Source organism: Amycolatopsis sp. NPDC006131, from assembly GCF_040614175.1.
Taxonomy (GTDB): domain Bacteria; phylum Actinomycetota; class Actinomycetes; order Mycobacteriales; family Pseudonocardiaceae; genus Amycolatopsis_E; species Amycolatopsis_E tucumanensis.
On the sequence record NZ_JBEXTX010000002.1, the window covers coordinates 57276 to 169463 of the forward strand.

111 protein-coding genes, 1 tRNA gene and 1 pseudogene (2 of these 113 running past the window's edge) are annotated in these 112188 nt (G+C 71.5%); 64 read left to right on the forward strand and 49 right to left on the reverse strand.

What is annotated here, in order from left to right:
* Positions 1 to 81, reverse strand: partial view of a hypothetical protein gene (locus ABZ215_RS01385; protein ID WP_039791162.1) — the beginning only. 1113 nt of this gene lie to the left of the window's left edge; the window shows 81 of its 1194 coding nt (coding positions 1-81); its start codon is at positions 79 to 81; its stop codon lies beyond the left edge, outside the window.
* Positions 82 to 236: 155 nt separating this feature from the next.
* Here ABZ215_RS01385 and ABZ215_RS01390 point away from each other — a divergent pair, with 155 nt between their 5' ends.
* Positions 237 to 1871, forward strand: a complete 1635-nt coding sequence (locus ABZ215_RS01390; RefSeq protein WP_354946959.1) for a hypothetical protein — start codon at positions 237 to 239, stop codon at positions 1869 to 1871.
* Here ABZ215_RS01390 and ABZ215_RS01395 read toward each other — a convergent pair.
* On the reverse strand, positions 1868 to 2749 hold the full coding sequence (locus ABZ215_RS01395; protein WP_354946961.1) for a hypothetical protein: 882 nt from the start codon (positions 2747 to 2749) through the stop codon (positions 1868 to 1870). The genes ABZ215_RS01390 and ABZ215_RS01395 overlap by 4 nt on opposite strands.
* 36 nt (positions 2750 to 2785) lie before the next feature.
* Between ABZ215_RS01395 and ABZ215_RS01400 the strand changes: the two genes are divergently transcribed.
* The gene (locus tag ABZ215_RS01400; protein ID WP_354946963.1) at positions 2786 to 3907 is read left to right on the forward strand and encodes a hypothetical protein; all 1122 of its coding nucleotides are present in this window, start codon (positions 2786 to 2788) and stop codon (positions 3905 to 3907) included.
* A 46-nt stretch (positions 3908 to 3953) separates the two neighbouring features.
* Here the strand turns inward: ABZ215_RS01400 and ABZ215_RS01405 are convergent, their stop codons facing one another.
* The 13 genes from ABZ215_RS01405 to ABZ215_RS01465 form a co-directional block, all read right to left on the reverse strand.
* On the reverse strand, positions 3954 to 4475 hold the full coding sequence (locus tag ABZ215_RS01405) for a DUF3558 family protein (RefSeq protein WP_354946965.1): 522 nt from the start codon (positions 4473 to 4475) through the stop codon (positions 3954 to 3956).
* The gene (locus ABZ215_RS01410; protein WP_354946967.1) at positions 4472 to 4915 is read right to left on the reverse strand and encodes a hypothetical protein; all 444 of its coding nucleotides are present in this window, start codon (positions 4913 to 4915) and stop codon (positions 4472 to 4474) included. Before ABZ215_RS01410 ends, ABZ215_RS01405 begins: the two co-directional genes overlap by 4 nt.
* A gap of 56 nt (positions 4916 to 4971) precedes the next feature.
* Positions 4972 to 6927, reverse strand: coding sequence for an ABC transporter ATP-binding protein (locus ABZ215_RS01415; protein WP_020416342.1), 1956 nt, complete (start codon positions 6925 to 6927; stop codon positions 4972 to 4974).
* Positions 6927 to 7475, reverse strand: coding sequence for a TetR/AcrR family transcriptional regulator (locus ABZ215_RS01420; RefSeq protein WP_237337528.1), 549 nt, complete (start codon positions 7473 to 7475; stop codon positions 6927 to 6929). Before ABZ215_RS01420 ends, ABZ215_RS01415 begins: the two co-directional genes overlap by 1 nt.
* A 113-nt stretch (positions 7476 to 7588) precedes the next feature.
* Entirely contained in the window at positions 7589 to 8926 is a 1338-nt protein-coding gene (locus tag ABZ215_RS01425; RefSeq protein ID WP_354946969.1) for a dihydrolipoamide acetyltransferase family protein, read from the reverse strand.
* Between the two features lie 6 nt (positions 8927 to 8932).
* Entirely contained in the window at positions 8933 to 9961 is a 1029-nt protein-coding gene (locus tag ABZ215_RS01430) for an alpha-ketoacid dehydrogenase subunit beta (protein ID WP_354709525.1), read from the reverse strand.
* Positions 9961 to 11169: a pyruvate dehydrogenase (acetyl-transferring) E1 component subunit alpha gene (gene pdhA / locus ABZ215_RS01435; protein ID WP_237337467.1), complete on the reverse strand. Its 1209-nt coding sequence runs from the start codon at positions 11167 to 11169 to the stop codon at positions 9961 to 9963. Before pdhA ends, ABZ215_RS01430 begins: the two co-directional genes overlap by 1 nt.
* A 357-nt stretch (positions 11170 to 11526) precedes the next feature.
* Positions 11527 to 12801 (reverse strand): ABC transporter substrate-binding protein, encoded by a 1275-nt coding sequence (locus ABZ215_RS01440; RefSeq protein WP_354946971.1) that lies wholly within the window; start codon positions 12799 to 12801, stop codon positions 11527 to 11529.
* A gap of 14 nt (positions 12802 to 12815) precedes the next feature.
* Positions 12816 to 13913 (reverse strand): branched-chain amino acid ABC transporter permease, encoded by a 1098-nt coding sequence (locus ABZ215_RS01445; RefSeq protein ID WP_020416348.1) that lies wholly within the window; start codon positions 13911 to 13913, stop codon positions 12816 to 12818.
* Positions 13913 to 14809, reverse strand: coding sequence for a branched-chain amino acid ABC transporter permease (locus tag ABZ215_RS01450; protein ID WP_020416349.1), 897 nt, complete (start codon positions 14807 to 14809; stop codon positions 13913 to 13915). The genes ABZ215_RS01445 and ABZ215_RS01450 overlap by 1 nt, the downstream gene beginning before the upstream one ends.
* Positions 14806 to 16617, reverse strand: coding sequence for an AMP-binding protein (locus ABZ215_RS01455; protein ID WP_354946973.1), 1812 nt, complete (start codon positions 16615 to 16617; stop codon positions 14806 to 14808). Before ABZ215_RS01455 ends, ABZ215_RS01450 begins: the two co-directional genes overlap by 4 nt.
* Positions 16614 to 17438: an ABC transporter ATP-binding protein gene (locus ABZ215_RS01460; RefSeq protein ID WP_020416351.1), complete on the reverse strand. Its 825-nt coding sequence runs from the start codon at positions 17436 to 17438 to the stop codon at positions 16614 to 16616. Before ABZ215_RS01460 ends, ABZ215_RS01455 begins: the two co-directional genes overlap by 4 nt.
* Positions 17426 to 18229, reverse strand: coding sequence for an ABC transporter ATP-binding protein (locus ABZ215_RS01465; protein ID WP_235716046.1), 804 nt, complete (start codon positions 18227 to 18229; stop codon positions 17426 to 17428). The genes ABZ215_RS01460 and ABZ215_RS01465 overlap by 13 nt, the downstream gene beginning before the upstream one ends.
* A 142-nt stretch (positions 18230 to 18371) precedes the next feature.
* Between ABZ215_RS01465 and ABZ215_RS01470 the strand changes: the two genes are divergently transcribed.
* From ABZ215_RS01470 to ABZ215_RS01495, 6 genes are all read left to right on the forward strand, one after another.
* A complete protein-coding gene (locus ABZ215_RS01470; protein ID WP_354947178.1) occupies positions 18372 to 19799 on the forward strand; it encodes a M20/M25/M40 family metallo-hydrolase in 1428 nt (475 codons plus the stop codon).
* 247 nt (positions 19800 to 20046) lie between these two features.
* On the forward strand, positions 20047 to 20868 hold the full coding sequence (locus tag ABZ215_RS01475) for a transporter substrate-binding domain-containing protein (RefSeq protein WP_020416354.1): 822 nt from the start codon (positions 20047 to 20049) through the stop codon (positions 20866 to 20868).
* 30 nt (positions 20869 to 20898) lie between these two features.
* Positions 20899 to 21708 carry an amino acid ABC transporter permease gene (locus ABZ215_RS01480; protein WP_020416355.1) on the forward strand — a complete coding sequence of 270 codons (810 nt, stop codon included), beginning with the start codon at positions 20899 to 20901 and terminating at the stop codon, positions 21706 to 21708.
* Positions 21705 to 22463 (forward strand): amino acid ABC transporter ATP-binding protein, encoded by a 759-nt coding sequence (locus tag ABZ215_RS01485; protein WP_020416356.1) that lies wholly within the window; start codon positions 21705 to 21707, stop codon positions 22461 to 22463. The genes ABZ215_RS01480 and ABZ215_RS01485 overlap by 4 nt, the downstream gene beginning before the upstream one ends.
* A gap of 72 nt (positions 22464 to 22535) precedes the next feature.
* Positions 22536 to 23789, forward strand: coding sequence for a hypothetical protein (locus ABZ215_RS01490; RefSeq protein WP_354946975.1), 1254 nt, complete (start codon positions 22536 to 22538; stop codon positions 23787 to 23789).
* Positions 23790 to 23868: 79 nt separating this feature from the next.
* Positions 23869 to 26196: an oxidoreductase gene (locus ABZ215_RS01495; RefSeq protein WP_235716047.1), complete on the forward strand. Its 2328-nt coding sequence runs from the start codon at positions 23869 to 23871 to the stop codon at positions 26194 to 26196.
* A gap of 43 nt (positions 26197 to 26239) precedes the next feature.
* On the opposite strand, the gene ABZ215_RS01500 is transcribed toward ABZ215_RS01495, so the two are convergent.
* Complete coding sequence (locus tag ABZ215_RS01500; RefSeq protein WP_354946977.1) at positions 26240 to 27631, reverse strand: alkaline phosphatase family protein; 1392 nt, start codon at positions 27629 to 27631, stop codon at positions 26240 to 26242.
* A 397-nt stretch (positions 27632 to 28028) separates the two neighbouring features.
* A tRNA-Gly gene (locus tag ABZ215_RS01505) sits at positions 28029 to 28101 on the reverse strand.
* Between the two features lie 229 nt (positions 28102 to 28330).
* On the opposite strand from ABZ215_RS01505, the gene ABZ215_RS01510 reads away from it, so the two are divergent.
* The 12 genes from ABZ215_RS01510 to ABZ215_RS01565 all read left to right on the forward strand — a co-directional run bounded on the left by ABZ215_RS01510 (position 28331) and on the right by ABZ215_RS01565 (position 40124).
* On the forward strand, positions 28331 to 29767 hold the full coding sequence (locus ABZ215_RS01510; RefSeq protein ID WP_354946979.1) for a sigma-70 family RNA polymerase sigma factor: 1437 nt from the start codon (positions 28331 to 28333) through the stop codon (positions 29765 to 29767).
* A gap of 85 nt (positions 29768 to 29852) precedes the next feature.
* Positions 29853 to 30293 (forward strand): hypothetical protein, encoded by a 441-nt coding sequence (locus ABZ215_RS01515; protein ID WP_020416361.1) that lies wholly within the window; start codon positions 29853 to 29855, stop codon positions 30291 to 30293.
* 2 nt (positions 30294 to 30295) lie between these two features.
* Positions 30296 to 31147: a DNA-formamidopyrimidine glycosylase family protein gene (locus tag ABZ215_RS01520; protein WP_020416362.1), complete on the forward strand. Its 852-nt coding sequence runs from the start codon at positions 30296 to 30298 to the stop codon at positions 31145 to 31147.
* Positions 31148 to 31225: 78 nt separating this feature from the next.
* Positions 31226 to 32509 (forward strand): histidine kinase, encoded by a 1284-nt coding sequence (locus tag ABZ215_RS01525; RefSeq protein WP_354709567.1) that lies wholly within the window; start codon positions 31226 to 31228, stop codon positions 32507 to 32509.
* Positions 32506 to 33357 carry a S49 family peptidase gene (locus tag ABZ215_RS01530; protein ID WP_020416364.1) on the forward strand — a complete coding sequence of 284 codons (852 nt, stop codon included), beginning with the start codon at positions 32506 to 32508 and terminating at the stop codon, positions 33355 to 33357. Before ABZ215_RS01525 ends, ABZ215_RS01530 begins: the two co-directional genes overlap by 4 nt.
* A gap of 49 nt (positions 33358 to 33406) precedes the next feature.
* A complete protein-coding gene (locus ABZ215_RS01535) occupies positions 33407 to 34231 on the forward strand; it encodes a LytTR family DNA-binding domain-containing protein (RefSeq protein ID WP_051079479.1) in 825 nt (274 codons plus the stop codon).
* A complete protein-coding gene (locus tag ABZ215_RS01540) occupies positions 34228 to 34725 on the forward strand; it encodes a hypothetical protein (RefSeq protein ID WP_354946981.1) in 498 nt (165 codons plus the stop codon). The genes ABZ215_RS01535 and ABZ215_RS01540 overlap by 4 nt, the downstream gene beginning before the upstream one ends.
* A gap of 43 nt (positions 34726 to 34768) precedes the next feature.
* Positions 34769 to 36550, forward strand: coding sequence for a cation acetate symporter (locus tag ABZ215_RS01545; protein ID WP_354946983.1), 1782 nt, complete (start codon positions 34769 to 34771; stop codon positions 36548 to 36550).
* Positions 36551 to 36800: 250 nt separating this feature from the next.
* Complete coding sequence (locus ABZ215_RS01550; RefSeq protein WP_020416367.1) at positions 36801 to 37151, forward strand: DUF485 domain-containing protein; 351 nt, start codon at positions 36801 to 36803, stop codon at positions 37149 to 37151.
* Entirely contained in the window at positions 37148 to 38758 is a 1611-nt protein-coding gene (locus tag ABZ215_RS01555) for a cation acetate symporter (RefSeq protein WP_020416368.1), read from the forward strand. The genes ABZ215_RS01550 and ABZ215_RS01555 overlap by 4 nt, the downstream gene beginning before the upstream one ends.
* Before the next feature lie 89 nt (positions 38759 to 38847).
* Complete coding sequence (locus tag ABZ215_RS01560; RefSeq protein ID WP_020416369.1) at positions 38848 to 39198, forward strand: rhodanese-like domain-containing protein; 351 nt, start codon at positions 38848 to 38850, stop codon at positions 39196 to 39198.
* A 53-nt stretch (positions 39199 to 39251) separates the two neighbouring features.
* Positions 39252 to 40124: a DUF4328 domain-containing protein gene (locus ABZ215_RS01565; protein WP_237337476.1), complete on the forward strand. Its 873-nt coding sequence runs from the start codon at positions 39252 to 39254 to the stop codon at positions 40122 to 40124.
* Positions 40125 to 40198: 74 nt separating this feature from the next.
* Here ABZ215_RS01565 and ABZ215_RS01570 read toward each other — a convergent pair whose 3' ends face one another.
* Positions 40199 to 41353, reverse strand: a complete 1155-nt coding sequence (locus ABZ215_RS01570) for a cytochrome P450 (protein WP_354946985.1) — start codon at positions 41351 to 41353, stop codon at positions 40199 to 40201.
* A 78-nt stretch (positions 41354 to 41431) separates the two neighbouring features.
* On the opposite strand from ABZ215_RS01570, the gene ABZ215_RS01575 reads away from it, so the two are divergent.
* The 4 genes from ABZ215_RS01575 to ABZ215_RS01590 all read left to right on the forward strand — a co-directional run bounded on the left by ABZ215_RS01575 (position 41432) and on the right by ABZ215_RS01590 (position 44127).
* Positions 41432 to 42307 carry a DUF5926 family protein gene (locus ABZ215_RS01575; protein WP_237337478.1) on the forward strand — a complete coding sequence of 292 codons (876 nt, stop codon included), beginning with the start codon at positions 41432 to 41434 and terminating at the stop codon, positions 42305 to 42307.
* A complete protein-coding gene (locus ABZ215_RS01580; protein WP_354946987.1) occupies positions 42307 to 42657 on the forward strand; it encodes a DUF952 domain-containing protein in 351 nt (116 codons plus the stop codon). The genes ABZ215_RS01575 and ABZ215_RS01580 overlap by 1 nt, the downstream gene beginning before the upstream one ends.
* A 157-nt stretch (positions 42658 to 42814) precedes the next feature.
* The gene (locus tag ABZ215_RS01585) at positions 42815 to 43318 is read left to right on the forward strand and encodes a SigE family RNA polymerase sigma factor (protein ID WP_020416374.1); all 504 of its coding nucleotides are present in this window, start codon (positions 42815 to 42817) and stop codon (positions 43316 to 43318) included.
* On the forward strand, positions 43315 to 44127 hold the full coding sequence (locus tag ABZ215_RS01590; RefSeq protein ID WP_354946989.1) for a hypothetical protein: 813 nt from the start codon (positions 43315 to 43317) through the stop codon (positions 44125 to 44127). The genes ABZ215_RS01585 and ABZ215_RS01590 overlap by 4 nt, the downstream gene beginning before the upstream one ends.
* 56 nt (positions 44128 to 44183) lie before the next feature.
* On the opposite strand, the gene ABZ215_RS01595 is transcribed toward ABZ215_RS01590, so the two are convergent.
* The 3 genes from ABZ215_RS01595 to ABZ215_RS01605 all read right to left on the reverse strand — a co-directional run bounded on the left by ABZ215_RS01595 (position 44184) and on the right by ABZ215_RS01605 (position 46865).
* A complete protein-coding gene (locus ABZ215_RS01595) occupies positions 44184 to 44732 on the reverse strand; it encodes a ferritin (protein WP_020416376.1) in 549 nt (182 codons plus the stop codon).
* A gap of 130 nt (positions 44733 to 44862) precedes the next feature.
* Positions 44863 to 46050 carry an arginine deiminase gene (locus tag ABZ215_RS01600; RefSeq protein WP_354947180.1) on the reverse strand — a complete coding sequence of 396 codons (1188 nt, stop codon included), beginning with the start codon at positions 46048 to 46050 and terminating at the stop codon, positions 44863 to 44865.
* Positions 46051 to 46100: 50 nt separating this feature from the next.
* Positions 46101 to 46865 carry a CPBP family intramembrane glutamic endopeptidase gene (locus tag ABZ215_RS01605; RefSeq protein WP_354946991.1) on the reverse strand — a complete coding sequence of 255 codons (765 nt, stop codon included), beginning with the start codon at positions 46863 to 46865 and terminating at the stop codon, positions 46101 to 46103.
* Positions 46866 to 46925: 60 nt separating this feature from the next.
* Here ABZ215_RS01605 and ABZ215_RS01610 point away from each other — a divergent pair, with 60 nt between their 5' ends.
* The gene (locus tag ABZ215_RS01610) at positions 46926 to 47384 is read left to right on the forward strand and encodes a PPOX class F420-dependent oxidoreductase (RefSeq protein WP_354946993.1); all 459 of its coding nucleotides are present in this window, start codon (positions 46926 to 46928) and stop codon (positions 47382 to 47384) included.
* Here ABZ215_RS01610 and ABZ215_RS01615 read toward each other — a convergent pair.
* Positions 47381 to 48172 (reverse strand): DUF2470 domain-containing protein, encoded by a 792-nt coding sequence (locus ABZ215_RS01615; RefSeq protein WP_020416380.1) that lies wholly within the window; start codon positions 48170 to 48172, stop codon positions 47381 to 47383. The genes ABZ215_RS01610 and ABZ215_RS01615 overlap by 4 nt on opposite strands.
* A gap of 97 nt (positions 48173 to 48269) precedes the next feature.
* Here ABZ215_RS01615 and ABZ215_RS01620 point away from each other — a divergent pair, with 97 nt between their 5' ends.
* From ABZ215_RS01620 to ABZ215_RS01635, 4 genes are all read left to right on the forward strand, one after another.
* Entirely contained in the window at positions 48270 to 49295 is a 1026-nt protein-coding gene (locus tag ABZ215_RS01620) for a hypothetical protein (protein WP_237337483.1), read from the forward strand.
* A gap of 37 nt (positions 49296 to 49332) precedes the next feature.
* A complete protein-coding gene (locus tag ABZ215_RS01625) occupies positions 49333 to 50373 on the forward strand; it encodes a hypothetical protein (protein WP_354946995.1) in 1041 nt (346 codons plus the stop codon).
* A gap of 69 nt (positions 50374 to 50442) precedes the next feature.
* A complete protein-coding gene (locus tag ABZ215_RS01630; RefSeq protein ID WP_269462683.1) occupies positions 50443 to 51297 on the forward strand; it encodes a hypothetical protein in 855 nt (284 codons plus the stop codon).
* Positions 51297 to 51932 (forward strand): helix-turn-helix domain-containing protein, encoded by a 636-nt coding sequence (locus tag ABZ215_RS01635; RefSeq protein WP_020416384.1) that lies wholly within the window; start codon positions 51297 to 51299, stop codon positions 51930 to 51932. Before ABZ215_RS01630 ends, ABZ215_RS01635 begins: the two co-directional genes overlap by 1 nt.
* On the opposite strand, the gene ABZ215_RS01640 is transcribed toward ABZ215_RS01635, so the two are convergent.
* The gene (locus ABZ215_RS01640) at positions 51929 to 53080 is read right to left on the reverse strand and encodes an NAD(P)/FAD-dependent oxidoreductase (RefSeq protein ID WP_354946997.1); all 1152 of its coding nucleotides are present in this window, start codon (positions 53078 to 53080) and stop codon (positions 51929 to 51931) included. The two genes, ABZ215_RS01635 and ABZ215_RS01640, sit on opposite strands and share 4 nt — an antisense overlap.
* Positions 53081 to 53166: 86 nt before the next feature.
* Here ABZ215_RS01640 and ABZ215_RS01645 point away from each other — a divergent pair, with 86 nt between their 5' ends.
* The gene (locus ABZ215_RS01645) at positions 53167 to 53733 is read left to right on the forward strand and encodes a helix-turn-helix domain-containing protein (protein ID WP_354946999.1); all 567 of its coding nucleotides are present in this window, start codon (positions 53167 to 53169) and stop codon (positions 53731 to 53733) included.
* Here ABZ215_RS01645 and ABZ215_RS01650 read toward each other — a convergent pair.
* Positions 53730 to 54317: a TMEM165/GDT1 family protein gene (locus ABZ215_RS01650; RefSeq protein WP_354947182.1), complete on the reverse strand. Its 588-nt coding sequence runs from the start codon at positions 54315 to 54317 to the stop codon at positions 53730 to 53732. The two genes, ABZ215_RS01645 and ABZ215_RS01650, sit on opposite strands and share 4 nt — an antisense overlap.
* Positions 54318 to 54427: 110 nt before the next feature.
* The gene (locus ABZ215_RS01655; RefSeq protein ID WP_354947001.1) at positions 54428 to 55300 is read right to left on the reverse strand and encodes an NmrA family NAD(P)-binding protein; all 873 of its coding nucleotides are present in this window, start codon (positions 55298 to 55300) and stop codon (positions 54428 to 54430) included.
* Positions 55301 to 55460: 160 nt separating this feature from the next.
* On the opposite strand from ABZ215_RS01655, the gene ABZ215_RS01660 reads away from it, so the two are divergent.
* Genes ABZ215_RS01660 through ABZ215_RS01675 form a run of 4 tightly spaced genes read left to right on the forward strand, consistent with a single transcriptional unit; the run spans position 55461 to position 62364 of the window.
* Positions 55461 to 56942: a cytochrome ubiquinol oxidase subunit I gene (locus ABZ215_RS01660; protein WP_354947003.1), complete on the forward strand. Its 1482-nt coding sequence runs from the start codon at positions 55461 to 55463 to the stop codon at positions 56940 to 56942.
* A 9-nt stretch (positions 56943 to 56951) separates the two neighbouring features.
* Positions 56952 to 57959 carry a cytochrome d ubiquinol oxidase subunit II gene (gene cydB, locus ABZ215_RS01665; protein WP_354947005.1) on the forward strand — a complete coding sequence of 336 codons (1008 nt, stop codon included), beginning with the start codon at positions 56952 to 56954 and terminating at the stop codon, positions 57957 to 57959.
* The gene (gene cydD, locus ABZ215_RS01670) at positions 57956 to 61204 is read left to right on the forward strand and encodes a thiol reductant ABC exporter subunit CydD (protein WP_354947007.1); all 3249 of its coding nucleotides are present in this window, start codon (positions 57956 to 57958) and stop codon (positions 61202 to 61204) included. Before cydB ends, cydD begins: the two co-directional genes overlap by 4 nt.
* 8 nt (positions 61205 to 61212) lie before the next feature.
* The gene (locus ABZ215_RS01675) at positions 61213 to 62364 is read left to right on the forward strand and encodes a GAF domain-containing sensor histidine kinase (RefSeq protein ID WP_020416392.1); all 1152 of its coding nucleotides are present in this window, start codon (positions 61213 to 61215) and stop codon (positions 62362 to 62364) included.
* Here ABZ215_RS01675 and ABZ215_RS01680 read toward each other — a convergent pair.
* The gene (locus tag ABZ215_RS01680) at positions 62292 to 63092 is read right to left on the reverse strand and encodes a DUF1932 domain-containing protein (protein ID WP_354947009.1); all 801 of its coding nucleotides are present in this window, start codon (positions 63090 to 63092) and stop codon (positions 62292 to 62294) included. The genes ABZ215_RS01675 and ABZ215_RS01680 overlap by 73 nt on opposite strands.
* 84 nt (positions 63093 to 63176) lie before the next feature.
* Here ABZ215_RS01680 and ABZ215_RS01685 point away from each other — a divergent pair, with 84 nt between their 5' ends.
* Positions 63177 to 63821, forward strand: coding sequence for a GntR family transcriptional regulator (locus ABZ215_RS01685; RefSeq protein WP_354947011.1), 645 nt, complete (start codon positions 63177 to 63179; stop codon positions 63819 to 63821).
* Between the two features lie 42 nt (positions 63822 to 63863).
* Here the strand turns inward: ABZ215_RS01685 and ABZ215_RS01690 are convergent, their stop codons facing one another.
* Both ABZ215_RS01690 and ABZ215_RS01695 read right to left on the reverse strand, forming a co-directional pair.
* Entirely contained in the window at positions 63864 to 64142 is a 279-nt protein-coding gene (locus ABZ215_RS01690; protein ID WP_354947184.1) for a MarR family transcriptional regulator, read from the reverse strand.
* Positions 64143 to 64176: 34 nt separating this feature from the next.
* Positions 64177 to 64662, reverse strand: coding sequence for a MarR family transcriptional regulator (locus tag ABZ215_RS01695; RefSeq protein WP_354947013.1), 486 nt, complete (start codon positions 64660 to 64662; stop codon positions 64177 to 64179).
* 44 nt (positions 64663 to 64706) lie between these two features.
* On the opposite strand from ABZ215_RS01695, the gene ABZ215_RS01700 reads away from it, so the two are divergent.
* Positions 64707 to 65762 (forward strand): FUSC family protein, encoded by a 1056-nt coding sequence (locus ABZ215_RS01700; protein ID WP_354947015.1) that lies wholly within the window; start codon positions 64707 to 64709, stop codon positions 65760 to 65762.
* A 1-nt stretch (position 65763) separates the two neighbouring features.
* On the opposite strand, the gene ABZ215_RS01705 is transcribed toward ABZ215_RS01700, so the two are convergent.
* Genes ABZ215_RS01705 through ABZ215_RS01720 form a run of 4 tightly spaced genes read right to left on the reverse strand, consistent with a single transcriptional unit; the run spans position 65764 to position 69132 of the window.
* Positions 65764 to 66390 (reverse strand): response regulator transcription factor, encoded by a 627-nt coding sequence (locus ABZ215_RS01705; RefSeq protein ID WP_017986145.1) that lies wholly within the window; start codon positions 66388 to 66390, stop codon positions 65764 to 65766.
* 14 nt (positions 66391 to 66404) lie between these two features.
* On the reverse strand, positions 66405 to 66839 hold the full coding sequence (locus tag ABZ215_RS01710) for a YdeI/OmpD-associated family protein (RefSeq protein ID WP_354947017.1): 435 nt from the start codon (positions 66837 to 66839) through the stop codon (positions 66405 to 66407).
* Positions 66836 to 68236 carry a carboxylesterase family protein gene (locus ABZ215_RS01715; protein WP_354947019.1) on the reverse strand — a complete coding sequence of 467 codons (1401 nt, stop codon included), beginning with the start codon at positions 68234 to 68236 and terminating at the stop codon, positions 66836 to 66838. The genes ABZ215_RS01710 and ABZ215_RS01715 overlap by 4 nt, the downstream gene beginning before the upstream one ends.
* Before the next feature lie 32 nt (positions 68237 to 68268).
* Positions 68269 to 69132 (reverse strand): excalibur calcium-binding domain-containing protein, encoded by an 864-nt coding sequence (locus tag ABZ215_RS01720; RefSeq protein WP_354947021.1) that lies wholly within the window; start codon positions 69130 to 69132, stop codon positions 68269 to 68271.
* 83 nt (positions 69133 to 69215) lie between these two features.
* Between ABZ215_RS01720 and ABZ215_RS01725 the strand changes: the two are divergent.
* Positions 69216 to 69674: pseudogene (locus ABZ215_RS01725) on the forward strand (3'-5' exonuclease); the annotation flags it as partial.
* Positions 69675 to 69979: 305 nt separating this feature from the next.
* A complete protein-coding gene (locus ABZ215_RS01730; protein ID WP_354947196.1) occupies positions 69980 to 70723 on the forward strand; it encodes a hypothetical protein in 744 nt (247 codons plus the stop codon).
* Here the strand turns inward: ABZ215_RS01730 and ABZ215_RS01735 are convergent.
* A complete protein-coding gene (locus ABZ215_RS01735) occupies positions 70693 to 72564 on the reverse strand; it encodes a DNA/RNA helicase domain-containing protein (protein WP_237337498.1) in 1872 nt (623 codons plus the stop codon). The two genes, ABZ215_RS01730 and ABZ215_RS01735, sit on opposite strands and share 31 nt — an antisense overlap.
* A 93-nt stretch (positions 72565 to 72657) precedes the next feature.
* The gene (locus ABZ215_RS01740) at positions 72658 to 72981 is read right to left on the reverse strand and encodes a nucleotide pyrophosphohydrolase (RefSeq protein WP_237337499.1); all 324 of its coding nucleotides are present in this window, start codon (positions 72979 to 72981) and stop codon (positions 72658 to 72660) included.
* Positions 72982 to 73126: 145 nt separating this feature from the next.
* Between ABZ215_RS01740 and ABZ215_RS01745 the strand changes: the two genes are divergently transcribed.
* The 6 genes from ABZ215_RS01745 to ABZ215_RS01770 all read left to right on the forward strand — a co-directional run bounded on the left by ABZ215_RS01745 (position 73127) and on the right by ABZ215_RS01770 (position 79066).
* Positions 73127 to 73384 (forward strand): hypothetical protein, encoded by a 258-nt coding sequence (locus tag ABZ215_RS01745; protein ID WP_235716050.1) that lies wholly within the window; start codon positions 73127 to 73129, stop codon positions 73382 to 73384.
* A gap of 75 nt (positions 73385 to 73459) precedes the next feature.
* A complete protein-coding gene (locus ABZ215_RS01750; RefSeq protein ID WP_237337500.1) occupies positions 73460 to 74503 on the forward strand; it encodes a hypothetical protein in 1044 nt (347 codons plus the stop codon).
* Positions 74500 to 75663, forward strand: coding sequence for a hypothetical protein (locus ABZ215_RS01755; RefSeq protein WP_354947023.1), 1164 nt, complete (start codon positions 74500 to 74502; stop codon positions 75661 to 75663). The genes ABZ215_RS01750 and ABZ215_RS01755 overlap by 4 nt, the downstream gene beginning before the upstream one ends.
* Before the next feature lie 6 nt (positions 75664 to 75669).
* Positions 75670 to 76695: a hypothetical protein gene (locus ABZ215_RS01760; protein WP_354947025.1), complete on the forward strand. Its 1026-nt coding sequence runs from the start codon at positions 75670 to 75672 to the stop codon at positions 76693 to 76695.
* A gap of 51 nt (positions 76696 to 76746) precedes the next feature.
* Entirely contained in the window at positions 76747 to 78219 is a 1473-nt protein-coding gene (locus ABZ215_RS01765; protein ID WP_354947027.1) for a hypothetical protein, read from the forward strand.
* A gap of 10 nt (positions 78220 to 78229) precedes the next feature.
* Positions 78230 to 79066 (forward strand): SDR family NAD(P)-dependent oxidoreductase, encoded by an 837-nt coding sequence (locus ABZ215_RS01770; RefSeq protein ID WP_354947029.1) that lies wholly within the window; start codon positions 78230 to 78232, stop codon positions 79064 to 79066.
* Here ABZ215_RS01770 and ABZ215_RS01775 read toward each other — a convergent pair.
* From ABZ215_RS01775 to ABZ215_RS01785, 3 genes are all read right to left on the reverse strand, one after another.
* Positions 79063 to 79233: a hypothetical protein gene (locus ABZ215_RS01775; protein WP_354947031.1), complete on the reverse strand. Its 171-nt coding sequence runs from the start codon at positions 79231 to 79233 to the stop codon at positions 79063 to 79065. The two genes, ABZ215_RS01770 and ABZ215_RS01775, sit on opposite strands and share 4 nt — an antisense overlap.
* A 127-nt stretch (positions 79234 to 79360) precedes the next feature.
* On the reverse strand, positions 79361 to 80293 hold the full coding sequence (gene coaA, locus ABZ215_RS01780) for a type I pantothenate kinase (RefSeq protein WP_017986156.1): 933 nt from the start codon (positions 80291 to 80293) through the stop codon (positions 79361 to 79363).
* A 143-nt stretch (positions 80294 to 80436) separates the two neighbouring features.
* The gene (locus ABZ215_RS01785) at positions 80437 to 81051 is read right to left on the reverse strand and encodes a macro domain-containing protein (RefSeq protein ID WP_027935612.1); all 615 of its coding nucleotides are present in this window, start codon (positions 81049 to 81051) and stop codon (positions 80437 to 80439) included.
* A 97-nt stretch (positions 81052 to 81148) separates the two neighbouring features.
* On the opposite strand from ABZ215_RS01785, the gene pheA reads away from it, so the two are divergent.
* From pheA to ABZ215_RS01800, 3 genes are all read left to right on the forward strand, one after another.
* Positions 81149 to 82063 carry a prephenate dehydratase gene (gene pheA / locus ABZ215_RS01790; RefSeq protein WP_354947033.1) on the forward strand — a complete coding sequence of 305 codons (915 nt, stop codon included), beginning with the start codon at positions 81149 to 81151 and terminating at the stop codon, positions 82061 to 82063.
* Positions 82060 to 82677 (forward strand): histidine phosphatase family protein, encoded by a 618-nt coding sequence (locus tag ABZ215_RS01795; protein ID WP_354947035.1) that lies wholly within the window; start codon positions 82060 to 82062, stop codon positions 82675 to 82677. The genes pheA and ABZ215_RS01795 overlap by 4 nt, the downstream gene beginning before the upstream one ends.
* A 153-nt stretch (positions 82678 to 82830) precedes the next feature.
* Positions 82831 to 83469, forward strand: a complete 639-nt coding sequence (locus tag ABZ215_RS01800; protein WP_354947037.1) for a DUF4232 domain-containing protein — start codon at positions 82831 to 82833, stop codon at positions 83467 to 83469.
* Here ABZ215_RS01800 and ABZ215_RS01805 read toward each other — a convergent pair whose 3' ends face one another.
* Positions 83470 to 83874, reverse strand: a complete 405-nt coding sequence (locus tag ABZ215_RS01805; protein ID WP_354947039.1) for a hypothetical protein — start codon at positions 83872 to 83874, stop codon at positions 83470 to 83472. It abuts the gene before it with no gap.
* Positions 83875 to 83970: 96 nt separating this feature from the next.
* On the opposite strand from ABZ215_RS01805, the gene ABZ215_RS01810 reads away from it, so the two are divergent.
* The gene (locus tag ABZ215_RS01810) at positions 83971 to 85533 is read left to right on the forward strand and encodes an AMP-binding protein (protein WP_354947041.1); all 1563 of its coding nucleotides are present in this window, start codon (positions 83971 to 83973) and stop codon (positions 85531 to 85533) included.
* Here the strand turns inward: ABZ215_RS01810 and ABZ215_RS01815 are convergent.
* The 3 genes from ABZ215_RS01815 to ABZ215_RS01825 form a co-directional block, all read right to left on the reverse strand.
* The gene (locus ABZ215_RS01815; protein ID WP_354947043.1) at positions 85520 to 86731 is read right to left on the reverse strand and encodes an MFS transporter; all 1212 of its coding nucleotides are present in this window, start codon (positions 86729 to 86731) and stop codon (positions 85520 to 85522) included. The two genes, ABZ215_RS01810 and ABZ215_RS01815, sit on opposite strands and share 14 nt — an antisense overlap.
* 393 nt (positions 86732 to 87124) lie before the next feature.
* Positions 87125 to 87475: a metallopeptidase family protein gene (locus tag ABZ215_RS01820; protein ID WP_191245726.1), complete on the reverse strand. Its 351-nt coding sequence runs from the start codon at positions 87473 to 87475 to the stop codon at positions 87125 to 87127.
* A gap of 5 nt (positions 87476 to 87480) precedes the next feature.
* Positions 87481 to 88413, reverse strand: a complete 933-nt coding sequence (locus ABZ215_RS01825) for a septum formation family protein (RefSeq protein WP_354947046.1) — start codon at positions 88411 to 88413, stop codon at positions 87481 to 87483.
* A 125-nt stretch (positions 88414 to 88538) separates the two neighbouring features.
* Here ABZ215_RS01825 and ABZ215_RS01830 point away from each other — a divergent pair, with 125 nt between their 5' ends.
* Genes ABZ215_RS01830 through ABZ215_RS01845 form a run of 4 tightly spaced genes read left to right on the forward strand, consistent with a single transcriptional unit; the run spans position 88539 to position 91686 of the window.
* A complete protein-coding gene (locus tag ABZ215_RS01830; RefSeq protein WP_020416419.1) occupies positions 88539 to 89093 on the forward strand; it encodes a hypothetical protein in 555 nt (184 codons plus the stop codon).
* Between the two features lies 1 nt (position 89094).
* Entirely contained in the window at positions 89095 to 90261 is a 1167-nt protein-coding gene (locus ABZ215_RS01835) for a glutathionylspermidine synthase family protein (RefSeq protein ID WP_020416420.1), read from the forward strand.
* 43 nt (positions 90262 to 90304) lie between these two features.
* Positions 90305 to 90757, forward strand: a complete 453-nt coding sequence (locus tag ABZ215_RS01840; protein WP_020416421.1) for a DUF350 domain-containing protein — start codon at positions 90305 to 90307, stop codon at positions 90755 to 90757.
* A gap of 23 nt (positions 90758 to 90780) precedes the next feature.
* The gene (locus tag ABZ215_RS01845) at positions 90781 to 91686 is read left to right on the forward strand and encodes a haloalkane dehalogenase (protein WP_354947048.1); all 906 of its coding nucleotides are present in this window, start codon (positions 90781 to 90783) and stop codon (positions 91684 to 91686) included.
* Between the two features lie 45 nt (positions 91687 to 91731).
* On the opposite strand, the gene ABZ215_RS01850 is transcribed toward ABZ215_RS01845, so the two are convergent.
* Entirely contained in the window at positions 91732 to 92481 is a 750-nt protein-coding gene (locus tag ABZ215_RS01850) for a PRC and DUF2382 domain-containing protein (protein WP_020416423.1), read from the reverse strand.
* 313 nt (positions 92482 to 92794) lie between these two features.
* Between ABZ215_RS01850 and ABZ215_RS01855 the strand changes: the two genes are divergently transcribed.
* Positions 92795 to 93181 (forward strand): hypothetical protein, encoded by a 387-nt coding sequence (locus ABZ215_RS01855; RefSeq protein WP_354947050.1) that lies wholly within the window; start codon positions 92795 to 92797, stop codon positions 93179 to 93181.
* Here ABZ215_RS01855 and serS read toward each other — a convergent pair.
* A complete protein-coding gene (gene serS / locus ABZ215_RS01860; protein ID WP_020416425.1) occupies positions 93178 to 94467 on the reverse strand; it encodes a serine--tRNA ligase in 1290 nt (429 codons plus the stop codon). The genes ABZ215_RS01855 and serS overlap by 4 nt on opposite strands.
* Before the next feature lie 67 nt (positions 94468 to 94534).
* Positions 94535 to 95290, reverse strand: a complete 756-nt coding sequence (locus ABZ215_RS01865) for an Asp/Glu/hydantoin racemase (RefSeq protein ID WP_237337510.1) — start codon at positions 95288 to 95290, stop codon at positions 94535 to 94537.
* A gap of 108 nt (positions 95291 to 95398) precedes the next feature.
* Between ABZ215_RS01865 and ABZ215_RS01870 the strand changes: the two genes are divergently transcribed.
* A complete protein-coding gene (locus tag ABZ215_RS01870; protein WP_354947052.1) occupies positions 95399 to 95923 on the forward strand; it encodes a DUF3558 family protein in 525 nt (174 codons plus the stop codon).
* Here the strand turns inward: ABZ215_RS01870 and ABZ215_RS01875 are convergent.
* From ABZ215_RS01875 to ABZ215_RS01890, 4 genes are read right to left on the reverse strand one after another with little or no spacing between them, the layout of a single operon-like run.
* Positions 95920 to 96402: a permease-like cell division protein FtsX gene (locus ABZ215_RS01875; protein WP_354947054.1), complete on the reverse strand. Its 483-nt coding sequence runs from the start codon at positions 96400 to 96402 to the stop codon at positions 95920 to 95922. The genes ABZ215_RS01870 and ABZ215_RS01875 overlap by 4 nt on opposite strands.
* Before the next feature lie 23 nt (positions 96403 to 96425).
* Entirely contained in the window at positions 96426 to 97607 is a 1182-nt protein-coding gene (gene lhgO, locus ABZ215_RS01880; protein ID WP_354947186.1) for an L-2-hydroxyglutarate oxidase, read from the reverse strand.
* Between the two features lie 57 nt (positions 97608 to 97664).
* Positions 97665 to 98882, reverse strand: a complete 1218-nt coding sequence (locus ABZ215_RS01885; RefSeq protein WP_354947056.1) for an FAD-dependent oxidoreductase — start codon at positions 98880 to 98882, stop codon at positions 97665 to 97667.
* Positions 98879 to 99199, reverse strand: a complete 321-nt coding sequence (locus tag ABZ215_RS01890) for a 2Fe-2S iron-sulfur cluster-binding protein (protein ID WP_020416430.1) — start codon at positions 99197 to 99199, stop codon at positions 98879 to 98881. Before ABZ215_RS01890 ends, ABZ215_RS01885 begins: the two co-directional genes overlap by 4 nt.
* A 428-nt stretch (positions 99200 to 99627) precedes the next feature.
* Between ABZ215_RS01890 and ABZ215_RS01895 the strand changes: the two genes are divergently transcribed.
* The 9 genes from ABZ215_RS01895 (at position 99628) to ABZ215_RS01935 (ending at position 110418) form a co-directional block, all read left to right on the forward strand.
* The gene (locus ABZ215_RS01895; RefSeq protein ID WP_354947058.1) at positions 99628 to 100272 is read left to right on the forward strand and encodes a YcnI family protein; all 645 of its coding nucleotides are present in this window, start codon (positions 99628 to 99630) and stop codon (positions 100270 to 100272) included.
* 9 nt (positions 100273 to 100281) lie between these two features.
* Positions 100282 to 102054 carry a copper resistance protein CopC gene (locus ABZ215_RS01900; RefSeq protein ID WP_354947060.1) on the forward strand — a complete coding sequence of 591 codons (1773 nt, stop codon included), beginning with the start codon at positions 100282 to 100284 and terminating at the stop codon, positions 102052 to 102054.
* A complete protein-coding gene (locus ABZ215_RS01905; RefSeq protein WP_354947062.1) occupies positions 102054 to 102734 on the forward strand; it encodes a helix-turn-helix domain-containing protein in 681 nt (226 codons plus the stop codon). Before ABZ215_RS01900 ends, ABZ215_RS01905 begins: the two co-directional genes overlap by 1 nt.
* 204 nt (positions 102735 to 102938) lie before the next feature.
* Positions 102939 to 103769 carry a hypothetical protein gene (locus ABZ215_RS01910; protein ID WP_354947064.1) on the forward strand — a complete coding sequence of 277 codons (831 nt, stop codon included), beginning with the start codon at positions 102939 to 102941 and terminating at the stop codon, positions 103767 to 103769.
* A 120-nt stretch (positions 103770 to 103889) separates the two neighbouring features.
* The gene (locus ABZ215_RS01915; protein ID WP_354947066.1) at positions 103890 to 106187 is read left to right on the forward strand and encodes a copper oxidase; all 2298 of its coding nucleotides are present in this window, start codon (positions 103890 to 103892) and stop codon (positions 106185 to 106187) included.
* A 106-nt stretch (positions 106188 to 106293) separates the two neighbouring features.
* Positions 106294 to 107055, forward strand: a complete 762-nt coding sequence (locus ABZ215_RS01920) for a DUF1775 domain-containing protein (RefSeq protein ID WP_354947068.1) — start codon at positions 106294 to 106296, stop codon at positions 107053 to 107055.
* The gene (locus tag ABZ215_RS01925; protein ID WP_354947070.1) at positions 107052 to 108590 is read left to right on the forward strand and encodes a copper resistance protein CopC; all 1539 of its coding nucleotides are present in this window, start codon (positions 107052 to 107054) and stop codon (positions 108588 to 108590) included. The genes ABZ215_RS01920 and ABZ215_RS01925 overlap by 4 nt, the downstream gene beginning before the upstream one ends.
* Positions 108587 to 109963: a PepSY domain-containing protein gene (locus ABZ215_RS01930; protein WP_354947072.1), complete on the forward strand. Its 1377-nt coding sequence runs from the start codon at positions 108587 to 108589 to the stop codon at positions 109961 to 109963. The genes ABZ215_RS01925 and ABZ215_RS01930 overlap by 4 nt, the downstream gene beginning before the upstream one ends.
* Positions 109964 to 109983: 20 nt before the next feature.
* Complete coding sequence (locus ABZ215_RS01935; RefSeq protein WP_020416438.1) at positions 109984 to 110418, forward strand: VOC family protein; 435 nt, start codon at positions 109984 to 109986, stop codon at positions 110416 to 110418.
* Here the strand turns inward: ABZ215_RS01935 and ABZ215_RS01940 are convergent.
* Positions 110415 to 111161, reverse strand: coding sequence for a helix-turn-helix transcriptional regulator (locus ABZ215_RS01940; protein WP_354947188.1), 747 nt, complete (start codon positions 111159 to 111161; stop codon positions 110415 to 110417). The genes ABZ215_RS01935 and ABZ215_RS01940 overlap by 4 nt on opposite strands.
* 54 nt (positions 111162 to 111215) lie before the next feature.
* On the opposite strand from ABZ215_RS01940, the gene ABZ215_RS01945 reads away from it, so the two are divergent.
* On the forward strand, positions 111216 to 112188 hold the 5' portion of the coding sequence (locus ABZ215_RS01945; protein WP_020416440.1) for an MFS transporter. Its footprint extends 146 nt past the window's final position; the window shows 973 of its 1119 coding nt (coding positions 1-973); its start codon is at positions 111216 to 111218; its stop codon lies beyond the right edge, outside the window.

Below are 112188 nucleotides of genomic sequence, written 5' to 3' on the forward strand. Positions count from 1 at the left end.
GCGGACGCGGTAGTCGTCCGCGGAGAGACGTCCCGAGGCAAGCTCTTCGTCCAGCTTGCGCAACTCCTCCTGCCAGGACACCCGGTAGCCCCCTAATCTGCTCTGGACGAGGCGGAACGCGTCCGCCGGATAGCGCTACGGTGACGACGCACATTGTGCACGCCTACCCTGCTCATCGCCGGTGAGGGTCATTTCGTGACCTTGTTCTGGTTAGGGTGTGACGAGGAGGGGGCGAAATGGCGGCACGCTGGCCCGCCGTGGCCGCGGTCGCCGGGGGAACCGCGCTCATCGGCCTGCACGGCTGGTCCTACGGCAACTGGATCAACGACGACGCGGCGATCACCTTCGCCTACGCGCGCGACCTGGTCGACGGCGCGGGGCCGGTGCTCCAGCCGGGTGCGGAACCCGTCGAGGGGTTCTCGAATCCGGCCTGGCTCGTCCTGCTGGTGCTCGGGAAGGTGCTGCGCCTCTTCGACACCGGCGCGATCTTCGGCGTGCCCGACTACGTCCTGTTCCCGAAAGCGCTCGGATTGCTGTGCTGCGCCGGTGTTCTCGCCGCGTGCCACTTCGCGGTGAGCCGTGTCACGCGGTGGGCGTGGCTGGTGACGTTGTTCGCGGGCGGGTTGCTGGCCGCGATCCCGTCGTTCGTGATCTGGTCGCTGTCCGGTTTGGAGAACCCGCTGTACGCGCTGGCGGTGGCGTGGCTGGCGGCGCTGTTGTTCCGCGCGGTGGCGGACGGGCGGGTGGCTGTCGTGCGGGTCGGTCTCGCCGCCGGTCTGCTGGCGGTGGTGGCGGCGCTGACCAGGCCGGACGGGGCGATCTTCGTGGTGGCCTACCCGGTGGTGGCGCTGGTGTTCGCGCGGCGGTGGCGGACGCTGCTCCCGGCGGGGGTGTCGGTGCTGGCGTTCGCGGTGCCGTACGGCGCGTACCTGTTGTGGCGGCACGCGGAGTTCGGGCGGTGGGTGCCGAACACGGCGGTGGCGAAGAACCAGCAGCCGCCGTCGTGGTCGAACGCCGGGCGGGTGGTGGAGCCGGTGGAGTACCTCGGCTGGCCGGTGGCGCTGGCCGGGCTAGTGACTGTGGGGCTGGCGTTCTGGCTGGTCCCGGCGTTGCGGCGGCTGTTGGTGGCGTGGCTGGTGCCGCTGGTGCTCGCGCTGGCGGCGTACTGCGTGCTCAACCCGGAGCCGGGCGGCGAGTTCCGGTTCGCGACTCCCTTGTGGACGATGGCGGCGCTGGTCGCGGCGCTGGCGGTGGTCGAGGTGATGCGGGCGCTGTCGGTGCGGTGGCGGGCGGTGCTGGCGGTCGTGCTGGTGGCCGCGGCGGTGCCGAGCGCGCCCGCGCTGGCGGACTCGGGGCGCGGGTTCGCGAGCGGCCCGGTGGTGCCGCTGTGCCAGATCGCGGAGCGGTACGGGCGGTTGTTCAACGGGTACGCGGACACGATCGGCTTGCGGGAGGGGTCGGTGCTGTTGCCGGACGTCGGCGGGACGGCGTTGACCAGCCGGTTGCGGGTGGTGGACTCGGTGGGGCTGGCGGACGCGCGCATCGCGGACCTGGTGTCCACGGGGGACTTCCAGGGGTTGCGGGACTACGTGTTCGACGAGGTCAAGCCCACGTTCATCCACACGCACGTGCCGTGGACCGACCTGACGGGGCTGACGTCGGACGGGCGCCTGGCGGTCGAGTACGCGGCGGTGGTGCTGGACCGGACGGGCAAGAACGGCGACTGGGTGCGACTGGACGCGCTCGACGGCGATGACCTGGTGAACCTGCGGGCGTACGCGCGGGTCACCGTGCCGCGCGTGGAGGCCTCGCGCGCGGCGGCGGTGACCGGGCGGTGTGGTGACGTGCTGCGGCCCGGCCAGGTGCCCTAGTTCGGCGGGAGGGCCGTGGCCAGGGAGGTCTTGGTCTGGGCGAGGCGTTCGGCCAGCGAGTTCGGGTCGCCGTCGAGGCCCTGGGACACCCAGATCGCGACGGCGTAGCTGCCGGAGGTGTACCACGTGCCGCTCATCTGGCCTGCCGAGTTGCTGCCGGTGACGGCCTTCGCGTCGGTCGACCCGGACGGGACGGTCTGCAGGCCTGCGGTGAGGGAGTGCTCGTAGAGGCCGCGGGTGATCGAGGCCGCGGCGGCGGGTGAGTTCGCGGGGACGACCAGGACGAGGTAACCCTGCGGGCCCTGGGAGGAGCCGCGGAAGATGACCTGGTTCGCGCCGTTGTCCTTGAAGAGCTGGCCTTCCTCGCGGGAGTACAGCTTGAGGTCGATGCCCTGCTCGACGGTCAGGGTGCCGTTGTTGGTGCTCGGGGTGCCCGGCAGGGTCGGCAACCGCGCCTCGACGGCCTCCGGCGAGCTGACGGCGGAGGTGGTCGGCTGAGCGGTCGTGGTGGTGTTGTCGCCGCGCAGGAACCACACACCGGCCGCGACCATCGCGAGCACGACGACGACGCCGAGGGTGATGAACAACCAGGTGGGCTTGCGCTTCGGCGGCGCCTGCAACACGGGAGCCGCGTCGAAGGGAAGCTGCTGACCGGGCCCGTGCAGCGGCGGCGGCGGGGACATGCTGGGCAACGGCCGGGCAGGCGGAGGCACCGGATTCGTGACGACCGTCGGAGCGTCCTCGATGGAGGGGAAGCGCATCGAATCGGTGGCCCGCTCGTCGGCCGGGCTGGGGGCGCTCGTGGGCTTCTTGGTGGCGAGCAGCTGCGCCGAGATGCTCTGGGTGGGCCCTTCCTCCGTGGCGAGCGCACTGCCCACCTCGGGAGCCTGCTCACCCTGCGGCCCGCTCTGGGATTGGCCGGGCTGCGGCTGGTTCTGCTGCTGGCTCTGCGGGTGGTCGGCCTGCTGGCCCTGCGGCTGGCTCTGGCCGCCTTGCTGCTGCCCAGCCTGCGGCTGACTGTGGCCGCCTTGCTGCTGGTCAGCCTGCGGCTGCCCGCCCGGCTGCTGGCCCTGCGGTCGGCCACCGTGCTGCTGACTCTGCTGCTGGCCGCCCTGCGGTTGGCCACTCTCCGGCTGACCGCCCTGCTGCTGCCCAGCCTGCGACTGGCCGCTGTGCGGCTGCCCCTGCGCGACCTGCGCGTGCCCGGCTTCAGCCTGCGGCTGGCCGGCCTGCGGCTGCTCCTGCTCCGTCTGGCTGCCCCCACCCTGGGGCTGGCCCTGCCCGGGCTGCGGCTGGGCGCCCGGCTCAACCTGGCCGCCCTGACCCTGCCCGACCTGACCCTGCCCGACCTGACCCGCCTCGACCTGAGCCGGACCAGCCTGCGGCTGCACCGCCGGAGCTTGCCCCGTCGCGCCGGTCTGAACCTGCCCGTACCCGTCCTGCGGCTGCCCGATTCCAGCAGGCGCCTGCCCCACCTGCGGCTGGCCATTCTGGGGCTGCCCCACCTGAGGCTGAATCCCCACCTGCTGCCCCGGCGCACCCGGAGCCTGCGGCTGCCCAACCAGCGGCTGGTTGGGCGCACCCGGCCCCTGCGGCTGCCCCGGCACCCCGGCGGGCCCCTGCGGCACCCCACCCACCGGCTGCTGCCCATACTCGCCCGGGGGCACCGGCCCCTGCGGCCACCCCTGCGGCGCGAAACCCTGCGGCACCCCGCCCTGCGGCGCGCCCTCCTGAGGCCACCCCTGCGGCGCCTGCGGCCACGGCGCCTGCCCCGGCTGCGGAGCGAACCCCGAACCGGCCGGATTCGCACTCTGCCACTGAGGCGCCCCGTCAACCCGCCCCCGCGGCGAGGCGACGGACGCCGGCGCCACATTGCCCGAGGCGGCGGCGAGCAGCTCGTCCCGCATCTTGCGGTGCTGGTGCTGGGTGATGGTCCCGTTGGCGAGCTCGGCGTCCAAACGGCGCAGCTCGTCCTGCCAACTCATCCCGGGGCTCCTCGGTCAACTTGCGCACGGTGGACGTCACCGAGAAGATAGCGCGATCACCGGTTCGATGGGTGTGGATGTGTCCGATCCGCCCTGCTTACCCCGCCGGCAGCAGCGGCTCCACCTTCTCGGCGAAGGCCTGCGCGTTCGGACAGCCCTGAGCGTCTTCACTGGCCCGCGCCATGGTCGCCAACACCAGGGCGAGGGCGTGCTCCCCGACCCCGACGGCGACCGCGCAACCGCCGGTGGGTATGTCTGCCTGCAGGGCATCTCGGCCGTTGATCGAGATCTCCCGCGCCCCGTTGTTGTCCGCGGCGAATCCGCTGAGCCCTTGAGTGGAATCGAGCGCGAGGCTGTAGGTGATGAATTCCGGTTTCGAGGCTGTGCACTGGTTGCGAGCGCTCTTGTTCTCGCCGGGGTTGAAGCCTTGACCCGCGTTGAGCTGATCCAGCAACTGGCACGCGTTGAGCCCGGCGAACACGTCCGAATTCCCCGAGCTCGAGCTGGGAGCCGGACCGGGCACGGGCAACGCGCTGCCGGGGACAGTGCTGGTGCAGGCGGTTCCGGCCGCCAATGTGCAAGCGACGGCCGCGATGGTCCGGGCAGATCGACGGTTCACCGAGATTCCTGATTCCTGAGGGTGTTGAGTGTCTTGGTGGCCGCCTCGTCCGAGGCGTCGTACTTGCTGATCGCCGTTTCGATGGCTTGACGAAGTGTTTCCAGGGTGTCCCGCGCCGTGATGAAAACCTGGACCAGCGACTGGTCGTCAGAGTCCATCGCGCTGAGGAAATGCGCGGCGGCTCGCTGTGCGTACTCGTCGTTGCCGAACTTGGGCGCGCGTTGCAGCAGGTGCACCCGTTGGCCGACCTCGTTCAACCGGGTCTGCATCTGTGTCACCGCCCGCCGGAGGTGTGTGCCCGTCTCCTCGTCCACCGCCCAGCGGCCGGCTTGCGCGTCCGCCAGCATGCGCTTCGCGTCGGTGTTCATCGTGTTCAGTTGTTGCTCGCCGCCGAAGACGTTGGCCACCTGGGTGGCCACGTCGCCGGAGTTGTCGCTCATGAGCCCTCCCTCGCTCGGCCAGCACGATATCGCCCGGGCTGCCCAGCTGCCAGCGACTACGCCGCCTCCTCCAGGTACGCCGCCGCTTGCAGGGTGAACAGTGACGCGTAGTCGCCGCCCTGGGACATCAGCTCCTCGTGCGTTCCTTCCTCCGCCAGGCGGCCCCGGTCGAGCAGCAGGATCTTCTCCGCCTGCCGCACCGTCGAGAACCGGTGCGAGATGTACAGCGTCGTCCGGCCCTCGGACAGCGCGCGCAGCCTCGCGAACAGGTCATGCTCCGCCGCGGCGTCCAGCGCCGATGTCGGCTCGTCCAGGATCAGCACCGGCGCGTCCCGCATGAAGGCCCTCGCCAGCGCGATCTTCTGCCACTCCCCGCCGGACAGCGACACCCCCTGGTCGAACCACCGGCCCAGCGGGCTGTCGAAACCGCGCGGCAGCCGGGAAATCCGCGAAGCGACCCCGGCCCGCTCTGCCGCGTCCTCGATCCGCGGCCGGTCGTCCAGGGCGCCCAGCTGCCCGAGCCCGATGTTCTCCGCCGCCGTGCCCTGGTACGTCACGTAGTCCTGGAACATCGCCGAAATCCGGGACCGCAGCTCGTCCGGGTCGAACTCCCGCAGGTCCACCCCGTCCAGCAGGATCCGGCCCCCGGTCGGGTCGTACAGCCGGCACAACAGCTTGATCAGCGTCGACTTGCCCGCCCCGTTCCGCCCGACGACCGCCACCGTCTCCCCGGGCCGGATCTCGAACGACACGCCGTCCAGCGCCTTCTCCCCGGCGCCCGGGTAGCTGAACGACACGTTCTCGAACTCGATGTGCCCCCGCACCGGCTCGGGCAGCGGCTTCGCCACCGCGGGCGCCGTGATCCGCGGCGTGGTCCCCAGGAAGTCGTACAGCGTGTCCAGGTACAGGTTGTTCTCGTACATTCCGGAGAACCCGCTGAACAACCCCTGCACCGACGTCTGCACCGCCGCCGCGGCCGCCGTGTACAACGCCAGGTCCCCGATCGTCAGCCGCCCGGCCACCGCCTCCAGCGCGATGTACAGCGCGATCCCGGAACCGGCCAAAGTGGACAACAGGCTCCACGCCGTCCCCACGAAGTTGCGCCGCGTCGTCAGCTTTCGCTCACGCGCGTAGTAGTTCTGCCCGAGCCGCCGGAACCGGTCCACCAGGTACGGCCCGAGCCCGAACAGCTTGGTCTCCTTGGCGTAGGTATCGGTGGTGACCAGCGAGTTCAGGTAGTCCATCCGCCGCCGGATCGGCGACATCCACAGCGACAGCACGAACGCCCGCGACCCGTACTTCGACTGCGAGATGAACGCGGGCACCGGCGCGAGCAGCGCGACGACCGCCAGCAGCGGGCTCACCGACACCAGCAGCACCACCATGCTGCCGAACGTGATCGCGGTGCGCCCCAGCCCCAGCGCCGAGGTCAGCATCGACACCGGCCGCTGCGGCGCCTCCTGCGACGCCTGCCGCAGCTGGTCGTAGGACTCCGAATCCTCGAAGAACTGCAGGTCCAGCCTGCTCGCATGGTCCATCACGCGGTGCCGGATGGTCAGCGTCATCCGCTCCTGCAGCAGCTGCTGCGCCGCGTTCGTCAGCGCCGTGCTGATCGCGGTCATCGTGAACACGCCGAACTCCAGCGCGGCCAGCTCGACGATCCGCGTGGTCGTCCCGTGCCCCTGCACCGCCGCGACCACCGCGTCCAGCAGCAGCTTCGCCACGTACGCGGTCAGCGTCGGCATCAAGCCGCTCACCACAGTGGACAGTGCGATCAGGACGGTGGTGAGCGGGCTCGCCTGCCAGGCCAGCCGGAACACCCGCGGCAACCCGCGCACCGTCCCGCTCGTCGCCTGCCGCAGCCGGGCCAGCCGGGACCGCAGGTCCTTCGGCTCGTCCGCCCGCGCCGGGTCCGGGATGTCGACCGGGCCGGTCAGGCCGCTCTCCGCGACCGAACTGCTGCGCCGCCGCATCTGCCGCCGCAAGCTGATCGACGGGCCACCACCGTGCATCACGCCGCCACCGCCCCGTGCAGGAACACGTCGATCAGCTCCGCCGTGGCGAGCCCGCCCTGGTCGTCGCGGCGGCGGGCGAGCAGCAGCGACAGGAAGATCGCCGCCAGCTTGTCGGCGGGCAGCCGCAACGCGTCCTCGTCGGTGAACAGATCGGCGAGCGACTCGCGCATCGCGCGGAACGACTCGCCCCGCCTGCCCTGCTTGAACTCGCCGCGCTTGAGCCTGCCGGAGGAGTGCAACGCGCCCATCAGCGCACCCATCCGCTCCAGGTGTGCCGACAAGGCCTCCGCGGCTTCGGTGAGCCGGTCCGCCAGTGGCTGGTCGAGCGGGATCTCGGCGATCACCGCCAGCGCGCTGTCCGGTTTGAGCGCCTCGGCCACGCACGCGTCGAGCAGTTCGTCCTTGTCCTTGAAGGCGCGGAAGATCGTGCCCTCGCCGATCCCGGCGGCGCGCGCGATCTGGGCGGTCGTCACGGCGGCGCCGTGCTCGACGACCAGCGGCAGCACGGCCTGCACGATCATCCGGCGCCGGTCTTCGGCGCTCATGCCGGGCGCGCGCCGGCGGGGAGGAGCGGTCATGGCACCAGTGTGCGGAGTGAGCGCTCACTCCGTCAAGCGGGTAACGGAACGGGGCCGCGGCGGAACGCGGCCCCGAACCGTCAGTACGTGATCGCCATGGCCGGATCGGCCAGCAGCGCGCCGACGTCGGCGAGGAACTGCGAGCCCTGCTGCCCGTCGACCAGCCGGTGGTCGAAGCTCAGCGACAGCTGCAGCACCTTCCGCACGGCGAGCTGCCCGTCCACCACCCACGGCGCGTCCTTGATCGCGCCGAAGGCCAGGATCGCGGCCTCACCCGGGTTGATGATCGGCGTGCCGGTGTCGACCCCGAACACCCCCACGTTGGTGATCGTGATCGTCCCGTTGACCATGTCCGCGGGCGGGGTCTTGCCCTCGCGCGCGGTCGTGGTCAGCTGGTCCAGCGCCCGCGCCAGCTCGGGCAGCGACATGGCGTCCGCGTCCCGGATCTTCGGCACCACGAGCCCGCGGGGCGTCGCCGCGGCGATGCCCAGGTGCACGTAGTCCTTGTAGACGATCTCGCCGGCCGCCTCGTCCCAGGTGGCGTTGACGTCCGGCGTCCGCTTCACGGCCATGCACACGGCCTTGGCCGCGAAGGCCAGCGGGGTCAGCTTCACCCCGGCGAAGTCCGGGTGCTTCTTCAGCCGCTCGCGCAGTTCCATCATCGGCGTGACGTCGATGGTCAGGAACTCCGTGACGTGCGGCGCGGTGAACGCGCTGGACACCATCGCCTGCGCGGTCGCCTTCCGGACGCCCTTGACCGGCACCCGCCGCTCACGCGAGCCGGTCACCGTCTGAGGCGCGGCGGGAGCAGCCGGACGGGCCGCTCGCTCGACGTCCTCGCGCGTGATGATCCCGCCGTCCGCCGACCCGGTCAGGGTCGACAGGTCGACACCGAGGTCCTTGGCGAGCTTGCGCACCGGCGGCTTCGCCAGCGGCACGTAGCCACCCCGCGCCGCCGCGGGAGCCGGCGCCGGAGCAGCCGGAGCGGCAGGCGGTGCGGCAGGAGGAGCAGCAGGAGGTGCGGCGGACGGAGCGGCCCGGCGCGGCCGTCGCCGCGCCTCGGTCGTCTTCGAGCCGTAGCCGACCAGCGGCTTCATCTCCTCCTCGGCGGCGGCAGGCGCCGGCGCGGACGAGCCGTTCACCGCCTGTGCCGGAGCCGCGGACGACCCGGCCGGGTCGACGTCGACGGTCAGCAGCGGCGCCCCGACCTCGACGGTCGCGCCGGGCTCGGCCAGGACCTCGGTGATCACACCGGCCCACGGGATGGGCAGCTCGACGGCGGCCTTCGCGGTCTCCACCTCGACGACGATCTGGTTGACCGCCACCTCGTCGCCGGGCTGCACCCGGACGTTCAGGATCTCGGCTTCGGTCAGGCCTTCGGCGGTGTCGGCGAGCAGGAACTGCTTGTACTCGGGCACCCCGCCTCACCAGCCCATCGCGCGGTCGACGGTGTGCAGCACCCGGTCCAGGTCGGGGAGGAAGTGCTCCTCGAGCTTGGACGGCGGGTACGGGGTGTCGAACCCGGTGGCCCGCAGCACCGGCGCCTCCAGCGAGTAGAAGCACTCCTGCTGCACGCGCGCGGCGATCTCCGAGGTGATCGACGATTCCGACGACGCCTCGCTGACCGCGACCAGACGCCCGGTGCGGCGCACCGACTCGAACACCGGCGCGAGGTCGAGCGGCGAGATCGTGCGCAGGTCGATGACCTCCAGCGACCGGCCCTCTTCCGCCGCGGCCTCGGCAGCATCCAGGCACACCTTGACCGAGGGACCGTAGGCGACCAGCGTGCAGTCGGTGCCCTGGCGCACCACCCGCGAGGCGAACAGCGGCCCCGGCGGCGTGTTGGTGTCCACTTCGGACTTGAGCTGCCCGTTGTGGTAGAGCCGCTTCGGCTCGAAGAACAGCACCGGGTCGTCGCAATCGATGGCCTGCTGGATCATCCAGTACGCGTCGGCCGGGTTGGAGCACGACACGACCTTCAGCCCGGGAATGTGCGCGAACAGCGACTCCGGCGACTCGGAGTGGTGCTCGACCGCGCCGATCCCGCCGCCGAAGGGCACCCGCACGACCACCGGGACCTTGACCTTGCCCTGCGTCCGGTAGTGCAGCTTCGCCAGCTGCGAGGAGATCTGGTCGAAGCCGGGGAAGATGAAGCCCTCGAACTGGATCTCGCACACCGGCCGGAACCCGCGCACGGCGAGGCCGACCGCGGTGCCGATGATGCCGGACTCGGCCAGCGGCGTGTCCAGTACGCGCTGCTCGCCGAAGTCCTTCTGCAGCCCGTCGGTAATGCGGAAGACGCCGCCGAGCTTGCCGACGTCCTCACCGAGGACGATGACCTTGTCGTCGGCCTCCATCGCGGCACGCAGGCCCAGGTTCAGGGCCTTGCCGATGGTCAGCTTCTGCACCGCGGGCACGGCACCGTCCACAGGGGACTTGACGGGGGCGGCCATCAGCGCTCACCCGCTTCCACGAAACCGGCGAGGTAGGACAGGTACTCGTCGCGCTGCGCGTCGAGCACGGGCGACGGTTCGGCGTAGACGTTGGCGAACACGCGTTCCGGCGGCGGTTCGGGCATGTTGAAGCAGAACTCGCGCAGGTCCGCGGCGAACGCGTCGGCCTCGGCCTGGATCTGCTCGAACCACGCCTGGTCGGCGAACCCGCTGCGCGCCAGGTGCACCCGCACGCGCTCGATGGGGTCCTTGTGCTTCCACACCTCGAGCTCGTCGGAGAGCCGGTAGCGGGTCGGGTCGTCGGTGGTGGTGTGCGCGTCCATCCGGTAGGTGAACGCCTCGATCAGCACCGGGCCGTTGCCGTGGCGGCACTCTTCGAGCGCCCACCGGGTCACCGCGAGGCAGGCCAGCACGTCGTTGCCGTCGACGCGGATGCCGGGGAACCCGTACCCGCGGGCGCGCTGGTACAGCGGCAGGCGCGACTGGCGCTCGGTCGGCTCGGAGATCGCCCACTGGTTGTTCTGGCAGAAGAACACCAGCGGCGCGTCGTACACCGCGGCCCACACGAAGCCCTCGTGCACGTCGCCCTGCGAGGTGGCGCCGTCGCCGAAGTAGACGATCGTGGCCTCGCCGTCGTCGTCACCGACCTTGCCCTCGAACTTCTGGCCCATCGCGTATCCGGCGGCGTTGAGGACCTGGTTGCCGATCACGATGGTGTACGGGTGGAAGCCGTGGGCCTGGAAGTCCCAGCCACCGTGGTCGGTGCACCGGAAGATGCCCAGCAGTTCCTTGAAGTCGACGCCGCGGGTGTAGGCCACGCCGTGTTCCCGGTAGCTGGGGAAGGCCATGTCCTGCGGCTTGAGCGCGCGGCCGGAGCCGACCTGCGCGGCTTCCTGGCCGAGCAGCGGGACCCAGATGCCGAGCTGGCCCTGGCGCTGCATGGCGTTGGCTTCCCGGTCGGCCCGGCGGACGAGCACCATGTCGCGGTAGAGCCCGCGCAGCGCTTCCGGGTCGACGTCGGAGATGTAGCGGTCGAACTGCGGCGAAGCGATCCGCTCGCCTTCGGGGGTGAGCAGCTGAGTCACCTCAGCGCCACCAGCGTCCGTGTTTCGCAAACCGGCGATCACCTGCTCCCGCGATGGTTGTGCGGCCTGTGCGGCCGGTCCTTCGCCGGGCTCCGGGTGCGTCCACTGTTCGGGGGACGGCATGCGCGTTCTCCTCGGTGTCCTGCCACGAGGCCGCTTGTGGCGGCCGCTGATGGCTGACCGGCGGCCACCGACGTTTCGGATCCGAAGCGCTCGGCAGCCGTCGGCCGTGACGGCTTACGGGGAACATCCTGACACGAACCAGGCCCGCGAGTGCAGGTCCGCGCCTGATTTGTTGCTGTGGAAGTCCGCCCTGAGCTGGGCAAACGCTCGGAAGCCCGACCGACGACCCACCGATAGTCGGCCCTGGAGGCGCGCGCTCACCTGCCCGGAAGTGACGGACGGGCCACCTCCATCGCGCGGAGCGCTCGGGAGGTGGCCCGTCTCGGTGGTGCTGGTGACCTGCGTCACGCCACCCGGTTACAGGTTGGCCTTGGTGAACTGGTACTGCTGTGCCGCCTGTGAACTGAAGTTGTACTTGAGGGTGGCGAGTCCGAACGGCTTCGACGGGTCGACCTTGAACAGCGTGCTCGACCGCGGCGGGTTGCGGGTGTCGGCCGGGCCGTACTTGTAGTCGCCGGTGAGGCCGTCGAAGGACACCGTGCCCAGCTCGCTGGACGCCTTGAGGATGCCGTCGCGGGACAGGTCGCCCAGCTCGACGGCCTTCTCCAGCACCGCGGTCATCGCGCGGGCCTGGTTGTAGCCGAACGCGAAGTAGTAGTCCGGCTCCTGCTGCGGCGCGAACTGGTTCTTCCGGTTGACCATGTCGGCCATGCCGGGCACGGAGTTGTCACCCCACTCGGTGCCCTCGGCGACGATCGTGACGTACTGCTGCAGGTACGGCGCGATCGCGGACTTGGCGAACGCCGACGTGTAGCTCGGCGACTGCCCGTACCACTTCGGCGCGAACCGGGCCTGCGCCGCGGTGCCCCAGATCTTGGCCGCGTCCGTCGGGGTCGCGGTCAGGAACACCATCTGGCAGCCGGCGCCGGCGAGCGCGCCGATCTGCCCGGCGTAGTTCTCCGTGCCCGACTTGAAGCGCTGCGTGTTCGCCACGGTGAAGCCGTAGCTCTTCGCCGCGAAGTCGATCCCGGCCTGGCCCGCCTCGCCGTAGACGTCGTCCTGGACCATCGTGCAGATCCTGTCGTCCTTGGTGCCGCCGCCCTCGGTGAGGTAGTGGTCCATGGCGTTGATCGACTGCACCTGGTACGGGCCGCCGACCGGCAGCAGGTTCTCCTCACGCACCCACAGCGCGTCCAGCGACGCGGGCGCGGCGAGCATCTTGTCCGCGCGCAGCTGCGGCAGCACGGCCAGCGTCGACGGCGTGCCCAGCAGCTGGGTGAACGCGACGACGTCGCCCTTGACCTTGTTGTACTGCTGCACCGCCACTTCCGGCCGGTACTGGGTGTCCTCCTGGACCAGCTCGACCTTGTACTTGCCCGCGATGCCGCCGCGCGCGTTGAGCGCGTCGAACCAGACCTTGTTGCCCGAGGTCAGCGGCTGCCCGATGACCGCGACCGGCCCGGACAGCGGGGACAGCACGCCGAGCTTGATCGTGGTGCCGTCGAAGCCGGTGGTGGCGCCGGGGTTGCCGGCCTGCCCGCCGCCACCGCCTTCGTCGTCGCCCGCGCCGCCGCACGCGGCGAGCACGAGCGTCGCCGCGGCCAGTGCCGCCGCGATCCGCGTTCTCTTCATGGACGCCTCCAGGACTAGTAGGAAAACGGCCAGGCCTTGAAATAGGTCTTGACGCGCAGCCAGATGCCCGCGAGCCCGCGTGGTTCGAGCACCAGGAACAGCACGATCAGCAACCCGAAGATGGCCTGGTTGAGGGCGAACACACTGATGAACCCCGAATCGCCCACGCTCGTCTGGACGCCGGGAATGACGTCGCTGTAGCGGTCGATCAACGCGGGCAGCGCGCCGACGAACAGCGCCCCGAGCACCGATCCGAAGATCGTGCCGAGACCACCGACGATGATCACCGCGATGTACTGGATGGACAGCAGCAGGTTCCACTCGTCGGGGCTGACGAACTGCTGGTAGGACCCGAACAGCGCGCCCGCGACGGACGCGATCGCGCTGGAGATCATGAACGCGCCGATCTTGTACCGGCCCGCCCGCACGCCGATCACCTCGGCGGCCTGGTCGCGGTCCCGCACCGCCTGCAGCGCGCGGCCGGGGCGGGTGCGGGCCAGGTTCTTCACCAGCAGCGCCACCAGCCCGACCAGCGCCCAGACCAGCCAGAACCAGCCCTGGTTGCGCGAGTAGCTCTCGCCGAAGATCGACAGGTCGGCGAAGTTCACCGGCCCGATCGCGACGTCGGCGTTGACCGAGGTGCCGGAGTTGCCGCCGGTGAAGTCGTCGAGGTTGCGCCACAGGTGCTCGCCGACGAACACCAGCCCGAGCGTGACGATCGCCAGGTAGTGGCCGCGCAGCCGCAGCGTGAACGGCCCGATCAGCCCGCCCAGCAACGCGCCGATCCCGGCGGCCGCGAGCAGCCACAGCGGGAACGGCAGGCCGAAGTCGCCGCCGACCTTGGCCGTCACGTACGCGCCCGCGCCGATGAAGAACGCGTGCCCGAGCGAGATCTGCCCGCAGTAGCCGGTGAGCAGGTTGAGGCCGATCGCGCCGACCGCGGTGATGCCGGCGTAGATCAGCACGGACAGCCAGAAGTCGTCCTGCAGCACCGTCGGCAGCACCAGGAACGCCGCGATCATCAGCGCCAGCCCGAACTTCGACATCGGCGAGCCGAACAGGCGCAGGTCCTGGGCGTAGTCCCGGACGAGGTTGCGGTGCGGCTTGGGCATCAGATCCTCCGTACGTCCTTGGTTCCCAGCAGGCCGTACGGCCGGATCAGCAGGATCACGATCATCAGCAGGTAGGGCACGATGATCGACACGTTGTCGCCCGCCCAGGAGAACAACTGGTCCTGGTAGCCGCGGGTGAGCGCCTCGGCGAGCCCGATCACGATGCCGCCGAGCACCGCGCCCGCGGGCGAGTCGAGGCCGCCGAGGATCATCGCCGGGAACGCCGCGAGCGCGATGAACCCGATCGACGGGGACAGCCCGCCCGGCCCGGCCGCCATGGTGATCCCGGCGAGCGCGGCCAGCGCCGACGCGATGGCCCACGAGACCGCGTACACCCGGCGTGCGCTGATCCCCTGCGCCAGCGCCGCTTCCGGGTCGAACGCGGTGGCCCGCATCGCCAGGCCGAGCGAGGTGAAGCGGAAGAACAGGAAGAACCCGACGACGACCGCCGCGGTCAGCCCGATCGTCCACAGGTCCCGGACGCCGAAGACGATCCCGCCTGCTTCGACGGTCTGGATGTTCCACGGGTTCTCGACCTGCAGGTTGTCGAAGCCCCAGATCGCGGTGATCAGCGGCTCCAGCACGAACAGCAGGCCGATGGTGATCATGATGACCGCGAACGGCGGCTGGCCGACCATGCGCCGCAGCACGATCCGCTCGAACCCGGCGCCCACCAGGGCCGCCGACGCGCACGCCAGCAGGATCGCCACACCGAAGGCGATCGCCAGGTTGTTGGCGAAGGTGAAGCCGAGGTAGGCGCCGAGCGCGAGCAGCCCGCCCTGCGCGAAGTTGATCACGCCGGTCGACTTGTAGATGACCACGAAACCCAGCGCCACCAGGGCGTAGGTGGACCCGAGGGCGAGTCCGGCAAAGCAGTTCTGCAGGAACGTCGTCACCGGTACATCGCCTCGATCTCGTGCTCGAACCGCAGCTCGATGGCCCGTCGCTTGACCTTCTGCGTCGCGGTCAGCTCGCCGGCCTCGTGGTCGAGTTCCTTGCCGATCAACGAGAACCGCTTGATCTGCTCGACCTGCGAGAACTCCCGGTTGGTCTCGTCGACCACCTGCTGGATCAGCGCCACCACCTCGGGTTTGGCCGACAGGTCGGCGTAGGTCGTGTACGCGAGGCCGCGGCGGGTCGCCCAGTTGCCGACCGTCTCCGCCTCGATCCCGATCAACGCGGTGAGGTACTTGCGGCGGTCCCCGATCACGATCGCCTCGCGCACGAACGGCGAGACCTTCAGCCGGTTCTCGATCTCCGACGGCGAGATGTTCTTGCCGCCCGCGGTGATGATGATGTCCTTCTTGCGGTCGGTGATCCGCAGGAAGCCGTCGGCGTCGATCTCGCCGACGTCGCCGGTGTGCAGCCAGCCGTCCGCGTCCACCGCCGCCGCGGTGGCCTCCGGGTTGCGGAAGTAGCCCTGGAACACCCCGGCCGAGCGGGTGAGGATCTCGCCGTCCTCGGCGATGCGGACCTCCACGCCGGGCAGTGGTCTGCCGACCGCGCCGAGCCGCACGTCGCCGTCCGGGGTGAGCGTGGCCAGCGCGGTGTTCTCGGTCTGGCCGTAGCCCTCGCGCACCGGAACCCCGATGGCCCACAGGTATTCCAGCACCTGCGGCGCGATCGGCGCGGCGCCGGACAACGCGGTGCGGACCCGGACCAGTCCGAGTTTCTCCCGCAGGGCGCGGAAAACGAGGAACTCCGCGAGCCACAGCCGGAACCGGTCGCCCGCGGACAGCCGCCCGGTCACGCGGCGGGGCGCGATCCGGCGGCCCTGCTTGAGCCAGAACCGGTAGAGACCGCGCTTGAGCCGCGAGGCGTCGGCCATCCGGATTTCGGTGCCCGCCAGCATCTTCTCCCACACTCGCGGCACGCCGAGGAACACCGTCGGCTGCACGTCGCGCAGGTCGTTGAGGAAGGACGGGCCGCCCTCGCCGAAGTTGACCACCGAACCCGCCCACACCGAGTCGATCACCGAGGTCAGCCGCTCGGCGATGTGGCACAGCGGCAGGTAGGACAGCACCTCGTCGTCCGGGCCGCCGCCGAGCGCGTCGATGAAGGTGCGCCCGGCCGCGACGAGGTTGGCGTGCGAGATCATCGCGCCCTTGGGCGGTCCGGTGGTGCCGGAGGTGTAGACGAGGATCGCGGTGGCGTCCGGGTCGAGCCGGGACACCGACTCCTGGTAGTCGCGCAACGCGTTGTCCCGCGGGCGTTCCAGCTGCTCGAACGTCATCAGGTCGGGCAGCGCCTCCACCCGCACCCCGCGCGGGTCCATCACCACCAGGCGCCGCAGGTCGGGCAGTCTGCCGCGCACCGCGAGCGCCTTGTCCAGCTGCTCCTCGTCCTCGGCGATCAGCACCTTCGCGCCGGAGTGCGACAGCAGGTACTCGACCTCGGTCTCGGGCGAGGTCGGGTAGACGCCCATGCTGATCGCGCCGATGCCCTGCACGGCCAGGTCGGCGACCACCCACTCGGGCCGGTTCTCGGCGTGGATCGCCACCCGGTCGCCCGGCTCGACGCCGAGTTCGCGCAGGCCGGCGGCGACGTTGGCGACCCGCTCGGCGTAGGCGGACCAGGTCCACTCGCGCCAGCGGCCGCGGTGCTTCTCCCGCATCGCGGTCTTGTCGCCCAGCGTGCGGGCGTGTTCCAGCAGGCGCGCGGGCAGCGTCCGCACGTCCGGGGGAGCGGCCAGTGCCGTGCTCATCGCGCACCGCCCAGGTAGGCCTCGATGACAGCGGGGTGGTTCTGGATCTCCGACGGCTTGCCGGTGGCGATCGCGACGCCGAAGTCCAGGGCGAGCACCCGGTCGGCGAGGTCCATGACCAGGCGCATGTCGTGCTCGACGAGGATCATCGCCAGGCCCAGCTCCCGCCGGACCTCGACCAGGTAGCGCGCGGTGTCCTCGGTCTCCTCCAGGTTCATGCCGGCGACCGGCTCGTCGAGCAGCAGCAGCGACGGTTCCATCGCCAGCGCGCGGCCCAGTTCGGCGCGTTTCGCGACGCCGTAGGGGAGCATCCCGGCGGGCATCCGGCGGTACGGCTCGAGTTCGAGCAGTTCGACGATCTCCTCGACGGCCGCGCGGTGCCGGACCTCCTCCCGCTTCGCGCGGCCCCACCAGAGCATCCCGGTGCCGAACCCGGTGCGCATCAGGTGGTGGCGGCCGAGCATCAGGTTCTCGATGAGCGTGAGGTGCTCGAACAGGCCGAGGTTCTGGAACGTGCGCGCGACGCCCATCGCGGCGATCGCGGCGGGCGCGCGGCCGACCAGGCGTTGGCCGTCGAGCGTGATGCTGCCCTCCTGCGGGCGGTAGACCCCGTTGAGGCAGTTGAAGATCGACGTCTTGCCCGCGCCGTTCGGGCCGATCACGGCGAACAGCTCGCCGCGGCCGACCTCGAAGCTGACGCCGTCCAGCGCCGTGACCCCGCCGAACCGCAGCGTCAGGTCGCGGACTTCGAGGATCGGTCGATCGGTGTCGGCTTCGTCCTCCCGGGCGGGTGCGGGGTCGCTGGTGGTCACGCGCTCCATCGCTTCTTCCTCCGGTAGCTCTTGACTTCGGCGAAGCTGCGCCGCTCCTCGTGCTGGGCGGCGCCGAGGTAGAACTCGCGGATGTCCTCGTCGGCGAGGAGTTCGGCGGCGGGGCCGTCCTTGACGACCTTCCCGGTTTCGACGACGTAGCCGGACCCGGCGATCGACAGCGCCATCACGGCGTTCTGCTCGACCAGCAGGACGCTGGTGCCCTGGCCGTTGATCTCGACGATGATGTCCCGCACCTGCTCGACCAGCTTGGGCGCGAGACCGAGCGAGGGCTCGTCGAGCAACAGGAGCTTCGGCGACGCCATGAGCGCGCGGCCGATCGCGAGCATCTGCTGCTCGCCGCCGGAGAGGTAACCGGCGATCGAGCGGCGGCGCTCTTTCAGTACCGGGAACAGGTCCATCACCCTGGCGTAGGACTCGCGGACCTCGGTGCGGGAGCGGCGGGTGTAGGCGCCGGTGCGCAGGTTCTCGTCGACGGTGATCTCGGCGAAGATCCGCCTGCCCTCCATCACCTGCGCGATGCCCTTGCGCACCACGACGGCTGGGTCGGCGCCGGTGATGTCCTCGTCGCGGAAGCGGACCGTGCCCTTGGTGATCTTGCCGCGGTGTGGCACGAGCAGGCCGGTGATCGCCCGCAGCAGGGTCGTCTTGCCCGCTCCGTTCGCGCCCAGCAGCGTGACGATCGCGCCGTCGGGGACCTCCAGGCTGAGGCCCCGGAGGACCAGCACCACGTCGTCGTACACCACTTCGAGGTTGTTCACCGCCAGCACGGGTGGTGACAAGGCGTGCCCTCCGTTCCTCGTCGAACCGGGCGTTTTGTCCCCAATGTGGGTGATTGAGATCACATTGAATACGGAAGGTGGCTAGCGGTCACGGGTGGAGGCCAATGCGGAGCCGAACTGTGACCTGGCGATGGCTGGCAGAATGGCCCGGGTGGAGCAGACGACCGTGCGTGAAACCGTGCAGCGCCTCTGGGACGGCGAGGTGCTGACGAGCCTGTCCGGCCTGGTGGAGATCCCCGCCCTGTCGCAGGCCTTCGACCCCGACTGGGCTGCCAACGGGCACCTCGACGCCGCGGTGCGGCACGTGCAGAACTGGATCGCCGGGCGCGGTCTGCCCGGCGCGACGCTCGACGTGGTGCGGCTCGACGGATGCAGCCCGGTGCTGCTCGTCGACGTCCCGGCGACGCCCGGCGCGGAGGACCGCGGCACCGTGCTGCTCTACGGCCACCTCGACAAGCAGCCCCCGGTCGGCGGCTGGGCGGAGGGGCTCGGCCCGTGGACCCCGGTGGTCCGCGACGGCAGGCTGTACGGCCGCGGCTCGGCGGACGACGGGTACGCCGGCTACGCGGCGACGGCCGCGCTGGAAGCCGTGCACGCGGCAGGCGGCGCCCACGCGCGATCGGTGATCCTGCTGGAAACCGGCGAGGAGTCGGGCAGCCCCGACCTGCCGCGGTACCTGGAGCACCTGTCCGAGCGGCTGGGCCGCGTGAGTTTCGTGGTGTGCCTGGACTCCGGCGGCAACGACTACGAGCGGCTGTGGCTGACGACGAGCCTGCGCGGGATGACGCAGGTGCACGTCACGGTGCGGGTGCTCCAGGCGGCGGCGCACTCCGGGCTCGCCAGCGGCGTGGTGCCGAGCTCGTTCCGGGTGCTGCGGCAGCTGCTGGACCGCATCGAGGACGCCGAGACGGGCGAGATCAAGCTGGCGGAGCTGAACGTCGACATCCCGGCGAACCGGCGTGAGGAGGCGGCCGCGACGGTCGCCGTGGCCCCCGGCGCGATCAGTGGTTCGTTCCCGCTGATGCCCGGGATGCGCCCGGTGTCGGACGACGAGCTGGAGCTGCTGCTGAACCAGTCGTGGCGGCCCACGCTGTCGGTGATCGGCGCCGAGGGCTTCCCGGAGCCGGCGAACGCGGGCAACGTCCTGCGCGACCACACGACGCTGGCGCTGAGCTTCCGCCTCCCGCCGACGGCCGACGCGGCGGCGGCCCTGAACGCGGTGGAGAAGGCGCTGACCACGGACGTGCCCTACGGCGCGGTGGTCGAACTGTCCGGTTTGGAGTCCGCGAACGGCTGGAACGCGCCCGACCCGTCGCCGTGGCTAACTTCGGCGCTGGAGCGGGTCAGCGACGAGGTCTTCGGAGCGCCGTGGCGCAGCGTCGGGCTCGGCGGGTCGATCCCGTTCATGGGCCTGCTGGGCGAGAAGTACCCGGAGGCGCAGTTCCTGGTCACGGGCGCGCTGGGCCCCGACTCGAACGCCCACGTCCCCGACGAGTGGCTGCACCTGGCCCAGGCGAAGCGGCTCACCGAGGCGGTGGCGCACATGCTGGACGCCCACGCCCGCGGCTGACCGCCGGCTGCTCAGCTGCGGTCGACCGGGATCGAGGACGTGGCGGCGTCGCCGTCGTTCGTCGTGAACTCGAAGCTGCCCGCATAACGGGGACGACCGCGCCGCACGCACGCGCTGTCACCCGCGTGTTACCGACTGGTTACCGGGTAGACCCGAAATGCGGCCGTAACCACTCGATGCTGTGCGTGACCGTCAACAAGTGGCAGGATGCGTGCACTCGATAAGTATGACCTACTAGGAGTAAACCGTGTCGCGTCGATCGTTACGCAATGCGCTTGTTCTGTCGGCCACGCTCGCCATCGCGGCGACCGCGACGGCCTGCGCGCAGGAGGTCAACACCGGCGGCGACACCCAGGCCGGCGGTGAGATCAGCCTCAAGGAGACCGGCTTCCTCACCACGTGCACACACCTGCCGTACGCGCCGTTCCAGTTCACCGAGGGTGACAAGACCGTCGGGTTCGACGTGGACCTCGTGGACATGGTCGCGCAGAACCTCGGGGTGCAGCAGAAGATCTTCGACACCCCGTTCGAGGGCATCGAGTCGGGCGAGTCGCTCAACACCGGGCAGTGCGACGTCGCCGCCGCGGCGATGACGATCACCCCGGAGCGGCAGGCCGTGATGGACTTCTCGGTCGGCTACTTTGACGCCAACCAGGCGCTGCTGGTCAAGAAGGGCTCCGGCATCGACAGCCTGGAGAAGCTGCGCGGCAAGAAGCTCGGCGTCCAGCTCGGCACCACCGGTGAGGACTACGCCGAGGCGAACAAGGCCCAGTACGGCTACGAGATCGTCCAGTTCGAGGACCTCGCGCTGGAGCAGACCGCGGTCAAGACCGGCCAGGTCGACGCGGGCATCAACGACAACTCGGTGCACTACGAGTTCCTCAAGACCAACCCGGACGTCGAGGTGACGACCGAGTTCAAGACCGGTGACCAGTACGGCGTCGCCGTGCGCAAGGGCAATGGCGCGCTGCTGGCGAAGGTCAACGAGGTCATCAACGCCGCCAAGGCGGACGGCCGCTACGACGCCATCTACCAGAAGTGGTTCAACAAGCTGCCGGAAAGCAAGTAACCGGAAGCCACTTCTGCGAGGAGTTCCACCGTGGCGATGTCTCGCCGTAAACGCGCCCAGCTGTTCCGGGGCGCGCAGTACGCGCTGCTGGTGATCGTCATCCTGGTCGCGGCGTTCGTGGCCGACTGGGGCGAGATCCAGCGCGCGTTCTTCAACGTCGACGCGGCCCGCGCGCAGTTCCCCGGTGTCATCACGACGGCGCTGGTCAACACCATCGTCTACACCGCGCTCGGGTTCGCGTTCGGGCTGGCCGTCGGTCTGGTGCTGGCGCTGATGAAGCTGTCGCCGGTCGGGCCGTACCGCTGGATCGCGACCGTCTACATCGAGTTCTTCCGCGGGGTCCCGGCGCTGCTGGTGTTCATCACGCTGGGCTTCGGTGCGCCGCTGGCGTTCGGGTTGAAGTTCGACATCTACTCGACCGTGATGCTGTCGCTCGGCCTGGTCGGCTCCGCCTACATCGCGGAGACGATCCGGGCCGGCATCCAGGCGGTGCCGGCGGGTCAGCGGGAGGCGGCGCGGTCGCTGGGCATGTCCCAGGGGCGGGCGATGATCTCGATCGTCATCCCGCAGGCGTTCCGCATCATCCTGCCGCCGCTGACCAACGAGCTGATCCTGCTCACCAAGGACTCGTCGCTGATCTACCTGCTGGGCCTGGCCCGCGACGAGTACGAGCTGACGAAGTTCGGCCGCGAGGGCCTCAACGCGACCGGGTCGCTGACGCCGATCCTGCTCGCCGGGCTGTGCTACCTGATCATCACGATCCCACTGGGCTACCTGTCCCGGTACCTGGAGCGGCGCACCGGGCGCAAGAGCCAGCGCGGACTGGAGGTCGAAGCGTGACCGGCGACGTGATCGTCCAGGTGTCCGGACTGCACAAGGCGTTCGGCAGGCTGGAGGTGCTCAAGGGCATCGACTTGGAGGTGCGGCGCGGGCAGGTGGTCTGCATCATCGGGCCGTCCGGCTCGGGCAAGTCGACGCTGCTGCGCTGCGTGAACCTGCTGGAGGAGCCCAACGAGGGCTCGGTCGTGGTGAACGGGTTCGAGATCACCGACCCGGACATCGACATCGACCGCGCGCGGCGGGGCATCGGCATGGTGTTCCAGTCGTTCAACCTGTTCAGCCACCTGTCGGTGCTGGACAACCTCACCATCGCGCAGCGCAAGGTCCTCAAGCGGGACAAGGCCGAGGCCGAGCGGATCGCGATGGAGAACCTGCGCAAGGTCGGGCTGACCGGCAAGGAGCGCTCGCTGCCCACGCAGCTCTCCGGCGGCCAGCAGCAGCGCGTCGCGATCGCGCGTGCGTTGTCCATGGACCCGGACGTGATGCTGTTCGACGAGCCGACGTCCGCCCTGGACCCGGAGCTGGTCGGCGACGTGCTCGCCGTGATGCGCCAGCTCGCCCGCGACGGCATGACGATGCTGGTGGTCACCCACGAGATGCAGTTCGCGCGTGAGGTGGCCGACGTGGTGCTGTTCATGGACGGTGGCGTGGTGGTCGAGCAGGGGCCGCCGTCCCAGGTGATCGCGGACCCGCAGCACGAGCGCACGCAGACGTTCCTGTCGCGCGTGCTGAACCCGGCCCACGTCGACGAGTAGTAGCGCGGGACCCCCCTCGTCCGCGACGATCGTCCGAACCAGGTGGCGATCGTCGCGGGGAGGGGTGCCCGGATGCCGGTGTTGTACTTCGCGCACAGCTACCGCGAGCGGGACGCGCGCATCGTGGACTACTTCGGCCGTCTGATGCGCAGCGAAGGTCTGGTGCCCAGCCTCGATCCGCCATCGGACTCGGTGAACGGCGCGAAGCTGCAGCGCCACCTCAACGCCAGTGACGGGATGATCGCCGTGCTGAGCCGCCGCGAGGACGGCACGTCGCCGCACATCCTGTTCGAACTCGCGCTGGCGATGCGGGCGGGGTTCCCTGTGCTCGTCTTCATCGAGGACACCCTGCCGAACGACGCGGTATCGCCGCACGTTCCGCAGCAACGGTTCTCCTACCGGTCGTTCCTGCGCCAGGCCCCGGCGCACCGCCAGGCGTTGAGGTTCTTCAAGGCCTACCTGGCCTCGACGCCACCCGGCGGTTACGTGCCGCTCGGCCGCCGCCGTTCCTGCCTCATCGTCCAGTCCGCTCCGGAACCGTTGGTCGATGCGACCGCGCGCTGGATAGCGCAGTACGCGGAGTACGAGGTGGGCGTCCTGGACCAGCGGACCGACGCACCGCCGTGGCGGCCGTTCGACGAGATCCGGTCCGCTTCCGTGCTGGTCACCTTCGCGTCCAGCGGGCAGCCCCGGGATCACCTGACCGGCTTCGCGACGGCCGCGGGCGTGCCGACGATCGAACTGACCGCCGATCCCGGCTACCGTCACCACCCGGCGATCCCCGACGAGTACCAGCCTCGGCTGGTGCGCGGGACGGAGGAGCTGCCCGGAGTCCTCGCCACCGAGTTCGAGCTCTTCGAGCAGGACTTCCTGGAGCTGACCGACCAGGACGCGGTCGACCGCTACGCGTCCTTCCTCGTCGATCTCGAGGGGGACTACGACTCGACGACCCGCGAGACCGCGATGGAGGTTGTGATGGGCGACAAGTACGAGGTCTCCGGCCAGACGGGCGCCGTCGGCCGAAACGCGCGCGCGAAGGACATGACGTTCCAGCAGGTCTGGCAGGGCGAAGGTGACCGCCTGGATCTGCCGAGGCTGGCCGGTGAACTGGAGATCCTCCGGTTGGAGCTGAAGCGCCAGGCGACGACGCGCGAGCACGACGCCGTCGTGGCCGAGATCGGTGCGGCCGCGGAGGCGGCCGAGCGCGGCGACGGCCCGGAGACCCTGAGCCGTCTGCAGCGGGCGGGCAAGTGGGCACTCGGAGCGGCCACCGCGATCGGCACCGGAGTTGCTGCCGCGGCCATCAAAGTGGCGATAGGCTTCTAGCGCACCGGCCCGGGAACCCGCGGCGTCGCCTGTTCGTCGGAGCCTTGTGGGCAGGCGGGTGAAGGAGGGGGATTCACGGATGCCGGTAGGCCAGCCGGGTCAGGCGGAGCGGGAGTTGCCTGCCCTGGATCCCTTCCGCGGAGTGCCGGACCGGCGTTACCACCTCGCCGCGGAGGAGCTGCTCAGACCGTTGCTGGAGCCCGGCAGCGGCGGCCTGCTGCGCTGGCGCAAGCAGACCAGCAACGCCCCGATCGTCGCCGTGGAAAACGCTTACATCACTGGGCGGCTCGACCTGCGCGGGGCGGACCTGGACTGCCTGTTCCGCTTCGAGAACTGCCGCTTCGAGCACCCGCCGGACGTGCGCGAGGCCAAGATCCTCGGGCTGGTCTTCCGGCGCTGCTGGCTGCCCGGGCTCAAGGCCCGCAACCTGCGCAGCCGCAACGACGTCCGCCTCATCCGCTGCGTCGTGCAGGTCCTGCCGGGCAGCGACGACGGCGAGACCGCGGTGCAGCGCGGCGACACCCGCGAGCGCGGCGTGCCGGACGCCGCCATCAACCTGACCGACGCCGTCGTCGAAGGATCCGTAGTCCTCACCCGTACGGCGGTCGACTACCCGCAGGGCCGCGCGATCCAGGCCGACCGGCTGATCATCGCCGGCGCCTTGCTGGCCTACCGCATGCAGACCGAGGGCGAGGTCCGGCTCCCCGGCATGCGCACCGGCGGCAACGTGAACTTCTCCGGCGCCAAGCTGCGCAACCCGGACGGCTTCGCGCTCGACGGGAACGGCGCGCACATCGGCGGCAGCCTGCTGTGCGAGGTCGACAACTACGGCGCGGCCAGCACGCGGCAGCCGTTCTCCGCGCACGGTGTGCTGCACCTGCCGAGCATGCGCGTCAACGGCGACATCGTGCTGCGCGCCGCGGAGCTGCAGAGCGAGCAGCAGGGCCGGATCGTCGTCGAGGCGTGGAAGTCGAGCGACCCGTACGTCGACCCGTGGCCGGCGCTGGTCGGCGACCGGTGGCAGGTGGACGGCAACGTCGAGCTGTCGGACGGGCTGTCCGCGGTCGGCACGCTGCGCATGATCAACGCGAAGATCGGCGGCACCCTGCGCCTGGCCCGCGCGCGCATCACGGTGCCGCGCGGTTCGGTCGAGCCGTACTACGACCGCGCGCTGCACCTGGACGGCTCGCAGATCAGCAGCGATCTGGAGGCGACCGGCCTGGAGATCCCGTCCGGCCAGCTGCGGATGGCCGACGTGACGGTCCGCGGGAACCTGCTCGCCGGGCGGGTGCGCCTGCGGCACGCGGAACGCGACGTCCTGTCCGCCCGCCGGATGACGGTGGCGGGCAACTTCCACCTGCACGAGGCGACCATCGAGGGCACGCTGCGGCTGCAGGGCGTCGAGGTCGGCGGCAGCGTGTACCTCTACGGCACCGACGTCACCAAGCCGGCGGTGCGCAACCGGACCAGCTTCTCGGTGGACCTGCGCACGGTGAAGGTGGGCCGCGACATCACGCTCACCAGCGCCGGCGAGCAGCCGTTCCACGCTGAGGGCGGCGTCAACATGGACGGCGCCACCGCGGGCCGCCGCATCGACTTCACCGGCGCGGTGCTGGGCTCGTACAACAAGCACGCGATCGCGCTGGACGCCAGCGACGTGGGGGCGGACGAGTTCCTGCTCAACTTCGCCGAGCCCGCCACCGGCAGCATCGTGCTGCGGCACGCGCACTGCCAGACGCTGGAGGACAACGACAACTTCTGGCAGGCCGAGGGCGGCATCGAGCTGGAGGACTTCCGCTACGACGTCCTCAAGCGCCCGATCGACATGAAGGACGACGCCGCGGTGCGGGACCGCATCGAGCGGCTGCGCACCGCGATGGCCGGGTACCGGCCGGGCCCCTACGACCAGCTCGCCGCGATGCTGCGCAACAGCGGCAACGAGGAGCACGCGTCGACGGTGCTGTTCAAGAAGCAGCAGTACCGCTATGAAGCGCTCGCGCAGGGCTACCGGGTGCTCGGCCCGGGTGTGCGGTTGTGGAGCTGGCTGCAGCGGTGGATGGTCGGTTACGGCTACCGCCCGGTGCGGGCGCTGGCCTGGCTGATCGCGCTGCTGGCCGCGGGCAGCGTCTACTTCGGCACGGGCACCGACTCGTGTGTGAACGACCCGGTGCGGTACATGGTGAGCGGCCCGCGGTGCGCGGTCGACCAGCAGGAGACGGGCCTGGAGTGGAACCCGGTGCTGTACACGCTGGACCTGCTGGTGCCGATCGTCGACTTCGGCAACAAGGGCCGCTGGTACATGCACGACCTGGACAAGTGGGTGTCGAACGGATTCACCGCGATGGGCTGGGTACTGGCGACGACCGTCGCGGCCGGCGCCGGCCGCATGATCCGCCGGGAGACCTGAGGGCCGCCGGAGCTGCCCCCAGGCCCGGGTTCAGTGGCAGAGTTCAGTGGCGGGGCAGCCGGGGCCGGTGGCCCTTCTCCTGGGTGGGCGGTTCGCTGACCGTCGGCGGCATCGCCGGGGCGGGCAGGTTCGCCGCCTCGTACCGGGACAGCGTCAGCGGCCCGCTGGTGTCCGGCAGCGTCGGCGGTTTCGTCCCGCCCTCGTGGAACCGGAACGCGGAGGTGAGGTCGCCGAAGGTGGACCGCCGCCACGCGGAGATGTTGGGTTCCGCGACGCCGGTGACGCGTTCGAGGAGCCGCAGCTGGGAGGTGTGGTCGAAGTTCTCGCTGCACACCCAGCCGCCCGCGGTCCACGGCGACACGATGATGCACGGCACGCGGAAGCCGCCGCCGATCCACAGCCCGTTGCCCTTGGTGCCGCCGGGTGAGGTGCCGGTGACGAACTCGCCGGGGGTGCCCGCGGGCGGGATGGGCGGGACGACGTGGTCGAAGAGGCCGTCGTTCTCGTCGTAGCTGAGGATGAACACGGTCTTGGCCCACACGTCCGGGTTGGCCGCGATGGCGTCAATCTTGCTGGCGACGAACGCGGCGCCGTCGGCCGGTGTGTAGTCGGGGTGCTCGGACTGGGTGCTGGTGGTGATGATCCAGGAGACGGTCGGCAGTTTGTCGTTGCGCGCGTCGTACTCGAACTGGCCTTCGGGGCGGTGGGTGAGGCCGTTGACGGCGAGTTCGGAGTCCGGCGCGGCGTTGCGGAAGGCCGCGAAGTTCTCCAGCATGTTGCAGCCGTAGGTGTCGTCCTGTTCGTAGACCTTCCAGCTGATGCCGGCTTCGGTGAGCCGTTCGGCGTAGGTCTTCCAGGTGTAGCCGCCAGCCGGGGCCTTGTTGTCGAGGATCGGCCCGCCGTGTTCGCCGTCGGGGTCGATGGTGCCGGTCATCCACATCATGCGGTTGGGCCAGGTGGGGCCGAGCACGGAGCAGAAGTAGCTGTCGCAGATGGTGAACGCCTCGGCGAGGGCGAACTGGAAGGGCAGGTCGGCGCGGGTGTGGTAGCCCATGACGTAGGGCCCGTTCTTGCCGTCGGCCTTGCGGTGGGCAGGCAGCCAGTTGTCCATCTTGCCGCCGTTGAGCGAATCGTGCTGGACCTGCCAGGCGTGTGAGGTGGACGGGATCTTCTGGGCGTTGGTCGCGTGGGTGTCGAGGTGGAACGGCAGCGCGTAGCCCGCCGGGTTCTGCGCGTCGGGCTGGTAGAACACCGACCGCCCGGACGGCAGCCGCACCGCGTCCGGGTCGTCGAACCCGCGGACGCCGGAGAGGGTGCCGAAGTAGTGGTCGAACGAGCGGTTCTCCTGCATGAGCAGGACGACGTGCTCGATGTCCCGCAGGGATCCGCGTTTCGGCGCTTCCTGGGCCAGCGCCCGTTGCACGTTGGGCGGCATCAACGCCGAGGCCGCCGCCGCAGCTCCAGCCCCCAAGACCCGCCGCCGAGTGACTCCAGACAAGAAAACCTCCAGTGAACGAGAAACCCCACCCACCCTGACCCCACGCGGCCACACGATCAGGTGAAAAAGTTGAACAGCAAGTCAACAGCCGAAAAACCTCAACGAGAAACCGGTCATTCAAGAAAATCCGCAGCTCACGCCGGCCCTCAGGGGGCGCAAGAGCGGATCACGAAGCGCAAAAACCCACGATGGCGACAAACGCACCATTCCGGCACCGGGAGGGGGTCCAGGGGGCGAAGCCTCCCTGGCGGGGGCCTGGGGGTTCGACCCCCAGAGAAATGACGAGGGCACCCCGGCGAGCCGCGAAGCGCGAGCAGGGGTGCCCTGTGTCCCGAGCGGACGACGGGATTCGAACCCGCGACCCTCACCTTGGCAAGGTGATGCGCTACCAGCTGCGCTACGTCCGCGTGCCCCGGGTCAACCGGTGCGATGGACAGTCTATACGGACGCGATTCGCCGGGTTGACGGGGTGGCCATTTTGGGGTGATCTTGGGTGGCTGCGAGGTGTGCGTCGCCCTGTCGGAGGGAACTCGGTCACTCCGGGAGTACAAGGGGTGACGGCGAGCGTTTCGCTCCGTATGGTGTCTCCATTCAACCGAACGGGTTAGTCCCGCGGGGGAGGAGGTGGCTGGCCGCATGACGGACGACGCGGCGGTGCCGGAACAGCGCATGGCATCGGAGGACGAGCAGGCTCTGTTGAGCAGGCTGCGTTCCGGTGAGGATGCCGCGTTCCGCGAGTTGTTCGAGCTGCACGCTTCCGCCGTCCGCAGGCTGGCCCGCAGTCTGGCCGCCGATTCGTCCGAGGCGGAGGACATCACCGCCGAGACGTTCTTCCGCGTGTTGCAGGCGTTGCGTCGCGGGAACGGCCCGAAGGAGCACATCCGCGCGTACTTGCTGACGGTGGCGCGCCGGGTGTCGTGGGAGTGGCACGGCGCGCGCCGCGATGTGCCGGTCACCGACGACGAGCTGACGCACCGCGCGGGGGCCGGCGCCGACGCGCACGCCCGCACCGCGGAGCACAGCTTGATCGCCACCGCTTTCACGAGTCTGCCGGAGCGCTGGCGGACCGTGTTGTGGCAGACCGAGGTCGAGGGCGAGCAGCCGGCGGTGGTGGCTCCGCACTTCGGGTTGAGCGCGAACGCGACGGCGGCGCTGGCGCGGCGGGCCCGGCAGGGCCTGCGTGCCGCGTACCTGCAGGCGCACCTGGCGATGAACCGGATTTCCGACGTCAGCTGCCGCGGGGTCATCGAGAAGCTCGGCGGTTACACCGCGGGCAGCGTCACCGGTGCCGAGGCGCGGCGGATCCGCGGTCACCTGCTGGGGTGCGCGTCCTGCCGGGCGATGCACGCGGAGCTGCGGGACGTCTGCTCGTCGCTGCGGGCGCACGCCGGTGCGGTGGCGTTGCTGGTGCCGGCCACCGCCGTCGCCGCGGGCACGGCCGCCAGTGGCGGTGCGACGTCGGGTGTGCTGACCACGTTGAAGACCGTGCTGGTGTCGAAGCTGAAGATCGGCGTGGCGCTGGCGTCGACCACGGCCGCGGGTGTGGTCGGGTTCGCGGTGGGCCCGGCGATGGTCGACGATTCGCAGCCGATCGGCCTGCCCGAGCAGGGCGGGGTCGAGTTGCGGATCGCGGAGCCGGAGTCGCGGCTGAGTTCGCCGCCGCAGGTGCTGATCGCGCCCGACGAGGTGACGCTGCCCTACCCTGGCGCGCCGTTGCCGAGCACGGTCGTGGAGAAGTCGCAGCCGCCCGCGAAGTCGATCGAGCCGGCCGGGCCGCCCGCGCGGCAGCAGCCGCAGACCGACGGTTCGAGCACCGGTGGCGAGCGGTCGGACCAGGTCGAGCCGACGCAGTCGTCGTCCCGCGGCAGTGCGCGCGACGACCTGCCGACCACGGACGCCACGCCGTACTCCAGCGAGGACTCGCCGACCCGGGACAAGCCGGGCAAGGGCTGGGGCCGGGACAAGGACAAGCCGACGCAGGCCGAGTCGCACGGGCCGCCGTCGTGGTCCGCGCCGTGGTGGCTGTGGCGGGACCGGGATCACGGGCACTCCGGCCGGGGGTCATCCGAGTAGTCGATCTCCGTCCGCGTCTCGCGCGGCGGGCCGCGGCCACGCTACGGTTGGACGGGCGAACGACCGTGGCGGGAGGCAGCGAAAGATGAACCGCGTGGTGCGGGGAGGCGACGGCCGCGAGTGGGTCGTCCGGGCGCAGATGGAATGGCGCCGCCCGGCAACCGCCGAGGACTTCGAGCGGGACATCTCCGGCAGCTACACCTCGGGCATCGCGATGCTCGCCGTGTGCGTGCTGCTGGCCGTCATCCTCGTCGCCTGGCTGCCCGACACCGTCGTGGTGCCGCCGTGGGTGATCTACGGCCTGCTGCTGATCGCGGTGTTCTTCCCGCTGCGGTGGGTGCTGAACCGGCCGTGGACGGTCGTCGCGGAGACCGACGGCGGCGTCACCGGCGAGCCGCCGCCCGAGCGCTGGGTCGGGATCATCTCCGGCATGTTCCGCGTGCGCAGCGAGCTGACCAGGCTCGCGAAGACCATCCAGCGGGAGGCGGGCCCGGACTTCGAGGGCCCGCTGCGGCCGATGGAGTAGCGATGCCGGAGTTGCCCGAGGTCGAAGCGCTGGCGTACCACCTGCGTGAGCACGCGGTGGGGCGGCTGGTCAGCCGCGTCGACGTGGCGTCGCTGGCGGTGCTGAAGACGTTCGACCCGCCCTACACCGACCTGCACGGGCGCGAGGTGACGGGGGCGGGCCGGTTCGGCAAGCACCTCGACCTCGACTGCGACGGCCTGCACCTGGTGGTGCACCTGGCGCGCGCCGGCTGGCTGCGGTGGGCGGACAACCTCTCGCCGGCGCCGCCGAAACCGGGCAAGGGCCCGATCGCGCTGCGTGTCCACTTCGGAGACCGTGGCTTCGACCTTACCGAGGCGGGCACGAAGAAGGGCCTGGCGGTGTGGGTGGTGCGGGACCCGCAGGAGGTGCCCAGCATCGCCCGGCTCGGCCCGGACGCCCTGTCGCTGCACCGGGATTCGCTGGCCGAGCTGCTGGCGGGCCGCACCGAGCGGCTCAAGTGGGCGCTGACCGACCAGTCGCTGATCGCGGGCATCGGCAACGCCTACTCGGACGAGATCCTGCACGCCGCGCGGCTGTCCCCGTTCGCGACCGCGGGCAAGCTGTCCGACGACGCGCTGGACCGGCTCGCCGAGGCGGTGCACCAGATCCTGACGAGCGCGGTGGAGCGCTCGGTGGGCCAGGACGCCGCCCGCCTCAAGGGCGAGAAGCGGTCCGGCCTCCGGGTGCACGCGCGGACCGGCCTGCCCTGCCCGGTGTGCGGGGACACGGTGCGTGAGGTTTCCTTCGCCGACAAGTCCTTCCAGTACTGCCCGACCTGCCAGACGGGCGGCAAGCCGCTCGCGGACCGTCGCCTGTCGCGCCTGCTCAAGTAGCGCCTCACCCCGCAGGGTGGCGAAGTCAGCACAGAAAGTGCGCTGAAGAGCTTGCACCTTGCGTCACGAGCGCAGAGCATTGACGCCGTGTCCGGTCTGCCGATCTCGCAAATCATCCCGTGGAGCGTGTCGGGTGTGCTGCTGATCGTCCTGATCGTCGTGCTGGCGCGGACCCGCAAGCCGAGCAGCTCGATCGAGGACGCGGTTCTGGAAGCCGTCTACCACATGTCCCGCGCGACACCGGACCTCCGCGAGGGCTTCGACCAGGCCAGCGCCGACCGGATCACCTCGCAGCTGCTCGAACTGCTCAAGTGCGTCGCCGTCGGCATCACCGACAACGAGGGCACCCTGGTGTCCTGGGACGGCGAGGCCAACGACCACTACCTCGACCTCAGCAGCGCCGTGATGATGTCCATCCGCAAGGCCCGTCGTGAGGTCGTCTCGCACGACGACGTCCCGTGCGACCACCGCGGCACCTGCAAGATGAAGACCGCGGTGATCGTGCCGCTGCTCGTCGAGGACGAGGTCGAGGCGGCGCTTATCGTGGTGGGCCGCAGCTCCGGCAAGCGCCTGATCCAGATGGCCGACGCGGTCGCGCAGTTCGTCACCACCCAGTTCGAGCTGGCCCGCTTCGAGGAGTCCAAGCACCAGTTGCAGCAGGCCGAGATCAAGGCGCTGCGCGCGCAGATCTCGCCGCACTTCATCTACAACGCGCTCAACACGATCTCCGCGCTCATCCGGACCGACCCGGAGGAGGCGCGCGAGCTGCTGCAGGAGTTCGCCGACTTCACGCGCTACTCGTTCCGCACCTCCGGCATGTTCACCACGCTCGCCGACGAGCTGCGCAACATCGACCGCTACCTGACGATCGAACGGGCCCGGTTCGGCGGCCGCCTCGAGGTGCGGCTGAAGATCGCGCCCGAGGTGCTGTCGGTCGTGGTGCCGTTCCTGATCATCCAGCCGCTCGTGGAGAACGCGGTGCAGCACGGCCTGGCGAACAAGCCGACCGGCGGCATGGTCACCGTCACCGCCTCCGACTACGGCACCGAGGCGTTGATCAGCGTCGAGGACGACGGCATCGGCATGGACCCGGCGCGGCTGGCCGACCTGCGCAACTCGCACCGCACCGGCGCGCACGTCGGGCTGGGCAACATCAACGCGCGCATGCGGCAGCTGTTCGGCGACGAGTACGCGCTGATGGTCGAGACCGCGCCGGGCGCCGGTATGAAGGTGACGCTGCGGGTGCCGAAGTTCGCGCCCGGCGTGCGCACCGACCTGCCGGACTACGCGGAAGCCCCGCCGGAGCCCGCCCGCAACGGCCGTCTGCACAAACCGGACGGAGTCCGTAACCTGGCGCCATGACCAGCGTGACGGACAGGCTGAGCAGCAGGATTTCGCGCATCGGCGACCGGGGCGACCGCAAGGACGTGGTGGCCGTCGTCAAGCTGCACGGGGTGATCACGCCGACGCCCTCGCCGCTCGCGCGCGGCACCATCAACCTCGCGGCCGTCGAGTCCGCCCTGACCCGCGCGTTCGACCACGACCGGCTCAAGGCGGTCGCGTTGCAGATCAACTCGCCGGGCGGCGCGCCGACCCAGTCCGGGCTGGTCGCGGAGCGGATCCGCCAGCTCGCCGCGAAGAAGCCGGGCGTGCCGGTGATCGCGTTCTGCGAGGACGTCGCGGCCTCCGGTGGTTACTGGCTGGCGTGCGCGGCGGACGAGATCTACGCGCACCGCACGTCGATGGTCGGTTCCATCGGCGTGATCAGCGGCGGGTTCGGGTTCACCGGTCTGCTGGAGCGCTTCGGCATCGAGCGGCGCGTGCACACCGCGGGTGAGAACAAGAAGCGGCTCGACCCGTTCGCCCCGGAGAAGCCGGAGGACGTCGAGTGGCTGAAGAAGATGCACGCACAGTTGCACGAGATGTTCGTGGAGTGGGTGAAGGAACGCCGCGGCGACCGGCTCGCCGACACCGAGGAGCTGTTCACCGGTGACGTCTGGCTCGGCGCGAAGGCCGTCGAGCTGGGCCTGGTCGACGGCATCGGCAACCTGCGGGAGGTCGTCGAGCAGCGCTGGCCGGACGCCGAGATCACGATCGCCGAGCCGAAGAAACCGCTGCTGGCCCGGCTCGGCATCGGCGCGCCGGCAGCCGCCCAGGCGCTCCTGGACGCGGTCGCACAGCGAGTTGCTTGGTCACGCTACGGGATTTGAAAGCGCTCGCCCGCTCGCGGTATGGACATCACAACCTGCAGTAGGCAGGATGCGAGTCACTGTGAGTGCGCAACAAGACACCAGAAGACTGCTCGTCCTTGCCGTGGACGACGAGCCACACGGGTTGAACCTGCTGGTCGACACGCTGCGGGGCAACCCGCACATCGGTCGCGTGTTCACCGCGGTCGACGCCTCCGAGGCGCTGCGCGTGCTGGCCTCGGAGGACCCGGAGGTGCGTGAGCGCAAGGAGCGGGGCCTGCCGCCGATCGACGCGGTGTTCGCCGACCTCCAGATGCCCGGCCTGTCCGGCATGGAGATGGCGCGCGTGTTCTCCGCGATGAGCCCCGCGCCGGTGCTGGTGTTCGTCACCGGGCACGCGCACGAGGCCGTCAACGCGTTCGACCTGGGCGCGGTGGACTACCTGCTCAAGCCGTGCAACCAGCACCGGCTGGACCGGGCGGTCGAGCGGGTGCTGGAGAAGCTGAAGACGGTGGCCCCGCCAGGGCCGGGCGCGGCCGCGCCCGCCGCGCCGGACGACGACGAGGTGATCCCGGTCGAGCTCGCCGGGACCACGAAGCTCGTGCCGCGCTCCTCGGTGCGCTGGGTCGAGGCGCAGGGCGACTACGCCCGCCTGTTCACCAAGGACGGCAACAGCCACCTGGTCCGCATCCCGCTGACCCAGCTCGAGGAGCGCTGGGAGAAGGCCGGGTTCGTGCGGATCCACCGGTCGTTCCTGGTCGCGTTGAACCTGATCACCGAGCTGCGCATGGGGCAGGGCGGCTACCAGGTCGTGATCGGCAACGAGGAGAAGCTGCTCCCGGTCTCCCGGCGGCACACCCGTGAGCTCAAGGACCGACTCACGGGTGGTCGATGACCGAGGACTTCCACCGTCGCGCGGACGGGGTGCGTGAGCCGGACCCGACGCTGGGCAAGAACTACCAGCCGGCGTCGGTGGAGCCGATCCCGCCCGCGCCGCCGCCCGAGGCGCCGCCGGAGCCGGCGAAACCGCCGAAGCGGCAGCGGGTGGTGCTGGCGGATCCGCGTTCCCGCAAGACGACGCCGACGCTGCGCGCGCGCCTGGAGCTGGAGCAGCAGACCAGCTGGGGCGAGCTGCTGATCCGCGACCTGGTCAAGCACCAGCTGCGCACCGCGCTCGGGTTGAGCGCGCTGGTGCTGGTGCTGCTCGGCGCGCTGCCGCTGGCCTTCTACCTGTGGCCGGGGTTCGCCGCGCTGCGTGTGGTCGGCGTGCCGCTGGCGTGGTTGCTGCTGGGGCTGTTGCCGTTCCCGTTGCTGCTGCTCGCGGGCCTGGCCTACAACCGGCTGGCCGAGCGGCACGAGCGGGACTTCGTGGACATGATCGAGTCGTGACCGGCCCGCGGAGCCGGAGCCGGGGCAGGGGACAATCCGGATCGTGCAGCTGAACCCGTGGGCGCTGAGCGGCATCGCGACCGTCGCCGTGCTGACCTTCTACCTGGGTCACCGCTCGTCCCGGTTCGCCAACACCACGCACGACTTCCTGGTCGCGCGCCGCACGGTGCGGTCGCGCCGCAACGCCGCCGCCATTTCCGGTGAGTACCTCTCCGCCGCGTCGTTCCTCGGCATCGCCGGGATCATTCTGAAGGACGGCGCCGACGGGTTGTGGTTCCCGATCGGCTTCACCGCCGGCTACCTGGCGCTGATGCTGTTCGTCGCCGCGCCGCTGCGCCGCTCGGGCGCCTACACGCTGCCGGACTTCCTGGAGGCGCGGCTGGAGTCGGTCGCGCTGCGCCGGTGCGGCACCGCGTTCGTGGTGTTCATCGGGATCCTCTACCTGGTCCCGCAGCTGCAGGGCGCCGGGCTGGCGCTGACGACGGTGCTGAACGTGCCGGGCTGGGTCGGCGCGGTGACGGTCACCGTGCTGGTCGGCGTGAACGTGATGGCAGGCGGCATGCGCGCGATCACCGTGGTGCAGGCGTTCCAGTACTGGCTGAAGCTGTTCGCGATCGCGCTGCCCGCGTTCGTGCTGTGCGCGGTGTTCCTGGCAGGTGGCAAGCCGGGGCCAGCCGGTTCGCTGGGGTCGCCCGCGCCGCCGGTGTTCGCCGCGCAGACCACTGTGGACATCCGCACCGACGTCGCCTTCGAGGTCGGCACGCTGACGCAGGTCCTGATCGAGCACCCGGGCGACCCGGCGCCGCACGACGAGATCTGGGTGCAGGGCTCGACGCAGGAGCTGCCGCAGGGCACCCGCGTGTGGTTCGCGGCGGGCACCCCGGTCCCGACGGTGAGCGACGCGGAGGTCACCAACTCCGACTGGCTGCACCCTGGTTCCGAGGGCGTGCGGGACCTGCTGCAGACGTATTCGCTGATCTTCGCGACGTTCCTCGGCACGATGGGCCTGCCGCACGTGCTGGTCCGCTTCTACACCAACCCGGACGGCCGGGCGGCGCGCCGGACCACGGTGCACGTCCTGTTGCTGCTCGGGCTGTTCTACCTGTTCCCGACGATCCTCGGGGCGCTGTCCCGGATGTACGTGCCGGAGCTGCTGGTGACGGGCCAGACGGACGCCGCGGTGCTGCGGCTGCCGTCGGCGATGGTGCCGGGGGTGGCCGGGCAGGTGCTGGGCGCGGTCGTGCTGGCCGGGGCGTTCGCGGCGTTCCTGTCCACGTCGTCGGGGTTGCTGGTGAGCCTGGCGGGCGTGGTGTCGACGGACCTGTCGAAGGGCCGGGTGCTGGACTTCCGGATCGCCGCGGGTGTGGTCGCGCTGGTGCCGCTGGCGCTGGCGCTGCTCCTGCGGCCGAACGACCTGTCGCTGAGCGTCGGGATGTCGTTCGCGCTGGCCGCGTCGACGTTCTCGCCGTTGCTGCTGCTCGGCGTGTGGTGGCGCGGCCTGACCTGGCCGGGCGCGATGGCGGGCATGATCATCGGCGGCGGGCTGGTGCTCGGTGCGCTGGTGGTGGACCTGGTCAGCCGGTTCACCGGGGGCTGGGCGCCGTGGTTCGCCGACCAGCCCGCGTTGATCACGGTGCCGGTCGCGTTCGCGGTGACGATCCTGGTCAGCCTGGCGACGCCGAACGGCAAGCCGGCCGACGTGAACGCCGTGATGCTGCGGCTGCACGCCCCGGACCGGCTCGGGTTCATGCGCGATCGGGCGGTCGCGCGGTTCGGGCAGGCCGAAGAGCGTACCCGGATGGGACGCGGCCGACACCGCAAGTGACCCCAGTTCTCACCCGGGCGACTTTCACTCCATTGGCGGTTTCGTTTACCGTCGGTTGACTTTTCGGCAAATCTTGCCCGTTTGGTGATTCGCGAAATGGACATTCCTACGTCTAACCGGCGTAAGATCGTCAACTCTCCGTAAGATCATTCACTCGAAAGGATTAACAACAAGACTCACGTTTCGCGGCAAGATCTACCCGCATCACACGACCGGAAGAGGTTGAGACCATGCACAGGGAGGTTGTCCCGTGAGCACCAGCGACCAGGACCTCGTCGACGAGACGGGTCCGGGTGACAACTGGCAGAAGGTGCAGGCGAGCCCCGAGTTCGCCGAGCTCCGCAAGAGGTTGCGGACCTTCGTCTTCCCGATGACCGTCCTCTTCCTCGTCTGGTACCTCGTCTACGTCCTGCTCGCCGACTACGCCCACGGCTTCATGTCGACGAAGCTGATCGGCAACTTCAACGTCGGCCTGCTCATCGGCCTGCTGCAGTTCGTGTCGACGTTCCTCATCACCGGGCTCTACGTGCGGTACGCGAACCGCAAGCTGGACCCGATCGCCGACAAGATCCGCGGTGAGATCGAAGGAGACGCGCAGTGAGGAACCTGGCGCAGGGCGTCGAAGGCAGCAACCCGACGCTGAACATCATCATCTTCGCGATCTTCGTCGCGATCACCCTCGTGATCGTGTTCCGCGCCAGCCGCAACACGAAGACCGCCTCCGACTACTACGCGGCGGGCCGCTCGTTCACCGGTCCGCAGAACGGCATCGCGATCTCGGGCGACTACCTGTCCGCGGCGTCGTTCCTCGGCATCGCGGGCGCGATCGCGGTCAACGGCTACGACGGGTTCCTCTACTCCATCGGGTTCCTCGTCGCGTGGCTGGTCGCGCTGCTCCTGGTCGCCGAGCTGCTGCGCAACACCGGCAAGTTCACGCTCGGCGACGTGGTCGCGTTCCGGATGCGGCAGCGGCCGATCCGGGCCGCGGCGGCGGTGTCCACCCTCGCGGTGTCGTTCTTCTACCTGCTCGCGCAGATGGCGGGTGCCGGCGGCCTGGTCAACCTGCTCCTCGGCATCAAGAGCGACTGGGGCCAGAACGCCGTCATCGCGATCGTCGGCATCCTGATGATCGTCTACGTGCTCATCGGCGGCATGAAGGGCACCACCTGGGTACAGATCATCAAGGCCGTCCTGCTGATCCTCGGCGCGCTGGCGATGACGCTGTGGGTGCTGGGCAAGTTCGGCTTCAACCTGTCGAACCTGCTGCAGGGTGCGGTCGAACGCGGCGGCGCGACCGGTGACGCCCTGCTCAACCCGGGCAAGCAGTACGGCAAGACCGAGACCAGCAAGCTGGACTTCCTGTCGCTGGGCATCGCGCTGGTGCTGGGCACCGCGGGCCTGCCGCACGTGCTGATGCGCTTCTACACGGTGCCCACCGCGAAGGACGCGCGGAAGTCGGTCGTCTGGGCGATCGTGCTGATCGGCATCTTCTACCTGTTCACCCTGGTGCTGGGCTACGGCGCCGGTGCGCTCGTGGGCCCGCAGACGATCAACTCGGCGCCGGGCACGACCAACTCGGCGGCGCCGCTGCTGGCGCTCGAACTCGGCGGGCCGATCCTGCTCGGGTTCATCTCCGCGGTGGCCTTCGCGACCATCCTCGCCGTGGTGGCCGGCCTGACGATCACCGCGTCGGCGTCGTTCGCGCACGACGTGTACGCCAACGTGATCAAGAAGGGCCAGGTCGACAGCAAGCAGGTCGAGGTGCGGGTCGCCCGGATCACCGCGCTGGTGATCGGCGCGCTCGCGATCGTCGGCGGCATCCTGGCGAAGAACCAGAACGTGGCCTTCTTGGTCGCGCTGGCGTTCGCGGTGGCGGCCTCGGCGAACCTGCCGACCCTGCTGTACTCGCTGTTCTGGAAGCGGTTCAACACCCAGGGCGCGCTGTGGAGCATGTACGGCGGCCTGATCATCTGCATCGTGCTGATCGTCTTCTCGCCGGCGGTGTCCGGCGGGTCGAAGCCGATGATCAAGGGCGTGGACTTCCACTGGTTCCCGCTGGAGAACCCGGGCCTGGTGTCCATCCCGGCGTCGTTCCTGCTGGGCTTCCTCGGCACGGTCCTGTCGAAGGAGCGCAACGAGAAGAAGTACGCCGAGATGGAGGTGCGTGCGCTGACCGGCGCACACGCCGAGAAGGCCACCGCGCACTGACCCGACGGACGGCGGAAAGGGCCACTCCCGGCGACGGGGGTGGCCCTTTTTCGGGCTCACGTGCAGTTGATGGGTGCGCGTGCCAGTATGTGAACGTGCAACCAGGTGACATTCCGACCGCGTCCGTCTCCGAACTGCCCGCGGACGGGCTGGTGTTGCTGGACGTGCGCGAACAGGACGAGTGGGACGCCGGCCACGCCCCCGGCGCGGTCCACATCCCGCTCGGCGAGCTGCCCGCGCGCACCGACGAACTGGCCCAGCTGCCCGACGACCAGCCGCTATACGTGGTGTGCCGCACCGGCGGCCGCTCCGCGCGGGCCGCGGCGTGGCTCAACGCGAGCGGCTGGGACGCGATCAACGTGGCGGGCGGCATGAAGTCCTGGGAGACCGAGGGCCGCCCGGTCGTCGGCGAGCACGACGGCCCGCCCGAGGTCCTGTAGGTCCCATGCACCCGACCCCGAGGCCGTACCGCCCGCGACCGCGTGTCAGCTGGGTGGCGAACCCTCCACCGGGTGCGATCCGTCCCCGGCCGGCGCGCCCGGCCGAGCGCTACGACGGCCCGCCGTCGTACCACGTGCCGCCGCGCTGGGGTTTCCCGCACCTGGCCTGGCGGGTGCCGACGGCGGTGCCCGGCACCCCGTCCGGCTATCCGAGCCCGGTCGAGCGCGTGCGGGTGCTGCACCGCAATGCCGTGACGATCCTGTGGTTCCTCGCCGGGCTGGCCGCGGTCGCGGCGGGTGCCGAGTTCTGGCGCTACGGGCTGCTCGTGATGAGCCGGTCGACGGCCCTGCACGCGGCGACCGTGGCGTTCTCCGACGCGCTGGAGATCATCGCCTCGCTGCTGACCGTGGTGTTCGGGCTGATCGCCGTCGCCGCGACGCTGTGGTGGCTGCTGGTCGCCCGCAGTGCCGCCGCGGAAGCCGCCGGACAGGAACCGGCCCGCTCGACGCGCGAGGTGGTCGCCGGGGTGCTGGTGCCGGGGGTGAACCTGGTGATGGCGGGCTCCATCCTCGCCGAACTGGAGCACCTGGTGCTGGGCCGCGAGCCGGACCGCCGCCCCCGCCCGTCGCGGCTGGTGCTGGCCTGGTGGGCGGCCTGGGTGGTCAACGAGGTGCTGATGGTGCTGGTCATCGGGTGGCGCTTCAAGGATGGCGTGCAGGCGATGGCGGACGGCGTGCTGCTGACCGGCCTGCTGAACACCTCGGCCGCCGTGCTGGCCGGGTTGACCGCGGTGCTGGTGTACCGCCTGACGACGCTGCTGGCGCCGGTCCGCACCGACCGGCTGCGCCCGCTGCAGGTGCGATCCGTGAAGGGCGCCCCGGCGCCGGAGCTACGCACGGCACGCCCCACCGGCGCGGCGCGCTGATCTGGGCTGCCGCTCCGCCGGACGTGCGCCGCCCCTCGCGCGGATCCCGGGACCGGCCGCGAAAGCGCGGCTCGCTAGACCGTCACCGGCAGGTTCTTCAGCCCCCGGATCACGAACTCCGGCCGGCGCTCCGGCTCACCCGCCAGGCGCAGGCCCGGCAGCCGCTTGGTCAGCGCGACCAGCGCCGCCGCGATTTCGATCCGGGCGAGTGGCGCGCCGATGCAGTAGTGGATCCCCGCGCCGAAGCCCAGGTGCGTGCCCTCGCTGCGGGCGACGTCCAGCGTGTCCGGCTCGGCGAACACCTCCGGGTCCCGCGCGGCCGCGCCGAGCAGCGCGGCGATCTTCTCGCCCTTCGCCACCCGGAAGCCCGCGATCTCCACGTCCTCGGTCGCCGTGCGCTCGAACAGCTGCAGCGGCGAGTCGAAGCGGATCAGCTCCTCCACCGCGGCCGGCATCAGGCCCGGGTCGTCCACGAGACGCTGCCACTGGTCCGGGTGCCGCAGCAGGGCCCAGACCCCGTTGCCGATCACGTTGACCGTCGCCTCGTGTCCGGCCATCAGCAGCAGCACCGCGGTGGCCACCACCTCGTCCTCGGTGAGCTCGGCCCGCAACAGGTCCGTGATCAGGTCCTCGCCCGGCTCCCGGCGGCGCCGCTCGGCCAGCTCGCGCAGGAACTCGACGAACTCGGTCGCCGCCCGCTCGGCCGCCACCCGGCCCTCCTCGGGCAGCCCGTACTCGTACATCTTCACGATCGCGTTCGACCACGGCACCAGCCGCGGCCGGTCGGCCTCCGGCACGTCCAGCAGCTCGGAGATCACCGCGACCGGCAGCGGCTGCGCGAGCGCGTCCAGCAGGTCGGCCGACCCGGCCTCGGCGATCCCGGCCACCAGCTCGTCCGCCAGTCGCATCACCGTCGGCCGCAACCGCTCGACGTGCCCGCGCCCGAACGCCGACGAGATCGACCGGCGCAGCCGTGTGTGCACCGGCGGCTCGTTCTCCAGCAGCGAGTTGCGGTGCAGCAGGTTGAACGACACGAACTGCTCGGCCGGGCTCGCGTCGGTCCAGATCCGGCCCAGCCCGCGGTGCCGCAGCACCGCCGACGCCGCCGCGTGGGACACCGCGATCGCCAGGCCCAGCCCGTCGTGCTGGTGCACCGGCGCCTGTGCGCGCAGGCGGGCGAACTCCGGGTACGGGTCGGCGAGGAAGGCGGGGTCACGGGGATCGAACACGACCCGAGCCTAATCCCCCGATCCGGCGGGCCGTGCCCGGTTCGGTAGCGTCTGCGGCCTGTAGTCCGAGGAGGCGAGATGGGCAAGGGCGCGCGCAAGCGGGGTCCGAAGAAGGACAAGGCACCGAAGGTCCGCGAAGTGTTCGTGGGGCAGCCGTTCGAGGGGCTGGCCGCCGAGCCGGAGCTGATCGCGCTGCGCGAGTTCGTGCCGTCGGCCACCGCGCCGCTGTCCCTTGTGGACGCGGGCGAGCGGAAGATCACGCTGGCGACCGTGCTGCCGATGGCCGCGGCCGCGTTCGTGCGCACCGACGGCGAGGTGTTCGTCGGGCTCCAGGTGCAGACCCGCTCCAGCGACGTGAGCCGCGACCTGGGACGCGCGATCCGCTGGGCGCTGACGGCCGAGCCGGGCGACGTGCTGCCGGTGCCGGACACCACGAGCCCGCCCGCCGACGGCGAGCGCCTGCAGGACCTGCTGGTGGCCGACGCCGAGCTGGACGTCACCCTGCACTCGAACTTCGACTGGTGGCTGCCCGAGGACACCGACCCCAGCGGCGAGGTCAAGGTCTCGCTGGAGCGGGCCAACGAGGCGATCATGCCGACCGAGCGCCTTGGCACCGGCTCGTACTGGGTACTGGCCGGCGAGAAGGCGCACCTGCGCTGGGTCCGGCCGGAGCCGGAGGGTCGCCTGATGCAAGCGCTTGCGCGCCTGTCCGCGGCCGGTGAGCTGTCGCTCGGCGAGGGCTCCCGCTACGCCGGGTCGTTCCGCGCGCACGGCCTGCTGGTGCCGGTGTGGGACCTGGACCCCGAGGCGCACGCCCGCGAGTGGGCCGAGCCTGCCGAGCAGCTGGGCGCCCGCCTGGAGGAGGCCCTGAAGTCGGTCGACGCCGAGCCGCTGACCGCCGCCGAGCGCCGTGCGCGCGACGGCCTGGTCGGCAGGCAGCTGACGCTCCGCTAGTGATCCTGCACCTCTGCGCGGCCGCGGAGTGGACGGGCGCGGACTACCGCGCCCCGTCCCTGGACACCGTCGGCTTCATCCACTGCTCCGACCCGGGCACGCTCGCGATCCCGGCGAACGCGCTCTACCGCGGCCGCACGGACCTGGTGCTGCTGGAGATCGACCCGGCGCGGCTGGACGTCCCGCTGCGCTGGGAGGCCGGCGACCCGCCACACCCCGACGGCATCCTGTTCCCGCACGTCTACGGCCCGATCCGCGCCGAAGCCGTGGTGGCCGTGCACCCCTTCCCGCCGAACGCGGACGGCGCCTTCGAGCTGCCCGCGCGCCTCGCGCAACGAGACCCACGCTGAGGCGTCCACCTCAGAGCGCGCCGGACAACCTGAGGGGGCCGTCATGCGTGGACTCGGCGAAGGGGTAAGACACACGGTCGAGGGAGGCGATACGGTGACCTCGGCCGCGTCGGCCATCGCCTGGGGAGGCGGCCGCGCGGCGGGGAGGGGGTCAGCGGTGAGCGAGGAGCTGGCGGACTTCGGAGAGTTCGTCCAGGCGAGCCTGCCCGGGCTGCTCCGATACGGCCACGCGCTCACCGGCAACCCACACGACGCAGCCGACCTGGTGCAGACCGTGCTGGAGAAGATCGGCTCCCGCTGGACCCACGTGCAACGCAAGACGGCCGACCCGCTGGCCTACGTGCGCCGTGCGATGGCGAACGCGCACATCAGCCGCTGGCGGCGCCTGAAGCGGGAGAGCCTGGTCGCCGACCTGCCCGAGCAGCGCACCGCCGAACCGGTGGACCCGTTCGAGCACGAGCCGCTGTGGCAGGCCCTGCGCGAGCTGCCGCCGCGCCAGCGCGCGGTGATCGTGCTCCGCTACTACGAGGGCCTGTCCGAGGCCGAGATCGCCGCGTCGCTCGGCGTCAGCGCCGGCACGGTGAAGAGCCAGGCCAGCAAGGCGATCGCGACGCTGCGGACCAAGATCGGTTCGATCTCCGGAGGGAGGGACGACTGGTGAACCCCGACGACGAGCTCGGCGACGAGCTGCGGCGGTTGTTCGACGACGACCGGCTGGCGATCACGCCCGCGCCGGGCGCCGAGAGCGCCATCGTCCGCGGCGCCCGCCGTCGCCGTCGCCGTCGCACCGCCGTCGCCGCCTCCGGGGGTGTCCTCACCGCCGCCCTGCTCGTCACCGCCGGTCTCGTCGCCGAGCGCCACGACCCCGGCGTCCACCAGGCCGCCCAGCCCACGACCACCGCCCCCACGACGACCTCGGAAGCGCCCGGGCCGGTCGTGGTGCCGCCGTCGTTCTCCGAACTGCCCACCCAGCCGCCCCCGCCGTCGTCGACCACCACGGTCCTGCCCGCGCCGCCGCCGGCCGGCACGTCCACGCCTGCGCCGTCGAGCAGCAGCCGCACGACCGTGCGCCCCGAGCCCGCGGCGGTGGTGCTCGGCCCCACCGGCTACGGACCGTTGCGGCTGGGGATGACCTTCGACGAGGCCAAGGCGACCGGGCTGCTCGCCGACGCCGGTACGGCGCCTGCCGAATGCACCACCTACCGGCTCACCGAAGGCACGGCGAACGTCGCGTCGGTGACGATTTCGCCGACCGGGGGAGTGGTGGTCTTCACCGCGACCGGCGCGCGCACTCCGGAAAAGGTGGGCACCGGTTCCACGGTGGCCGAACTGAGGAATGCCTATCCTGATCTGACGGCCGGTGCGGGGAATTACAGCGCCGCCGCCGGATCGGGCGCCAACTACACGTTCTACGTCGATTCCGCGGAAACCGTCGTGCACTGGGAACTGGTCGCCCCGCCCGGCTGCTGACGCGAAAGAGCCCGGGCCGAAGCCCGGGCTCTCGTGCGCTCCGCGGTATGGCGGTCCTACAGGGCGCCACCGGCGACCGGCGGCATGTCGGAGGCGCCGTCGTCGCCGACGGACTCGCGGGCCAGCCAGGTCTCCACCTCGAACATGTTGCCGTTGGCGCGCTTGACCACGTTGACCAGTGTGGACATCTGCGACACCTCCTCGACCTGCTCCTTGAGGAACCACTGGAGGAACTGCTCGCCCTGGTAGTCGTCCTCGGCGCGGGCGGCCTTCATCAGGGTGCGGAAGTCGGCCGTGACCTCCTTCTCCTGCTCCAGCGCGAGCTCGACCAGTTCGAGCGGCTCCGCGAAGTCGTTGCGGACCTCGCCGGTGGGCGGGATGTCCACGTGGTGATCGGTGTCGATCAGGTACTGCACGATCGCCAGCGCGTGGTTTCGCTCCTCCACCGCCTGGCGGTAGAAGTGCTTGGCCAGCTGGGGCAGGTCCGCGTTGTCGAACCAGACCGCCAGCGCCACGTACTGCTGGGAAGCGTGGAACTCGTTCTGCACCTGCTGCTGCAGGAGCTCGTAGAACTTGGAGCGCGGTTCTTTCTTCAGCATCGCCATGACTCAAGAATAGGCCATTTTGCTGATCGTTAACCCCTTGGCCCTGGTGATTCCGATTTCGTTTGGGTAGGCTTACCGAGATTAGGAAGTGCTTATTTAGGACGTACTAATTCAGCTTAGCCTTTCCTAATTACCCGATCGGGTCACGGACAACGGGACAGGACATGCAACGCGGCCCGCCCCGGCCGGAGCCCAGCTCGGAACCGGCGATGGCGAGCACCTCGATGCCGGCGTCCGCCAGCCGCGCGTTGGTCTCCACGTTGCGTTCGTAGCCGACCACCACACCGGGCGCGAGCGCCAGCGTGTTGTTGCCGTCGTCCCACTGCTCGCGTTCCGCGGTCACCGGGTCCAGCCCGGTGTCGATCACCCGCAGCTTCTCGATGCCCATCGCCTCGGCCGCCGTGTGCAGGAACGGCTCCGGGCCGTCCACGCGCAGCGAGCCGTCGCCGTCCGGGCGCAGCGTGAAGGCCACCAGCTCGTCTCGGGCCAGCGGGTACATCACCACGGCGTCCGGCGCGACCATCGTGCAGACGGTGTCCAGGTGCATCGTGGCGCGGGCCTGTGCGATCGGGACCGCGAGCACGGTGTGGGCGATGTCGTCGGCGAACAGCGAGCGCGCCAGCGACTCCGCGCCTGCGGCCGTGGTGCGCTCGCCGATGCCGACGGCCAGCACGCCCGGCGCGAGCAGCAGCACGTCGCCACCCTCGACCGGCGCCGAGTGGGCGCCGTACGCGCGCGAGGCGTGGGAGAACCGCGGGTGGTAGGCGTAGACGAGGTCGAGCAGCGCGGTCTCGCGGCGGCGGGCGGGCATGGCCAGCGACGAGATCGCCACCCGGTCGCCGATCCACACCGACGAATCGCGGGTGAACAGCAGGTTCGGCAGCGGGTCGACCGCGAAGTCGTGCGGGTGGTGGATCTTGCGCACCAGCGACGCGCCATCGGCGGCGGGCAGCTCCTCGAACGTCAGCCCGGCCATCAGGACCTCGGCCAGCGTCGCGGCGTCCACACCGGACAGGTGCGAGCGCAACGCGTCCCCCAGGTCCTCGCCGAGGCGCCGGTCGTCGACCGCGGCGTGCACCCCGGCGGCGTGCGCGCGCGGATCGGCGAGCGCCTCGCGCAGCACCTCGGCCAGCAGGAGCACCTCGACGCCGCGGCCGCGGAGCACCTCGGCGAACGCGTCGTGCTCCTCCTGGGCGCGGCCGACCCACGGGATCGAGTCGAACAGCAGCTTGTCGTTGTTGCGCGGGGTGAGCCTCGTGAGCTCGTTGCCCGGCCGGTGGAGCAGGACGGCGCGCAGCGGCCCGACCTCGCTGTCCACCCGAGGGGTTTTGGTGGTCACGCGCTGAGCGTAGTGCGCTGAGTGCCTGTTCAGGGCAGCCAGCTGACGTGTCCGCGGAGCAGCGAGTACCCGACGAACGAGACCACGTCGAGCAGGGTGTGCGCGACGATCAGCGGCACCAGCCGGTTGGTCCGCTGCCACACGCGGCCGAACACCAGTCCCATCACCAGGTTGCCGACGAACCCGCCGAAGCCCTGGTAGAGGTGGTAGGACCCGCGCAGCACGGCGGCGGCGAACAACGCGGTGTTCTCGCGCCAGGCCAGCTGCCGCAGCCGGGTCAGCAGGTACCCGACCACCAGGACTTCCTCGGCGAAGGCGTTGCCGAACGCGGACAGCGTCAGCGCGATCGGGCGCCACCACGTGTCGTCCAGCCGGGACGGGACGACGGCGAGGTTGAAGCCGAGCTTCCAGCCGACGAAGTACAGCACCAGCCCGGGGATGCCGATCAACGCCGCCAATCCGGCGCCCCACAGGACGTCCCGGCCGGGGCGGGTGCGGTCCAGGCCCACCTCGGCCAGCTTCATCCCGCCGCGCCACAGCAGGTACGCGCCGAGCGCGCCCCACCCGACGAGCTGCACCGCGGACAGCAGCTGGGCGAGCAGGTCCAGCAGATCGGCGGCGCGCTGCGGGACATTCAGCGCGACCTGCTGGTCGGACAGCGGTTCGGGCTGCAGGAGCGAGTCGATCAGCGACAGCAGGCTGCGCGCGCCGGACAGGCCGAGCGTGATCGAGAAGACGACGACCAGCTCGATCTTCAGCCGCCGCGCGGTCCCGGCGTCCACGGGTTCGGGCATCGCGGGACGTTCGGGGCGGAGCCAGGAGCTGAGCACGTCCGCACGCTACCGTCTGGAGACATGGCCAAGATTGCGACCGCTGACCGCGTCGACCGCGCCGAACTGCTGGAGTTCCTCCGCCCCCGGCACCGCGCGATCCTGATGACCACCCGCGCCGACGGCACGCCGCAGCTGTCGCCCGTCACCGCCGGGATCGACCCCGAGGGCCGGTTCGTCGTGGCGACCTACCCGCAGCGCGCCAAGACCCGCAACGCCCGTCGCAACCCGGCCGTTTCGGCGTGCGTGATCTCCGACGACTGGAACGGGCCGTGGGTGCAGTTCGACGGCACGGCCGAGGTGCTGGACGTGCCCGAGGCGGTCGAGCCGCTGGTGGAGTACTTCCGGTCGATCTCGGGCGAGCACCCGGACTGGGACGAGTACCGCGAGGCGATGGTCAAGCAGAACAAGAGCCTGATCCGCGTGACGATCGAGCGGTGGGGACCGATCGCCACCGGCGGTTTCCCGCCGGAGCTCGGCTAGGGCTGCACACGCACCTGGTTCCGCGCCAGGAACGGGCAGCCCACCAGGCGCCGCAGCTCGGTGCTGAGCTGGGCGGGGCTGTGCACCGGCTTGGCGAAGGCCAGGCGCACGTCGTGGTCGCCGTCGCCGGACTCGACCCGCAGCCGCAGCCCGAACTGGTCCAGGCCGAGCGGGCGGATCCGGCCGCCGCGCAGCTCCTCGGGGATGTGCCGGGCGAGCTGGCCGACGACGTCGGCGTGGTCGGTCTCCAGGTGCCGCAACCAGCCGGACTCGTAGCCGGCGAACGGGTCCGGCGCGGCGGCGGAGAACAAGTGCGGCCGCAGCGAATGGGTGCCCTCGGCGTCGGCGAGGACGAGCGAGGCCGGCGTGAGCCGCAGCAGGCTCAGGCCGTGGCCGAGGTCCAGCAGGCGCGGATCGGGCCGCGTCTCGGCGATGGACAGTGCCCTAGCGCGGGCCGACTCCGGGCTGAGGTGCCGCAGCCAGCCGGTGATCCAGAGCAGCCCGCGGATCGGTTCCCGCAGGTCGACGGGCGCGTGGTCGGCGAGTTCGAACACGACGGCCAGCTCGCCGCGGTCCGCCTCGCGGGTGCGGGTCAGCAGCGGGTGGTCGTCCGGCAGCAGGACGCTGACGCTGCCGCTCGGGTGGACGTGGTGCAGTTCGGGCACCACGCGGTCGCTGCCGGTCGGGTCGCCCGCGGTCGGCAGCAGCGCGCCGGGGCCGTTCCGCACGGCGATGGTCTTCGCACGCTCGGCGGGGCTGGGTGCGGGCGGACGTCGGATCTCGGTCACTGGGCCACCACCTCCTACTTAGGTGAGCCTAACCTGAGTGACGGAGGAAGGGAAGTGGATCAGTAACGTTCCCCGTTGCCACTCCGACTGGCGGACCGTGGAATTCACCCGGCAGCGTGTCTACGAGCCGCACCTCGGCGAACCGGCGGCGACCGATCCACTCGAGGTCGAGATCGTCGAGAAGACCCGTGGTCGTCTGATCACGTCGAGCGTGTTCTACGCCTTCCCGGTCGCACTGGCGGTCCTGTTCCGGCTCACCGGTCCCGCGGTCTGGACGGTGACCGCGGTGTTCACCGCGCTGGCGGCGTTGTCGGTGTGGACGCTGGCCTGCCGGACCCGGCCGCTGGGCCGGCTGCTCCGGATGCCCGCCGTCGTCCTCACGCCGGGGCCGGGGCACCTGCTGGTGTCGGGCCGGACGGTGAGCATCGCGTTGCCCGGGCCGCAGCCGCGCTGGGTCGTCGCGCGGATGCCCCGCTCGAAGCGGCTCCTGCTGGCGCGCGAGCGCCGCGTGTTCATGCTCGGGCCGGACGCGCGCGGCCGGCTCGTGTTGCGGGTCCCGGGCAGCATCATCGGGCAGTTCGGCCGCGTGCGGACCGCACCCGCGCCCGGCTCCCGGGCGCCCGACGAGGTCGCACCGGACGCGGTGGTGATCGCGTTCGTCCGTGAACTCCGGCTCCGGGCGGCGCTCGTGTCCACGGCCTTTCTGGTCGCCGGCGCGTTCGTGTGGGTGCTCACCGAAGCGGGTGCGGAGGCGTTCGGCTTCCCGCGCCCGAACGGCGTGACGGCCGTGTTCTGCGTGGCCTACGCCTTGCTCGGGGTCGCCCGGCCGCTGCAGGTGCGGAGCATCGCGCGGGCGGCGCGCACCCAGCCGTGGACCGAACTCGGCGTCACCCTGGACACGCCGGTCGAACCACACGCCACGGGCACCGGGAACACGATGGGGCGGGCGACCCTGCCGGACGGGCGGGTCGCGCGGGTCCGGTTCGGCCGCCAGCCGCTCGACCTCCTGGTCAACGTGCGCGAGACGCAGCGGCTGTGGGTGCTCGGCGCGCCGGAGCGGGGCCGCAAGCTCGCGGCCGGGGTGCCCGGTCACCCGGTGCTCGGCCAGGTCCGGCTGGACTGACGGGTAACGCCGGTGGCCGCTTGATCGACTCGGAGGTGTGGAACCCACCCAGGAGCGCGTCCTCGTCCACGAGCCGCGCCACGGCGAACCGGCCGCGGCGGACTCGCTCGACGTCGAGATCGTGACCAAGCAGCGCAACCGCCTGATCAACTCGATGGTCGTCTACGTGGTGGCGGGCGCTGCGGTGGTGGCGCTGGACCCCGGCCCGCTCTCGGCCGGCTTGGCGACGATCCTCGCCGCGGTCACCGTCGCGCAGCTGTGGCTGCTGTTCTTCCGGGTGCTGCCCTGCCGGAGGCTGCTCGCGCACCCGGTGGTCCTGCTCACCCCCGGCCCCGGGCAGTTGCTGGTGGCCGGGTCGAAGGTCAGCGTCGCGCTGCCCGGTCCCGAGCCGCGGTGGCTGGTCGTGCGGCTGCCTGCGTCGAAGCGGGTCCTGCTGGCCGGGTTGCGGCGCCTCTACTTCATCGGCCCCGACCCGCGCGGCCGCGTGCTCGTCGGGTTGCCGGGCGGGATCAACGGCCGGTTCGGTCGCATCCGGACGGCACCCGAGCCGGGCTCGGTGGAATCGGCCGAGCAGCCGCGGCCCATGGTGGCGGCCCTGCGGGACCCGGTGGTGACCACGTTCCTGCGCGAGGTCCGGCAGCGGTCGTGGGGGATGGCGGGGTCTTTCGTGCTGCTGGCCGCCGGGATCTGGGCGCTGGGCAACCTCGCCTCCGACCTGCCCGGCACCCGCACGTTCACGATGATCCTCGCGGTCGTCTACGCCGTGACCGGGCTGCTGATGCCGGTCCGCGTCGCCACCCTGTCCTCGGCCGTGCGCGAGCAGCCCTGGCAGGAACTGCACGCCACGCTCGACACCGCGATCACGCCGGGCACTTCGGGCGCGGTCGGCAAAGCCACCGGCCGCGTGATGCTCCCCGACGGCGAAGCGGTGGTCCGGTTCCCGCGGGTGCCGCTCGACCTGCTGGTCAACGTGCGCGACACGCGGCGCCTGTGGGTGCTCGGCGTGCCGGAGCGGGGCCGCCGGGTGGTGGCCGGGCTGCCCGGGCATCCCGTTCTCGCGGTGGTGAACCTCCGGTGAACTGTCCGGGGAGCGTACGCGTTTGTCCGGTTCCCGTACGCTACTAGCGTGTCCCATGTGTCAAGCGCTGTGGAACTCACGCCCCCCGGCCCCCGCGGAATTCCGCCCCTCTTCGCGCGGCTCGTAGACGACTCGGCGCTCTTCCCGCCCGGAACGGCCACCATGCCGGACGCGCTGCGGAACTACCTGGCCGGCCGCGAGGGCGACCACGCGGGCCTGCTCGGTGTGTTCCTGTGCCAGGCCTCCCGCCTGCCGGAGCTGATCACCGAGCTGATCAAGATCAAGCCGAAGCAGCCGCTGCCGCTGTCGCTGATCATCGACACCGGTCTCGGCGGCGTGCCGAAGGCGATCTCGATCGTCGAGTCCCGCAGTGAGCTGCTGTCGCTGCGCATGGTCGAGATGCCGGCGCCCTCGGACGTCGACGAGGTGTGGCTGGAGCGCGTCTCGGAGTTCGTGCCGGAGGACGTGATCCGCGTGGTCGAGCCGCGGCGCGGGGTCGGCTGGCTGGACGGCGTGCGGCGGGTGATCGAGCACGGCAGCTGGCCCAAGATCCGCTGCGGCGGCCAGTCCAGCGAGAACTTCCCCAGCGTCGACGAGGTCGCCGACTTCCTCGCCGTCCTGTCCGGCTCGCCCGGCGCCTCCTTCAAGGCCACCAACAGCCTGCACCGCGCGGTCCGGCACGACGACCCGGACAACGGCATCGCCCACCACGGCTTCCTGAACCTGCTCGTCGCGGTGGCGCGCAGCCTGTCCGGCGGGGACGTCCGCGAAGCGCTCGCCTCCACCGACGGCGAGGCACTCGCCGCGGAGGCGAAGTCGCTGTCCGAGCCCGCCGCGAAGGCGGTGCGCGCGCTCTTCGCGTCCTACGCCTGCGACAGCTTCGAGGCTCCGGTCGCCGACCTCGAGGCGCTCGGCCTGCTGTAGTGAGCGCCGAAGGCTCGCTGACCCTCGACCGCGGCCTGGCATTGCTGCAGGCCGTGGCCGACGCCGACGGTGACGCGGCGACGATCTCGGAGCTGGCGACCGCGATCGGCGCCAGCCGCGCGGCGGTCTACCGGCTGCTGGTGCCGCTGTCCGCGCGCGGCCTGGTGTGGCGCGACGGCAGCAAGGTCCGGCTGGGCATCGGCGTGCTGCGGCTGGCCGGTCAGGTCGTCCCGCAGCTGCGCGAGGCGGCCCGACCGGCTCTGCGCGAGCTGGCGGAGAAGGCCGGCGCGACCGCCTACCTGTCGATCGCCGAGGGTGATCTGGTCGAGCCGGTCGTCACGGTGGAGCCGTCGTGGACCGATTTCCACGTGTCCTACCGGGTCGGCGCGCGCCACCCGATCGGTGTCGGCGCGGCCGGGAAAGCGCTGACCCTGCGTCGCGGCAGCCGCGGCTGGGCGGCGGTCACCGGCGAACCACAGCGCGGAACCTCGGGTGTCGCCGCGCCGGTGCGCGGCGTGCCGGGCCTGCGCGCGGCGGTCGGGGTGATCGCGCTGGGGCCGCTCAACGCGGACGCGGTGGGCCCCCAGGTGGTGGCGGCCGCCGCCGCGGTCGCCGAGGTCCTGCGCGGGGACTAACGGGTGCGGCGGTACTCGGCGGCCGCTGCCTCGTACTGCCGGTGCTCGGCCTCGTGGTCCGGCGCGTCGTCCGGGTCGGCCGAGGTGACGAACTCCTGGAGCGCCTGGTTGGCGCCCACCGCGAGTTCACCGGCCCGCGCGAGCATTCCCTTCTCGTAGCGGGTGATCGCGGCGTCCAGGGTGGGCTCCGCCGCGATCGCGTGCGCCAGTTCCGCGCCGTCGAGCAGGGCGAGGTTCGCGCCGAACCCGCCGAACGGGGCCATCACGTGCGCCGCGTCGCCGAGCAGGGTCACGCCCGGGGTGTGCGGCCAGGTCATCGGCGCGGGCAGGACGTGGATCGGCCGCTCGACGACGGCGTCCCAGTCGGTCAGCGCAGGCCGGAAGACGTCGGCCCAGTGGGCGAACTCGCCGAGCAGGAAGCGCTTCAGCGCCTCGGGGTCGTGCAGCGCGATGCGGTCGCCGCGCACGACCAGGTAGCCGCGGATGTGGCCGTTGCTGTTGCGCTGCAGGATGATGCCGTGCCCGTCGCCGTCGTTGGCGAACATCTGCCCGGGGCCGGTCAGCGCGGCGACGCCGGGGTGGCGGGTGTCGACGTCGTCGAAGCGGACGTCGAGGAAGCTGACGCCGGTGTACCGCGCGGTGGCGTCGGTGACCAGCGGCCGGACCCGGGACCAGGCGCCGTCGGCGCCGATCACCAGGTCGGTCTCGGTGGCCGAGCCGTCGGCGAACTCCAGCCGGTGCCTGCCCCCGCCGAGCGGTTCCGCGCGCGCCAGCTTGTGTCCCCAGTGGACGGTGCCGGGTTCGACGTGCGCCGCCAGCAGCGCGCGCAACTGGCCGCGGTCGATCTCCGGGGCGGCGAGGTCGTCGTCGGCGGGCACGAAGGCCTTGAGGACCGTGCCGTGGTGGTCGAGCCGGCTCCCGGCCTGTGACTCGGGGCGGGACAGCGCCAGGAACTCGTCCAGCAGCCCGGCGTCGGACATGGCGATCTGCCCGGTGTCGGCGTGCAGGTCGAGGCTGCCGCCCGCGTCCCGGGCGTCCACGGCGGCGTCGACGTCGTACACGGTGACCTCGATGCCGTGGCGCTGGAGGACGCGGGCGCAGAGGAGGCCGCCGGGGCCGGCTCCGATGATCGTGATTCGTGCAGTCATGGTTACTTCTCCTATCTACTGAACGGGCGGTCGGTCAGTGGATAGGCTAGCTGAACGGGCGGTCGGTCAGCAACTAGACTGGGCGCATGGCCACGAGGGAGGACCGGCGCAGCGGCACCGAGACGCGAGCCGAGATCCTGCGCGTCGCGTTGCGGTTGTTCATCGAGAAGGGGTACGAGGGCACCTCGACCAGGGACATCAGCACCGCGCTCGGCATCACGAAGTCGGCGCTCTACTACCACTTCCCGAGCAAGGAGGCGATCGTCACGAGCCTCCTGACCGAGCGCCGGAAGGAGCTGGCCGAGCTGGTCGAGTGGATCCGCGCGCAGCCGGCGTCACCCGATCTGCTGCGCCGGGCCGCGCTGCGCTGGATCGACGGCACGACGCCCGAGCGGCTCGACGGCATGCGGCTGATGCACGCCAACGGTCCCGTGCTGCGGAACCTGCTCGACGACGGCACCGACGTGCGATCGGAGTTCGAGCAGGTCGTCGACCTGCTCGTGCCCGGCGACGCGACCCCGGCCGACCGGCTGCTGGTGCGGATGGCGTTCGACACCGTGGGTGCCGCGCTGCTGTCCGCTCAGCGGACGGACGCGAGCCGCGAGGACGTGCTTGCCGCGGCCCGCCGGGCCACGATGGCGTTGACCGCCTAGGCGAACGCCTGCACGACCGCCAGCAGCGCGAACACCGCGAACGCGAACCCGGCGATGCGCTGCAGCAGCTTCGGCTTGAGCCGGCCGCGCACCTTGTGCCCGATGAACACCGCGACCGCGGCCACCGTGATCAGCGCGAGCAGCGAGCCGGCGCCCACCATCAGCGGATGGCCGTACCGGGCGCTCAGCCCGGCGGTCGCCAGCTGGGACGCGTCGCCCCATTCGGCGGCGAACAGCACGCCGAACGAGGTGGCGGCCGAGCGCAGGAAGGTCACCGGCTTCACGCCCTGCCGGGCCGCGTCCTCGCCGCTCTCGTCGGCCGTCGAGAAGCCCTCGCGCAGCAGCAGGAAGGCCCCGAGCCCGAACAACGCGGCGACGACCGCCGCGACCAGGCTCTCCGGCAGCAGCGTCAGCGCGCGGCCGAAGAGCACCGCGATCGTGGATTGCACGGCGAACGCCAGGGAAACCCCGACCAGGACCGGCCACGCGCGGAAGCGGGTGGTCAGCACGAGGGTGGCGATCATCGTCTTGTCCGGCAGCTCCACGGCCAGGACAAGGACGTACGCGCTGAGCAGTGCCAGCAGTGCGGTACTCACGGTGATTTCCACTCCCCTTTCACTGCAACGATAAAGGGGAGCTCCGGCAATTACCAGCAGATCGGTTTCGCGAATTGCCGGTTTTCGGTTCGCCAGAATTATTTCTGGCTCGGGCGCAGATTTTTCTTCGCCGCGCCGAAACCTGCCTTGAGCTGGGCAGAACCGGTCCGCTCCAGCCACTGGGCGAAGGTCATCAGCGCTGGTTGGAGCGCTCGTAGCGCGGCGATGTCGACGGGCGGCTCGGGGTTGTTGTTGAGGTATTCGTAACCCTGGGCGAAGCGTGGATTCACGCGGCGCAACTCGTCGATCGGGAGCTGTTCGTAGGGCACTGTGACGCCGATCGCCGCGCTGATGGCGGCGGCCACCTCGCCCGGGGTCAGCGCGTCCCCGGCGAGGGTCAGCGTGCGACCGTCGAGCCGCCCCGCGAACCCGTCCGCGGCGAACGCGGCGATGTCGTCCAGTGCGATCAGCTGCTGCCGGACGTGCGGCGCGAGCGCGGTCCGCAGAGCGCCGTCCCGCAGGCCGAACAGCGGGTTCAGGTAGTTCTCCATGAACGACGACGGCCGCAGGATCGTGTACGGCATCCCGCTCGCCGCCAGGTGCTGCTCGACCTCCCACTTCGCTGCCTGGAACACGTCGGCCGCGAGGGCCGAGGTATAGACCAGGCGCCGTACGCCGGCCCGCCGCGCGACGTCGATGAGCAGTTTCCCGGCGCGGACCTCGTCCTGTCCGGGCGCCAGCGGTCCGGGGTGCACGCTGAACACGCCGTAGGCGCCCGCCACCGCGGCGGCCACCGAAGCCTCGTCTTCCAGGTCGCCGCGCACCACCTCGGCGCCCGCCGCCGCCAGGTCCTGGGCCCGTGCCGGGTCGCGGGTGAGCGCCCGCACCCGCCCGCCGTCGGCCAGCAGCCGCCGCGCGACCGCCCCGCCCTGCTGCCCGGTGGCTCCGGTGACCAGTACCAGCTCGTTCATGACTTCCTCCAGAAGCGGGGCGACCGCCCCGGCTAATCCGGAAGATACGGAACGATCGCCCCGCTTGTCAAAGCCGTGTCGGTGACCGGGACCTAGGTCCCGGCAAGATCAGGACCCCGGGACCTGATGCCCGGCGAGAGAACAGAGCAGTCTGAATGACGTGGACGTGCTCCAGCTGGCGCGGTGGCAGTTCGGGATCACCACCGTCTACCACTTCCTCATGGTCCCGCTCACCATCGGACTGTCGGTCCTCGTCGCGGGGATGCAGACCGCCTGGGTCCGCACCGGTGAGCAGCGCTACTACAAGATGACCAAGTTCTGGGGGAAGCTCCTGCTGGTCAACTTCGCCATGGGCGTGGTGACCGGCATCGTCCAGGAGTTCCAGTTCGGGATGAACTGGAACGCCTACTCCCGCTTCGTCGGTGACGTGTTCGGGGCGCCACTGGCGATGGAGGGCCTGGTCGCCTTCTTCGTCGAGTCGACGTTCCTCGGCCTGTGGATCTTCGGCTGGGACCGGCTGCCGAAGAAGGTGCACCTGGCCTGCGCCTGGGCGTTCTCGCTGGCCACGATCGCCTCCGCGTACTTCATCCTCGCCGCGAACTCGTGGATGCAGCACCCGGTCGGCGCCGAGATCGTCGACGGCAGGCCGACGCTCAACTCGATCTGGGCGGTGCTCACCAACAACACCGCGCTCGCCGCGATCCCGCACACCATCGCCGGCGCGTTCTCGGTCGCCGCGGCGTTCCTCGTCGGCATCGCCGCCTGGCACCTGTGGCGCAAGCGCAAGACCGACGACGAGCACCGCGCGGTGTGGCGGTCGTCGATCCGCCTCGGCGGCTGGACCGGGATCGTCGCGTTCGCCGTGCTCGCCATCACCGGCGACGTCCAGGGCAAGCTGATGTTCGAGCAGCAGCCGATGAAGATGGCCTCGGCCGAGGCGCTCTGCCACACCGAGCAGCCGGCCAGCTTCTCGATCATCGCGATCGGCGACGTCCGGTCGGAGAACTGCGAGGACGTCAAGACGTTCAACGTGCCCGCGCTGCTGTCCTTCCTGGCGCACAGCGACTTCACCACCGAGGTCAAGGGCGTCCAGGACCTGGTGACCGAGTACCAGGCGCGCTACGGCACGAACTACCCGGACGACCCGGCGCTCGGCGAGCTGGCGGGCAAGCCGATCGACTACGTGCCGAACCTCCCGGTGACCTACTGGGGCTTCCGGATCATGATCGGCTTCGGCGCGATCTCGGCGGGCACCGGGCTGCTGGCGCTCTGGCTGACGCGCAAGAACAAGATCCCGGACACCAAGTGGTTCCCGCGCCTGGCGCTGCTGAGCATCGCGACGCCGTTCATCGCGAACAGCGCGGGCTGGATCTTCACCGAGATGGGCAGGCAGCCGTTCGTCGTGGTGCCCAACCCGTCCGGTGTGGACGGTGTCTGGATGTTCACCGCGCAGGCCGTGTCGCGGATCTCCACCGGTGAGGTGTGGACCTCGCTGATCGCGCTGACCACCCTGTACGCCGTGCTCGGCGTGGTCGAGGTGTTCCTCATCCGCAAGTACGTGCGCGGCGGCATCGAGGGCGTCATTCCGCCCAAGACCGATCACGACCAGGAGGGCAAGGATGAGCTTGCCTTCGCCTACTAGGGAACGGCCATGACCCTGGAAACCATCTGGTTCTGCATCATCGTGCTCTTCTGGCTGGGGTACCTGTTCCTGGAGGGCTTCGACTTCGGCGTCGGCATGCTGCTGCCGATCCTCGGCCGCGACAACACCGAGCGGCGGGTCATGATCAACACGATCGGCCCGGTGTGGGACGGCAACGAGGTCTGGCTGATCGTCGCGGCGGGCGCGATGTTCGCCGCCTTCCCGGGCTGGTACGCGTCGTTGTTCTCGGCCACCTACCTGCCGTTGCTGCTGGTGCTGCTGGCGCTCATCGGCCGCGGCGTCGCGTTCGAGTACCGCGGCAAGGTCGACTCGGAGCGCTGGCGGCGCAACTGGGACCGCGTCATCATGATCGGCTCGTGGGTTCCGCCGCTGGGCGTCGGGCTGATCCTGACGACCACGATTCTCGGGCTGCCGCTCGACGAGCACGGCAACCGGATCGGCGGCGCGTTCGAGTCGGTGCGCTGGGACACGCTGCTCGGCGGGCTCGCCGTCGTCGGGTTCGCCCTGGTGCACGGCGCGGCGTTCCTGGCCCTGAAGACCGCGGGCGACCTGCGGGAACGGGCGCGGCGGTTCGCCATCCGCGCGCTGCCGGTCGGGTTGGTGCCGCTGTTCGCCCTGCTGGCGGTCGTCCAGTGGCGCGAGGGTGCACTGTGGACACTCGTCGCGCTCGGCGTAGCGGCGGTGGCCGCGGTGGTCGCCTGGCGCAAGCTGGTGGCGGACCGGGACGGGCAGGCCTTCGCCGCGCTCGGCGTCACGATCGCCGCGGCCGTGGTCACCCTGTTCGGCGCGCTCTACCCGGACGTGCTGCCCTCGACACTCGACCCGGCGAACTCGCTGACCGTCGCGGACACCGCGTCCAGTCCGTACACGCTCGAGGTGATCACCTGGGTCGGCGCGTTCGGGGCCCCGGCCGTGCTGGTCTACCAGGGCTGGACGTACTGGGTGTTCCGCAAGCGGATCAGCGCCGCCCACATCCCGCCGGTGCACACCCCATGAGCTTTCCCGGACGCTCCGTCCTTCCCGCACCGGTGTCCACAACGGACACCACGCGTCCGGGAAAGGGTCCGCTCGGCGCGCTGCCCCTGTTGTCCGCGGCCGCGCGCCGGGCGCTCGCCCTCTCCGGTCTGCTCGCGCTCGGCAACGCCACGGCGCTGGTCGCGCAGGCCTTCCTGCTGGCTTCGGTCTGCGCGGCGGTGGTCGCCGGGCACGGCGTCGGCGCCGGTCAACTGGTCGCCCTCGCCGGTGCCGTCGTCGCCCGTGCGCTGATCGCGTGGGCGCTGCGGCTGGTCGCCGCGCGCGCCGCGGCCGGGGCCAAGGAGGAACTGCGGGCGAAGGTCGTCGACCACGCGCTGCGGCTCGGTCCGGAGTGGATCGCGCGGCGCGGGCCGGGCGAGCTGACCGCGCTCACCACCAAGGGTCTGGACGCGCTCGATGCCTACTTCACCGACTACCTGCCCGCACTGGTCACCGCCGCGGTGGTGCCGCTCGGCGCGGGCGCGGCCGTGTTGTTCGCCGACTGGCCGTCCGCGGTGATCATCGCGCTGACCGTGCCGTTGCTGCCGATGTTCGCGATCCTCGTCGGCAAGTACACCGCGGACCGCTCGGCGGCCGCGAGCGACGCGCTGCAGCGGATGTCCGGCCACCTGCTGGAACTCGTGCGCGCGTTGCCGGTGCTGGCCGCGTTCCGCCGCGCGGAGGCGCAGGCCGAGGCGGTGCGGCGGGTGTCCGACAAGCACCGGCAGGCGACCCTGAAGACGTTGAAGGTCGCGTTCTCCTCGGCGTTCGTGCTGGAACTGGCGGCGACGCTGTCGGTCGCGCTGGTCGCCGTCGTCATCGGCGTGCGGCTGGTCGGCGGCGACCTGTCGCTCGCGATCGGGCTCGGCGTGCTGATCCTCGCGCCGGAGTGCTACCAGCCGCTGCGCGCGGTGGGCGCGGCCTTCCACGCCAGCGAGGACGGGGTCGAGGCGGTCCGCCGCGTCACCGACGTGCTCGCCGAACCGGTCGCGCCGGAGGGCACCGCGATCCCCGGCCGCGGCGACGTGCGGGTCGAGGGGTTGCGGGTGGCGCGCCGCGGCGGGTTCGCGCCGGATGGCGAGACGTTCACGCTGCGGCCGGGCACGCTGACCCGGCTCGATTCGCCGAGCGGCGCCGGCAAGTCGACGACGCTCGCCGTCCTGCTGGGCTTCGTGCGGCCGTCCGCGGGGACGGTGCTGGTCGACGGTCTACCGCTGAGCGAGGTCGACATGTCGGCCTTCCGCCGGGACATCGCGTGGGTGCCGCAGAACCCGGCGTTCACCGGGGGCACCGTGCGGGCCGAGCTGGACCTGGCGGTCGAGGAGCCGCCGGACCCGGTCGAGGTCGACGCGCTGCTCATCGAACTCAACCTCGCCGGCCTGGCCGACGCGCCGGTGCACGAGTTGTCCACTGGCCAGCGGCAACGGGTCGCGGTCGCGCGGGCGCTGCTGCGGGTCCGGCACGGCGCCTGGCTGCTGCTGCTCGACGAGCCCACCGCGCACCAGGACGCCGCCAACGCCGCACTGGTCGACGCCGCCATCGCGTCGACACTGCCGCTGGGCACCGCGGTCCTCCTCGCCGCGCACCACCGGGACAACCACGTCGCGGTCACCCACGCGGTGGCACCCGCGCCGCACACCACGACCGCCGCCGAGGCGCAGACGTCGACGTTGCGCGGCGTGGTGAGCCGGCGGTTCCTCGGCGGCGCCGCGGTCGGCGCGCTCGCGTTGCTGGCCGGCGTGGCGCTGACCGCGACCTCGGGCTGGCTCATCGCCAAGGCCTCGTTCCAGCCGCCGATCCTGACGCTGACCGTCGCCGTCGTCGGGGTGCGTGCCTTCGGGCTCGGCCGCGCGGCACTGCGGTACCTGGAACGGCTGATCACGCACGACGCCGCGTTCCGCATCGCCGGGCAGCTGCGGGTCCGGCTGTGGCGCGGGCTGGTCCGGCTCGGGCCCGCCCGCGCGCTCGGCCTGCGGTTCGGCGAGGGGCAGCGGCGGCTGGTCGCCGACGTCGACACGGTCCGCGACCTGCTGCCGCGCGTGGTCACGCCGCCGCTGGTCGCGGTGCTCGTGCTGGCTGGGGCGATCGCCGTGCAGACGGTCCTGCTGCCGGCCGCCGGGCTCGTGCTCGCCGTCGCCGTGCTGGTCGGGGCCCTCACCGCGCCCGCGCTCGCGTTGCGGCTGGAGCGCCGGGCGACCACCGTGCTCGCCGAGGGGCGCCGGACGGTGAGCGCCCGGGTGCTCGGCTTGTTCGAGTCGGCGGCCGAGCTGATCGCGTCCGGCGCGCACCGCAGGCGCCGCGCCGAGCTGGCGGAGGCCGACGAGCGGCTGGTGCACCAGGCGCGGCGCCAGGCCTTCGGAGCGGGCGCGGCCGACGCGTTGATCACGCTGGTCACCGGCGCGGCCGCGGTCGCCGGGGTCGGTCTGGCCGCGGGCTCCGGCATCGACCCGGTGCTCGCGCCCGTCCTGGCCCTGGTGCCGCTGGCACTGGCGGAGGTCCTCGCGACGCTGCCGCCGGTGGCCCAGCACTGGGACCCGCTGCGCACCTCGATGGCCCGGATCGCCGATGTCGAACGCGCGCGGCCGCAGCCGCCGGTGCCGACCGGGGCGATCGCGTTCGAGCACGCCGACATCGGCTGGACCACACCGGTGCTGCGGGACGTCGACCTGCGCATCCCGGCCGGCGCGCACGTCGCCGTCGTCGGCCCGTCGGGCGCGGGCAAGTCGACGCTGCTCGCCGCGCTGCTCGGGTTCCTGCCCGCCCAGCGCGGAAGTCTCACCACCGCCGCCGAGGTCGCCTGGGCGCCGCAGGAACCGCAGCTGGTGTCCACGACCGTCGCGGAGAACCTGCGGCTGGCCGATCCGCACGCCGACGACGACCGGTTGCGCGAAGCCCTGCGCCTGGCCTGCCTGGACCTGCCGCTGGACACCGTGCTCGGCGGCGCGGGCAGCGGCCTGTCCGGCGGGCAGGCGCAGCGCCTCGCGGTGGCGCGGGCGCTGGTCGCGGCGTCGCACGCGGATCTCGTCCTGCTCGACGAGCCGACCGCGCACCTCGACGAGCCGACTGCCCGGCGGCTGCGGGCCAACCTACGCGCGGCGCTGGCTGGCCGCACGGTCGTGCACGTGACCCACCACCCCGAGGAGGCGGCCGAGGCCGATCTGGTCGTCGAGGTGGGTGACGGGCGCGTCAGCGTGCGGGAGCCCGCCCTGGAAGGCGGCTACGCTTGACCCTGCTCATGGAACCCACCCTCGCCGCCCGCGCGTTGTCCGCGGCCACGGAGATCACCACCGCCGCCCTGTCCGGCGGCGACCCCGACGCGGTCCTCGATTCGGTGGTGCACAAGGCCGCCGAGCTCGCCGGGGCCGATCTGTGCCTGGTGATGGTCCGCGCGGACGACGGCAAGGTGTCCGTCGAGGCCGCCCACGGCAGCCACCACGAGGACCCGCGCGGCGTCGTGCTGCCCGCCGAATCCGCGGCCGGGCAGGTCGCCCGCGGCGGTGTCACGGTGGTGGCCGACGACATGACCACCGACCCGCGCACGGCGCCGTACGTGCCGTCCGAGCTGCGCCGCTTCGGCCCGTTCGCGGCCGCGCCGTTCGGCTCCGGCGGCCGGGTGCTCGGCGCGCTGGCGGTGTACCGGGAGCGGTCCGGGCGGCCGTTCGACGAGGCGACGGTCGAGGTGCTGACCGCGTTCGCCGCGCAGGTCGGCGTCGTGCTGGCGCTGGCGGAGGCCGCCAACGACCGGCATCGGATCACGCTCTACCAGGAGCGCGAGCGCATTGCCCGCGAGCTGCACGACGTCATCGTGCAGCGGTTGTACGCGGCGGGCATGCAGCTGGACCGGGTGCGCCGCCGCATGCGCAAGCGGTTCGCCTCGACCGACGCGACCCGGCTCGGCGAGGCGATCGACCAGCTCGACCAGACCATCGAGGAGATCCGGCACACCGTGCGCGAGCTGCGGTCGCCGGAACCGGAGACGGCCGAGAAACCCGCGGCCACCGACCTGGCCGAGTCGGCGCGCGCGGAGGTGCGGATCGCGGGGGAGCTGCTCGGGTTCCCGCCCACGCTGGAGCTGTCCGGCGAGCTGGCGGACATCCCGGCCGAGCGAGCCGACCACATCCGCGCTGCGCTGCGCGAGGCACTGTCCAATGTGGTCCGCCACTCCGGGGCCAGCGAGACCAGGGTGACGCTGGTGCGCGACAACGACGGCGTGAAGCTGCGGGTCCGCGACAACGGCGCCGGCGTGCCGCAGGACGTGCAGACCCGCGGCCTGCGGCACCTGGAGGAACGCGCCAAGCGCGCGGGCGGGAAGTTCTACCTCAACTCCTCGCCCAGCCTGGGCACGCTGGTGGCGTTCGAGCTGCCGCTGGACAAGCGCGCCAGCTGATCACGCGACGCCGCCGCCACGTCGGCCGCGACGCCCAGCTCGCCCAGCATCTCCGCGGCGGCGGCCATTTCGGCGGTGCGGCGTTTCGCGTGCTTGACGCTGCCGGTGACCAGACGCTCCACAGTGGACTCGTCGGCGCGGGTCAGCTCCTCGACGATCACCCCGCGCAGCCAGTCCTGGACCCCCGCCGCGCGGGCGGCTTCCAGCGCCTCGACCACGGCGGCGGACATGCCCTTGAAGAACACGCTCCGCAGCAGCTTCCGTTCCGCGGCCACGCCGGCTTCGCCGGGCAGCACCTCGACCGTCGCCCCCAGCGCGCCGAGCAGCTTCGACACCGCCTCGGCGGCCGGACCGCTCGCGAGCATCGGCACCCGCAGGCCGCGGCCGGGGACCGGAGCCATGATCGCGACATCGGCGAAGTCGATGGCCGCTTCGGCGGCGATCGCGGCGAGCTCGCGCTTCTTGCCGGGCGACGCGGTGTTCAGGTCCGCCCAGACGCCGCTGACCTTCGGCAGACCGGCCCGCAGCGCGTCGACGGCGGCGGCCGAGCTGTTCACGCTGAGCACCAGGTCCGCGCCCTCGGCGGCGTCGGACTCGGAGTCGAACCCGGACGGCACCACCGGGTCGTAGCCGCGCACGACGGCGCCGGCCGCGCGCAGGTCGCGGGCGAATTCACTGCCCGCTTCCCCGAGGCCGAGAATGGCGACGACGGGTGGCTCATCGGACATTGCGGACTCCTCCTCGACACCGACTACCATCCGAGTAGACGATGTGCTCGACAAAATTGTCAACAAAGCGTGTGGGGAGCGGGCGTGGGAGAGCGGGCCGAGATCGAGAAGCCGGTGGTGGACGCCATCCGGGAGGCGATCATCCGCGGCGAGTTCGTGCCGAACCAGCGGCTGGTCGAGGCCGACCTGTCCGCCCAGTTCGCCGCGAGCCGCGCCAACGTCCGCATCGCGCTGCTCGAACTCGCCAACGAGGGCCTGGTCGAGCGGGTGCAGAACCGCGGCGCGCGGGTCCGGGCGGTGTCGCTGGAGGAGGCCATCGAGATCTCCGAGGTGCGCATGGTCGTGGAGAGCCTGTGCGCGGAGAAGGCAGCCGAGCGCATCAGCGACGAGGAGATCGGCGAGCTGAAGGCCCTCGGCAAGGCGATGCGCAAGGCCGTGGCGTCCGGGGACGTCATGGGGTACTCGGGGCTGAACCAGGAGTTGCACCGCCGGGTGCGGGAAATTTCGGGCCAGCACACGGCGGGCCAGGTGTTGGAGCGGCTGCGTGCGCAGAGCGTGCGGCACCAGTTCCGGCTGGCCATGCGCCCCGGCCGGCCGTCGGTGTCGCTGCCCGAGCACCTGGCGATCATCGACGCCATCTGCGCCCACGACGCGACCGCGGCCGCCGCGGCGATCCGGCAGCACCTGAGCAGCGTGATCGAGGCGCTGCGGGAAGCCGAGCAGGCCTGAGGCGTGATCGCGGCGCCGCGGGAAGCCGGACAGGCCTGAGTGTCAGCCGACGCCTTCGACGGTTTCCAGCATCACCTTGAGCAGGCGGGCCAGTTCTTCCTGCTGTTCCGGCTGCAGGTTGGCCAGTGCGGCCTTTTCGCCTTCGAGGTGGGTGGGCAGCAGTTCGTCGATCAACGCCACGCCGCGGTCGGTCAGCCGGACTTGCACCACGCGCCGGTCGCGTTCGCTTGCCGTCCGCGACACCAGGCCGAGCCGCTCGAGCCAGTCGAGCTGTTTGGTGATCGCGGCCCTCCGGGAAGCCGAGCAGGCCTGAGGCGTGATCGCGGCGCTGCGGGAAGCCGGACAGGCCTGAGTGTCAGCCGACGCCTTCGACGGTTTCCAGCATCACCTTGAGCAGCCGGGCCAGTTCTTCCTGCTGTTCCGGCTGCAGGTTGGCCAGCGCGGCCTTCTCGCCTTCGAGGTGGGTGGGCAGCAGTTCGTCGATCAGCTGGACGCCCAGCTCGGTCAGCCGGACCTGCACCACGCGCCGGTCGCGTTCGCTCGCCGTCCGCGACACCAGGCCGAGCCGTTCCAGGCGGTCGAGCCGCTTGGTGATCGCGGCGCCGGAGGACAGCATCTCGCGGCTGATCTGGCCCGGGTTGAGCACCTCGTTGCGCCGCAGCGCGCACAGCACGTCGAATTCGGCGCGGTTCAGGTCGTTGGCCAGCAGGAGGTCGTCGGTCGCGCGGCGGATCAGCGACGCGAGCCGCAGCACCCGGCCGACGACCGCCATCCCGGTCGTGTCGAGGCCGGGGTGCACGTCCAGCCACTGGCGCCGCACTCTGTCGACGAGATCACTCACCGCTGAGCTCCTTCGTACACGAATCGTTCGGTAGTATTTTACTCGTGAATGATTTCGGCCGCCACGACCTGTTCCGCGCACTCTCGCCGCGCGGCTGGTGGCGCCTGCGCCCAGTCGACCGGGCGCTGGTGTCCGCGTTACGGGCCATGACCGGGGCGAACATAGTCCTGGTCGCGGTTGTGATCGCAGGGCACACCGAGCTGGCGCCCGCCGCGGCGTTCGGCGGGATGACCGCGGTGCACGCCCGGTTCGAGCCGTACCCGGTGAGGGCCCGGCTGCTCGCCGTGATCGGCGCAGGTCTGACGCTCGCGGTCGGCCTCGGCGGGGCGACGTCGGCCGCCGGGTGGGGTCCGCTGCCGATCGCGATCCTGGTCGCGGCGGTCGCCGCCGTGGCGAAACTGGTCACGGACGGTATCCGGTCGGGCCTGCCCGGCGGGCTCATGTTCGTCTTCGCCGCGGGCACCACGTCGGCGTTCCCGGTCAGCTGGCCGGGCGTCGCCGCGCAGGTCGGCGCCGCGGCCGCGGGGGCGCTCGTCGCGTGGATGGTCGCGCTGTCCGGGTGGCTGTTCTTCGACCACGACGGCGACCGGACCACATCGTGGCGCGCGGGGTTGCGGGCCGCGGTGGACCGCTCGTCGCACGAATGGCCGCGCGCGGTGAAGGTGTTCGCCGCGGTGCTGGCGGCCGGGCTGCTCGCACACGCGCTCGGGCTCGGGCACCCGTACTGGGCGACGGTCGCGGCGGCCGCGGTGCTGCAGGCCACCCACCTGCAGCACACGATGCACCGGTTCGTGCAGCGCGTCACGGGCACGGTCGCCGGCGTCCTGGTGGCCGCGCTGCTGCTGACGCTGGACCTGCCGCAGCCGGTGAAGCTCGCGGTGATCGTCGTCGCGCTGCTCGGCGCGGAGCTGACCGTCATCCGCAACTACGCGCTCGCGATGGTGTTCGTGACGCCGCTGGTGCTGCTGCTCGGCTCGATGTCGGCGCCGGTCGACACGGTCGCCGCCACCGCGGACCGGCTGGTTGACACGGTGCTCGGCGCGGCGATCGGACTGGCCGCCGCACTGGTCCGGCCCGGTCGCGGCTACCAGCTGGCCTGAACTACTTGGCGCGCCGCGCCACCCACGCCACCGCCTGTGTGCGGCGCTGCATGCCCAGCTTCGACAGCACCGACGTGACGTGGTTCTTCACGGTCTTCTCGGCGAGGAACAGGCGCTCGGCGATCTCCCGGTTGGACAGGCCCTCGCCGATCAGCTCCAGCACCGTGCGCTCCCGGTCGGTGAGGCTCGCGAGCTCGTCCTCGGCGGGGTGGCGCAGCTTGTCCAGCACGCGGGCGGTGGTGACCGGGTCGAGCAGCGACCGGCCCGCGGCGACCTCGCGCACGGCGTTGACGACGTCCTGCCCGCGGACCTGTTTCAGCAGGTAGCCGGAGGCGCCGGCCATGATCGCACCGACCATGGCCTCCTCGTCGTCGAACGCGGTGAGGACCAGGCAGTACGGCGGGTTCGGCCGCGCCCGCAGCTCCCGGCACAGCGCGACGCCGTCGCCGTCCCCGAGCCGCACGTCGACGACGGCGACGTCCGGCTCCACGTGCATCGCGACGGCGAGGGCCTCGTCGGCGCTCCCCGCCTCGGCGACCACCTCGATGTCCGGTTCGTCGCTCAGCATTTCCCGCAGGCCGCGCCGCACGACCTCGTGATCGTCGACGAGCAGCACCTCGATGGCCATACCACCGAGCCTAGTCAGCCGGAGAGTTCTTCGACCGCCTTCGCGATGCGGCGCTGCCGGGTCGCGTCGGTCTTGGCGTCCGCGATGGCGAGCGTGTACCGGCGCTGCTGGCTGTAGGAGAGCTTGTCGAAGGCCGCCCGCGCCCCGGCGGCTTCGAGCGCCTCGGCGAGGTCCGCGGGCACCTCCACGACGCGGGGTTCGGTGTCCACGACGAGCTCGACCTCGACCTCGTCGCCCGCGGTCAGTCCCGCGGCCGCCCGGACCTCGGCGCTGACCGGCAGCATCGCCCTGCCGTCCATGCTGCCGACGCTGGTCCGGTACTCGTAGCCGTTGAGCCGGGCCCGGACCTTCGGCCGTCTGCCCGCGTTCAGGTCGTCCAGCACGTCGGACGGGACCTCGATCCCCGTCGCGGTCTTCTTGCTCTGCTCGAGCGTCGCGCGGAACTTCATGCCGCCGCCTCCCAGATCCGCCGGGACGCGGCTATCGGGTCGCTGGTCACCGAGACCGGGACGTCCCAGATCCGGGTGATCCGGTTGTCCTTGTCGTACTCCGGCCAGCCCGGGTCGCCGGTCGTGGCGAACGAGACCCACGCCTTGCGGATCTCCTGGGACAGCGTGTCGGCCTCGGGCGGGGCCGGGTTGCCCAGCAGCATCTCCGCGAGCGGGCCGGTGTAGTTGCCGAACGTGAGCGGCACGTCGAGCGCGTGGCAGGACCGCAGGAGCCCGCCGAACGCGGGCGAGCGCCAGGTCAGCTCGTAGCACCAGCTGCGGCCGGGGTGGTTCTGCGCGGACCACAGCGACGGCAGGCGGAAGGTGCGGTCGGACAGGATGAGGACGTGCAGGTCGGCGTCGGTGATGCCGGGGTGGGCGGCCCGGTACTCGGCGACGGCGCCGGCGGGCAGGCCGACGGCGTCGGCGGTCGCGGCCGGGTCCACGCCGGAGAGGTCCTGGCCCGCGACGAAGAGGGTGAACTCGTCGTGGTTGAAGCCGGCGATCAGGTCGACCTCGGCGCGCAGGTTGTGCCAGGGCAGGCCGGTGAGCAGGTCACCGTCGACGACCGGCCCGAACGGCGTGATCTCGCCGGGCGCCATCTGCACGGCGTGGATGGCCTCGGACGGCACCTGCGCGAAGCCCTCGAGCGTGGCGGGGACGCCGAGGGCCCCCGCGATGCGCTCGGTGGTGCGCCGGACGCGGTTCTCGGAGAGGAACCCGTGCGCGACGCTCTGCCCGATGGCGCGGCGGAACAGGCCGCGCCCGGCGTCCGAGGCGGTCAGCGCCGCGACCGACGTGCCACCGGCGGACTCGCCGAAGATCGTCACGTTGTCCGGGTCGCCACCGAAGTTGGCGATGTTCTCCTGGACCCAGCTCAGGGCCGCGAGCTGGTCCAGGAAGGCCCGGTTGGCGGGCGCCCCGGGCAGCCAGCCGAACCCCTCCAGCCCGACGCGGTAGTTGAAGGTCACGACGACGACCCCGGCACGGGCGAGGTTGGCGCCGTCGTACTCGGGCTGCCGCGCGGTCCCGATCAGGTAGGCGCCGCCGTAGATCCAGACCATGACGGGCAGACCGCTGCCGCCGGCGTCCGGAGTCCACACGTTGACGCTCAGGGAGTCGTCCCCTTCGTCCGGCCGCCAAGCCGACGGCATGCCGGGAAAGAGCGACCCCTGCGGCGGCGAGGCCGAAAAGCGGACCGCATCACGCGTCCCGTCCCACGGCTCCGGCTCGGCGGGCGCCTGGAACCTCGCGGGACCGGTCAACGGCCCGGCGAACGGAATGCCCTTGAAGGAGCTGACCACCCCGTCAGCCACGCCACGAACGGCACCGGAACGCGTCTGCACGATGGGATCCACCGGTCGTGGATATCACACGTTCTGCGACGAAGTCACTCGCAAGCGGTTCCGTCGCCGTCGCGGTCCAGCCCCGAGCGGTAGCCGGGGTCGCCGCGGTGAAGGGGAGCCGCGCCCGCGGCCCGCGCTTCCGAGCAGTTGGCGTAGTAGGCGCTGGAGACGTCCGGTTCCTCGGTTGGCTTCTGCGTGCTGGGCTTCGGCGCCGCGGGTTTGGGGGTGCTGGCGGGAGCGGGTGGAACGGTGACCGGCGGCGGCGCGACCGGCGGTGTGGTGGGGCTGCCGTTGCAAGGCGGTCCCCACAATCCTGCCTTCGCCGTGCTGGCCGCGCTTTCCGCGGACCGCAGGACGTTCGCGTAGGAGTCGGTGACCGCATCCGCGACGAAACGCGCGTAACCACCCTGCAGGGCGGCGACCGCGTAGTCCGTTCCATCGGCGAGCAGGACGTGCGCCAGCGTCCGCCCGGCCTCCTCGGTGACCGACTGCAAGCTCACTTCCTTGCCGACCAGAAATGCGGTGGCCCAGCTCGCGGTCTCCGTTCCGTAACAATCCGCGGCCGGCTGGATTCCGGGGACGTAAACGGTTTTCGAGATTCCCGCGGTATCGCTTACCACGATGCTCGATCCGGTCACCCGCGTGACCCGGAGAACGGGCTCCGCGGGCGGACTGCTGCTGGTGGTGGCCACGGTGGTGGTAGTCGGCGCGGGCTGCGCGACCGGTTTCTCCGTGGGCTTTCCGAACACCGCGCCGAGCACGAAGAGCACCGCGAACACGGCTAGAACGATCTTGATCCAGGTGGGCACTCGCCGTTTCGGCGTGGCGGGAACATCGGGCACGGCTCTTTTCTCGCTGCGCGTCCCGGATGCGTTACAGAACCGCCGATGATCACGATTGTGTTTCACCAGGAACGTTTTCGCGTCCGCCGCGATGGACTACGCGTCAATCCTCGACCAGGGAAGCCGGAATGCTCATCGACATCATCCCCATGTCCGGTTCCGGCCGATTTCCGGCCGTCGGCACCGAATTCACCGCGATCGACTTCGAGACGACCGGCCTGCAGCCCGGCCGGATCATCGAGGTCGCGGCCGTGCGCGTGCGCGCCGACGGCACGGTGCTGGGCGAGTTCTCGACCCTGGTCGATCCCGGGCCGGGAGTCGACCCGGGGCCCGCGCGGGTCCACGGCATCACGCGGGCGCAGCTGGACTCCGCGCCCGCGCTCGGCCAGATCGCGGGGCACCTGCTCGACCTGTGCCAGGGCAGCGTGCTCGTCGGCCACAACCTGGCGTTCGAGCAGGGTTTCCTGGCCGCGGAGCTGGAGCGGATCGGTCTCCGGCTCCCCACGTTGCCGGGCGTGTGCACGCTGGCTGCCGCGCGCACTGCCCTCCGGTTGCCGAACTACCGGCTGGCCACCGTCGCGGAAGCGCTCGGCCTCGGCGGGTTCCCCGCGCACCAGGCGGCTCCCGACGCGCGGGCCTGCGCGCAGGTCCTCGCGGCACTGGTGAGCACGCACGGCCTGGCCTTCGAGCGCCGGTTCGACCTGCCGCGGTTGCCGCGCCTGGCGGTCACCGGTCGCGTGGTAGCCGTCCCGAGCCTGCCCGCGCGACCGCCGGGACGTGGCTCTCCGGCCTGGTCGACCGGATCGAGTCGGCGGACACGCCGTACGCGGACCTGCTCGCCGACGCGCTCGCCGACCACCACCTGTCCGACGCCGAAGCCGCCGACCTGGCCGCGCTGGCCACGGCGGCCGGCATGTCCTCGTCGGACGTGCACCGGGCGCACCTGGACTTCGTCGCCGCGATGCGGGCGGTGGCCGAGTCCGACGGCATCGTCACCGACGACGAGGAACGCGAGCTGCGGCACGTGGCCGAGGCGCTGGGCGTGCCCGAGGCGCTGCGGGACCTCCGCCGGGCGCCGTCCGCGGACCGGACGCGGGTGCTCGTCCTCGGACGCACCGCTGCCGCCGACGCGCTGCGCGCCGCGGTGCTCGCGGCTCGGATCCCGCTCGCCAAGAACCTCACCGCGTCGGTGACGCACCTCGCGGTCGCGGACGACGTGCCCGCCGCCGAACCGCGGCTGGCGCGGGCGCGGGAACTCGGTGCCGCCGTGCTCGACCTGCCTGCCGCGTGGCAGTCGCTGGGCCTGGTCCCGGTGCAGCCGCGGACGGCGCCCGCACCGCCGGTCACCGTCGCGCCCCCACCGCCGGTCGCCGTCCCGCCGCAGCCGACTGCGGTGCTGCCTCCGGCGCCCGTGCCCGCCCGGCCACGACCGGCCGCCACGCTCCCGCCGGTTCCGCGGGACCGGCAGTGGATCGCCTGGATCACGATGGGCACGGGCCTCGTCCTGATGTTCCTGACGGTTATCGCCCTGTTCGGCGGCGCCGGCCTGGCCGCGGGCATCCCGCTCGGCGCGATCGGCGTCGGTCTCCTGCTCGGCGGCTGGACCGTGGGCGACCCCAAGAGCCGCTACCCGGCCATCTCCTCGAGGAAGGCCTGAGTCTCCGGGTCCGTCGAGTACACGCAGGTCCCCCGCATCCCGCGGGTCAGCAGCACCTTGTACGTGTTCCGCACGAGCCGGCCGAACTCCAGGTCGTCGGCCTTCTTGGCGTCCGGGTCGTGGGAGTGCTCCCGGCGCGCGACCCAGCGTCCGTCGCGGCGGACGAGGTCCGGGCCGAAGATCACGCCGGACCAGTCGTACTCGAAGCCCTGCGCCGTGTAGATGCAGCCGACCTGCCCGAAGCCGCGCTCGTCGGAGGCCCAGTAGTACGACTCGGGCACGTCCGGCACCCGCTGTTTCGGCTTGGCGTTCCACGGACGGCGCCAATCCCCGATGACGACGTCGTCCACGAGTCGCTTGCCGTCGGGGGTGGACGCGGGGTCGCTCCACCGCCAGCAGTAGCCCGCCGACAGCCGGCCGGTGCCGCCGTGGGTCTCCATCCGCTGCCGCAGCCAGGCGTCCAGCGCGTCCGGCGTCGCGGCGCTGGCCACCACGAAGTCGTCGCCCAGCTTGCTCCACGGCACGGGCGGCAGCCGGTCGAGACCGAGCAGGCGGGCCACCCAGCTGTCGAACGCGTCCGACCCGCCGCACCGGAACTGCCCGGACAGGCGCACGACCTCCAGGCGGCAGCCCAGCGACTCGGCCGCCGCGGAGATCTCCGCGAGGGAACCCATTTCGCCGGGCCGCACGGTCTGGTTCTCGTCGAGCAGGAACACCGGCACCGACGCCACTTCGATCAGCTCGTCGACCTGCCGCCCGGCCTTCGCGCGCTGGTCGCGCTTCGTGTAGCGGTTGACGCTGGTCTCGCGGATGCGGTGCGCCTCGTCGCAGATCAGCACGTCCAGCTCGCGGGGCGGCGAGTCGATGTAGTTGTTGAAGTACTTGAACAGGGTCTGCACGCGCCGGTTCCGCGCCCCCGCCACCTTGCGCATCGTGTTGGTGAACGCGCTGGACCCGGTCGCGTGGTGCACCCGCCGTCCGCGGCGGGCGAGTTCACCGAGCAGGCTCAGCGCGATCACGCTCTTGCCCGAGCCGGGACCGCCCAGCACGACCACGACCGTCCGCGTCGCCGCCGCCTTGGCCCGCTCGACCGCCTGCATCACCACCTCGGCCGCGACCTGTTGCTCGTCCAGGAGCACGAACTGCTCCCGCTCCTGGATCTCCCGCGCGGCGAGGTCCAGCAGGGGCTTGGTCGGCGCGTGCTCGAAGCCGAGGAACTCGTCGGCCGAGCGCCGGGCCGCGTCCCGGCCGGCGGCGGGGTCGAGCAGCGACCGCAGGCGGTCGGCGAGCTTCGCCTTGTCGTCCTTGGTGAACAGCGTGCCGAACTCGCTGGGCTGGTACTGCCGCAACGACGAAATGCCGGCGGAGTCCGCGTTGTGCAGATACGCGACCCCGTGCACCGCGTTCGGCCGCTCGGCCAGCGCCGGGGTCGAGTCGACCAGGTACTCGCAGTACCGCCGGACCTGCTCGACCGGGTGCAGCACCGGATCGCGGCGGGAGGCGATCCGCACGAGGTCCGCCGCCAGCAGTTCGGCTTTCGACCACTGCTTCAGCTCGACCAGGACGTAGCTGGTCTCGCCGGTGCGCGGGTGCAGGCCGCAGAGCACCGCGTCGACGCGCTTCGGGCTGTGCGGCAGCTTGTGCTCCAGCAGCACCTCGACCTCACCGAGCCCGGCGTCGACGAGGTCGGCCAGGAACGGTCGCAGGCTGCGCTCCCAGGAGTCGATCTCGCTCTGGCCGGGGCGGTGGCCCCACTGGTGCCTGGCCTGCTCCGTCAACGTCGTGGCCAACTGACCGGCCTCCGCGAGAAGGTGCTCGGCGCTGTGCCGGACAAGAGCCACTTCGTTTCCCCCACTGGGCACGCGTCATCCACGTGCGGGTGGGGGCAGCGACGAAGTGGCTACTTCGGTGCCCGTCGGGCCGCGGGTGCCAGGTTAGTCGAAACGATCAACCGGGAACCGCGACTCGTTGCGGTTCACCTTTGCTTCGGCGGCTTCCAGGAGGTCCACGCCGAGCACGTCGGCCAGCCGGGCGAGGTAGATGGTCACGTCGGCCAGTTCGTCGAGCACCGCGGCGCGGGTGGCCGGGTCGTCGAGCACCGAGGCGGACTCCGCGGGCGTCAGCCACTGGAACAGCGCCGTCAGCTCGCCCACCTCCCCGGACAGCGCCATCACCAGGTTCTTCGGCGTGTGGAACCGTTCCCAGTCCCGGGCGGCGGCGAACTCGGCCAGCCGCCGTTGCAGATCGTCGAGCGTCACAGGGCGCAGTATCCGGTGCCGCACGACCCGATCGGGTTGCGGTATCACTGTGGGTATGTCGCCGATCCCCGAGCTCCAGCAACGCCAGATCGATCGCTGGTGTGAGCGGCGGGTTCCGGCTGGTCAGCGCGGTGAGTACAGCGTGATGTCCCGCTGGCGCGGGCGCATCGTGACCCTCGTCGAGCGGCGCGCCGAATGGGCCAGCGGCGGTGCGGCCGAACGGCCGTTCGCGCAGCTCCGCTACGGCCTCGACGAGATGTGGTCGCTCTACTACCTCGCCGACGCGGGACGCTGGCGCCCGTACCCGCGCAGCGTCCCGGAGATCTCGCCCGTCCCCCTCCTGGACGACCTCGATCGTGGCGCGGAGACCGGTTACTTCTTCCAGTGGCTCAGCCCCTGCTGATGCTCACGCAGCGTCAGAGAAGACGACGCTGTTGGGTGACGGTCTCCTTCCATCGGGTGCGGCAGGATTGTCCGCATGACCTCGGCCCCGGATCTGCGTGCCTACCTGCGCACTCTCGACGCGGAGACGCTGGCCGAACTCCTCCTCGAACAGGCGGACCGTGACCCGCGGTTACGACACGAGCTGGAGTTGCGCGCCGTCGCGCACGGCACCGTCGGTCCGGTTCTGGACACTCTGCAACGACTCCTCGACGCCGGCACCCAGGCCGACCTGACCCCGCTGGCCCGCCGGATGGCCGACACCGGAGCCACCGGCGCCGAGCTGCGCCGCGCGATCGGCCTCTACGCCCGCGCCTGCGCCGTCCACCCACCCGACCCGCGCGAGCTGGCCGACTGGATCCTGGAAACGCAGCTCGACCGGCCCGGCTGGCCCGAGATCAACCTCGCCGATTTCGCCGCCGCGCTCGGCGACGAAGGCTTCACGCACCTCAAGGCCGCGCTCGGCGAGGCCCCGGAGAACGACGCCACCCGCCGCCTGACCGAGCAGCTCGCCGAGGTCACCGGCGACGTCGACACCCTCCTCGCGATCCTGTCCGCCCAGCCGCCCACCCCGGCCACCACGCTGCGCATCGTCCGCCTGCTGCGCTCCGCGGGCCGCCACGGCGAGGCCATCGCCCACGCCGCCCGCACCGTCGTGCACCCGCGCGAGGGAGTGCTAGCCCTGCGCCGCGCCGAGTTCCGCCGCCACCCGTCGCCGGACACCTACCGCGCGCTGCGGGCCGCCGCCGAGGAGCTCGGCCGCTGGCCCGAGGAGCGCGAGCAGGCGTTGTCCCGCCTCGCCGAACACGACCCGGCCGAGGCGATCCCGGTCTACCGCCTGCACGTCGACGAGCTGATCCAGCTCAAGGACCCGGGCGGCTACCGCGAGGCGGCTCAGCGACTGCGTGAGCTGCGGGCCTTGCACAAACGGGCGGACCGGGTGCCGGAGTTCGGCGAGTACCTGGCCGGCCTGGTCGAGACGCACAAGCGCAAGACCCGCCTCCTCGTCGAGGTCCGCAACGCCCGCATCGCGCTGCCCAGGGTGGTCTCCGGCCGCGGAGCTGCCACCATGGGCGCATGAGCCCGGTCAGCCGGAAGCGAAAGCCCGCCAAGAAGAAGTCCGCCGTCTCCGACGAGCGGCGGCAGCTGCTCAAGACCGTGCTCGCCGACGCGGAGGACGCGCTGGCCGAGCGCGACCCGGTCGAGGTCGAGCTGATGGCCTCGACGATCCTCGGGGACCTCTGGCACCCGTCCGACGAAGGCCGCGACGTCGTGCTGCCGCTGATCGACGACGCCGCCCGCCGCCCGAGCCCGGCCGCCCGAGCGCTGCTGCGGATGCTGCAGCACCTGGCCCTCACCGAGGAGCAGCGCGACCGGGCCGCGGAGGCGGCCGACGCGTTCTCCGCCATGCCCGAACCGCCCTGGGACCTGGGCGACCTCACCGTCACCGAGTGCTGGCAGCAGGCCGACGTGTACGGCGACGGGGCCACCCTGCTGCTGTGTGCGGCCCGGGCCGGTCACGCGCACGGGCTCGTCGCCGAGGTCGAGCTCAGCGGCGGCGGCCTCGGCGACGTCTACCTCACCGACCAGGTGGGCGACCTGGTGGACAGCATGCGCGCGGGCGAGGAGGCCAGCGAGGTCTTCGTGACCGAGCGGATCCCGCTGCCGAAGGCACGCCGGATCCTGGAAGACGCGGTCGCGGTCAACGACAGCGCCGCGGCCCTGCTGCCGGACGTGATCGCCGAGGACCCGCTCACCCCGCTGCGCGCGCTGGTCGCCGCCCGGCTGCGCGCCATGCCGCCGGCCGAGCCGCCCGTGGAACCGCCGACGTTCACCGAGCAGGAGCGGGAGGAGCTGGTGCGCGCCTTCCTCGCCGAGGCCGACGGCGTCCGCGACGACCGCTGGTTCACCGACTGCGTCCGGTTCGTCGTGGACTACGGCTGCGACGACGACTTCGGCCGCCCGCTGCGGGTGGGCCCCGGCAAGTTCGACCTCCTCCTGGAGGACGTCCTCAACACCGAGGGCTTCCCCGAGGAGTTCCTGGCGACCCTGCCGGAGGTCCTGCCGCCGTGGGGCCGCTGGGCCGGCGAGCGCTCCGGGCTGCGGCCCGCCGCGATCGAGCGGCTGCTGGAGGAGCTGGACGAGATCACCGAGGAGTTCCGCGACCTGCTCGCCGAGGAAGACGCGGATTTCGATCATGAAACAGGCGGTGCCGTGCCGATCGCGCTGCGACGCGAGTAGGCCAGGATGTGCGGGGTGACGGATCTCCGCGCCTACCTGTCCTCCCTCGACTCCGAGACGCTGGCCGGACTGCTCCACGAACAGGCCGAACGCGATCCGGAACTGCGGCGGTCGCTCGAACTGCGGGCCGCGGCGCCGGAGCCACAGGCCGAGGTCGCGAAGATCGGCCCGGTGCTGGACACCGTGCAGCGGCTGCTCGACTCCGGCACCCGCGCCGACGTCGCCCCGCTGGCCCGCCGCACCGTCGAGCGCATCTGCCGGGATGAGGGCGACGGCGCCGAGCTGCGGCGCGCCCTCGGCCTCTACGCGCGGGCGTGCGCGGCCCGGCCGCCGGACCCCGTCGAGCTGGCCGACTGGCTCGCCGGCATCGCGTTCGACGGGCGCACCGAGATCGACCTGGCGCAGTTCGCCGTCCCGCTCGGCGAGACCGGGCTGGCCCAGCTGCGGTCCCACGTCGACCGGGCCGGCCGCGACCGGGTGAAGCGGCCGGTCGCCGAGCGGCTGCACGAGCAGCTGGTGGAGATCTCCGGCGACGTCGACGGCCTGGTCGCGATCCTGTCCAAGCAGCTGCCGAGCATGGACGCGAGCCTGCGGATTGTGCGCGTGCTGCGGGCCGCCGGCCGCACGAGCGAGGCGATCACCTACGCGGCGCGGGCGCTGAAGCAGGACCCGGCGGCCACCGAGCTCGCGGACGACGTGCTGGGCCTGCGGCGCGCGGAGTTCGACCGCGAGCCGACCGTCGCGAACGCCGACGCGCTGATCGAGGCACTGGTCGTGGCAGGCCGCGAGGACGAGGCCGCGGAGCTGCTGGGGGTCCACCGGGCCCACGTGGAGGAGCTGATCGGCGGCCGGACCGTCGAGCACTACCGCGAGGCGGCGCGCGCCCTGCGCCGGCTGCGCAAGCTGTACCGGACGGTCGGCCGCGGGGCGGACTTCGCGCCCTACCTGGCCGAACTGGTCGGCAGGCACAAGCGGAAGGTCCGGTTGATCACCGAAATCCGGAACGCCCGGATCGCGTTGCCCAAGGAGTGAAACGCCGATCCCGCGCGTCGGCCCGGCCGCGGCTGGTGCGAACATGAGCGCATGACCGAGGTGCCGCAGCCGGAGACCGCTTTCGACGAGGTTCTGAACGCCTTCGCCGAACTGGGGAACGACGCCGATCCGACCCGCGTCGAGCTGGTCACCTCGGAGATCCTCGGCGAGTGGTGGGAGGCCGACGACGACCTGGCGGCCGGCCTGATCGACCTCGCCGCGAGCACCGCCGAGCCGGAGCGCCTGGTGGCGCCGCTCGCCGCGCTGCGGGTCCTGGCCGCGGACGAGGACCAGCGCGAGGCCGCGGGCCTGGCGCTGGAGAAGTTCGGGCTGCCCGAGCCGGCCTGGGCGGCGAAGCTGAACCAGGTCACGCCCGGCGCCTGCTGGCGCGCCACCGACGTCTACGGCGACGAGAGCTCGGTGCTGGTGTCGTTCGGCGACCACGGGCTGGTCGTGTCGATCAACTACGGCAGCTTCGGCGGCTGGGTCACCGACGCCGCGATCGTCGAGTCGCCGCAGGACGTGCTGGCCGAGCTGCGGGCGGTCGGCGAGTCCGCGGAGATCAGCCCCGAGCAGGCCCACGAGGTGATCGCGGACGCCTTCGCGGGCACCGAGTGGCAGGCCGAACCCGAGGTGGGCGAGGACTTCGTCCGGTTCCGCGCGCTCGCGCTGGCCCGGCTGCGCGCGTTGCCGGAGCCGGCGGAGGTCGCGGAGCCGGAGCCGCTGTCGGTCGAGGAGCAGGCCGAGGTCATCGACTCGTTCTTCGCCGCGGCCGGGAACGAGGTCGGCGACACCGAGGACGCCCGCGTGGTCGCGCTGCGGCTGATCGAGTTCGGCCTGGAGCACGACGCGCGGCGCCCGCTGCGGGTCGGCCCGACCAAGCTGGAGTCCTTTGTGGACTTCGTGGACGACGGGCAGATCGAGCTGACCGAGGAGCAGGACGCGGCGATGGCCGCGCTGCTGCCGGTGTGGGCGCGCGTGTTCGGCGAGCGCCAGGGCCTGCCCGAGGACGCGCTGACCGCGCTGGTCGAGGCGGTCGAGGACCGGCTGGACGACCGCGAGCCGGAGGAGGAGTCCGCATTGGACGCCTACCTGGCCGGCTCGGAGGACCTGACTCCGGAGGACGTGCAGGACCTGCTGGAACGCCGCCAGTTCGCGCTGCCGTCGCTGACGGTCGAGACCGAGGACGACGAGGTCGAGCTCGACCCGTCCGACCCCGAGCAGCGCCGGATGCTGGTGCTGAGCGAGTTCGCGGCCGAGTTCGAGGACGACGACGAGTCCGAGCTGCGGGCGGTGGCGCTGACGACGGTGGTCGACCAGCTGTGGGACGGCGAGCCCGCCGAGACCTGGATCGCCGCCCAGCGCCTGACCGAGTCGGGCCTGGAGCGCGACGAGGTGCTGGCCGAGCTCACGGCGGTCCTGGAGGAGCACCTCACCCAGGACGAGGACGGCGAGCTGGAGTTCGACCTCGACGACTACGTCGCCGCCCTCGACGAGCTGGACCCGGGCTCGGCGGACGAGTGAGGCAGCGGCAGTGACCCGGACCGTCGCGATCACCGGCGCCACCGACGGCCTCGGCCGGGCCCTCGCGGTGCGTCTCGCCGCCGAAGACGTCCGTCTCGTCCTGCACGGTCGTGATCCCGGCAAACTCGACCGGATCGCCGCGGAGGTGCGTGCCGCCGGGGCCCCCGCGCCGGTCACAGTGACCGCCGACCTGTCCGAACTCGCCCAGGTTGCCCGGCTGGCAGGCACGATCGCGGACGAAGCCGGCCGGCTCGACGTGCTCGTCAACAACGCCGGCATCGGGTCCGGCGAGCCGGACGGCCGCGAGCGCCGCACCAGCCGGGACGGCCACGAGCTGCGCTTCGCGGTGAACTACCTGGCGACCTTCGTGCTCACCGAGAACCTGATCCCGCTGCTGCGGGCCTCGGCGACCGCGGACCACGCCGCCCGCGTCGTCCACGTCGCGTCACTGGGCCAGCACCCGCTCGACTTCGACGACCTCATGATCGAGCGGGACTACTCGGGTACGCGTGCGTACGGGCAGAGCAAGCTCGCGCAGATCATGCACTGCCTCGACCTCGCCGGGCGGTTCGCGCCCGCCGAGCTGACCGCGACCAGCCTGCACCCGGGCACCTACATGCCGACCAAGATCGTCCTGTCCGAGATCGGCTTCAGCTCCGACACCCTGGACACCGGGGTGGCGGCCACCCGCAGGCTGGCGGTCGATCCGGAGGTCGAGGGCGTGACTGGCCAGTTCTTCGACCGGGACCGGCCGGCCCGGGCGAACGAACAGGCCTACGACGAAGCGGCGAGGGCGACGCTGCGCGCCCGCAGCCTCGCTCTCGCGGGCGCGCACCTCACCGGCTAGGGCACGGCGGTCGTCGGGCTGTCCACGGCCACGGGGTCGAGCGGGCGCTTGCGGCGGCGGTCGGCGAGAGCGTCTTCGAAATCGAGGACGAACGAACCGAAGGCCATCACCAGCAGCACCGTGATACCGAGCACGGCGCCGATCCACGTGAAGATGATCGCGAACATCGGCGTGCCTCCTCCCTGGTCAGGGCGCATTTCCTGCACTCCAGGGTGAGCTTTGCGAGGTGCCGGCGGTATCGGCCAACCGGTTACCGCTCGGTCACCGGGGTCAGCCGTTCGGCCGAGGCCGCGCCTACAGTTTGCGCAGGCGCACCCGGTTGATGCTGTGGTCCGGGTCCTTCCGGAGCACCAGCGTCGCGCGGGGGCGCGTCGGCAGGATGTTCTCCACCAGGTTCGGCTCGTTGATCGTGCGCCACAGGTGCCGCGCCTCGGCGCGGGCCTCGACGTCGTCCAGCGTGGCGAAGTGGTGGAAGTGCGAGGCCGGGTCGGCGAACGCCGTGCTGCGCAGCTTCAGGAACCGCTCCACGTACCAGCGCTCGATGTCCTCGATGTGCGCGTCCACGTAGATGGAGAAGTCGAACAGGTCCGACACCGTCAGGCTCGGGCCGGGCTGCAGCACGTTCAGGCCCTCGATGATGAGGATGTCCGGCCGGTTCACGACCTGCTCCTCGCCGGGCAGGATGTCGTAGGCGAGGTGCGAGTACACCGGCGCGCTGACCGACTCGGCGCCGGACTTGACGTCGGAGACGAAGCGCAGCAGGGCGCGGCGGTCGTAGCTCTCCGGGAAGCCCTTGCGGTGCATGATGCCGCGGCGGACCAGCTCGGCCTTCGGGTAGAGGAACCCGTCGGTGGTTACCAGGTCGACGCGCGGGTGGTCGGGCCAGCGGGCGAGCAGGGTGCGCAGGATGCGCGCGGTGGTCGACTTGCCGACCGCGACGCTGCCGGCGATGCCGATCACGAACGGCACCTTCGTGCCGCGGCAGTCCTCGCCGAGGAAGGTCGTGGTGGCTTCGTAGAGACGTTGACGCGCCGCGACCTGCAGGTTGATCATCCGCGACAGCGGCAGGTAGACCTCGGCGACCTCGGTCAGATCGATCTGCTCCCCGAGCCCCCGCAGACCGCGCAGCTCCTCGGCAGTCAGCGGCAACGGGGTGCTGCGACGCAGCTCCCGCCACTGCTCCCGGTGGAGCTCGACGTACGGGCTGAGCTCACGTACCCGTGGCATTCCCACACTCCTTGCCCGTCGGTGGGCTGGGCTGGCGTCGACATCTCCGGTAACGCAGGTTCAACGGTAGGTCTTACGGCGCGTAAATGCGCTGTGACCTTCTACACGCACCCCGGAAAGCGCCGCTGACCAGCGCGGGAGTGCTAGTTGCGCCGGAAGACCTCGTCCCAGGCCGCCGCCACCTGGCGCGCGCACGTCTCCGGGCTGACGCCGCCGACGCCGGTGCCGAGACCGGGCATCGCGATGGTCCCCACGACCGCGCGCACCGCCACGCCCTGCTCCAGCACGCCGTCGCGCCACTGCAGGAACACCGCCCGCGCCGCCAGGTACGGGTGGACCGTGTCGGCGGGCAGTCGCTCGCCGGGTTCACGCATCGTCGGCGCGCTGATCAGCCACGCGGGCGCGGGCTCGCCGGTCGGGACCACGACCGCGCTGCCCACCGGCAGTTCGCCGCCGTGGTAGGCGAGGATCGTGCTGCGGACGTTCTGCTCGACGTTCGGGAAGGCGCGCGCGTAGACGGCGTCGATCCCGCCGCGCATCCAGCCGAACGAGTTCGCCGGGCTCACCACGGCGTCGGCGACGACGTCCAGCACCGAACCCTGGTGCACGCGCACCGATCCGGTCATGGTGTCCACAACGGAGCGCCACGCGCTGGCGAGTGGTTCGTCGACGGCACACAGCACCAGGGCGGGAGTCGAGGGAGCGACCTGGTCCTCCGTTCGGTTGCCGGTGGGTTGGGTGCCCGATTCGGCAGTCACCTCTACACCATGCCAAAAAACGCGACCCCGCGTAACCACGAGACGCACTCGAATGCCTGAACAGACCAAGACCCGGCGCGGTGCGTAGCCTGTCCGCGTGTCACGGATCGCATATTTCGGGCCGGTCGGGACGTTCACCGAGCAGGCGGCGCGCACTTTCACGACGGCGGGGGACGAACTCGTCGCCGCCGAGACGATTCCGAAGGCGCTGGACGCCGTTCGGCGCGGTGAAGCGGATGCGGCGTGCGTGCCGGTCGAAAACTCCGTCGAGGGCGCGGTTCCCGCGACGCTGGACAGCCTCGCCGTCGGCGAGCCGTTGATCGGTGTCGCGGAAGCCTTGCTGCCAGTGCACTTCAGCGTCCTCACGCGGGACGACGTCGGCGAAATCCGTACTGTGGCGAGCCATCCGCACGCGCTCGCGCAGGTCCGGAAGTGGCTGGAGGACAACCTGCCCGGCGCCCGCGCGGTGGCGGCCGGCTCGACCGCGGCGGCCGCGGTCGCCGTGCAGGCAGGGGAGTTCGACGCCGCCGTGACCGCGCCGGTCGCCGTCGAGCACTACCCGCTGAAGGTGCTGGCGACGGAGGTCGCCGACGTCCGGGACGCCCGCACCCGGTTCCTGCTGATGCGGCGGCCCCCGGTGACGTTGCCGGAGCCGACCGGCGCCGACCGCACCTCGATCGTCGCCGCGGCCGCCAACCGCACCGGCGCGCTCGCCGAACTGCTCACCGAGCTCGCGACCCGCGGCATCAACCTGACCCGGCTGGACGCCCGCCCGAACAAGCAGAACTTCGGCGAGTACCGGTTCTTCATCGACTTCGAGGGACACGTCGCCGAGCCGCGCATCGCCGACGCGCTCGCCGCGCTGCGCCGCCGCTGCCGGGATGTCCGGTTCCTCGGCTCGTTCGCCAGGGCCGACGGGGTGACGGCGACCATCGAACCGACCGCCCGCAACGAAGACTTCACCGACGCCGCGGGCTGGGTCGCCGCGGTGCAGAGAGGGGAGCAGGCGTGAAGCTGTACCTGGTCCGGCACGGGCAGACCCCGGCCAACGTCGCGAAGAAGCTGGACACCGCGCTGCCCGGGCCGCCGCTCACCGAGCTGGGCCACGAGCAGGCGCGGCAGCTGGCCGAGAAGCTCTCGACCGAGCCGGTGGAGGCGGTCTACGCCTCGCACGCGATCCGCGCGCAGCAGACGGCGGCCCCGCTGGCCGAGGCACTGGGCATGACGGTGGAGCTTGTCGAGGGCGTGCACGAGATCGTCGTCGGCGACCTGGAGGGCCGCCACGACCGGGAGGCGATCGAACACTACCTGACCGTGGTCAGCCACTGGACCCGCGGCGAGCTGCACGTCTCGATGCCCGGCGGGGAGACCGGCGAGCAGGCCAGGGCGCGGTTCACCGGCGCCATCGCCGGTCTCGCCGAGCGTCACGACCTCACCCGATCGGACGGTGTCGTCGTGCTGGTCTCGCACGGCGGGCTGATCCGCGTCGGCGCGGAGTGGCTGGCCCCGAATGTGCGGCCCGAGCTGGCCGATCAGGGCCTGATCCCGAACACCGGCATCGTCGAGCTGGAGATCGCCGCGGACGGTGGCTGGCAGTGCCTGAACTGGGTCGGTTTGCCCATGTAGGCGACTTCCCGGGCGGTGACGCAGGGTGGTTTGTTGTAGTTTCACCGCATGTCGCGATGGGTCGTCGGAAAATCGCGTGACACCACGCAACCCGGCGTGTGGACCGCACGTCTCCCGGGTAGTGCTCCGATCGGCACAGGGAGGGGAAAGATCGTGGTTCGAGGACATTTCCCGCGCATCGGGCTCGGTGTGGCGACGGCGGCACTGGCGGCCGTCCTGGCCGGCTGCGGCACCGCGGGCACCGAGAACGCCCAGCCGCAGTCGGGGGCGCCGACGACGCCAGGCTCCACCTCGAGCAGCCCGTCCACGTCCGAGTCGTCATCCCAACCGGACGCGGCGACCAGCACGAAGGCCGGCGAGACGCTGTGCAAGTCCAGCGACCTCAAGCTGACCCTCGGGCACGGTGACGCCGGCGCCGGCACGGTCTACCGACCGCTGATCTTCACCAACGTGAGTGACCACCCGTGTGTGATCCAGGGCTTCCCGGGCGTCTCGTACGTCGCCGGGGAGGACGGCCACCAGGTGGGCCCCGCGGCGGTCCGGCAGGGCGAGAAGGGCGGCGCGTTCACGCTGAACAACGGCGACACCGCCTACGCCGAGATCGGGTTCGTCAACGTGCAGAACTACGACACCGTGACGTGCCAGCCGCAGCCGGTGCGCGGCCTGCGGATCTACCCGCCGCAGGAGACCGCGTCGATGTTCGTCGAGCTGCCCACCACGGGCTGCGCGAGCGAAAAGATCCCCGGTGACCAGCTCACCGTCCGGACGATCCAGAAGGGCAGCGGCGAGTAGCTAGACGGTGCCGCAGATCTCGCGGGCCTGGGCGAGGTGCCGCCGCCCGTTGGGGTCGGCGAAGTTGAGGCTCAGCGCCATCCGCCGCACGCCGTCGATGTGGTCGGCGAGGTCGTCGTAGGTCGAGCTGACCTCGGCGGCCGCCGCCGCGAGCGCGTCCGCCGCCATGATGTGCTGCAACACGCCAGGTTCGAGCGTGCCCCGGCCTACCCGGCCCTCCGGCAGCGGCTCGGCCCTGGCCAGAGCGGCGCACGCGGCCTTCGCGTCCGCGGTCGGGCCGCTCACCGCGGTGGTCGACGCCCACAGCACGCCGATCATCCCCGCGCCGACCGCGAACCCGGCGACACCCGCCAGCACCAGCCTGCGCCGCGCCGCGACCGGCTCCTCGGAGTCGCTGATCCGCATAGGACATTCCAGCACCGACCGGACGCCCGCACCAGACGCTGATCGGCCCCCATCCGGGGGTGGCACACGCGGGCCCCGGCGACGACCATCGGCTCCATGACATCGACGTCCCCCTACGACCGGCCGGACGCCTGCGTCGCCCGGCTGCTGTGCGACGACCACCCGGACGGCGACGTGGCCTTCACCGTCGTCGAACCGGACCTGACCAGCCGCGACCTCACCTTCGGCGAGCTGCGGGACGCCTCCGCGCGCTTCGCCACCGCGCTGGCGGAACTGGGGGTCGGGCGCGGCGACCGGGTCGCGACGCTGATGGCCAAGTCGGCCGAGTTCGTTGTCGCCGTGCTGGGGATCTGGCGGCTCGGCGCGGTGCAGGTGCCGCTGTTCACCGCTTTCGCGCCGCCCGCGATCGAGACCCGGGTCGGCGGCGTCGGAGTGGTCATCGCGGACCCGTCGCAGCGCGCCAAGCTCGACGAGGTCCCCGGCGAGCGGCGGGTGATCGTCACCGGCGAGGCGAGCGGGGACGACCTCGCGTTCGCCGACCTGCTGCGCGCGGAACCCCAGCGCGAGCCGGTCGCCGTCGGCGGCGACGGGACGATCGTGGAGCTGTTCACGTCCGGCACGACCGGTGCGCCGAAGGGCGTGCCGATCCCGGCGCGGGCGATCGCCGCGTTCCGGATGTACCAGGAGTTCGGCCTGGACCACCGGCGCGACGACGTGTTCTGGAACGCCGCCGACCCGGGCTGGGCCTACGGCCTGTACTACGCCGTGATCGGCCCGCTCGCGCTCGGCCGGCGCAGTCTGCTGCTGCACGCCGGGTTCTCCCCGGAGCTGACCTACTCGGTGCTGGAGCGGTTCGGCGTCACCAACTTCACCGCGGGGCCGACGGTCTACCGGGCGCTGCGCAACGCCGATGTGCCGGTGCCGGACGGGTTGCGGCTGCGGCACTGCTCGTCGGCGGGCGAGCCGCTGAACCCGGACGTCATCGAGTGGGCGGAGAAGGCGTTCGGCGTGCCGATCCTGGACCACTACGGCCAGACCGAGCTGGGCATGGTGATCGCGAACGGCTGGCACCCGGACATCCGCGGCGAGCTGCGGCCGGGGTCGATGGGACGCGCCCTGCCCGGCTGGCGGGCCGAGGTGCTGCGCCCCGACGCCGACGAGGTCGCGCCGCCGGGCGAGCAGGGCCGGGTGGCCGTCGACCTGGAGCACAGCCCGCTGATGTGGTTCACCGGCTACCGCGACGCGCCGGAGCGCACGGCCGAGCGGTTCTCCGCCGATGGCCGCTGGTACCTGACCGGGGACGTGGCCACGAAGTCCGCGGACGGCTACTTCACCTTCGCCTCGCGCGACGACGACGTCATCCTGATGGCCGGGTACCGCATCGGTCCGTTCGAGGTGGAAAGCGTGCTGCTGCAGCACGACGCCGTCGCGGAGGCGGCCGTGGTCGGCCTGCCCGACGAGCTGCGCGGCGAGGTGGTGGCCGCGTTCGTCGTGCTCCGCCAGGGCGCCGAGCCGGGTGAGGAGCTGGTGGCGGAGCTGCAGCAGCTGGTGAAGACGAAGTACGCGGCGCACGCCTACCCGCGCCAGGTGCACTTCGTGCCCGAGCTGCCGAAGACCCCCAGCGGGAAGCTGCAGCGGTTCCTGCTCAGGAAGAGCTGACCGGCTCGCGGTCCATCGAGAACCGCCACAGCAGCAGCACGGCGAGCGCGGCCAGCGCGATCTGGGCGCCGCCGGACACCGCGAAGGTGGCGCTCGCGCTGCCGAGCACCTGCGTCAGCGCGCCGCCGGCCAGCGCGCCGAGCGGGATCGCGCCCCACACGACCGTCCGCCACACCCCGAGCACGCGGCCGAGCAGCTCGCTCGGCACCAGGGTGTGGCGGGCGGTCGCCAGCACCACGTTCACCGCCACGACGGCCGCCGCGAACAGGCCGAACAGCGCGGCGGACGCGATCGGCTGGTGGACCAGGCCCATCGCGCCGAACCCGACGCCACCGGCGAAGATCCCGGCCACCAGCACCGGCCGCCGCCCCGCGCGCCGCACCAGCCGCGGCGCGACCGCGGCGCCGGCCAGCCCGCCGATGCCGCCGACGAACGTGAACAGCCCGAACGCGGCCTCGCTCAGCCCGAGGTCCTCCAGCGCGTACAGCACCAGCTGGGCCTGTGCCATCTCGCTGGCGAAGCTGATCAGCCCGGCGATGACCACCAGACGGCACAGCAGCGGATGGTGGACCAGCCACTTCAGCCCGTCGACCAGGTCGGTGCGCAACCGGGTCGGCTCGGCCCGGGTCTTCGGCCGGAAACTGCCCGCCAGCCCGACGAGCAACGCGGCCGCGATCGCGAACCCGGCCGAGTTCAGCAGGAACGGGAACGCGGCGAACACCGCGAACGTGAGACTGCCGATCGGCCCGCCGAGGAAGGTCTGGCCGAGGATCTCGGCGCCCTGGAACTTGCTGTTCGCGTTCTCCAGCTGATCCGGCCTGGCCAGCGCCGGGATCATCGCGTTGCCCGCGCTCTCCGCCACCGTCTCGGCCGCACCCAGCAGCAGCGCGGCGACGTAGACGAGCCAGATCGACAACGTGCCGGTGTACACGAGCAGCGCGGTCAGCCCGACGACCACCGCCCGCGTCGCGTTCGCCAGCAGGACGGCCCGCTTGCGGTCCACCCGGTCCGCCAGGGTCCCGGCGAACACGCCGAGCAGCAGCCACGGCAGGAACTGGGTCGCGGACAGCGCGCCGATCTGCACCGGGTCACGCGTCAGGGTCGCGGCCAGCAGCGGAAAGGCGACCTTGCCGATCCCGTCGGCGAGGTTGCCCACCGCATTGGCCGCCAGCAGCCAGCTCAGCCGCCGGTCCGGCATACGTCCTTCATGATCACCCTCGGTGGCGTCCCGATTCCCCAGTGCTTCCGATGCTGCCATGACGAGCGTCGGAAAGGCGAGTTGATGAACCCGAATCGGGGTGTTCGTGGTTGGAAAAAATGCCTCGCCGGCGGGCAAGCTCTGGGGAGGAGGGGCCGGGTCGCCGGGGTGGTTGGGTTGGTGGCTGCCCGTTGCGTTGGGTTCGGGTGGGCCTGGGCTCGCGTCCTCCCCGTCGCCGGGCCCGCACGGAAGCACCGAAAACAGGCCCTGTCCAGGGTGAAGTGAACGCTGCGCGCCCTGGACAGGGCCTGTTTTCGGCGCTCGGGTGGCAGCCAGGCGACGGGGAGAACGCGAGCGGGGCCCACCCTTGGTGGTCGCCTCTAGTGCAGGGCGTCAGCCCCAGCCGAGTTCGTGCAGGCGGCTGTCGTCGATGCCGAAGTGGTGTGCGATTTCGTGCACCACCGTGATCAGCACCTCCTCCACCACCTGCTCCTCCGAATCGCACATGGCGAGGATCGGGGTGCGGTAGATCGAGATCCGGTCGGGCAGCACGCCGCCGTAGTCGCTCGTTCGTTCGGTCAGCGCGACGCCGTGGTAGAGGCCGAGGATGTCCGGCGCCTCCTCGTTGTGGTCCTCCACCAGCACGACCACGTTGTCCATCGCGCCGGCCAGCTCCTCCGGCACCTCGTCCAGCGCGTCGGCCACCAGTTCCTCGAACCGGGCTTTCGACATCTCCACCGGCACTGGCACTACCCGCCCGGGCTCGTGGGCGGAGCCGGCGTCCCGGCCTTGCGGATGCTGCCCGTCACCGGCGCGAGGCCGCTGTTGTCCGCCAGCTTCGCGCCGACCTTGCAGTTCACCAGCGTCGAACCGGCGTCCCAGCTCTCCTGCTCCCGGATGTCCCACGTCAGGATCAGCTTCTGCGCCGCCAGGTCGACCTCGCCCGCGTAGTCCTGGACCGCCCGGTTGCACTCGGTGTCCAGCCAGATCTTCTGGTCGTTCTGCGACGGGTAGCCGTCCGGGAACTTCGTCTTCAGGTCCAGCGTGGCGACGATCTCGTAGGAGTGCGGCTGCGCGCAGTCGATCGGGTTGCCGACCGTCTTGTCGACCAGCGCCAGGCACGTGCCCGGCTCCCACACCGCCGACTGCGACTGGCCCGCCGCGTTGCCGATGATCGGCTCCAGCTTGCCGCCGGGCGCGGCCCACTGCAGCACGCACCGCATCTCGCGATCGCCGTCGGCCCACTCGTCGTTTCCGGGGCGCAGCGCGCTCACCGTGAACCGGCCGAACGGGTCGAGCTGCTCGTTCAGGTACGTCTCCACACCGGCCGTGCAGCGTTCCAGCGCGATGTCCCGCCACTGGTCGACCGTCGGCGCGGGCGCGTTCGGCGGGTACTTGTCGCCGATGTTGACCACGCCGGTGACCTCGTACAGGTGCGGCTGGGCGCACGGCACGATGTGGATGTCCGACACGTCCGGCATGGTCCACGTGACGCAACTGCCGGGCGGCGCGGTGAACGCGGCCTTCGCCTCGGGGGACTCCTCGACCTCGCCGCCGCCGCTGACGGCGCCTCCCCACGAGAACGCGACGCTCAGCGACAACGCCAGGATGGCGCCCAAAAACACACCCGCCATCACCAGGCGGGTACGCAGCGTGGTCTTCTCCACTCCATCTCCGAGCATCGCGTCCCATAATGCCTGCGTCAGCGGGACGGGACACCCCTCGGGTGGTTAGGGTGAGCGCGATGACAGACGACGGTGCGCCGGGCGGCCAGCAGCCCCCGGAAGAACAGCCCCCGCGTGGCTCGATGCGGTTCCAGGACCCGTCGACGGCCAAACGACGGGAGCCCACGCTGGCCGAGCAGCGCGCTCGGCGGCAGGCGCTGGAGGACCAGGCCCGCCAGGAGGCCGCCGAGGAGCAAGCACGCGCCCAGGCGGAGCAGAAAGCCGCCACCCGGCGGAAGGTGCTGATCGGCAGCGGCGTGACCGTCGGCCTGGTCGCCGTCGTGGCGAGCTGGTACATCGCGGCCACCGGTGACGAGGTCAGCGCGGTCTGCACGGACAGTACCGGCACGGTGCGGCCCGACGAGTTCTGCGACGACAACTACGCCACCAGCCACGGCGGGTACTACAACTCGGCCACCGGCTTCTGGTTCATCCCGATCGGCGGCGGCCGCTACGAGCAGTACCGCTACAACTACGGCGGCACCGGCACGGTCGGTCAGCCGGTGCGCGGCGGCACCTACACCGCGCCGTCCGGCAACACCACGGTCAAGACCCAGTCCGGCAAGACGGTGCAGCGCGGCGGCTTCGGCATCAGCGGCAAGTCCAGCGGCGGCGACGGGAAGAGCGGGGGATCCTAGGGTGCGGAGGGGGACCGCCCAGCCGCGGCGGGACTGGCAGCGCATCGTCGAAGAGCAGGGCCTCGTGTTCGGCACGCCCGCCCGCTACGGCTCCGGCCAGGAGCGGCCGTACTGGGACGAGTCGGTGCACTACGTCCTGGAGATGGACGAGGTGCTCAGCCTCGAAGCCGACGTCGAGCTGCTGCATTCGATGTGCCTGGAGGCCGTCGACAACGTCGTGCTGACCGAGCGCTACCGCGAGTTCGGCATCCCGGAGTGGGTGTGGCCGCACATCGCGGAGTCGTGGAAGCGCCGCGACCCGCACGTCTACGGCCGCTTCGACCTGCGCTACGACGGCAACGGCCCGGCGAAGCTGCTGGAGTACAACGCCGACACGCCGACGTCGCTGCTGGAGGCGTCGGTGCTGCAGTGGCACTGGAAGACCGACGTCTTCCCGGACGACGACCAGTGGAACTCGGTGCACGAGCGGCTCGTCGAGCGCTGGCAGGAGATCCGCGGCCAGCTGCCCACCAACGAGCTGTACTTCACCTGGTCCAGCGCCGACCCGACGGGCGAGGACCACATCACCACTTCCTACCTGCAGGAGACCGCGGCCGAGGCCGGCCTGGACACCGTGGGCCTGGCGATCGAGGAGATCGGCTGGGACCCGGTGCTGAAGCGGTTCGTCGACCTCGAAGAGGCGCCGATGAACACCGTGGTCAAGCTGTACCCGTGGGAGTGGGTGGTCGAGGAGGAGTTCGGCCGCTTCGCCGCCGAATCACTGCCGCGCACCCTGTGGATCGAGCCGCTGTGGAAGATGCTGCTCTCCAACAAGACGCTGCTGGCGATCCTGTGGGAGAACTACCCGGGCCACCCGAACCTGCTGCCCGCGTTCGTCGACCAGCCGGGCATCCTCACCGAGTACGTGCGCAAGCCGAAACTGGGCCGCGAGGGCGCGAACGTGCAGATCGTGGCGCCCGGCTACGAGACCGAGACCGGCGGCGTCTACGGCGCCGAGGGGTACGTCTACCAGGCGTTCGACCCGCTGCCCGAGTTCGACGGGTTCCGCCCGGCGCTGGGCGCGTGGATCGTCGGCGACACGTCCGCGGGCCTCGGCATCCGGGAGACCGCAGGCCTGGTCACCGACGACGGCGCCGCGTTCGTCCCACACCGGATCCCGCAATCGTGATAAACCACCCGCGATCACTCACACCACCAAACTGGGAGAATCCGTGACCCACACCCTCGCGCTGGCCGAGACGTTCGGTTCCGACCTCGTGCGCGGGATCGGTGCGATCCTGCTGTACGGCGTCATCGGGCTGCTGCTGATGCTGGTCGGGTTCTACGCGATCGACTGGACCACCCCCGGCAAGCTGTCCGACCTGGTGCGCCGCGGCCTGCCGAACGCGGTGATCGTCACGGCGTCCGGGATGCTGTCGATGGCGTTCATCGTGGTCGTCGCGATCTTCAACTCGGCCAGCGACCTCACCGAAGGCCTGATCACCTCGCTGGTCTACGGCCTGCTCGGGATCATCGTGCAGGTCCTGGCGGTGCGGCTGCTGGAGTGGTCGACCCGCATCGACGTCAAGGGGACCATGCAGAGCGAGGTGTTCGCGCCGGCCAGCATCGTGGTCGCGGCCGCGCACCTGGCGCTGGGTCTCGTCGTCGCGGTCTCGATCAGCTGACCGGTAGCCCCTAGGGTGGGTGTGTGCGCCTGCTGAGGACTCCCGAAGACCGGTTCACCGACCTCCCCGACTTCGACTACCCGCCGCTCTACTGCGACCTGGAGAGCGAGCACGACGGCATCGTCCGGATCTCCTACGTGGAGGCAGGCCCGTTCGACGGTCCCGTCGTGCTGCTCCTGCACGGCGAGCCCAGTTGGTCCTTCCTCTACCGCAAGGTGCTGCCGGTGCTGGCCGACGCCGGGATCAGAGCGATCGCGCCCGACCTGATCGGCTTCGGCCGCTCCGACAAGCCCGTCGACGTCGCCGACCACACCTACGCGCGGCACGTCGAGTGGATCCGCTCGTTCGCGTTCGACGCGCTCGACCTGCGTGACGTGACGCTGGTCGGGCAGGACTGGGGTGGCCTGATCGGGCTGCGCGTCGTCGCCGAGAACCCGGACCGGTTCGCCCGCGTGGTGGCGGCCAACACCGTGCTGCCGACCGGCGACCAGTCCATGCCGCCTGAGTGGCTCGCCTTCCGCAACGCCGTGCAGAAGGCGCCGGTGCTCGACATCGGACGGTTCGTGCAGTCCGGCTGCCGCACCAAGCTCACCGACGAAGAGCGCGCCGCCTACGACGCGCCGTTCCCCAACGAGATGTACAAGGCCGGTCCACGCGCCATGCCCGGGCTGGTGCCGACCACTCCGGACGACCCGGCGAGCGAGGCGAACCGCCGCGCCTGGTCGGTGCTGTCCGAACTGGACACCCCGTTCCTCTGCGCCTTCGGCGACAGCGACCCGATCACCGGCCCGGCGGCCCCCGTCCTGCAGCGCGCCATGAAGGGCGCGGCAGGCCAGGACCACCGGACGCTGGCGAACGCGGGCCACTTCCTGCAGGAGGACCAAGGCGAGGAGCTGGGCCGGATCATCGCCCGGTTCGTCACCGGCTGACAGCCGCGGACGCCACGGTGGCGGCACCACCGTGGCGTCCCCGCGTCAGCGGTTGCGGCGCTGCTTGGTGTCGTCCTCCATCTCGACGCGCTCCTTGCGCACCTGGCCGGACACGGTCTGCTCGTCGCGCACGGTTTCCTTGGCCAGCCGCACCTTTTCGACCGGCACGGTCTCCTTCTCGACCTTCGGGCGCTCCTCGTGCAGGGTGATTTCCTGCTCCTCGTCGGAGATCCGGGCGCCGGTGCGGTCGCCGTCGGTGATCGGCTCGCGCTCCAGCCGCACCTCCTCGTGCGTCACCGGCACCTTGACCTGCTGCTCCTCGGTGACGGTGTACTTGCGCAGCTTCACCCGGCCGGTCTCGACGCGCTCGGTGCCGACGTTCAGCCGTTCCTCCGAGCGGGTCATCGACTCGCCCGCGGCGCCCCGCTTGCTGGGCTGCGGCGTGGTGCGGCCGCCGCCCCGGTTCTCCTGGCTGGCCCGCGGCGCCGGCATGTCGTAGAACCGGTACAGCTCGGCGGATTCCTGTTCGGACAGGTGCCGGTCGCCGTCGGTCTGCGGCGCCTCGGACACCTTCTCCTTGGTCACCTGCACGTGCAGGCCATCGCGGTCCATCGTGGCGCCCTTGAGCGGCACGAAGCTTTCCTTGTGCCCGAACATCCCGGTGCGGACTGTGACCCACTCCGGCTGCTGCGTGTCGTCGGCGACGTAGACCGTGCCGACCTTCCCGATCTTGCGGCCGTGGGTGTCCACCACCGCGTTCTCCATGAGCTCCTCGGGACGCATGGTGCCAGTCATTGCTCACTCCTTCCCCGTTTCCGTTCCGCCATGGGTGTAGACGGATCGGTGGGGGTGCGAAACTGACACCATCAGGGATCACTCACGTGAGCGTCACCCGCGCATCGGTTGCCGCTGCTTCGATCGCGTCGAGCAAAGCGTCCAGGGTGGACAGCTGACGCGGTTCGAGCCGACCGAAGACGCGGGACAGGATTTCAGTGACGGCCCGCCCCGCGCCAGGTGCTCGTCCACCGCCCGCCGCACCTGGCTGGAGACGGTCAGGTAGCGCAGCCCGATCTTCCCGGCTTCCGGCATGTGCACCTCTCGGAAAGTAGTGAGGTACCTCAGCGCGAAGGTGGACGAGCTCCGCCACGCGGCCGGGCAGCCGGTCGGCGAATACACCCGCCGCGAGTCGTCCGTCCACTACGGCCGGACGAAGCTTGTGGCGATCGTGTTCAGCCAGGAACTGGCCCGCCGCCTCGCGGGCACCGGCGGCTCCGCCGTGTGCTGCGACCCCGGCTTCGACACCACCGCCCTCGGCCGGGAACTGCCGTTCGCCGGGCTGCTCGAAAAGACCCTGCGCGGCTTGCGGACCGACGACACCCTCGCCTCCGGCGGCTACTACTCCGTCCGGGACGCCCAGCCGCTCGATTGCCCCAAATCGGGCCGCGGCGCGGAGATCCAGCGCCGCCCCTGGGACGAGACGGCGAGGCTGCTCTAGGCCGTGCTGCCGTCGGGGTTGATGACCGCGAAACCGGTGTAGGGCACCAGCGCCTCGGGGATCCGGATCGAGCCGTCGGCCTGCTGGTTGTTCTCCAGCACCGCCACCAGCGTCCGCCCGATCGGCAGGCCGGACGCGTTCAGCGTGGCGATCTGCGCCCGCTTGCCGTCCTTGCCCTTGCCGCGGATGTTCGCCCGCCGCGCCTGGAACGTGCCGGTGTCCGACGCGCTCGAGATCTCCCGGTAGGTGCCCTGGCTGGGCAGCCACACCTCGACGTCGAAGGTGATCTGCGCGGAGAACCCGGTGTCCCCGGCCGCGAGCTTGATGACCCGGTACGGCAGCCCGAGCTTGCGCAGCGGCGCCTCGGCGTGCGACAGGATCTCGTCCAGCGCCTCGCGCGAGCGCTCCTCCTCGACGAACTGCACCAGCTCGACCTTGGAGAACTCGTGCTGCCGGATCAGGCCGCGGGTGTCCTTGCCGTACGAGCCGGCCTCCGAGCGGAAGCAGGGCGTGTGCGCGGTGTAGCGCAGCGGCAGGTCCTCCAGCTGCAGGATCTCGCCCGCGTGCAGGTTGACCAGCGGCACCTCGGCGGTCGGGATGAGGAACAGCTCCCGGTCCGCCACCCCGGTGCGGAACAGGTCCTCCTCGAACTTCGGCAGCTGGCCGGTGCCGGTCATGGTCTGCCTGGTGACCAGCGCGGGCAGGCTGAACTCGGTGTAGCCGTGCTCGCCGGTGTGCACGTCGAGGAAGAACTGGGCCAGCGCGCGCTGCAGGCGCGACCCGGCGCCCTTGAACACCGCGAACCGCGGGCCGGACAGCTTCGTCGCGCGGCTGAGGTCGAGGATCCCGGCGCGCTCGCCCAGGTCGACGTGGTCGAGCGGCTCGAAGTCGAACTCCGGCGGCGTGCCGACGCGGCGCACCTCCTCGGCGAACTCCTCGGTGGCGCCGTCCGGGATCTCGTCGAGCGGGATGTTCGGGATGCCGAGCAGGAACTCGTGCAGCTCCGCCTCGACCTCCCGCTGCTCCTCCTCGAGCCGGGTGATCCGGTTCTTCAGCTCGCGGGCCCGCTCGCGCAGCTCGGTGACGTCCTCACCGCGCTTGGCGGCGGCGCCGACCTCGGCCGCGGCCTTCTTCGACTCGGCCCGCGCCTGGTCGCCCTCGCTGATGACGGAGGACCGCCTGCTCACCAGCTTGCTCAGGTGGTCGGTGTCGAGCACGTACCCGCGACGGCGCAGCTTGGCGGCCGCGTCCACCTCGGGGTCGAGCAGCTGGCGGGGGTCGTGCATCAGTACTCCTGGTGCGAGCCGGTACGGATGCGCTCCAGCGTAACGAGCCCGACCAGCGGGTTTCGCGCTACCCGGTCGGCAGCCCGATCTCCCGCCGCGACGGAGCGCCCAGGTCCCAGTCGAGTGGCACGCCGGCGGCGCGCAGGGCCGACCACATGGTCACCTGGTTGGCCGTGAGCACCGGGATGCCCAGCCGCCGCCGCAGGGGCTCGATCACGTCGTAGGTGGGGACGTTCGTGCAGCTCACGAACAACGCGTCGGCGCCGGTGGTGTCCAGCTCGGCGACCGCGGCCAGCACGTGCGCGTAGGTCATCTTCCAGATTTCGCCGAGCATGCCGAGCCCGACGCTCGCGGTGGTGGTGATGCCGTACTCGGCGAGGAACGACACCAGCCGGTCGGTGACCGCGTCCACGTACGGCGTCACGACCGCCACCCGGCGCACGCCCAGCGACTCCAGCGCGCCGACCATCGCCCCGGAGGTGGTGACCGCGCGTGGCGCCCCGGCGTCGAGCATCGCCGCGACCAGCGCGGCCTCACCCGCGGCGCCGCCGATGAAGCTGCCGGACGTACACGAGTAGGCGACCACCTCGGGTTCGGGGACGAGCAGGTCGCGGGTGGCGCGGCGGACGCCGTGCGGGTCTGCCAGCGCCTCGGCGAGCTGCACGGTGACCGGCTCGGGCAGGTAGGGCAGGCGCGTGGTGTGCAGGCACGCGTGGTCGGGCACCCAGCGCCACAGCTCCCGGTCGAGGGCGAAGTCGAACGGCGCGACCACACCGATCCCGGTCTGGACCGGCAGGGTGATCTCGAACGGATCAGCTGTCATGGCGGCGTCTCCCTCTCCCGGCAGCGCCCGCCAGGCTAGGTTCGGCGTGGGACAACCGATCACGCCGCGAGTTACCGAGCGGTTAAACCTGGTCCGGGGAGGCATTCAGTGAGGTGGCGGATCGCCGCGGTGGTGGCAGCGGCCGGCCTGGTCAGCGCGTGCACGACCACGGTCAGCGGGACACCGCAGCCGGCGCCCGGGCGGATCACGGTCGCGCCGGCCGACTCGACCGACCCGTGCACGCTGCTCACCACCGACGAGGCCGCCGAGCTGGGGCTCGGCCCTGGCACGCCGAAGGCGGCCCAGCCCTCCTACCGGGTGCCGCCGGGCTGCGAGTGGCGTTCACTCGACCCGAACGCCAGCCTCGACGACTCGCTGCAGGCCTACTACGGCACCGACCAGACGATGGAGGAGTACTTCGCCGCGCAGCCGCTCGGGGAAAAGGAGATCGGCGGCATCACGTGGCAGCACTACAGCTCCATCATGGGCGACTGGCTGTGCAACCTGGCCGTCAAGCTCGGCGAGATGGAGTTCGTGGTGCTCAGCGGGCAGAACCTGCTGGACCCGAGCAAGTCGTGCGTGGTGGCCGAACGCGCGGCGCCGATCGTGGCCGCGCACTTGCCGCAGCGCTAGGGCGAGCAGGGGCCCAGCGTCCGGACCTCCGCGCCGGGGAACAGCTGCTCCAGGTCCGGGGCCACCTGCTCGGGCGTGGTGTCCGGCCGGGTCATCAGGACCACGGCCGCGGGCAGTGCCTCCGGCCGGGACTTGCTCAGCAGGTCCGGCTCGTCGGCGAAGATCCGCTTGAACTCCGCCCAGGCCTCCAGCCGGGTCTGGGTGCGGACGCTGGCGAACCGGGCGTCGCCGCGCAGCCGGTCCGCGGCGGCGGACATCACCGGGTCCGGGTCGGTGCCGTTGAAGTAGACGGTGATCTGGTGTTCGCACTGGTCCCGTGCCTCCGCGGCCTGCCGGTCCGCGGGCGATTCGCCCGCCCACAGGAGCGCGCCGCCCCCGAGGCCGGCGCCGACGGCGAGCACGAGCGAGAGGACGAACACCCACACCGGGATGCTCCTGGTCCGCCGCGGCACGGCCGCGGCGACGGGTCTGTCGGTCACCTGATCATCCTGGCAGGCCGGCGTCAGCCGACCTGGTCGGCCACGTGCTTGGCGATCTCCAGCGCGCTCGTCGCCGCGGGGGAGGGGGCGTTCAGCACGTGCACCTGGTGCGGCGCGGTCTCGATGAGGAAGTCGTCCACCAGCGAACCGTCCGGGCGCAGCGCCTGCGCCCGCACGCCGGAGCCGTGGCGCACGATGTCGTCCGGGCCGACCGCGGGCACCAGCCGCGCCAGGCTGGCCGCGAACCGGCGCTTCGACAGCGACCGCCGCACCTCCTCCAGCCCGGTCGGGTAGGCCCACTTCCGCGCGAGCCGCCACGAGCCGGGGAAGCGGGCGACGTCGGCGAGGTCCGCGGGCGACACGTCCCGCCAGCGGTAGCCTTCCCGCCGCAGCGCCAGCACCGCGTTCGGCCCGGCGTGGACGCTGCCGTCGAGCATGCGGGTCAGGTGCACGCCGAGGAACGGCAGCGCCGGGTCGGGCACCGGGTAGATGAGGCCGCGCACCAGGTGCCGCCGCTCCGGCCGGAGTTCGTAGTACTCGCCGCGGAACGGGACGATCCGCGCGCTCGGCCGCAGCCCGGCGAGCTCGGCGATCCGGTCGGACTGCAGGCCGGCGCAGTTGACCAGCGCGTCGGCGCGCAGCACCTCGTCGCCGGTGGCGATCTCCACGCCGCCGGCCCGGCCGGGCCGGATGCCGCGCGCCGCGGTGCTCAGCCGCAGGTCGGCGCCGTGGTCGGTGAGCAGCCGGACCAGCGCGGTGCAGACGCGGGGGAAGTCGATGATGCCCGTGGACTCGACCCGCAGCGCCCGCACGCACGACACCTCGGGCTCGTACTCGCGGGCCTCCGCGGCGCTGATCAGCTTCGCCGGCACGCCGTTCGCCTCGGCCCGCTGCGCCAGCACGCCCAGCGCGGGCAGTTCGGCCTCGCTGGTCGCGACGACGAGCTTGCCGCACACCTCGACGGGCACCCCGTGCTCCCTGGCGAAGTCCACAATGGACCGGTTGCCCGCGACGGACATCCGCGCCTTCGCCGATCCCGGCTTGTAGTACAGCCCGGCGTGCACGACGTTGGAGTTGTGGCCGGTCTGGTGCGCGGCCCACCGGTCTTCCTTCTCGAGCACGGTCACCGCCGACCCGCGCCGGGTCAGCTCCCACGCGGTCGCGAGCCCGATGATTCCGCCACCGATGACGACAACCCGGTTCACCACGCCGACAGCGTATACGCCGGCGACCGGGGCGCGGGGCCGTTCGGGTGACGGGCCTCAGGTCAGGGCGGCCACGTGCTGCCGGAAGTCGAAGCCCGGCGTCAGCAGTTCGCGGTCCAGCGAACCGCCCGCGGTGAACAGTTTGCGCGCCGCCATGTGGTCGGGTGTCCGGTTCACCGACTCGACGCACACGAGCTGCCCCGCGCGGAAGCAGAACACCGAGAACGAACCCGCGGACGGGTCGCCGTGCACGACCGCCTCGTCGTGGCCCGCGCTGATCCCCGCTATCTGCAGCCGCGCGTCGAACTGGTTGCTCCAGAACCACGGCACCGACGCGTACGGCTCCGCGGCGCCGGTCAGCCGCGCCGCCAGGCAGCGGGCGTGGTCCACGGCGTTCTGCACCGACTCCAGCCGCAGCGGGGCGCCGGCGTGCCGGCTCGGGTAGACCGCGCAGTCGCCGACCGCGGAGATCCGCGGGTCCGATGTGGACAGGTGTTCGTCGACCACGATGCCGTTGTCCACGGACAGTCCGGCGTCGGCCGCCAGCTCTGCGTTGGGCACCACGCCGATGCCCACCACCACCAGTTCGGCGGCCAGCACCGAGCCGTCCGCCAGCTCGACCCCGGTCACCTCGTGGCCGCCGTGCAGGGCAACCACCGACGCGTCCGACAGCACCCGCGTGCCCTGCCGCTCGTGCAGCTCCCGGTAGTGCGCCGACACCACGGGCGACACGGCCCGGCGCATCAGCCGGTCCGACGCCTCCAGCACGGTGACGGACAACCCGAGCTTGGCCGCCGCCGCGGCGAACTCCAGCCCGATGAACCCGCCCCCGATCACCACCACGTTCCGCGCCCCGCCGATCCGCTCGCGCAGCGCGTCGGCGTCCTCGCGGGTGCGCAGGCCCAGCACGCCGTCGAGTTTCGCGCCCGGCACCGGCAGTTCGCGGTTCCGGGTCCCGGTGGCGAGCACGAGGTGCCCGTACTCCAGTTCACGCTCGTCGGCGAGCGCGACGAGGCGGCGGTCTCGGTCGACCCCGACCGCTCGGCCGCACACCAGCTCGATGCCGTGCTTGTCGTAGAACGCCTGCGGCCGCAGCGCGAGCCGCTCGCCGGGCAGGGCGCCCGAGAGGTACGCCTTGGACAACGGCGGCCGCTGGTACGGCACGCCCGGCTCGTCCCCGACGAGCACCACCCGGCCCTGGTGCCCCTGCTCGCGGAGCGAGGCGGCGACCTGGAAACCCGCCTGCCCCGCGCCCACGATCACGACGTCGGTCACTGTTCCTCCGGCACGGTCACGGTCAGGCTGTCGAGTTCCTCGGTGATCTCGATCTGGCAGGACAGCCTACTGTTCTCGGCGCGGGGGCACGCGGTGTTGTCCAGCATCGCGTCCTCGTCCGCCTGCGGCAGCGGCAGTTTCTCGACCTGGCCGGGGTCGACGTACACGTGGCAGGTCGCGCAGATCGCGTTCCCGCCGCACTCGGCGACGATCCCGCCGACCCCGGCTTCGATCGCGGCCTCCATGACGGACATGCCTGCCGGCACGTCGAACGACTCGGCCGAGCCGTCCTGCTGAACATAAGTGATCTTGGGCATGACGCTGCTCCCACCTCTCCTCGCCGGCGGCGTGTTGCCCGCAGAACGCTAACAGCCGGGTATTTCGGAAATGTTAGTTCCGAGCCCGGTTCGCGCGGGGCCTGCTGTGCGGAAGATTTCGTCGAGGGAGGAGTGCCCGGCGAGTTGGGATGATATTGCCTCAGCCGACTCCCGGCAATCGCTCGCGGAAAAAGAGGTTACCGTCGACGCTAGTCCTGACCTGCGGAAACGCAACGGCCGACGTGGCCGGAATTTGCCTTCGCGGTAGCATCGGACGCTTCCCGGGAACGGTTTGTGACAAGCCGTTAACAGTGGTGCCACCTCCGCGACACGAGCACCGGCAGTATTGGGCAACGCCGCGACTTCCGCCGTCGCGGTGACAACCGAAAGGATCCGCATTGCGCGCACCGCATTTGCGTCGCACTGTCATGGCCACCCTTGCCGGAATCGCGGCGATGTCGTTGCTGCCACCGGCCGCGTGGGCGCACGTCTCGGTCTCACCGGACACCGCCGAACCCGGCGAGCGCGCCACCGTCGCCTTCCGCGTGCCCAACGAACGCGACGACGCCACCACCGTCCGCCTCGAAGTCCGCTTCCCCGAGGACAAGCCGCTGGCCTCGGTCACCCCGCAGACCGTGCCGGGCTGGAGCGTGTCCGTCACCACGACCGGACTCCCGCAACCGGTCGCCACCGAGCACGGCACCATCAGCGAAGCGGTCACCGCGATCGTCTGGGAGGGCGGGCGGATCCCCGTCGGCACCTACCAGGACTTCCCGGTCAGCATCGCCTCCCCGCCCGCGGGAACGCTGGTCATGAAGACCCTGCAGACCTACTCCGACGGGCAGGTCGTGCGGTGGATCGACGTGCCGCAGGAGGGGCAGGCCGAGCCGGAGCACCCGGCGCCGACGCTGTCCGTCGCGCCACCGCCCGCGCCGGCGTCCACTTCGGACACCACCGCGCGCGTGCTCGGCGGGGCGGGCCTGGCCGCCGGACTGGTCGCGCTCGGCTGGGCCGCCATCCGCCGCAGGACGCCGGCCCCCGCCGCCGACGAGCGCGAAACGATCCGGGTGTAGGGCCGCGCCATGAACAGGGACGGGAGCACGCCCCGCTGGGCGGCGCGCCTGGTCGTCGTACTCGGCGCACTCGTGGCCGCCGCGCTCGGCGGGGCGGGCCAGGCGTCCGCGCACGCGGTGCTGATCGGCACGACGCCGGGCGGCTTCGAGGTGCTGGAGACCGCGCCGCGGGAGGTCACGCTGCGGTTCAACGAGCCGGTCGAGCTGGCCGAGGTGACGGTGCTCGGGCCGGGTGGCGCCGCCGTGGGCGGGGTGTCCGCCCCGGCGCACCCACCGGGGCAACCGGACGTCGTCGCCGTGACGCTGCCGCCCGGTCTCGCCGAGGGCACCTACACGGTCAGCTACCGCGTGGTGTCCGCTGACGCCCACCCGGTGCCGGGCGCTTTCGCCTTCAGCGTCGGCTCGGTCACCGGCGGCGTGGCGGCGCACGCGGGCGAGCAGACCGCGGACGGCGTGGTGTCGGCGCTGTACGCGGTGGCGCGGTGGCTCGGCTACGCGGGGGTGGCCCTGCTGCTGGGCACCGCGTTCTTCGTCGCCGCGTGCTGGCCGGGCGGTGAGGCGATGCCCGCGGTGCGGCGGATGTTGTGGACCGGGTGGGGCACGTTGCTGGGCGCGACGGTGCTGGCGTTCGTCTCCTACGGGCCGTACTCGGCCGCTGGGACGGCCGCCGATCTGCTCGATCCGCAGGTTCTCGGCGCGACAGTGGGCAGCCGGATGGGGCTGCTGCTGGTCGTGCGCGTCGCGTTGCTGGGACTGATCGCCGCCGTGCTCGTCCACGTGTTCCGGCGCACGTCGTTCGCCGAGTACCAGGCCCGCGACCACCGGCGGCGGGCGGCGCTGGTGCTGACGGCCGGGGGCGCCCTCGCGATCACCTGGAGCCTGACCAACCACAGCGTCACCGGCGCGCAGGTCGCGTTGTCGCTGCCGGTCGACGTGATCCACCTGGTGGCGATGGCGGTGTGGCTCGGCGGCCTGCCCGTCCTGCTCGGTGTGCTGCTGCGCTCGGGTGACGTGTTCGGCATGCGGATCGCGATCCCGCGGTTCTCCCGAACCGCGCTGGTCTGCGTCGCCGTGCTGGTGGTGACCGGCGCCTACCAGGCGTGGCGCGAGGTCGGCAGCCTCGCGGCGCTGTTCGCCACCAGCTACGGCGCGGTGCTGCTGGCGAAGCTCGGGCTCGTGGTGGTGCTCGTGCTGCTGGGTGCGCTGGCCCGGCAGTGGGTCCGCAGGCACTACACCCACGCGCCGGTGGTGTCCAAGAAGCGCAAGGCCTACCGCGGCCCGGCGGAGCGCGAGGTCAGCCGGTTCCGGCGGATGGTCGCGACCGAGGCCGTGCTGGCCGCCGTGGTGCTCGGGGTGACGGCGTTCCTGGTGAGCGCCGAACCGGCCACCGCCGAGCTGGCCCGGGAGCGGGCGGCGGCGGAGGTCCCGGCGCGGACCGGTCCGGTGAACGTCGTCCTGCCGTTCGACGCGGGCGGCGGACCGGCCGGGGCCGGGCAGCTGGCGGCGCTGGTGACCCCGGGAACGGTGGGGCGCAACGAAGTCCACCTCGCGGTGCTGGACGCGCAGCGGCGGCCGAAGCAGGTGGCCGAGCTGACCGCGTCGCTGAGCCTGCCGTCGAAATCGGTCGGCCCGCTGCCGGTCGCGTTGCAGTTCATCGGCGGCGACCACGCCATCGCGGTGAACGTGCCGCTCACCATGCCCGGGATGTGGGAGCTGGCGGTCACCGTGCGAACGTCCGAAGTGGACCAGGCTGTCGTGCGGATCCCGGTGGGGGCGCGCTGATGACCACGGACGCGCGGAGGTTGTCCCCACCGGAACTGGAACGGCTGCGCCGCCGCGCGGTCGCGGCCGTGTCGGCGGGCCTGTCGCAGGGCCGGGTCGCGACGATGCTCGGGGTCAGCCGCAAGACCGTGGGCGTCTGGGTCCGGGCTTACCAGGCGTCCGGCGAGCAGGCGTTCCCGCCGCAGCGCCGGGGCCGCCGGGTGGGCGAGTGCCTTGCCTTGTCCGGTGAGCAGCAGGACCGGATCGTCGCGGTCGTCGCCGCCGGGCTGCCCGACGCGGCCGGCCTGCCGCACCTGCTGTGGACGCGCCGGGCGGTGACCGAGCTGGTCGAGCGCGAGTTCGGCATCCGGATCAGCCCGGCGACGGCGGATCGCTACCTGGCCCGCTGGGGGCTGACCGGGCCGCGGGAGCACGTGGGCGAGGGCCTGACGGTGCGCTGGACCGCGCCGCGCGGACTGCACGCGTTGGTGGCGGTGACGAACCGCGGGCTGGTGTTCTTCCGCGCCGGGCGGCTGCCGTTCGACGTGACGCAGCTCGTCGACTTCCGCAACCGGCTGCGCATGCAGCTCGCGCGTGAAGTCACCGCGGTCGTCAGGGAATGGCCTGCGGCACAAGGGGAACTGCTGGAAGGGTGGTGCTCGGCGGACCGGAACGTGATCGCCGGGCTGACCATCGGCTGAACCACTCGAACCCGAGCCCCCGTGGTGCACTTCGCGCCGCGGGGGCTCCGGCATGCCCGCGATCGCTTGTTTCGGAACGGTGAACATGTCCGGTGCGCGAAAAATCTCCGAGGTGATTTCCGCGGATTCGGCCGCTCGACCGGGTGACGGCCAGGGCAAAAGTGTTCCGCGCGGCGTGGGAAAGCGGCTGTTCAGCGCCGCGTCGTGGATCCGGAAACATTCGCGAAAAGGTCGCTCGCGGGCGTTTTCGGGCTTCTGGTCAGGATCGGCCGGGCATGCCACGATGATCCCGGAATCAAGGTTTCCACAACGGACGGCGAAATTCCTGAGAGAAGGCCAAGAATGCGATTCCGACGTCATCTCGCGGCCGGTGTGCTGACGGTGGGCTGCCTCGGCGGCATGACCGTCGGCGCCGCCGAAGCGGGTGCCGAGGAACCGGTCGCGGCCGCCGACTGCACGGCGCCGGCGCCGGACGGCGACCTCCTGCTCCCCGGCGTGGACATCGCCGACGAGCTCCCGCTCCTCGGGCCGATCCTGCAGCCGCTCACCGACACGGTGGGCTCGGTGGTCGGCTCGACCTGCGAAATCCTCGTGCCGCCTGCCCAGCCGGAAGCGCCGGGCTCGGGCGAGCAGCAGCCACCCGCGGCGGCGCCCACCACGACGCCGTCCTCCGCGCCGAGCGGGAACAGCGCCGCGACGCCGTCCGGTGGTCGCCTGGCCGCCCAGGAGAGCAGCGGTGCCGTCGCCACCGCGCGCTTCGGGTTCGCCGACCCCCTGCCGTTCGGTCCCGCGCTCAACTTCGGCGCTCCCGGCACACCACCGCAGGCCGTGGCCGCCGGAAAAACCGACGTGGTGAGCACGCAGCGGCCGACGGGCACCGCGGAAGCATTGCCGGTGACCCGGGACGAATTGTCCCAGCCGGTTCTGCTCGCGACTCTCGCCCTCACCCTGGTGAGCGCGCAATTGGTGCGCACCTGGGTGCGGCGAATGCGCGGGGAAGTATTCAGTGCGCGCACCGGCCCGCTGAACACCTGAACGCCGCGCATTCCGGTTTTCCGTCCGAACGGGTTCGGACGGCTGTGGAGAGAAAGGAAGCACATGCCCGAAAACGCTCCCCCGGGAGCCGGGAAGAGGCGGTCCCGCCGCCTCAAAACGGTGATCCCGTTGGCAGCAGTCGCGCTGGGCGCGACGACGGTGGCCGCCGTGCCGGCCGCCGCGCTGCCAGTGGGTGTCGGCCCCGTGCCGATCACCTTCACGTTGAACGACAGCAACGGCAACTGGTTCGACTCGGGCCTGCAGCTGTTCGGCGGCAAGTCGCTGGCCGTGGCCGAGCTGCCGCGCCTCGGCACGTCCGCGCTGGACGGCAGCATCATCCCGAGCCTGCCGGAAGGCGCGCTCGGCCTGCCGAACCTGCCGCTTGGTCAGCTCGACACGGCCCAGTCCAGCGGGCTGCTGAACCTGGACCTGGTCGACTCGCTGACCGGCCTGGCCTCCAGTGACCCGGCGAAGGCGATGCCGTCCCTCGGGCAGCTCGGCGGCCTGACCGACCTGCTGAACCTGGACAGCACGCTGTCGGCGGTGCGGAACATCGCGGCCACCGAACCGCGGGCGGCGACGTCGGCGGCGAAGGCCGAAGGCCTGCTCAGCCAGTTCCAGGCCGAGGTCGCGAGCCTGCCTGCCGACCAGCCCATCAGCCTGGACAGCCTCCCGGTCGGACTGGACCTGCAGAAGGCGCTGGACGACCTGGCGACGTTCGCGGTGAAGGGCCCGGCCATCACGGCCAACTTCACCATCGGCAGCCCGAAGAACCAGTCGCTGCACGACATCACGTCGCTGATCTGGCCGGAGGGGGCGCCCTTCTTCGAGCAGATGGGCGCGTTCGCCGGTTCGGACTCCACGCAGCTGACCGAGCCCGGTCTGTACGCGTGGACCTGCACGATCCACCCGTACATGCTGGGTGCGACCGTGGTCGACGACCCGCTCACCATCGGCCTGGACTTCGGCAAGAAGCTGAAGGTCAACTCGCGTGACCTGACGGTTCCGTCCAACGCGGACGTCATCCAGCAGCTGGTGCGCATCTTCTTCACCGCGACGGTGCCGGACAACTGGCAGACCTACAGCACCACCGAGTCGTCGCAGTGGAACCCGGTCTTCCCGCCCGCGCCGATCCTGCAGTACGACGCCCAGGGCAACCCGGTGCTGGTGCCGATCCTGGACGCCTACTACGACAAGAAGTTCGGGTACCCCAAGACCCTGGACAAACTGACCCCGCCGCAGACCCCGGGCGTGGGTGAGGTCTGGATCGACACCCAGATGGAGGAGTACGCGGGCAAGGACTACGTCGGTGCCGCCACGAAGGTCAACGTGGAGAACTGGACGGTCGACCGCAAGATCTCCGGTTCGAGCATCAACATGAACAACCCGCACAACATGTGGACGGACAAGAACTACAAGTACCTGTACCAGACCGAGTGGTTCGACGACGAGCTGTCGGTGTTCGACCGGGCGACCGGTGAGCACGTGCGCACGATCGAAGTCGGACCGGACCCGTCCCACGTCATGACCCGCACCGACACCGACCAGGTTCAGGTCGCCATCAACGGCGGCACGGACGTCGTCGAGCTGTCCCCGGGCGCGGAGAAGATCGACCGCCGCATCCCGGTGGGTCCGCCGGGTGACTTCCCGCAGCACCCGCACGCCTTCTGGCTCAGCTCGGACGGTAAGACCACGATCACGCCGAACGTGAACCCGTACGACGCGACCGTGATCGACAACGAGACCGGCACCTGGCGGAAGGAGCCGACCGGCGAACTGCCGATCGCCTCCAGCATGATGTCCGACCAGTCGAAGTTCTACATGGCCGACTTCCTCGGCGGGAGCATCTCGTGCGTCTCGCTCGCGGAGGACGCCTGCGTCAAGGAAGGCAAGAAGGTCCACAACGCGAGCATCGACCTGTGGGACAACTACAACCCGGTCACCGGCCGGAACGGCACCAAGCCGTGGGGTGGTCTGACCATCCAGCTCCCAGTGAGCCCGGATGACAAGGCCCTGCTGGCCGCGAACACCTTCAGCGCCACCGTCTCGGTCGTCGATCCGAAGACCGACAAGGTGGTCAAGGAGCTGCCCTGCAACGCGGGCTGCCACGGCATCAACTTCGGTGCCAAGAAGGGTGGCGGGTACTACGCCTACGTGTCGAACAAGTTCTCGAACGCCGCTCAGGTCATCGACATCGACCCGAACATGGACGGGAACATCACCGACGCCGCGATCGTCGGTCAGCTGGTGCTGGCGCCGACCGCGGACACCAAGTCGGACGGCACGCTGACCGGACAGCCCGGCATGGGTGGTCAGGGCGTGCTGCCCATCCCGCTGGTCTACAACGGCTGGTCGCAGCAGGTGCCCGCCGGCTGGCGGGAGAAGCTGACCCCCGAGCAGCTGAACCCGATCGGCTGAGCTGGTTCCGCAGCAGCTCAACCTGATCGACCCATCCACCCCGTGAGGGAAACCGTGGTCCGGAGCGGCCAGCCCGCTCCGGACCACGGCCGTTCAGGAGACCGCCATGCCCGCATCCCCCAGGTCCTTCGCGCGTGCCCTGTCCGCGCTGTTCCTCGCCTCGTGCGCGCTGCTCGGCCTGGCCGCCCCGGCCGCCGCGCAGGTGTCGATCGTGCCCGGTTCCGTCAAGGGCGGCAGCACCGAGACCTTCGCCTTCCGCCTCGCCAACCAGCGCACCGACACCCAGAGCAACCGGCTCGAAATCGTGTTCCCGCAGAGTCCCCCGATCGCCTTCGCCGAGGTCAAGCCGGCCCGCGGCTGGACCGCCAGGATCAACCCGCGCCCGCTCGACCCGCCGCAGCAGTCCGGTGACCGCCTGATCAGCCAGGTCGTCGGCTCGATCGTGTTGGAGGGCGGCGCGGTCGGCCCCGGCCAGTTCGAACAGTTCCTCGTCACCCTCGGCCCGCTGCCCGAGCGGGGCGACCTGGTGCTCGAAACCGTTCAGGGCTACACCAGCGGCGCCACCGACCGGTTCTCCGCCGCGGCCGGCAACGCGCCGGTGATCGTCGTCAGTCCCAACGCCGCACAGGGCGCGCCGCCACCCGCGGTGATCGACGCGAACCGGGCCGATCAGGTGGCCGCGGCTGCCGAGCAGCAGGCCGAAGAGCAGGCGAACAGCGGCGGCATCACCCCGTTCGCCTTCCTGTGGGGCGTGCTCGGGCTCGCGTTCCTGGTGGTGGCGCTGGTCGGGCTCCGCACCCACCTGCTGCACCGCCGCGCGCCGGAGCCCGAGCCGAAGCCCGAGCCGGAGAAGGTGAGCAACGGATGACGACGCTGGCCAGACCGCCCGCCGTCCCGCGGAACCGCCGCGCGGCACGGCTGCTCCCGTTCCTGCTGCTCGTCGCGGCCTGCTGGACCTCGCTGCTGACGCTGGCCTCGCCGGTGTCGCCGGAGGCGCCCGTGCTGGTGTCGTCGGCGCCCGGCAACGGCCAGGTCACCCGGCCCGACGACATCGTCCTGACCTTCGACCGGCCGGTGCCCGCCGGGCTGTCGACGATCCGGATGACCGACCCGTACAAGCGCCCCGTCGACCCCGGCCGCCCGGTGCACGCCGACGGCCGGGACAACACGCTCTCCGTGCCGGTGCCGAAGCAGAAGTACGCGGGCACCTACACGATCGCCTGGAGCGTGCCGGTGAAGGGGACGGACGCGGCGACCGGGACGTTCACCTTCGACCTCGCCTCACGCAGCCCGGTGCAGGCCCCGCCCGCGCTGGACGCCCGGCCCGGGGTGGTGGTGACGGTCGCGCACGCGGTCGCGCAGTTCCTCGCGTTCGCCGCGCTCGCGTTGCTCGCCGGGGTGGTGTTGTTCGTCGCCGTGGGGTGGCCGGCGGGCGCGGAGTCCACTGTGGTCCGTCGGCTGGCGGCCTGGGCGTGGGGCGGGCTGCTCGGCGGGACCGTGCTGTCGCTGCTGACCTTCGGCCCGTACGCCGCGAAACTGCCGCTGACCGACATCCTCGACGGCGGCCTCGTGTCCGGGGTGCTGGAGTCCGCGACCGGTCACGTGTACCTCGCGCGGCTGCTCGTCGTCGCGGTGGCCGGAATCGGGATCGCGCAGTTCCTGACCATGGCCCCGGCGGAGTCGGCGCGGGAGCGGCGGCTGCGCGGCGGCACCGTGCTCGCCTGCACCGCCGCGGTCGTGGCGACGTGGAGCTTCACCGGGCCCGGTTCGGTCGTGGCGGGCGTCGTGCACCTCACCGCGCTGGCCGTGCTCGCCGGGATTCTGGTGGTGCTGCGCCGGTTCCGTGAGGTCGCCGACCGGCCGAAGGCGCTGGTCGTGGTGTGCGCCGGGCTGCTCGCGGTGACGGCGGGCGCGGAGGTGTGGCAGCACCTCGGAAGCCTCGCCGGCTGGCTGTGGGCCGGGTTCGCGGTGCTCGTGCTGGCGCTGGGCCTGCTCGCACTGGCCGGACGGCTGTCGCTGGTGCAGACCGGGCTCGCGGTTGCGCTCGTCGGGGTCAGCACGGCGTTGTCCGTGGTGCCCGCCGGTCCCGCGCCCGCTCCGCAGGCCCCGCTGGTGCGGCTCGCGATGTCCACCGGCGCGCTCGACCTCGCGGTCGTCCCGGCGCGGGTGGGGGACAACCAGGTGCACGTCACGGTCCTCGACGCGAAACCGGGCACGACGATCACGGCCGAGCTGGCCCCGCCGTCCGGCGCGCCGGTCCCGGTGTCCTTCGCGCCCGCCGAGGCGGGTCACCTGGCCGGTTCGGTGACCGTGCCGTCCGCCGGGCCGTGGGAGCTGGCCCTGACCGCGCGGGCGCCGGACGGGCAGCAGGAAGTCATCTACGGCGTCATCGAGGTGCGATGAGCACGACGACCGAGACCCGCACACCGGGAAAGCGGAAGAAGCAGCCGGCACGCGGGATGAACGGCCTGCGGGTGATCGCCCGCCGGGTCCACTTCATGGCGGGCATCGTCGTCTCGCCGTTCCTCGTGGTGCTGAGCCTGACCGGGCTGGTGTACGTGTTCAGCCCGCAGATCCACGACAACCTGTACCACTCGCAGCTGTACGTCAACGAGGTCGGCGCGACGCCGAAACCGGTGTCGGAACAGGTTCGCGCGGCGATGACCGCGCACCCGGAAGCCGCTCTGCGGCAGGTGATCACGTCGCCGGAGCCGGATCGCACCACCCGCGTGGTGCTGTCGGTGCCCGGTCTGGCCGGCGGCGAGGACGGGCAGGCGCGCACCGTGTTCGTCGACCCGTACACCGGCTACATCAACGGGGAGCTGACCACGGCAGGCAACCGGATGCCCGCCAACACGTGGTTGCGGGACCTGCACAGCAACCTGCACCTCGGCGAGCCGGGGCGGTGGTACGCGGAACTGTGCGCGAGCTGGCTGCCGGTGATCGTCCTCGGTGGACTGGTGCTGTGGCTCGCCCAGTCGCGGCGGCGCACGCGCACCCGCGACCTGTTCGTCCCGCCCCGCAAGACGAAGGGCGGATGGCTGCGGTTGCGCGGGCTGCACGGCCCGCTCGGGTTGTGGCTGTCGGCTGGCCTGGTGGTGATCGCGGTCAGCGGACTGCTCATCTCGCAGTTCACCGGCGGCCGCGGCAGCCAGGACAACGACCCGATGCGCCTGCGCGCGCCCACGCTGGTGGCCGCGCCGGTGGCCGTGCCGGATGGCGTCGAACCGATCGGCGTCGACCGGGTGCTGGAGATCGCGCAGGCCCAGGGGCTGCACGGGGAGCTGCTGGTGACGGCCCCGGCGCGGGCGGGTGCGGTGTACACGGTGATGGAGCGCGCGGCCGGGATCCCCCTGCAGCGCGACAACATCAGCGTCGACCCGTTCACCGGCGAGGTGACCGAGCACATCGGCTGGGACGACTACTCGTTCCTGGCGAAGCTGACGTCGGTCGCGGCGGAGTTCCACACCGGGACGCTGTTCGGGCTGGCCAACCAGATCGTGCTGGCGGTGCTGGTGACCGGCCTGCTGGTCCTCATCGGACTCGGCTACCGGATGTGGTGGGTGCGCAGCCCGTACAAGGGCAAGTGGAAGGCGCTGCCGACGGCGGCCTGGAAGCAGCTGTCGCTGCCGATGGCGGCGGCCGGGTTCCTCGGAATCGTCGCGATCACGTGGGTGCTCCCGGTGTTCGGGGCGAGTCTGCTGGTGTTCCTGGCGGTGGACGCCGCGATTTCCACGCTGCAGCGCCGGAAGAAGCCGGTGCCGCGGGCCAGGTAGCGGCTGGCTATGGTGGTCGGATGGGTTCGGTCAGGCAGGTTCAGATCACGTTCGACTGCGCCGATCCCGAGCGCGTCGCCCGGTTCTGGTGCGAGGTGCTCGGGTACGTCGTGCCACCGCCGCCGCCGGGGTTCGACTCGTGGGCGGACTACGACAGCTCGCTGCCGCCGGAGCGGCGCGGAGCGGCGTTCGCCTGCGTCGACCCGACGGGCGCCGGGCCGCGACTGTTCTTCCAGCGGGTGCCGGAAGGCAAGGTCGTCAAGAACCGGGTGCACCTCGACGTCCGGGTCGGCACCGGACTCGTCGGCGCCGAGCGGCTCGCCGCGCTCCAGGCCGAGCGCGAACGACTGGAAAAGCTCGGGGCGACCTGCGTGCAGGTCCTGGAGGCCGACGGGTTCAACGAGTCCTGCATCCCCATGCTGGACATCGAGGGCAACGAGTTCTGCCTGGACTAGCCGCCGCGGCGGTGGTGCGTCCCGGGCGTGTGGCCGTACGCGCGGCGGAACACGTCGATGAACGCGCTCGCCGAGGACCAGCCGCAGCGGTGCGCCACCGTCGTCACCGGGACGTCCTCGGCCAGCAGCCGTAGCGCGTGGTAGAGCCGCAACTGCGTCCGCCACGCCGTGAAGGACATGCCCAGCTCGGCGGCGAACAGGCGGCTGAGGGTGCGTTCGCTCGCCCCGGTCGCGGCGCCCAGCTGCGCCAGCGTGCGCGGGTCGGCGCAGTCGGCGTGCAGCAGTTCGCACACCGCCACCAGCCGCGGGTCCGACGGCGTCGGCAGCTGCACCGGCTCCCGCGGCGCGGCCCGCAGCTGGTCCACCAGCACCGCGCGCAACCGGCGCTGCTCCGGCGAACTCCGACCGTCAGCGGTCGCGGCCAGGATCAGCTCACGCAGCAGCGGGCTCACCGCGAGGACGGCCGGCTCGTCCAAGCCGAGCGGGTTCGGGGCCGCGGGCAGCCCGATCAGGTGCAGGTCGGTCCGGCCGTGGGCCACGTGGGCGTGCACGCAACCGGCGGGCACCCAGATCGCCCTGGTGCCGGGCGCGAACCAGGTGCCCGCGTCCGTGGTGACGGCGAGGACACCCGAGCCGGCGTAGACCACCTGGTGCTCGTCGTGGCGGTGCGCGTCGATGCGTTCACCCGGCGCCAGGACCTGGGTCCGGGTCGGCGCGTGCGGCAGGTGGCGGGTTTCCGACATCATCTGGCAGATTAACGGAAGCGCGCCAGCTCCCGCCACGGCGACGATGAGCCGGTGCGAACCATCCCCCTGCTCGCGGTCGGGCACGCGTGCGTCGACGTCTACCAGGGCGCGGTGGCCGCGCTCGTGCCGTTCTTCGTCGCCGAGCGGGCCTACACCTACGCCGCCGTCTCGGGCGTCGTGCTGGCCGCGTCCTTGCTGTCCTCGGTGGTGCAACCGCTGTTCGGCGCGCTCGCCGACCGGTGGTCCATGCCGTGGCTGCTCCCGGTCAGCGCGCTCACCAGCGGACTCGGCGTCGCGTTCGCCGGCGTCGGCTCGTACGCGCTGACCGTGGCGGCCGTCGCGGTCTCCGGCATCGGCGTCGCCGCTTACCACCCCGAAGCCGCCCGCGTGGCCCGGCTCGCGAGCCGCGGCAGCCACACCGCGATGGGCTGGTTCTCGCTCGGCGGCAACGTCGGCTTCGCCACCGCGCCCCTGCTCGTCGCGGCCGTCGTCGCGACCGGCGGGCTCGCGTTCTCGCCGCTCTTGGCCCTGCCCGCCGCCGTCGGCGCGGTGCTGTGCGCGATGGCGCTCCGCCGGATCTCCGGCACCGCGGCGCCCACGCGCGAGGGCGCAGGCCGGAACGACTGGGCCTCCTTCGCGAAGCTGTCCGGCGCGATCGTGTGCCGCTCCATCGTCTTCATCGGACTGAGCACGTTCGTCTCGCTCTACGCGCAACAACGCACCGGCGGCGGGAGCCTCGCGGGCACCGCCGCGTTGTTCGTGCTCTACGTCGGCGGCGCGGTCGGCACGGTGGCGGGCGGGCAGCTGGCCGCCCGGTTCGGCCGGATCCCCGTCGTGCGGTGGTCCTACGCGCTCACCACGCTGTCCGTGGCCGGGGTGGTGTTCGTGCCCGGCCCGCTCCTCTACCTGTTCGTCGCGGGCACGTCCGCCGGCCTGTACGTGCCGTTCTCGCTGCACGTCACGCTCGGCCAGGACTACCTGCCGAGCCGGGTGGGCACCGCGAGCGGCATCACGCTCGGCTTGA

Coding starts and splice junctions, on each gene's coding strand:
- ABZ215_RS01390 (WP_354946959.1), top strand. CDS start 237: ATGGCGGCACGCTGGCCCGCCGTGGCCGCGGTCGCCGGGGGAACCGCG.
- ABZ215_RS01410 (WP_354946967.1), bottom strand. CDS start 4,915: ATGAGCGACAACTCCGGCGACGTGGCCACCCAGGTGGCCAACGTCTTC.
- ABZ215_RS01415 (WP_020416342.1), bottom strand. CDS start 6,927: ATGCACGGTGGTGGCCCGTCGATCAGCTTGCGGCGGCAGATGCGGCGG.
- ABZ215_RS01420 (WP_237337528.1), bottom strand. CDS start 7,475: ATGAGCGCCGAAGACCGGCGCCGGATGATCGTGCAGGCCGTGCTGCCG.
- ABZ215_RS01430 (WP_354709525.1), bottom strand. CDS start 9,961: ATGGCCGCCCCCGTCAAGTCCCCTGTGGACGGTGCCGTGCCCGCGGTG.
- pdhA (WP_237337467.1), bottom strand. CDS start 11,169: ATGCCGTCCCCCGAACAGTGGACGCACCCGGAGCCCGGCGAAGGACCG.
- ABZ215_RS01440 (WP_354946971.1), bottom strand. CDS start 12,801: ATGAAGAGAACGCGGATCGCGGCGGCACTGGCCGCGGCGACGCTCGTG.
- ABZ215_RS01445 (WP_020416348.1), bottom strand. CDS start 13,913: ATGCCCAAGCCGCACCGCAACCTCGTCCGGGACTACGCCCAGGACCTG.
- ABZ215_RS01455 (WP_354946973.1), bottom strand. CDS start 16,617: ATGAGCACGGCACTGGCCGCTCCCCCGGACGTGCGGACGCTGCCCGCG.
- ABZ215_RS01460 (WP_020416351.1), bottom strand. CDS start 17,438: ATGGAGCGCGTGACCACCAGCGACCCCGCACCCGCCCGGGAGGACGAA.
- ABZ215_RS01470 (WP_354947178.1), top strand. CDS start 18,372: ATGGCCCGGGTGGAGCAGACGACCGTGCGTGAAACCGTGCAGCGCCTC.
- ABZ215_RS01490 (WP_354946975.1), top strand. CDS start 22,536: ATGCCGGTGTTGTACTTCGCGCACAGCTACCGCGAGCGGGACGCGCGC.
- ABZ215_RS01495 (WP_235716047.1), top strand. CDS start 23,869: ATGCCGGTAGGCCAGCCGGGTCAGGCGGAGCGGGAGTTGCCTGCCCTG.
- ABZ215_RS01500 (WP_354946977.1), bottom strand. CDS start 27,631: ATGCCGCCCAACGTGCAACGGGCGCTGGCCCAGGAAGCGCCGAAACGC.
- ABZ215_RS01510 (WP_354946979.1), top strand. CDS start 28,331: ATGACGGACGACGCGGCGGTGCCGGAACAGCGCATGGCATCGGAGGAC.
- ABZ215_RS01515 (WP_020416361.1), top strand. CDS start 29,853: ATGAACCGCGTGGTGCGGGGAGGCGACGGCCGCGAGTGGGTCGTCCGG.
- ABZ215_RS01520 (WP_020416362.1), top strand. CDS start 30,296: ATGCCGGAGTTGCCCGAGGTCGAAGCGCTGGCGTACCACCTGCGTGAG.
- ABZ215_RS01530 (WP_020416364.1), top strand. CDS start 32,506: ATGACCAGCGTGACGGACAGGCTGAGCAGCAGGATTTCGCGCATCGGC.
- ABZ215_RS01535 (WP_051079479.1), top strand. CDS start 33,407: ATGCGAGTCACTGTGAGTGCGCAACAAGACACCAGAAGACTGCTCGTC.
- ABZ215_RS01540 (WP_354946981.1), top strand. CDS start 34,228: ATGACCGAGGACTTCCACCGTCGCGCGGACGGGGTGCGTGAGCCGGAC.
- ABZ215_RS01575 (WP_237337478.1), top strand. CDS start 41,432: ATGGGCAAGGGCGCGCGCAAGCGGGGTCCGAAGAAGGACAAGGCACCG.
- ABZ215_RS01595 (WP_020416376.1), bottom strand. CDS start 44,732: ATGGCGATGCTGAAGAAAGAACCGCGCTCCAAGTTCTACGAGCTCCTG.
- ABZ215_RS01605 (WP_354946991.1), bottom strand. CDS start 46,865: ATGCCCGAACCCGTGGACGCCGGGACCGCGCGGCGGCTGAAGATCGAG.
- ABZ215_RS01610 (WP_354946993.1), top strand. CDS start 46,926: ATGGCCAAGATTGCGACCGCTGACCGCGTCGACCGCGCCGAACTGCTG.
- ABZ215_RS01640 (WP_354946997.1), bottom strand. CDS start 53,080: ATGACTGCACGAATCACGATCATCGGAGCCGGCCCCGGCGGCCTCCTC.
- ABZ215_RS01645 (WP_354946999.1), top strand. CDS start 53,167: ATGGCCACGAGGGAGGACCGGCGCAGCGGCACCGAGACGCGAGCCGAG.
- ABZ215_RS01655 (WP_354947001.1), bottom strand. CDS start 55,300: ATGAACGAGCTGGTACTGGTCACCGGAGCCACCGGGCAGCAGGGCGGG.
- cydB (WP_354947005.1), top strand. CDS start 56,952: ATGACCCTGGAAACCATCTGGTTCTGCATCATCGTGCTCTTCTGGCTG.
- cydD (WP_354947007.1), top strand. CDS start 57,956: ATGAGCTTTCCCGGACGCTCCGTCCTTCCCGCACCGGTGTCCACAACG.
- ABZ215_RS01675 (WP_020416392.1), top strand. CDS start 61,213: ATGGAACCCACCCTCGCCGCCCGCGCGTTGTCCGCGGCCACGGAGATC.
- ABZ215_RS01680 (WP_354947009.1), bottom strand. CDS start 63,092: ATGTCCGATGAGCCACCCGTCGTCGCCATTCTCGGCCTCGGGGAAGCG.
- ABZ215_RS01705 (WP_017986145.1), bottom strand. CDS start 66,390: ATGGCCATCGAGGTGCTGCTCGTCGACGATCACGAGGTCGTGCGGCGC.
- ABZ215_RS01710 (WP_354947017.1), bottom strand. CDS start 66,839: ATGAAGTTCCGCGCGACGCTCGAGCAGAGCAAGAAGACCGCGACGGGG.
- ABZ215_RS01730 (WP_354947196.1), top strand. CDS start 69,980: ATGTCCTCGTCGGACGTGCACCGGGCGCACCTGGACTTCGTCGCCGCG.
- ABZ215_RS01745 (WP_235716050.1), top strand. CDS start 73,127: ATGTCCCGCTGGCGCGGGCGCATCGTGACCCTCGTCGAGCGGCGCGCC.
- ABZ215_RS01750 (WP_237337500.1), top strand. CDS start 73,460: ATGACCTCGGCCCCGGATCTGCGTGCCTACCTGCGCACTCTCGACGCG.
- ABZ215_RS01755 (WP_354947023.1), top strand. CDS start 74,500: ATGAGCCCGGTCAGCCGGAAGCGAAAGCCCGCCAAGAAGAAGTCCGCC.
- ABZ215_RS01760 (WP_354947025.1), top strand. CDS start 75,670: ATGTGCGGGGTGACGGATCTCCGCGCCTACCTGTCCTCCCTCGACTCC.
- ABZ215_RS01765 (WP_354947027.1), top strand. CDS start 76,747: ATGACCGAGGTGCCGCAGCCGGAGACCGCTTTCGACGAGGTTCTGAAC.
- ABZ215_RS01775 (WP_354947031.1), bottom strand. CDS start 79,233: ATGTTCGCGATCATCTTCACGTGGATCGGCGCCGTGCTCGGTATCACG.
- coaA (WP_017986156.1), bottom strand. CDS start 80,293: ATGCCACGGGTACGTGAGCTCAGCCCGTACGTCGAGCTCCACCGGGAG.
- ABZ215_RS01805 (WP_354947039.1), bottom strand. CDS start 83,874: ATGCGGATCAGCGACTCCGAGGAGCCGGTCGCGGCGCGGCGCAGGCTG.
- ABZ215_RS01810 (WP_354947041.1), top strand. CDS start 83,971: ATGACATCGACGTCCCCCTACGACCGGCCGGACGCCTGCGTCGCCCGG.
- ABZ215_RS01815 (WP_354947043.1), bottom strand. CDS start 86,731: ATGCCGGACCGGCGGCTGAGCTGGCTGCTGGCGGCCAATGCGGTGGGC.
- ABZ215_RS01825 (WP_354947046.1), bottom strand. CDS start 88,413: ATGCTCGGAGATGGAGTGGAGAAGACCACGCTGCGTACCCGCCTGGTG.
- ABZ215_RS01830 (WP_020416419.1), top strand. CDS start 88,539: ATGCGGTTCCAGGACCCGTCGACGGCCAAACGACGGGAGCCCACGCTG.
- ABZ215_RS01850 (WP_020416423.1), bottom strand. CDS start 92,481: ATGACTGGCACCATGCGTCCCGAGGAGCTCATGGAGAACGCGGTGGTG.
- serS (WP_020416425.1), bottom strand. CDS start 94,467: ATGCACGACCCCCGCCAGCTGCTCGACCCCGAGGTGGACGCGGCCGCC.
- ABZ215_RS01865 (WP_237337510.1), bottom strand. CDS start 95,290: ATGACAGCTGATCCGTTCGAGATCACCCTGCCGGTCCAGACCGGGATC.
- ABZ215_RS01890 (WP_020416430.1), bottom strand. CDS start 99,199: ATGCCCAAGATCACTTATGTTCAGCAGGACGGCTCGGCCGAGTCGTTC.
- ABZ215_RS01895 (WP_354947058.1), top strand. CDS start 99,628: ATGGCCACCCTTGCCGGAATCGCGGCGATGTCGTTGCTGCCACCGGCC.
- ABZ215_RS01900 (WP_354947060.1), top strand. CDS start 100,282: ATGAACAGGGACGGGAGCACGCCCCGCTGGGCGGCGCGCCTGGTCGTC.
- ABZ215_RS01905 (WP_354947062.1), top strand. CDS start 102,054: ATGACCACGGACGCGCGGAGGTTGTCCCCACCGGAACTGGAACGGCTG.
- ABZ215_RS01920 (WP_354947068.1), top strand. CDS start 106,294: ATGCCCGCATCCCCCAGGTCCTTCGCGCGTGCCCTGTCCGCGCTGTTC.
- ABZ215_RS01925 (WP_354947070.1), top strand. CDS start 107,052: ATGACGACGCTGGCCAGACCGCCCGCCGTCCCGCGGAACCGCCGCGCG.
- ABZ215_RS01930 (WP_354947072.1), top strand. CDS start 108,587: ATGAGCACGACGACCGAGACCCGCACACCGGGAAAGCGGAAGAAGCAG.
- ABZ215_RS01935 (WP_020416438.1), top strand. CDS start 109,984: ATGGGTTCGGTCAGGCAGGTTCAGATCACGTTCGACTGCGCCGATCCC.
- ABZ215_RS01940 (WP_354947188.1), bottom strand. CDS start 111,161: ATGTCGGAAACCCGCCACCTGCCGCACGCGCCGACCCGGACCCAGGTC.